The organism is Xenorhabdus lircayensis (assembly GCF_016306625.1).
In the GTDB taxonomy this organism is placed as follows: domain Bacteria; phylum Pseudomonadota; class Gammaproteobacteria; order Enterobacterales; family Enterobacteriaceae; genus Xenorhabdus; species Xenorhabdus lircayensis.
On record NZ_JACOII010000006.1, the window covers coordinates 1 to 115,343 of the forward strand.

At 43.6% G+C, this 115,343-nt stretch carries 94 protein-coding genes and 3 pseudogenes; 69 read left to right on the forward strand and 28 right to left on the reverse strand.

The features are described 5' to 3' along the window. The first annotated feature begins 25 nt into the window (after positions 1-25). The 31 genes from H8A87_RS00375 to H8A87_RS19655 all read left to right on the forward strand — a co-directional run bounded on the left by H8A87_RS00375 (position 26) and on the right by H8A87_RS19655 (position 27,337). Positions 26-406: a hypothetical protein gene (locus H8A87_RS00375; RefSeq protein ID WP_198688058.1), complete on the forward strand. Its 381-nt coding sequence runs from the start codon at positions 26-28 to the stop codon at positions 404-406. Beyond that, the gene (gene lysC, locus H8A87_RS20590) at positions 294-557 is read left to right on the forward strand and encodes an Rz1-like lysis system protein LysC (RefSeq protein WP_198688059.1); all 264 of its coding nucleotides are present in this window, start codon (positions 294-296) and stop codon (positions 555-557) included. The genes H8A87_RS00375 and lysC overlap by 113 nt, the downstream gene beginning before the upstream one ends. 527 nt (positions 558-1,084) lie before the next feature. Next, entirely contained in the window at positions 1,085-1,660 is a 576-nt protein-coding gene (locus H8A87_RS00385) for a Rha family transcriptional regulator (protein ID WP_198688060.1), read from the forward strand. Continuing rightward, on the forward strand, positions 1,650-2,054 hold the full coding sequence (locus H8A87_RS00390) for a hypothetical protein (protein ID WP_198688061.1): 405 nt from the start codon (positions 1,650-1,652) through the stop codon (positions 2,052-2,054). The genes H8A87_RS00385 and H8A87_RS00390 overlap by 11 nt, the downstream gene beginning before the upstream one ends. A 234-nt stretch (positions 2,055-2,288) precedes the next feature. After that, positions 2,289-2,597: a hypothetical protein gene (locus tag H8A87_RS00395; RefSeq protein ID WP_198688062.1), complete on the forward strand. Its 309-nt coding sequence runs from the start codon at positions 2,289-2,291 to the stop codon at positions 2,595-2,597. A gap of 59 nt (positions 2,598-2,656) precedes the next feature. Then, positions 2,657-3,172 (forward strand): hypothetical protein, encoded by a 516-nt coding sequence (locus H8A87_RS00400; protein ID WP_198688063.1) that lies wholly within the window; start codon positions 2,657-2,659, stop codon positions 3,170-3,172. Between the two features lie 2 nt (positions 3,173-3,174). Beyond that, positions 3,175-4,647: a terminase gene (locus H8A87_RS00405; RefSeq protein WP_198688064.1), complete on the forward strand. Its 1,473-nt coding sequence runs from the start codon at positions 3,175-3,177 to the stop codon at positions 4,645-4,647. Between the two features lie 9 nt (positions 4,648-4,656). Then, the gene (locus H8A87_RS00410; RefSeq protein WP_198688065.1) at positions 4,657-6,081 is read left to right on the forward strand and encodes an anti-CBASS protein Acb1 family protein; all 1,425 of its coding nucleotides are present in this window, start codon (positions 4,657-4,659) and stop codon (positions 6,079-6,081) included. After that, on the forward strand, positions 6,035-7,021 hold the full coding sequence (locus H8A87_RS00415) for a phage minor head protein (RefSeq protein ID WP_408646852.1): 987 nt from the start codon (positions 6,035-6,037) through the stop codon (positions 7,019-7,021). Before H8A87_RS00410 ends, H8A87_RS00415 begins: the two co-directional genes overlap by 47 nt. A gap of 20 nt (positions 7,022-7,041) precedes the next feature. Then, complete coding sequence (locus H8A87_RS00420) at positions 7,042-8,430, forward strand: DUF2213 domain-containing protein (protein ID WP_198688067.1); 1,389 nt, start codon at positions 7,042-7,044, stop codon at positions 8,428-8,430. A gap of 5 nt (positions 8,431-8,435) precedes the next feature. Next, on the forward strand, positions 8,436-8,864 hold the full coding sequence (locus H8A87_RS00425) for a hypothetical protein (protein WP_198688068.1): 429 nt from the start codon (positions 8,436-8,438) through the stop codon (positions 8,862-8,864). A 10-nt stretch (positions 8,865-8,874) separates the two neighbouring features. Next, the gene (locus tag H8A87_RS00430) at positions 8,875-9,951 is read left to right on the forward strand and encodes a major capsid protein (protein ID WP_198688069.1); all 1,077 of its coding nucleotides are present in this window, start codon (positions 8,875-8,877) and stop codon (positions 9,949-9,951) included. Positions 9,952-9,960: 9 nt separating this feature from the next. Further along, a complete protein-coding gene (locus H8A87_RS00435; protein WP_198688070.1) occupies positions 9,961-10,350 on the forward strand; it encodes a hypothetical protein in 390 nt (129 codons plus the stop codon). Next, positions 10,331-10,696 (forward strand): DUF7370 family protein, encoded by a 366-nt coding sequence (locus H8A87_RS00440; protein ID WP_198688071.1) that lies wholly within the window; start codon positions 10,331-10,333, stop codon positions 10,694-10,696. Before H8A87_RS00435 ends, H8A87_RS00440 begins: the two co-directional genes overlap by 20 nt. A 2-nt stretch (positions 10,697-10,698) precedes the next feature. Then, the gene (locus tag H8A87_RS00445; protein ID WP_198688072.1) at positions 10,699-11,046 is read left to right on the forward strand and encodes a hypothetical protein; all 348 of its coding nucleotides are present in this window, start codon (positions 10,699-10,701) and stop codon (positions 11,044-11,046) included. Between the two features lies 1 nt (position 11,047). Then, positions 11,048-11,416: an HK97 gp10 family phage protein gene (locus tag H8A87_RS00450; protein WP_198688073.1), complete on the forward strand. Its 369-nt coding sequence runs from the start codon at positions 11,048-11,050 to the stop codon at positions 11,414-11,416. Continuing rightward, a complete protein-coding gene (locus H8A87_RS00455) occupies positions 11,413-11,784 on the forward strand; it encodes a phage tail termination protein (RefSeq protein WP_198688074.1) in 372 nt (123 codons plus the stop codon). Before H8A87_RS00450 ends, H8A87_RS00455 begins: the two co-directional genes overlap by 4 nt. 50 nt (positions 11,785-11,834) lie before the next feature. Further along, positions 11,835-12,587, forward strand: coding sequence for an Ig-like domain-containing protein (locus H8A87_RS00460; protein ID WP_198688075.1), 753 nt, complete (start codon positions 11,835-11,837; stop codon positions 12,585-12,587). 45 nt (positions 12,588-12,632) lie between these two features. Continuing rightward, positions 12,633-13,322 (forward strand): DUF6246 family protein, encoded by a 690-nt coding sequence (locus H8A87_RS00465; protein ID WP_198688076.1) that lies wholly within the window; start codon positions 12,633-12,635, stop codon positions 13,320-13,322. 511 nt (positions 13,323-13,833) lie between these two features. Next, complete coding sequence (locus tag H8A87_RS00470; RefSeq protein ID WP_198688077.1) at positions 13,834-14,184, forward strand: hypothetical protein; 351 nt, start codon at positions 13,834-13,836, stop codon at positions 14,182-14,184. Between the two features lie 18 nt (positions 14,185-14,202). Beyond that, entirely contained in the window at positions 14,203-14,922 is a 720-nt protein-coding gene (locus H8A87_RS00475; RefSeq protein ID WP_198688078.1) for a hypothetical protein, read from the forward strand. Positions 14,923-15,050: 128 nt separating this feature from the next. Beyond that, positions 15,051-15,437, forward strand: a complete 387-nt coding sequence (locus tag H8A87_RS00480) for a hypothetical protein (RefSeq protein WP_198688079.1) — start codon at positions 15,051-15,053, stop codon at positions 15,435-15,437. A gap of 2 nt (positions 15,438-15,439) precedes the next feature. Then, a complete protein-coding gene (locus H8A87_RS00485; RefSeq protein ID WP_198688080.1) occupies positions 15,440-15,982 on the forward strand; it encodes a hypothetical protein in 543 nt (180 codons plus the stop codon). A gap of 98 nt (positions 15,983-16,080) precedes the next feature. Continuing rightward, positions 16,081-19,356, forward strand: coding sequence for a tape measure protein (locus H8A87_RS00490; RefSeq protein ID WP_198688081.1), 3,276 nt, complete (start codon positions 16,081-16,083; stop codon positions 19,354-19,356). A gap of 31 nt (positions 19,357-19,387) precedes the next feature. Continuing rightward, positions 19,388-19,723 (forward strand): phage tail protein, encoded by a 336-nt coding sequence (locus H8A87_RS00495; RefSeq protein ID WP_198688082.1) that lies wholly within the window; start codon positions 19,388-19,390, stop codon positions 19,721-19,723. Next, on the forward strand, positions 19,720-20,424 hold the full coding sequence (locus tag H8A87_RS00500; RefSeq protein WP_198688083.1) for a phage minor tail protein L: 705 nt from the start codon (positions 19,720-19,722) through the stop codon (positions 20,422-20,424). The genes H8A87_RS00495 and H8A87_RS00500 overlap by 4 nt, the downstream gene beginning before the upstream one ends. 2 nt (positions 20,425-20,426) lie before the next feature. Beyond that, positions 20,427-21,140, forward strand: coding sequence for a C40 family peptidase (locus tag H8A87_RS00505; RefSeq protein ID WP_198688084.1), 714 nt, complete (start codon positions 20,427-20,429; stop codon positions 21,138-21,140). Beyond that, positions 21,083-21,655: a tail assembly protein gene (locus tag H8A87_RS00510; RefSeq protein WP_198688085.1), complete on the forward strand. Its 573-nt coding sequence runs from the start codon at positions 21,083-21,085 to the stop codon at positions 21,653-21,655. Before H8A87_RS00505 ends, H8A87_RS00510 begins: the two co-directional genes overlap by 58 nt. Beyond that, the gene (locus tag H8A87_RS00515) at positions 21,655-24,879 is read left to right on the forward strand and encodes a phage tail protein (protein WP_198688086.1); all 3,225 of its coding nucleotides are present in this window, start codon (positions 21,655-21,657) and stop codon (positions 24,877-24,879) included. Before H8A87_RS00510 ends, H8A87_RS00515 begins: the two co-directional genes overlap by 1 nt. Continuing rightward, a complete protein-coding gene (locus tag H8A87_RS00520; RefSeq protein WP_198688087.1) occupies positions 24,876-25,931 on the forward strand; it encodes a hypothetical protein in 1,056 nt (351 codons plus the stop codon). The genes H8A87_RS00515 and H8A87_RS00520 overlap by 4 nt, the downstream gene beginning before the upstream one ends. A gap of 17 nt (positions 25,932-25,948) precedes the next feature. Beyond that, on the forward strand, positions 25,949-27,337 hold the full coding sequence (locus H8A87_RS19655) for a phage tail fiber protein (RefSeq protein ID WP_232369982.1): 1,389 nt from the start codon (positions 25,949-25,951) through the stop codon (positions 27,335-27,337). Positions 27,338-27,448: 111 nt separating this feature from the next. On the opposite strand, the gene H8A87_RS00530 is transcribed toward H8A87_RS19655, so the two are convergent. Continuing rightward, positions 27,449-28,069, reverse strand: coding sequence for a hypothetical protein (locus H8A87_RS00530; protein WP_198688088.1), 621 nt, complete (start codon positions 28,067-28,069; stop codon positions 27,449-27,451). Between the two features lie 10 nt (positions 28,070-28,079). Further along, on the reverse strand, positions 28,080-28,367 hold the full coding sequence (locus H8A87_RS00535) for a hypothetical protein (protein WP_198688089.1): 288 nt from the start codon (positions 28,365-28,367) through the stop codon (positions 28,080-28,082). A 322-nt stretch (positions 28,368-28,689) separates the two neighbouring features. On the opposite strand from H8A87_RS00535, the gene H8A87_RS00540 reads away from it, so the two are divergent. Together H8A87_RS00540 and cutC are read left to right on the forward strand one after the other, a co-directional pair. Then, on the forward strand, positions 28,690-29,250 hold the full coding sequence (locus tag H8A87_RS00540) for a hypothetical protein (RefSeq protein ID WP_198688090.1): 561 nt from the start codon (positions 28,690-28,692) through the stop codon (positions 29,248-29,250). A gap of 806 nt (positions 29,251-30,056) precedes the next feature. Then, positions 30,057-30,803 carry a copper homeostasis protein CutC gene (gene cutC / locus H8A87_RS00545; protein ID WP_198688091.1) on the forward strand — a complete coding sequence of 249 codons (747 nt, stop codon included), beginning with the start codon at positions 30,057-30,059 and terminating at the stop codon, positions 30,801-30,803. Between the two features lie 99 nt (positions 30,804-30,902). On the opposite strand, the gene cmoB is transcribed toward cutC, so the two are convergent. The 3 genes from cmoB to H8A87_RS00560 form a co-directional block, all read right to left on the reverse strand. After that, complete coding sequence (gene cmoB, locus H8A87_RS00550) at positions 30,903-31,874, reverse strand: tRNA 5-methoxyuridine(34)/uridine 5-oxyacetic acid(34) synthase CmoB (RefSeq protein ID WP_198688092.1); 972 nt, start codon at positions 31,872-31,874, stop codon at positions 30,903-30,905. Continuing rightward, on the reverse strand, positions 31,871-32,644 hold the full coding sequence (gene cmoA, locus H8A87_RS00555) for a carboxy-S-adenosyl-L-methionine synthase CmoA (protein ID WP_198688093.1): 774 nt from the start codon (positions 32,642-32,644) through the stop codon (positions 31,871-31,873). The genes cmoB and cmoA overlap by 4 nt, the downstream gene beginning before the upstream one ends. 180 nt (positions 32,645-32,824) lie before the next feature. After that, positions 32,825-33,223, reverse strand: coding sequence for an MAPEG family protein (locus tag H8A87_RS00560; RefSeq protein ID WP_198688094.1), 399 nt, complete (start codon positions 33,221-33,223; stop codon positions 32,825-32,827). Positions 33,224-33,495: 272 nt separating this feature from the next. Here H8A87_RS00560 and aspS point away from each other — a divergent pair, with 272 nt between their 5' ends. The 6 genes from aspS (at position 33,496) to ruvB (ending at position 38,826) form a co-directional block, all read left to right on the forward strand. Then, on the forward strand, positions 33,496-35,265 hold the full coding sequence (aspS, locus tag H8A87_RS00565) for an aspartate--tRNA ligase (protein WP_198688095.1): 1,770 nt from the start codon (positions 33,496-33,498) through the stop codon (positions 35,263-35,265). Continuing rightward, a complete protein-coding gene (gene nudB, locus H8A87_RS00570; RefSeq protein ID WP_198688096.1) occupies positions 35,265-35,699 on the forward strand; it encodes a dihydroneopterin triphosphate diphosphatase in 435 nt (144 codons plus the stop codon). Before aspS ends, nudB begins: the two co-directional genes overlap by 1 nt. 30 nt (positions 35,700-35,729) lie before the next feature. After that, complete coding sequence (locus H8A87_RS00575; RefSeq protein WP_198688097.1) at positions 35,730-36,473, forward strand: YebC/PmpR family DNA-binding transcriptional regulator; 744 nt, start codon at positions 35,730-35,732, stop codon at positions 36,471-36,473. Positions 36,474-36,580: 107 nt separating this feature from the next. Next, complete coding sequence (gene ruvC / locus H8A87_RS00580; RefSeq protein ID WP_198688098.1) at positions 36,581-37,102, forward strand: crossover junction endodeoxyribonuclease RuvC; 522 nt, start codon at positions 36,581-36,583, stop codon at positions 37,100-37,102. Between the two features lie 79 nt (positions 37,103-37,181). After that, positions 37,182-37,799: a Holliday junction branch migration protein RuvA gene (ruvA, locus tag H8A87_RS00585; protein ID WP_198688099.1), complete on the forward strand. Its 618-nt coding sequence runs from the start codon at positions 37,182-37,184 to the stop codon at positions 37,797-37,799. 16 nt (positions 37,800-37,815) lie between these two features. Beyond that, positions 37,816-38,826 carry a Holliday junction branch migration DNA helicase RuvB gene (gene ruvB, locus H8A87_RS00590; protein ID WP_198688100.1) on the forward strand — a complete coding sequence of 337 codons (1,011 nt, stop codon included), beginning with the start codon at positions 37,816-37,818 and terminating at the stop codon, positions 38,824-38,826. Positions 38,827-38,992: 166 nt separating this feature from the next. Here the strand turns inward: ruvB and H8A87_RS00595 are convergent. Next, a pseudogene (locus H8A87_RS00595) lies at positions 38,993-39,588 on the reverse strand (IS1 family transposase). Between the two features lie 143 nt (positions 39,589-39,731). Between H8A87_RS00595 and H8A87_RS19660 the strand changes: the two are divergent. Both H8A87_RS19660 and H8A87_RS19665 read left to right on the forward strand, forming a co-directional pair. Continuing rightward, the gene (locus H8A87_RS19660; protein WP_232369983.1) at positions 39,732-40,172 is read left to right on the forward strand and encodes a thioesterase II family protein; all 441 of its coding nucleotides are present in this window, start codon (positions 39,732-39,734) and stop codon (positions 40,170-40,172) included. Beyond that, a complete protein-coding gene (locus H8A87_RS19665; RefSeq protein WP_232369984.1) occupies positions 40,169-40,498 on the forward strand; it encodes a thioesterase II family protein in 330 nt (109 codons plus the stop codon). Before H8A87_RS19660 ends, H8A87_RS19665 begins: the two co-directional genes overlap by 4 nt. 50 nt (positions 40,499-40,548) lie before the next feature. Here the strand turns inward: H8A87_RS19665 and znuB are convergent, their stop codons facing one another. Together znuB and znuC are read right to left on the reverse strand one after the other, a co-directional pair. Next, positions 40,549-41,340, reverse strand: coding sequence for a zinc ABC transporter permease subunit ZnuB (gene znuB / locus H8A87_RS00605; protein WP_198688101.1), 792 nt, complete (start codon positions 41,338-41,340; stop codon positions 40,549-40,551). Further along, positions 41,337-42,119, reverse strand: coding sequence for a zinc ABC transporter ATP-binding protein ZnuC (gene znuC / locus H8A87_RS00610; RefSeq protein WP_198688178.1), 783 nt, complete (start codon positions 42,117-42,119; stop codon positions 41,337-41,339). Before znuC ends, znuB begins: the two co-directional genes overlap by 4 nt. Before the next feature lie 52 nt (positions 42,120-42,171). Between znuC and znuA the strand changes: the two genes are divergently transcribed. The 3 genes from znuA to lpxM all read left to right on the forward strand — a co-directional run bounded on the left by znuA (position 42,172) and on the right by lpxM (position 45,554). Then, the gene (znuA, locus tag H8A87_RS00615; RefSeq protein WP_198688102.1) at positions 42,172-43,128 is read left to right on the forward strand and encodes a zinc ABC transporter substrate-binding protein ZnuA; all 957 of its coding nucleotides are present in this window, start codon (positions 42,172-42,174) and stop codon (positions 43,126-43,128) included. A 20-nt stretch (positions 43,129-43,148) separates the two neighbouring features. Then, positions 43,149-44,462: a murein DD-endopeptidase MepM gene (gene mepM, locus H8A87_RS00620; protein WP_198688103.1), complete on the forward strand. Its 1,314-nt coding sequence runs from the start codon at positions 43,149-43,151 to the stop codon at positions 44,460-44,462. 123 nt (positions 44,463-44,585) lie between these two features. After that, positions 44,586-45,554, forward strand: a complete 969-nt coding sequence (gene lpxM, locus H8A87_RS00625; RefSeq protein ID WP_198688104.1) for a lauroyl-Kdo(2)-lipid IV(A) myristoyltransferase — start codon at positions 44,586-44,588, stop codon at positions 45,552-45,554. 544 nt (positions 45,555-46,098) lie between these two features. Here lpxM and pyk read toward each other — a convergent pair. Continuing rightward, a complete protein-coding gene (gene pyk, locus H8A87_RS00630; RefSeq protein WP_198688105.1) occupies positions 46,099-47,541 on the reverse strand; it encodes a pyruvate kinase in 1,443 nt (480 codons plus the stop codon). 173 nt (positions 47,542-47,714) lie between these two features. Next, positions 47,715-48,563 (reverse strand): MurR/RpiR family transcriptional regulator, encoded by an 849-nt coding sequence (locus H8A87_RS00635; RefSeq protein ID WP_198688106.1) that lies wholly within the window; start codon positions 48,561-48,563, stop codon positions 47,715-47,717. A gap of 464 nt (positions 48,564-49,027) precedes the next feature. On the opposite strand from H8A87_RS00635, the gene zwf reads away from it, so the two are divergent. From zwf to mdtI, 3 genes are all read left to right on the forward strand, one after another. Beyond that, positions 49,028-50,503, forward strand: coding sequence for a glucose-6-phosphate dehydrogenase (gene zwf, locus H8A87_RS00640; RefSeq protein ID WP_198688107.1), 1,476 nt, complete (start codon positions 49,028-49,030; stop codon positions 50,501-50,503). A 1,149-nt stretch (positions 50,504-51,652) separates the two neighbouring features. After that, positions 51,653-52,039 (forward strand): multidrug/spermidine efflux SMR transporter subunit MdtJ, encoded by a 387-nt coding sequence (gene mdtJ, locus H8A87_RS00645; protein ID WP_198688108.1) that lies wholly within the window; start codon positions 51,653-51,655, stop codon positions 52,037-52,039. Position 52,040: 1 nt separating this feature from the next. Then, positions 52,041-52,373 (forward strand): multidrug/spermidine efflux SMR transporter subunit MdtI, encoded by a 333-nt coding sequence (mdtI, locus tag H8A87_RS00650; protein WP_198688109.1) that lies wholly within the window; start codon positions 52,041-52,043, stop codon positions 52,371-52,373. A 97-nt stretch (positions 52,374-52,470) separates the two neighbouring features. Here the strand turns inward: mdtI and H8A87_RS00655 are convergent, their stop codons facing one another. Further along, entirely contained in the window at positions 52,471-52,815 is a 345-nt protein-coding gene (locus H8A87_RS00655; protein ID WP_198688110.1) for a RidA family protein, read from the reverse strand. A gap of 100 nt (positions 52,816-52,915) precedes the next feature. Between H8A87_RS00655 and H8A87_RS00660 the strand changes: the two genes are divergently transcribed. The 5 genes from H8A87_RS00660 (at position 52,916) to rnd (ending at position 59,788) form a co-directional block, all read left to right on the forward strand. Then, positions 52,916-54,832: an ATP-dependent DNA helicase gene (locus H8A87_RS00660; RefSeq protein WP_198688111.1), complete on the forward strand. Its 1,917-nt coding sequence runs from the start codon at positions 52,916-52,918 to the stop codon at positions 54,830-54,832. A gap of 63 nt (positions 54,833-54,895) precedes the next feature. Beyond that, positions 54,896-55,591, forward strand: a complete 696-nt coding sequence (gene tsaB, locus H8A87_RS00665; RefSeq protein WP_198688112.1) for a tRNA (adenosine(37)-N6)-threonylcarbamoyltransferase complex dimerization subunit type 1 TsaB — start codon at positions 54,896-54,898, stop codon at positions 55,589-55,591. A 174-nt stretch (positions 55,592-55,765) separates the two neighbouring features. Further along, entirely contained in the window at positions 55,766-56,332 is a 567-nt protein-coding gene (locus H8A87_RS00670; RefSeq protein WP_232369985.1) for a Slp family lipoprotein, read from the forward strand. 455 nt (positions 56,333-56,787) lie between these two features. Next, positions 56,788-58,479, forward strand: a complete 1,692-nt coding sequence (gene fadD, locus H8A87_RS00675) for a long-chain-fatty-acid--CoA ligase FadD (protein WP_198688113.1) — start codon at positions 56,788-56,790, stop codon at positions 58,477-58,479. Positions 58,480-58,657: 178 nt separating this feature from the next. Then, complete coding sequence (rnd, locus tag H8A87_RS00680; protein ID WP_198688114.1) at positions 58,658-59,788, forward strand: ribonuclease D; 1,131 nt, start codon at positions 58,658-58,660, stop codon at positions 59,786-59,788. Positions 59,789-60,259: 471 nt separating this feature from the next. Here the strand turns inward: rnd and minE are convergent, their stop codons facing one another. From minE to minC, 3 genes are read right to left on the reverse strand one after another with little or no spacing between them, the layout of a single operon-like run. Beyond that, entirely contained in the window at positions 60,260-60,529 is a 270-nt protein-coding gene (minE, locus tag H8A87_RS00685; protein WP_198688115.1) for a cell division topological specificity factor MinE, read from the reverse strand. Positions 60,530-60,532: 3 nt separating this feature from the next. Next, on the reverse strand, positions 60,533-61,345 hold the full coding sequence (gene minD, locus H8A87_RS00690; protein WP_198688116.1) for a septum site-determining protein MinD: 813 nt from the start codon (positions 61,343-61,345) through the stop codon (positions 60,533-60,535). Positions 61,346-61,368: 23 nt separating this feature from the next. After that, positions 61,369-62,052 carry a septum site-determining protein MinC gene (minC, locus tag H8A87_RS00695; RefSeq protein ID WP_198688117.1) on the reverse strand — a complete coding sequence of 228 codons (684 nt, stop codon included), beginning with the start codon at positions 62,050-62,052 and terminating at the stop codon, positions 61,369-61,371. 160 nt (positions 62,053-62,212) lie between these two features. Between minC and H8A87_RS00700 the strand changes: the two genes are divergently transcribed. From H8A87_RS00700 to H8A87_RS00715, 4 genes are all read left to right on the forward strand, one after another. Continuing rightward, positions 62,213-62,494: a YcgL domain-containing protein gene (locus H8A87_RS00700; protein ID WP_198688179.1), complete on the forward strand. Its 282-nt coding sequence runs from the start codon at positions 62,213-62,215 to the stop codon at positions 62,492-62,494. A 53-nt stretch (positions 62,495-62,547) separates the two neighbouring features. Next, positions 62,548-63,633, forward strand: coding sequence for a lytic murein transglycosylase (locus H8A87_RS00705; RefSeq protein ID WP_198688118.1), 1,086 nt, complete (start codon positions 62,548-62,550; stop codon positions 63,631-63,633). A gap of 70 nt (positions 63,634-63,703) precedes the next feature. Further along, entirely contained in the window at positions 63,704-64,360 is a 657-nt protein-coding gene (locus H8A87_RS00710) for a fumarylacetoacetate hydrolase family protein (RefSeq protein WP_198688119.1), read from the forward strand. Between the two features lie 18 nt (positions 64,361-64,378). Further along, positions 64,379-64,813 carry a YcgN family cysteine cluster protein gene (locus H8A87_RS00715; protein ID WP_198688180.1) on the forward strand — a complete coding sequence of 145 codons (435 nt, stop codon included), beginning with the start codon at positions 64,379-64,381 and terminating at the stop codon, positions 64,811-64,813. A gap of 94 nt (positions 64,814-64,907) precedes the next feature. Here the strand turns inward: H8A87_RS00715 and H8A87_RS00720 are convergent, their stop codons facing one another. Beyond that, the gene (locus tag H8A87_RS00720) at positions 64,908-65,246 is read right to left on the reverse strand and encodes a hypothetical protein (protein WP_198688120.1); all 339 of its coding nucleotides are present in this window, start codon (positions 65,244-65,246) and stop codon (positions 64,908-64,910) included. Between the two features lie 484 nt (positions 65,247-65,730). Between H8A87_RS00720 and ghoS the strand changes: the two genes are divergently transcribed. Further along, positions 65,731-66,042, forward strand: coding sequence for a type V toxin-antitoxin system endoribonuclease antitoxin GhoS (gene ghoS / locus H8A87_RS00725; protein WP_198688121.1), 312 nt, complete (start codon positions 65,731-65,733; stop codon positions 66,040-66,042). 942 nt (positions 66,043-66,984) lie between these two features. Here ghoS and H8A87_RS00730 read toward each other — a convergent pair. Together H8A87_RS00730 and H8A87_RS00735 are read right to left on the reverse strand one after the other, a co-directional pair. Next, entirely contained in the window at positions 66,985-67,419 is a 435-nt protein-coding gene (locus H8A87_RS00730) for an META domain-containing protein (protein ID WP_198688122.1), read from the reverse strand. Positions 67,420-67,443: 24 nt separating this feature from the next. Next, positions 67,444-68,439 carry a 2-hydroxyacid dehydrogenase gene (locus H8A87_RS00735; RefSeq protein ID WP_198688123.1) on the reverse strand — a complete coding sequence of 332 codons (996 nt, stop codon included), beginning with the start codon at positions 68,437-68,439 and terminating at the stop codon, positions 67,444-67,446. Positions 68,440-68,684: 245 nt separating this feature from the next. On the opposite strand from H8A87_RS00735, the gene H8A87_RS00740 reads away from it, so the two are divergent. The 3 genes from H8A87_RS00740 to H8A87_RS00750 are packed head-to-tail and all read left to right on the forward strand — an operon-like array spanning position 68,685 to position 71,861. Then, on the forward strand, positions 68,685-71,309 hold the full coding sequence (locus H8A87_RS00740) for a YdbH family protein (protein ID WP_198688124.1): 2,625 nt from the start codon (positions 68,685-68,687) through the stop codon (positions 71,307-71,309). 44 nt (positions 71,310-71,353) lie between these two features. Beyond that, the gene (locus H8A87_RS00745; RefSeq protein WP_232369997.1) at positions 71,354-71,530 is read left to right on the forward strand and encodes a YnbE family lipoprotein; all 177 of its coding nucleotides are present in this window, start codon (positions 71,354-71,356) and stop codon (positions 71,528-71,530) included. A 10-nt stretch (positions 71,531-71,540) separates the two neighbouring features. Next, positions 71,541-71,861 carry a YdbL family protein gene (locus H8A87_RS00750; RefSeq protein ID WP_198688126.1) on the forward strand — a complete coding sequence of 107 codons (321 nt, stop codon included), beginning with the start codon at positions 71,541-71,543 and terminating at the stop codon, positions 71,859-71,861. Positions 71,862-71,890: 29 nt separating this feature from the next. Here H8A87_RS00750 and H8A87_RS00755 read toward each other — a convergent pair whose 3' ends face one another. After that, the gene (locus H8A87_RS00755; RefSeq protein ID WP_198688127.1) at positions 71,891-72,529 is read right to left on the reverse strand and encodes an FMN-dependent NADH-azoreductase; all 639 of its coding nucleotides are present in this window, start codon (positions 72,527-72,529) and stop codon (positions 71,891-71,893) included. 313 nt (positions 72,530-72,842) lie between these two features. Here H8A87_RS00755 and hrpA point away from each other — a divergent pair, with 313 nt between their 5' ends. Beyond that, complete coding sequence (hrpA, locus tag H8A87_RS00760) at positions 72,843-76,778, forward strand: ATP-dependent RNA helicase HrpA (protein ID WP_198688128.1); 3,936 nt, start codon at positions 72,843-72,845, stop codon at positions 76,776-76,778. Positions 76,779-76,964: 186 nt separating this feature from the next. Here hrpA and H8A87_RS00765 read toward each other — a convergent pair whose 3' ends face one another. The 6 genes from H8A87_RS00765 to ydgH all read right to left on the reverse strand — a co-directional run bounded on the left by H8A87_RS00765 (position 76,965) and on the right by ydgH (position 85,948). Continuing rightward, positions 76,965-77,963, reverse strand: coding sequence for a fimbrial protein (locus tag H8A87_RS00765; RefSeq protein ID WP_198688129.1), 999 nt, complete (start codon positions 77,961-77,963; stop codon positions 76,965-76,967). Positions 77,964-78,010: 47 nt separating this feature from the next. Beyond that, positions 78,011-80,470 carry a fimbria/pilus outer membrane usher protein gene (locus tag H8A87_RS00770; RefSeq protein ID WP_232369987.1) on the reverse strand — a complete coding sequence of 820 codons (2,460 nt, stop codon included), beginning with the start codon at positions 80,468-80,470 and terminating at the stop codon, positions 78,011-78,013. Between the two features lie 192 nt (positions 80,471-80,662). After that, positions 80,663-81,349 carry a fimbrial biogenesis chaperone gene (locus H8A87_RS00775; RefSeq protein WP_198688131.1) on the reverse strand — a complete coding sequence of 229 codons (687 nt, stop codon included), beginning with the start codon at positions 81,347-81,349 and terminating at the stop codon, positions 80,663-80,665. A 136-nt stretch (positions 81,350-81,485) separates the two neighbouring features. Then, entirely contained in the window at positions 81,486-82,016 is a 531-nt protein-coding gene (locus H8A87_RS00780) for a fimbrial protein (RefSeq protein WP_198688132.1), read from the reverse strand. A 1,031-nt stretch (positions 82,017-83,047) separates the two neighbouring features. Continuing rightward, positions 83,048-84,439 carry a basic amino acid/polyamine antiporter gene (locus H8A87_RS00785; protein ID WP_198688133.1) on the reverse strand — a complete coding sequence of 464 codons (1,392 nt, stop codon included), beginning with the start codon at positions 84,437-84,439 and terminating at the stop codon, positions 83,048-83,050. Positions 84,440-84,994: 555 nt separating this feature from the next. Continuing rightward, a complete protein-coding gene (gene ydgH / locus H8A87_RS00790) occupies positions 84,995-85,948 on the reverse strand; it encodes a DUF1471 family protein YdgH (RefSeq protein ID WP_198688134.1) in 954 nt (317 codons plus the stop codon). A 390-nt stretch (positions 85,949-86,338) separates the two neighbouring features. Between ydgH and pntA the strand changes: the two genes are divergently transcribed. The 6 genes from pntA to H8A87_RS00820 all read left to right on the forward strand — a co-directional run bounded on the left by pntA (position 86,339) and on the right by H8A87_RS00820 (position 109,809). Beyond that, on the forward strand, positions 86,339-87,883 hold the full coding sequence (gene pntA, locus H8A87_RS00795; protein ID WP_198688135.1) for a Re/Si-specific NAD(P)(+) transhydrogenase subunit alpha: 1,545 nt from the start codon (positions 86,339-86,341) through the stop codon (positions 87,881-87,883). A 10-nt stretch (positions 87,884-87,893) separates the two neighbouring features. Continuing rightward, on the forward strand, positions 87,894-89,282 hold the full coding sequence (gene pntB / locus H8A87_RS00800) for a Re/Si-specific NAD(P)(+) transhydrogenase subunit beta (RefSeq protein ID WP_198688136.1): 1,389 nt from the start codon (positions 87,894-87,896) through the stop codon (positions 89,280-89,282). Between the two features lie 544 nt (positions 89,283-89,826). Further along, a complete protein-coding gene (locus H8A87_RS00805; RefSeq protein WP_198688137.1) occupies positions 89,827-94,425 on the forward strand; it encodes a non-ribosomal peptide synthetase in 4,599 nt (1,532 codons plus the stop codon). Continuing rightward, on the forward strand, positions 94,422-99,122 hold the full coding sequence (locus H8A87_RS00810) for a non-ribosomal peptide synthetase (RefSeq protein WP_198688138.1): 4,701 nt from the start codon (positions 94,422-94,424) through the stop codon (positions 99,120-99,122). Before H8A87_RS00805 ends, H8A87_RS00810 begins: the two co-directional genes overlap by 4 nt. After that, positions 99,119-103,804 carry a non-ribosomal peptide synthetase gene (locus H8A87_RS00815; protein WP_198688139.1) on the forward strand — a complete coding sequence of 1,562 codons (4,686 nt, stop codon included), beginning with the start codon at positions 99,119-99,121 and terminating at the stop codon, positions 103,802-103,804. Before H8A87_RS00810 ends, H8A87_RS00815 begins: the two co-directional genes overlap by 4 nt. Then, complete coding sequence (locus tag H8A87_RS00820) at positions 103,801-109,809, forward strand: non-ribosomal peptide synthetase (RefSeq protein WP_198688140.1); 6,009 nt, start codon at positions 103,801-103,803, stop codon at positions 109,807-109,809. Before H8A87_RS00815 ends, H8A87_RS00820 begins: the two co-directional genes overlap by 4 nt. Before the next feature lie 292 nt (positions 109,810-110,101). On the opposite strand, the gene H8A87_RS00825 is transcribed toward H8A87_RS00820, so the two are convergent. From H8A87_RS00825 to H8A87_RS00835, 3 genes and pseudogenes are all read right to left on the reverse strand, one after another. After that, positions 110,102-110,314: a hypothetical protein gene (locus H8A87_RS00825; RefSeq protein WP_198688141.1), complete on the reverse strand. Its 213-nt coding sequence runs from the start codon at positions 110,312-110,314 to the stop codon at positions 110,102-110,104. A 126-nt stretch (positions 110,315-110,440) separates the two neighbouring features. Continuing rightward, a pseudogene (locus tag H8A87_RS00830) lies at positions 110,441-111,400 on the reverse strand (vWA domain-containing protein); the annotation flags it as partial. 47 nt (positions 111,401-111,447) lie between these two features. After that, positions 111,448-112,023, reverse strand: coding sequence for a TerD family protein (locus H8A87_RS00835; protein WP_198688143.1), 576 nt, complete (start codon positions 112,021-112,023; stop codon positions 111,448-111,450). A gap of 753 nt (positions 112,024-112,776) precedes the next feature. Here H8A87_RS00835 and H8A87_RS00840 point away from each other — a divergent pair. Continuing rightward, on the forward strand, positions 112,777-113,694 hold the full coding sequence (locus tag H8A87_RS00840; protein ID WP_408646853.1) for a tyrosine-type recombinase/integrase: 918 nt from the start codon (positions 112,777-112,779) through the stop codon (positions 113,692-113,694). A gap of 143 nt (positions 113,695-113,837) precedes the next feature. Beyond that, a pseudogene (locus tag H8A87_RS00845) lies at positions 113,838-114,176 on the forward strand (EamA family transporter); the annotation flags it as partial. A 206-nt stretch (positions 114,177-114,382) separates the two neighbouring features. On the opposite strand, the gene uspE reads toward H8A87_RS00845, so the two are convergent. Continuing rightward, positions 114,383-115,327 carry a universal stress protein UspE gene (uspE, locus tag H8A87_RS00850; protein WP_198688145.1) on the reverse strand — a complete coding sequence of 315 codons (945 nt, stop codon included), beginning with the start codon at positions 115,325-115,327 and terminating at the stop codon, positions 114,383-114,385. Positions 115,328-115,343 lie beyond the last annotated feature (16 nt).

The window sequence follows — 115,343 nt, forward strand, 5'->3', positions numbered from 1 at the left end:
ATGCACCTCATATTGAGATACCCATATGAAATTCAACAGCCAGTACTTCACCCTCGGGGCGTTTGCTGTCGTCGCGGGGCTGCTTTGGTTCTATTACGGTGAGTATCGGGACAAGGCCGAGGCTTACGCGGAACTGGACACGAAGTATCAGCATCAGCAGGCCGCCACAGATAACGCCTTTCACTCCATCAGGATAATCAATGACCTCTCACGAATTAATAGCGAAAACCGGAATCGGTCAGCCGTGGATTCTGAGCAAACCCAGACGGTTATCAAAAAGGTGGTTGCCAGTCATGATTGCGCTAACCGCGTTGTGCCTGACGGGGCTGTTATCCGGTTGCAGCAACACGCGAACCGAATACGTTCAGGTGCCACCGATACCCATTCCGGCACATCTGCTCGCTGACTGTCTGCCTCCGGTCATCCCCGACAAAATGACATGGAGTGACAGTCTCATGTTGAATGTGCAGCTACTGACAGTCATTGAGCAGTGCAATCTGGATAAGCAGGCGATACGGGAAATAGAAAAGAACACATTGCCACCTCAGAGCAAATGATTCTGGGGTGGCAGGGGTATATCAGGAGGCAGTGTCAATGTGTGATTTCAGTTACCAAAGGCTAACGGCAGGAATAGTCTTATTACTCTTTTTTCTCGTTCTTACTGTACTGGTTCCCATTAGCTGGTATTTGTCCATCAATGATGGGGATTATTTACCAACCATTATTGGCACGATGGGGTACGTGATTTTTTGTTGCACATGGCTACCCAGAATGAAAATGATTGTTGTCTGGTTATTCTCTTTGGTAAGAAACGGCCTCTAAATTCAGGGGCTTTTATTCCTTTACCCATTCCCTTGAGTGGTTAAAGCAATAACCCATGCCATCATCCCGTTCTCACCGCGTACCCAACGCATACGGTCTGGTGGCATTTTTATATCTGCATTTCACCGCGCACTCACCGCGCACATAACTAAAAAAACGCAGAACCTTACAGAAAGTCGAGCCTGAGAAATCCGCTAATGGGTATTTCTGCGGGCGGCTTTTCTGTGTGAGCAGGTTCGATTTTCTATAAGGAAAGTACCCTATGAAATTAGTAACAACCAAGAAAGCTAATTTTCCTGTAACAGAAGCCCCCACCATGACGAGTTTGGAAATGGTGGATTACATCAATGCCGACAGGAAGGCGAAAGCTGAGGCGGAAGGATTAACATTCCCCTGCAAAAAGTACCGAAAACTACGTCATTCTGATTTCACTAAAAAGGTACCAAGAGTATTGGGAGAGGAGTATGCGAAAAATTTCTCACACCCCATAAAGAACCAACAGAATGGAGAGATTTATCCTGGCTATAAGTTTCCCAAGCGGGAATCCTGTCTGATGGCAATGAGTTATAACTATGAGTTACAGGCTCAAGTGTTCGACCACATGACAGATCTTGAGGCTAAATCTGGATTCGGATTTACCATCCAACAATTGCAAAACATGCTTAGTCTGGCAAGAAAGGCGTCTGATGAAGATTCCTCGGATGCAGGCCGCAGATTGAGAAGACGACAGGATGACTTGGTTATCCTCAATAAAGCTGAGAATGTGATTGGCGTTCTCGGTCAGATGGCTATCGAATTAGTCGGCGGCGGCAAGGAGATGATCGCTCATGAAAGATGAGATATCAGCTTGTGATTACGCTTGTAGTTTGGTGGCTGAAGCCTACTTACTTCATTTAGTGGCGACATGGAGACGCCCTGTTTATCGATATGAAACAGGTGATATTGAGGTATGCAGGTATTTTCTTTGGGGCTTGTTAGACGGATATCCCAAAGAGAGAATGAATGATGGTTACCGCGCTCGATTTTACTCAAAGTTATTGAAGGAAACTGAGGTTACTCCGATTAAAGGAGCTGTAATTTGTGGTGGCAAAATACCACAATTGAGCAAGAGAGGACTTAAGTACATGAATGCGCTCGTTCATCAATATTGCGACATGCTGATTGATATCGGTGTTCAAGATGAGCATGGAATGTTGACCCTACCAGAGAGTTACAACGGAATAAGGCTGTAATCATATCCATCACAGAAGTAGCAATTTACAAAACTCCACAAAGCATCCCCAAACGGGTGCTTGACAGAGTTTTGTGTAAGTTTTGAATCGACCCCAGCGTTTGATTCATCGGGGTTATATAAACCGAACCAGTTGAAAGTTCTGAATCATCTATAGTCGGTTTAATAGGTCTGGTGGGTTAAATTTTGATCTGTATGATATTGGGTCAATGACAAAACCCTACGAGGAAAAACCATGTCCGAACATAAAGTGTTAGAGACAGTTTATATAGATAACGATGATGGCGATTTTCTGAAATATGAGATCATTGGAGAACATGAACAAAGTATCCATTTTGTGATGGCGTTTGCCGAAGTAAGAGTTATTGGTGATGGAATTTCTTATTTAGTATGGAGCAAGGTCGATAATATAGAGCTTGACCATCTTGAGCCACCCAAAAATGGGGGTCTTCAAAGAGAAGTGAGGCTTGAACTATATCCGGGTAAGCATATTGGCTCAGTCATTAATGAATGTAAAATTCACCGTTCTAAATGGCATAAATAATAAAAGAATACATATAGCAACCACCTCCGGGTGGTTTTTTGTTTATGGGGAACAAGAAAATGGCAAAACCAGACTGGGAGGCCATCGAATCGGCTTACCGGGCTGGTTCGTTGTCAATTCGTGAGATAGCTGCTAAACACGGGGTGAGTGATACCGCCATAAGGAAAAGAGCCAGCGCTAATGGTTGGCAAAGAGACCTGACTGATCAGGTAAAAAAGGCAACAAGAACTAAGCTGGTTCGCAGTGAGGTTCGCAGGGTTGGTTCGCAGCCAGCAGTGCGAACTGATGAAGACATTATAGAGCAGGCATCCAGTGAAGCGGCGGGGGTTGTCCTTGGGCATCGTACTGATTTAGCAGACTGGCGAAGGATAACCAATAAGCTAAGAACGTTTCTCGATGATGTTGAAATCACCGAAGATAACCATGCCTCTATTGCCCGGACTATTACGGCTGGTGTTGACGCCCAGATAAAACTCATCAAAGGTGAGCGGGAGTCATACAACATTGATAGTGGCGATAAAAATACATCGACAGACAGTATTGCTGAATTAATGGACGATTTAGCCAAGGGATAACCATGAAGCCAGAACATTTAGCGTTATTGCGCGATAAACTCTGGCGGCTCAACCATCTCTATTGGATAACGGATAAAGAAGGTCGCCCCGTCCGATTCAGGATGACGCCGGAGCAGTTGGAATACTTCGAAGGTATTCACACCCGCAACATTATCCTGAAAGCCCGTCAGCTGGGTTTCACCACTGAGGTGTGCATTATTCAACTTGATGCCGCTTTGTTCGAGTCTGCCAAATGCGCCCTGATTGCCCATACCCTGAACGATGCCAAGCGCCTGTTTCGGGAGAAGGTGAAGTATGCCTATGACCGACTACCCGACGAGATTAAAGCCGCCAATCCTGCCAGTAATGATTCAGCGGGTGAGCTGGTCTTTCGCAAAGGTGGATCACTGTATGTCTCGACCTCGTTCCGTGGCGGCACATTACGCTATCTGCACGTTTCCGAGTTCGGGAAGATTTGCGCCAAGTTCCCACACAAAGCACGTGAGATAGTCACCGGTGCATTTGAGGCTGTCTCTACAGACTGTTTCACTACGATAGAAAGTACGGCAGAAGGGCGGGCGGGTTATTTCTTTGATTACTGCCAATCGGCGGAGAAAGCCCAGATACAAGGCAAGCAATTATCCAACCTCGACTGGAAGTTCTTCTTTTTCTCTTGGTGGAAGAATCCGCTTTATGCCATTGACCCCGTTGAACCCATACCGCCGCGTTTGGTTGATTACTTTGCTGAATTATCAGGTAAACACAATATCCTGTTAAATGAACGCCAGAAAGCGTGGTATCTCGCCAAAGAGAAGACACTCGGCGATGACATGAAACGGGAATACCCCTCTATTCCTGCCGAGGCATTCCAGCAATCGGTGGAGGGTGCTTACTACGCCAAACAGTTCCGTGCGCTGTATGAGAAGAAACGCATCGGTAAGTTACCGGATAACTCGCACCTGCCTGTCCATACCTTTTGGGATATCGGGGTAGGGGATTCAACGGCCATCTGGTTTGTGCGTGAAGTGGGTAATGAGTTTCATATTATCGACTACTACGAGAATTCCGGTGAGGGGCTGCGGCACTATATGAAGGTGCTGAAAGACAAGGGGTACACCTACGGTGAGCATTGGGGACCACATGATATCGATAACCGTGAATTTGGTGCGGATGCCAAGTCGCGTCGTGAACTGGCGCGTGAAGGATATGAAATCGACGGTCAGAAGTACTCCATGATATTCAAGGTCGTGCCAAAGGTGGGTGTTGATACGGGTATTGAGTCGGTGCGTGAGATCCTGCCCAGTTGCGTATTCGATGAAGAGCGGTGCAGCGAGGGAATATCTCATCTGGAAAGTTACCGCAAAGAATGGGATGACAAGCGCGGCTGCTGGAAAGATAAGCCGCTTCATGATTTCACATCACACGGTGCTGATGCTTTCCGTTATTTTGCTGTTGCCAAGAACAACCGTAAGGCTGTGGGCGCATTTTTCTTTTAAGGAGAGGCTGTGAGTGAAAAACAAGCATTGCTCATTAATAGTCTGGTTGACACGATCGCCAAGCGGATGATCTATGCGGCTGGTGGCATTAGCGGCAATACGAAACGAACCAATATTTATTCTGAGTTTGGTTATCCCGAACAGCTCAGATTCAGAGAGTACTACAACGTCTATGAGCGTAATGCCGTAGCTCATGCCGCCGTGCATCGTTTGCTGGATGGGTGTTGGCAGGATAATCCGACCATCATTGATGGCGAGGAAAAGAAAGAGTCAGACGTAACCAGCGCATGGGAAACGAAAGTTACAAAGCTGCTAAAGCCGTTCTGGGCGAAAATCAAAGACGCCGATCGCCGCAATATGATTGGTAACTACTCAGCACTGCTTATTCAGGTTAGGGATAGTAAAAACTGGAGTGAGCCTGTTGATGTTACTGTGGTATCACGACTAAAAGTTGATGCAGTAGTTAACCTGATCCCCGTATGGGAGTCTCAATTGACTGTTGCTGAGTGGGATCAGGATATTCATTCAGATACCTATGGGCAGCCTAAGATGTTCAATTTTGATGAACGTCCAGTGGGTCAGGTTGAGATGCAAGGCCCAGCGAAACAACTTCTTATTCATCCATCACGGGTGATTACTTTGTGCGAAGGTGCCGAAAGTGGTGATATTTTCTCCGGCACGCCGTTGCTCAGGGCGGGGTATAACAAATTACTGGATATTGAAAAGGTATCCGGTGGTAGTTCCGAGGGTTTTTTGAAAAACGCTTCTCGTCAGATTGGGGTGGAGTTTGAAAAAGAAACTGATATGAATAGTATCACCTCGGCGGCAGTTCAGGCTGGCTACAAAGACCTCGGTGCGGCACTGGAAGATAAAATCAGTAAGCTCAACAGAGGGACTGACTCAGCGGCAGTGATGCAGGCTGGACGGTTGAATGTGCTATCAGTTGCTCCGGGCGATCCGACTCCGACATGGGAAGTGACAGCCCGCGAGTTTTGCGCCTCCGTGCAAGTCCCATTCACGGTTCTGTTTGGTACTCAGACCGGAAAGTTAGCCGGTGATAAAGATGATGCTACATGGAAAGTTCGGTTGAATGGTCGTCGATGGGGATTCCTGACCCAGTATGTGACACGGTTGATACAGCGACTATGGGAAATAGGGGTTATCGACCCTCCTTCTTCCGGCGAGGTCACTATTGCATGGTCTGACATGCTCGCCGCCAGTGAGCGGGAGAAGATCGACAATATGATTAAGATGGCTGAGGCTGCACTTAAGACACAACAGGCTTTTGGGACACCCGTGTTTACTCCTAATGAAATCCGTACTGTAGGCGAGATGGAGCCACTGAAAGAAGAGCCCGAACCACAGGGTGCAACAGGAGATCCGTTGACTGATGAAACAGACCCGAATCGGAACCCCGATAATACCCAGAAATAAGCGTGATCCCACTCAGTCATATCGCCCAGTAAATAAAATTTTTCGTGATATTGAGCGGCGGTATTACGACATTAAGCAATCCCTGAGACAACTATTTGATGTTGCCTTGACCGGACAGTCAAAAGAAGGGCAATCCAGTTATTTGTTGGCAAAAAACGAAGCAGGTGAGCCAGATTGGTTATTTCGGGTTAATCAGGATGCTTTTATCTACGACATGTCGGCGAGCGAGTTAGCATTATTGCTGGAGCGGATACAGGCCATTCTGGATGCGTACTTGCTTGAGGGTGGGAAAGAACAGCTATGGGCGTTGAGTTATGTCGCGGCTGAATATCAGCGTGGAACGCTGAACGCCTATACCAATTTATCTGTGCAGTCAGAAATCTACGCACAGCAAACCACGTTATCTTTCCTGTTATCGACGCCAGCCTATCAAAATCAGGTGGCAGCGGCTTTTGTTTTAACCTATAGCGATTGGAAGGGCATTTCTGATGCAGCCCGCGCCGATCTTTCCAATGTGATAGCTGAGGCCATTGCTCGCGGTATCAACCCAAGAGAAACCGCAGGCATTGTCAGCAAGCGGCTCGATGTATCAATGGCTAAGGCTAAAAACATCGCCCAGACTGAGCAAGTAGGTGCATTGCGAGAGGCTAATTGGAATGAATCTGAATGGGCCAAAGAGCGGCTGGGATTGAATACTGCGCTGCTCTGGTTGTCAGCGCTCAAGCCAACAACCCGACAATGGCATGCAGCCAGACACGGGAAGCTCTATACCAAAGAGGAAGTCGAGGAATTCTATTCGCAACGTGGTAATCGCTATCGCTGTTACTGTGCGCAGCAACCTGTGGTACTGAATGATAACGGGAAGCTGTATAACACGGGATTAACTGAACGTCTGACAGGAGAGCGTAAGACGTGGCAGGAACCCAGTTTATCTGAGTAACAATTCAAAGAGGTCATAGCATGAAGCTATCCAGCATTCATGTTAAATCACTGGCCTTAAATTCCTCCAATATCTCAACAGAAACCCTCGACGGTGACGCGCATATCGTCATTCGTGGCGTCGTGCCCGTGGTCGATGATGTTGTGATGAATGGCGGTCTTTATCCGGCTGGTGAAATTAACAAAAGCTACCAATCAATCGAAGGCAAGCAAATGCCTTTGGGACACCCCAGCATCGGTGGTCAGTATGTTTCTGCTGATGCGCCCCGCGCAGTGAATCAGTTCCATGTGGGGGCATGGGCTGAGAATGTCCGTAAAGACGGTGATCGGGTTGTCATGGACATGAAGATCAACCGTCGCTATGCAGAGTCTACGGAGAAGGGCAAGGCGTTATTACAGCGTCTTGATGACATGATCGCTAATAAAGACGCTGAACCTATCCATGTTTCCACTGGGCTATTGCTACAGCGTGAGCAGAATAGCGGAAAGTCAAAAGGTAAAAAGTACACATGGGTGGCGCGAAACATGCAGTTCGACCATGTAGCAATCCTTCCACCCAATGAACCCGGTGCAGCAACGCCCGATGAAGGGGTAGGGATTTTTGTTAATGCTGATGGTCAGCAGATGAACGTGGAGGCAGTGAACCTGTCCGATGCGTCAGACTGCACAAAAGAAGGGGTGATCGATAAAGCACGGTTCTTCTTCACCAATGCGTCTAACTTCTCATTTGATGACATTTATTCGGCGCTCAGAGATAAGCTCAGGGCTACTTATCCTGATGATGACTACCCCTATGCTGAAAGCGTCTGGCCTGACAAATTTATCTATTACCTGTCCGGTAAAACCTACCAACAAAAATACCTCATGAACGATGACGGCACAGCCGAACTCGTCGGAGAGTCTGTCGAAGTTGTGCGCAAGCCAACTGAATATGAAATTAAAACCAACGGAGCTAATAACCCGATGAAAGACATGATTGTTAACGCCCTGAAAGCCAAAGGTAAGCCGACTGACGGTAAGACCGACGCTGAGCTGCTGGATGCATACAACCAGATGAATGCTGACGAAGCAAAAGACAAAGAAACGCCGGAAGAAAAAGCCGCGCGCGAGAAAAAAGAGAAAGAGGCCGCAACAAATACGGGTGCGATCACCGAAGCAATAAACGCAGCCATGAAACCACTGACTGACAAAATCACCACGTTGGAATCTCAGTTGACCGCGAACGCAGACAAGGAGAAATCCGACAAACGCGCTGCGGTAAAAGCGAAGTTTGGTCTGGACGATATCGCGGTTAACGCTCTGGATGGCGCGGCACTTGATGGCTTCTATGCCCAGTGCCACACCTCAGCGGGCTTGAACCCATCATTCACAAGCAATTCTTCTGAATCATTCACATCTATGCCGGAGTAATAGAAATGGCTAAAGACGGAAAACATGTCATTCATGCGGGTGGTGTATTTACTAGCCCCATGCTGAATCGCGAAGGTGCGGCGGCGGTAGATACAAAGCCCGGCACCATTGGATATTTTGAGAAAGGAATATTTCAGGCCTCAGTGGATGGCAAAGAATCCGCCATTTTGTATGTTGCCAATATCGACTATCTCCGCTGCCAGACAGTGGATAACTCTATCACAGCTGGTTCAGTGGTCGTCGGTATTCACCCTATGGCGGGGATATTCCTAAACGTCCGTGCAACTGAGGGCACGTACAAAAAGGGTCAGCCTGTGACGACTGCTAACGGTCAGATTGCGGCGGCTGGTGATGGTGTTGCTGCATTTGCCTATGTCGAAGAAGACAGCATCACAGCAAAAGCGGGTGATCTGGTTCGCGTGGTGTTTAAATAAGGAGAACTGAATGTTTTATTTTTCAACTAAACGGGCAACCGAAACCGGAAACCTTGAAGCTAATCAGGCTCAGTTTGGCGAGCTGACGTTAGCACGTAATTCATCTGCTCAGGCGGTAGCGGCTTTTATTTCTCGTGCTCGCTTTCGTGGTGAGGATGCTCCGCGCCTTGATGCGGTTAATGCTATCGATGATATCAAGCGCCTGTATCGTGCGTATGACCAGACTGTGCTGGCAGAGTTTGAGCCTAACACTGAATTCACTCTGTTAAATGATCTGGCGGGATTATCTCGCTCAGTGCGTTTAGAGGAGTCAGTGTATGAATATGCTCGTACTGGCGGCACTGGTTGGGCGCATACATCAATGTCTGGTCAGATTGGTGCTGCACTGGATGCACGTTCGTACAGCTTCGACGGCACGATAGTCCCTATTCATGACACTGGTGTTAAATTCAACTGGCGTGACCCTGTATTTAACAAAGGCTCTGCTCTGGCTTCATTGTCTGATGCGCAGGCCGACTCTGTAAAAGTTGTTCGTCGTAAGTATCTCGACTTTATCTGGAATGGTTTCCGCGATAGTGAAGGCAATTTCATTAAGTTTGATGACAAGACTTGGAAAGGCTTCCGTGCTGATGAGCGTGTCGCGCAAGTAACGCTGAACGTCGATCACACGACAAGTACAGATGGCCAGGCAATGCGTAGCGAAGTAATGAAGGTGCGTGACGTGCTGAAATTACAAAACTACCAGTACGGCGTACAGACTTGGTATGTATCAGGTGAAGTCCTGTCTAACTGGGAAAAACTGTACTACGACGTTAACCAGACCCGCACTGTTCTTGAGGAAATTAAGAAAATTACGGGCATTTCTGACATCAAAGAAGACTTTGAGCTGAAAGGCAATGAAATGATGATCATTCCACTGGGCGCAGGTGTTATCGCACCGATTGTTGGACAGGCTTTCGGTACTGTTGCAGATCCTCGTCAGTTCTACAACTCCGACTATGTATGGCGCACATGGGGGGCTGCTGGCCTGATGGTTAAGCAGGATATTAACGGGCACTTCTCAGTTATTCACGCCAAAGGCAAGTAAGGGGGATATATGGCACTCGTAAAAATTTTGGTAACAAATCTTTTTGCTGGTGCCAACCTCCAGAAGTTGGAGGTTGGTCATACTTATGAGATTGATGACAATATTGCTGTTAAGTGGATTGACGCTGGCAAAGCAGAAGCTTCTAAAGATAAAAAGGGGGAGAAATTAGTATTTGAAGTAGCGACACCTGCAACTATGAGTTTTCCTGAGAATTCAGAACTACAAGCTGAACTGGATGACGCTAACGCTAAGATGCTAGTCATGACTGATGCTGCCAAGGCAAAAGAAACTGAACTTACAGAAGCATTGGCGACTGAAAAAAAACGAGCTGATGATGCAGAGAAAGCTCTTGCGGAAGCGACCAGAAAGGCGAAAAAAGATGGTGATAACTCTGAATGATATTCAGCCAATGATCGCCGAGCTGGGTTTTACATTGCCTGATTCAGTGCTTGAGTTGTTATTGAATCAGGTAAATGACAAATCTGAGTGTATGGTCGCTCATGGCTATGATAACAACCTGCAAAAATTACTGCTTATCTACGCTGCTGTCCGCTTGGCCTCCCTGTCCGGCGCCAGAAAGATCGCTTCACAAGGAGCACCTTCCGGTGCTTCACGTTCATTCAGCTATGATTCAGCCGGTACTGATTATCTTCTCAAGCAAATCAGAGTCTGGGATGCACGCGGTTGCCTGTCTGGTTTGCCACTGGAGAGTAAATCAGTCGGCTTCTTTGATGTGGTGGGGTGATCATGAGCAGCGTTGCTAATTGGGCAGATACCGCCCCCTGTACCTTCTGGAAACGTCTTGGAAATGATAAGTATGGTAAACCCCTTGGTTATGGAGAACCACAAATCATCATGTGTGATTATCAGGGCGGACTGTCCAGCAAAATATCAGGGGTGGGCACTGAACTAGTTGTCAAAAATACGTTTTGGACTGAGTTTCCTGCTGCGACTGCTGGGGATTATATCCTGATTGGTGAATCATCAGATCTGAACCCTATCGCGGCAGGAGCTGATGAAATCAAACACATCGTTCGTTATGCCGATACCTTCGAACGTCTGGCGGACGATTACGCCTTAATCACAGGGGTATGATATGGCCGTAAAAGTCACTGGCATTCGTGCAGCAAAAACCAGACTTAATGCACTTATCGGCGATATTAGAGGGCGAAAGGTGGTTCGCGCCCTGTATAAAGCGTTGTCTATCGGTAGTGCGCAGGCCGCACTTTATACGCCGATTGATACTGCCACCCTCATTAACTCTCAGTTCCGTGATATGCGCTTTGATGGTGTCCTGCTGACCGGGCGAGTAGGTTACTCCGCTAACTATGCGGTTTATGTTCATGATCCCAAGGTGAAGCAGAGCTTCCGCAGAGCTACCGCGAAGAAAGAATTTTTGAAGCGTGGCTTCAATGAGATGAGAGGCCAGATAGATAAGGCTGTCGCGCAGGAGTTGAAACTATGATTGCCTTTGAACAATTTCGCCATTATCTGGCAAATGGGGGGTTGATTGACGGTTTCAGTGTGCAGATGGTCACTTGGATTGAGCAGAAAGGCGATGGCGGTAAGCAGTACATGGTCTTCCAGCCAGCGGGCGGAACAGGGCGACTGGATGATATCAGCGCCGATGACAATGTACAGGTGATACTGGTCAGCGGACAGAGCGACCCACAGCCCGTTATCCAGCGAGCACAGGAAATAATCGATTATGTGGCTGCTCATCCCGATGATGATTGCTTAACCGCTGTTTTTAATCTGGGAGGTATGCCAACTCCCATCCCCACACAAGAGAACCGATACATCATCCGGTTACTCTTTCGTTGCACATCATAATCAAAGGTCGCTAATGCGGCCTTTTTCATTGTTATTAAAAGAGGTTATTCATGGCTAATTGCCCGGTAGAAACCAATAAACTCATTGGTCGTAATGCCGTTATTCGTATTGCGCATGGTTGCCCTGACGCAGTACCCGATCAATCCGCATTTTTTCGGATAGGCGCATTGACCACCAAATCCTTTGACCTGTCCCCTAACACGCTGACATCAGAAGCTGATGATTCAAAAGGGCTGGTGGAAAGCGTTGTAACCAGTATGGACTTAACTATCTCGTTTGACGGCGAATACCGCAAACGGGATAAGAGCGAAGACTTCGGGCCATTACGTTTACTGAGGGAGATCCCGAAAGAAGTTCAGGCGGGTCGCCAGCCGTCGTATTGGGTACAGATGGACTTCACAGGTGAAAGTGCCTTCGTACTGCAAGGCTATATGGTCTTCACCTCTTGGTCGTCCCAGTTCGGCGCTAACGAAATGGCGACCTATTCCGGTGAATTGAAGGTGTCTGATGCGGATACGGTTGATTGGTTGATCGAAGAAGTGTCGGTGCAGTCGGTTGCGGTTAATCCGCCCTCCTTATCCGTCCCGGTCGGAAAGACAGGCTCATTCAGTGTTAACGTCACTCCGGCTAACGCCACCAATAAAAACTATACGGCGATATCGGATAAAACCAACATAGCGACCGTGAGTAAGATCGGCAATGTGGTGACAGTGAAAGGCATTTCAGAAGGCTCTGCGAACATCACCGTTACCACGGAAGATGGCGGTAAGACAGCGAAATGCGCAGTGACGGTCACAGCTTAATATTACAAAGGGTACTATCCAGTGCCCTTGATAATAGGAGGCATTATGACACCCATTCTTGATATTGGTGAGATGGTTATCTCCACTGATAAATCAGATTTTTTACTTTGCCCTTCACTGGCAGCAATGAATCGCATTGGCACACCACAGCAAATTGTGGAGGTGTACACCCTGCTCAATGGGGCAGAGACGCAAGAATTGATTAACCGCGCAATGCTGGCTTATGGTTCGGTTCCCGACTGGCTGATTAAGTCGATGCGTAAGCCTGCATTTGGCCGCAATATTCTGTCAACTTCAATGAGGGTGATACAGGCTTGCTGTGAAGAGGATGCAGATGAGCTGATTGGCGAATGGCGGCTGGGGCAAAGAGGGCTTGTGTATCGTCCGGGGCGAATGCCGATTAATGACATTATCGTGGTTGCTAATGAGCTGATAACGCACGGTGTTATTGGTAAGGTCAAAATCAGGAAACTCCAGCGTAATGAAGGAACGGAAGAGTATTCAGGCCAGTTTAAGGCGATTGAGTACATCAATGCCGCCCGCGCCCATTTCAATATGACGCGCGAGGAAGCCGAACGGTTAACTATGACCGAGTTTCAGATGATGCTGAAAGCGAAGTTCCCCGATGAAAAAGGGTTTACCCGCGAAGAGTATGATGCGGTTATTGATGCGGATGATAAGCGTACTGATGACCTGATGAATGGCAAGCGCAGGCTGGTGAGTATGAAAAAGTGAAACAGCCCCATCACGGGGCTTCAAGCCATCCGTGGTTCTAAATTAACTCAGCGATTAATCTCTCTCCCTCCTTATAAGGGATCCGTTGTTCATCCTATTGTTTTAATATGTTTTTTTGATGTTTTTTGGCAAAGATATTGCTTTATGGATCCGTTATGTAATCATTTGAAATATAATAACTTTATTTACATTGCGTATAATTTCTTGTTTTATTCATTTTAATGATTAAAAATGGAATTGCACGTTGTAGCGACTTATATTTTAATTTTAACATTAATACGGAAAAAGAGATGAAGGCGTTAGAAGGCTATAGATTCAGCGCCTAACCCCAAGCCACGGATGGCTAAAAACTGAAATGGCTTGATACGTTTTAACCATCAACAGAACAATAAAAAAACAGTTTTTCTTGTTGAACTTAAGCTAGCTTAACTCTATTATTACCTTAGTTATATTTATCAATGAGCTAAAAAACAGCTCTTACTTTTTTAATTTCATAATGTTAGGGGGCTATATGAGAACTGAGCATACCAGATCTATACAGACTATTAGCCACTCGACAGAAATTATTGATTCTTTTTTTGATGAACCATCACAGAAGAAATTTTCCGTTAGGCGCTTAAGTTGTCGAAATGACATAAAGCGTCAATTATTTATTGTTACCATTAAAGATGATAATAAGAGTGATGATTTCTATGTTGTGCCGTTTGCTGAACTGATTTTCAGAAGAGAAAAGGTAAAGTACATTATTTCTCCTGAAAATCAGTATCCAGAGCTTAGTAGTAATATTGATATCATCATGGAACATATTGAATCCATTGTTAAGGGTTTTATTGATAATTATAAAATCACAACTACCCATTAAATCATTATAGAGATAGCGATGGCTCCTAATCTTATCAGTTCATATTCGAAGGACTTGAGCCAAAAGCCAAGTTATGTTTCAAGTCGAGTTATTGACGAATACTATCACTTATCATCTGAAGATAATGATTTACTAAAAATAACAGAATATGCTCTTGTTGGGAGTGAATACCATTTCTATTCAGATATAGTTTATATAGGTTGTACCACTTCTGGCTTCTATTCTGAACATGCTGAGCATCTAAGGGAATGCAGATATCGCACTGACCAAATCATTGAGGAATTGCTCTCTCTTGATATGCATGAGCCATCAGAAGATATTTTGATTGGCCGAATCGCGTATAATGATTTTAATTTTGTTGATCATGGTTTAGCCAAGACTGGCAAGCAAGTTAAAGGTGTCTATATAGATACAGACTTTCAAGGAGCGGGAATAGCCAGCTCTATATATGGCAGTCTGTTATCAAAACATGAACATATTGTGTGTGATAACATTCAGAGCCTATCAGGCGGTTCCTTATGGGCTGGCAAGCTCATTAAGTTGGGCGAAGTTCGTATCTATGATGTTGCTAAAAAGACATTTTTAGATGTATTAACCCTTCACGGCATTGGTATGAATGGCATCGTTCCATGGAGCGCCATCGACTTACCCTTTAGTGAATTATCTAAATGGGGGAAAAGGCCTCTCTCGAACGAGCCATGCCATCACATAGTCAACATTATCAGCAAAGATAAGTGATACACCTAAACCCCGCCCCCTGAAGTGAACCCCAAAAATTGGACATCTGCCGCCCAGTGCGGTTTTTTTGCATTGATTTGCACTACCCTGTTGGTATTATGAGCGAAATTTAACGATGGGGAGTTGTGATGAGGAAGTTATTGTTAGCCGGAGTTTCTTTTTCAGCGTTGATACTGTCTGGGTGTATGGCAACACCTAACGAAGCCAGAAACAGTAAGCCAATTTTTGAGAGCCATAGTAGCAGAAATGCACATGATCTTGCTGGCTGCATATATAACGGCTGGACGAATACCAGAGTATTAATGGAAAGAGACAACACTGTTCACACTGAGTCATTTAATGGGATTATCACTATATTTACTTGGAATGATTCTATATTTGCAGACGTAAAAACTACCGCCAACGGTTCAGAAGTTAAATTTTACAAAACGATACTTGGGGCTGTTCCTGTTGAGTGGAATAGAAGAGAAATTTTAGAGCAGTGTTTGGCTAATAATGGTAAAGAACTGAGGTAAATATGTCAGATATTTCAATACAGGGTGTGCCAAGAGATTATTATAAAATTCTCATAAAAAATGATGACGTTGAATGTTATCAGGCCAACAGGCGCGCAATAAGAGAAATAATGAAGGTTATAGGTGGAGCTACGGAAAAATATCAAGAGAACGGCGATCATGATACTGTGATTCGAATTCATCAAGATTATTACGATGAATTTGATGCCTTTATTCTCAATGAGCCTAATGATGCAAAGGTAGCTATGCGTAGCGTGTTGGCAGAAGAAATAAAAGTCAAAGAATGCGAGCTTAATATTGGTGGCGGATCTACACCGAAGGTAATAGGTATAATATTAACAATTATTGGTATTGTTATTTGTGTTTATGCTCTCTTTATGAAGGTTTCAGTTGGGTATTATGATGAAGTTTATAATGCTGGGTTAATTGCAAATAGACAGCTCTATATGACGGCTGGGGGAGCAATAACTATCATTGGTTCGTTGACAATTCTATTTTCGTTGCTTTTAAATAAAACGGGAAGTAGTTCTATATCGAGACAATAAAAATCATCAATCTTCACATCTTGAAAATATATTCCCTTATATAACACCCAAGCAACCCTGCCACATGGCGGGGTTTTCTTTTTTAAAAAGGTCATAAAATGGCAGATCACCAAGTAGGTAACATTGTCTATCAGGTATCAATGGATGTGGCTCAATTGCTAACTGCCCAAAGGCAATTAGATTCGCGCATGGGACAGGTAGAGCAACGTTTTAATCAAACGGGGCGCTCAGTGCAGGGAGCAGAGAAAGCATTACTAAGTTTGTCAAGGGCTGCTACTGCGGTAACAGCGGCGTTATCCATCGAAAAGATAGCCAGCTATGCGGATGCATGGGTTGTGGTTAATAACAAACTGGTTAATGCCGTTAAAACAAATGAAACGCTGGCGGAAGTGACTGAGCGTGTATTCAATATCGCCCAGAACTCCCGTGCAGGATTGGATGCCACTGCTGCGCTGTATGGCCGCCTTGAAAGAGCCACTCGTAGTTATGGTATGTCGGCTGATGATGTGGCAAAGCTAACTGAAACTGTGGCAAAAGGGCTGGTTGTTTCGGGTGCAACCGCTACGGAAGCATCAAGTACCATGATTCAGTTTTCACAGGCTATGGCGTCCGGCGTTCTTCGTGGAGAAGAATTTAACTCCATGTCTGAGAACGGGAGCCGTTTAATTGCAGCGCTGAGTGATCATCTTGGTATTAATATCGGTAAGCTAAGAAAAATGGCGGCAGAGGGTAAATTAACTTCTGAAGTTGTTGGTAAAGCTCTTCTGGCTCAGGCCGGAACTATCGCTAAGGAATTTGATAAAACATCAGCGACAATGAGCCAGTCAATGGAAATGGCGGCGAATAATATGACCAAATTCTTTGGGCAATCAACCACAGCGCAGACAGCACTTAAAGCGTTTAATAGTACCTTGGTAACGGTCAGTGAAAACATGGATCTTGTTACTGGAGCTGCAACTGCATTAGCCGTTGTTATGGGGTCTAGAATGGTGAGCGCCATGACATTAGCAGCGAGCCAAAAAATAACAAATGTCAGGGCATCTATAGCGCTCTCACAAGCTAATAAAGTGGAAGCAGAAAGAGCATTGTATGCCGCCAATATGACATTGCGTAAGGCAGAAATGGATAAAATTGCTGCGATTGAGGCGTTACGCCGCGCTGAGGCTGAATATGCAGTAGCAAAAGGAACTGATGCAGCCACAACAGCACTTGCCAGACTAACTGCTGCTCGTGCCACGGCAACAACAGCAACAGCAACATACGGTGCAGCACAAAATGCAGTTACTGCCGCTCAAGCTGGGCTTACGGCTGCCACAAACACTGCCAGCGTCGCAATGAATAGACTCAAAGCAGCTATGTCATTTTTAGGTGGGCCACTTGGCGTAGTTATGCTGGCGGCCACAGCGCTTTATTATTTCCATCAGCAAGCGGAAGACGCGAAGAATGAGGCCAAAGATTTATCTAATACGGTTGAGAAATTGACAGGCAATCTAAAGGAACTGAGTAAGGTTCAGCTTGAGGCAAATAAAGTTAAGTTAGAAAGGAAGTTAGCTGATCAGAGTGAGCAGGTAAAAAAACAAAAAGTAAAAGTAAGCGGTATCCAATGGGATGTTGATAACAATGGCGGCTTTATATACTCAAAAAAATCCAAGGAGGAAATGGATAAGCTCAGGGAAGATTTAGCCTTAGAAAAAGGTGTGCTTGAAGCTATGCAAACGGTCAAAAGTAATTATGAGAAGGCCATTAATCTAACCAGTGCCGCCATTGCTGAAAACACAAAGCTGACCAATGAGAACACGGATGCCAACAAGAACAGGAATGGTTCACTAGATGAGGCATCTAATAAGGCTGAGGACTTTATCACCAAGCTTAAGAATGAGAATGAGCTACTCAGGACTCAAAAGGGATTAAAGCGAGAATTAAAAGCAGCAGAACACAAGGCTAACGAACTGGGGGCGAACCCTAAACAAAGAACAGTTATGGAGGAAGAAGCCAAAGAAAATTACCAACTCAAAGAAGCTGACAAGAAAAGAGAGGATGCTGCAAGGGATGCAGAAAGTGCAGCTAAAAAGGCGGCGGATGAAGCTAAAAGACGTGCCGAAGACATTACCAACGCACTTTCCAGACAGCGTGAAGGGATAGATAGACTCAAAACTGGTTATGAAGAAGCCAGCCTCGAAATGGCTAAATACGATGCTGCCAAAGCCATGCCGGAAGGGTCATCTCCCGAAGATATTGAAAAAGCCAAAAGAAATGCTGCGGAAAGATACGAGCTTGAAAAAGATGCAGAAGCCAGAAAGTGGCAGCTTGAACAAGACTCTTTAGCGAAGTCCAAGAAGGCAATGGACGAAGAGCTTGAGCATTTAAGACGTGTTAGGGGTCAGGGATTGATTGAGAAAGAAGAATTCCATAAGCGCGAACAAGAGATAAGAGAGCGTTATAAGAATAAACAAACGGAAGATAAAATTAACAAAAAAGCGGATTCATCCGTGAGCTTCGAAGATGGATTATTGGGCAAGATCGACCCCATCCAGCAACTCCAGAATGAATTTGCTCAAAAAAAGGCATTGCTAGATGCATATAATACCCATGATATCGGCGAGCATGAACGAATCCTGCAACTCAAATCTGATTTAACCCGTAAATTCAATGATGATATGACTACCGCCCAATGGGAGCAATGGAAAGGTCAGAATGAGATGTATCAATTTCTGGGTGATGCGATGGAATCATTGGGGCAACGCTCTGCCAATTCCATAACAGGGCTGCTAACCGGTACTCAAAGCGCCAACGATGCCATGCGAAATCTGGCGTTAACCATTACTAACGAGGCGGTGTCTGCTTTGGTTCAAATGGGGATGCAGCAAATCAAGAACATGGTGATCGGCAAAGCCGTTAACACTGCGGCTGCGGCATCGGCGGTAGCAACAGGCGCGACGATTACTACAGCAATGGCTCCGGCTGCTGCGGCTACCAGTGTAGCAACAATGGGTACAGCCGCGACAGTCGGTATGATGGCAATGGCAACTGCTGTTCCTGCCATGATCGCATTACTCGGTGCCCGCAAAAATGGTGGCCCAGTCAGTCCGAACGGCGCTTACCGGATTGGCGAAAATAACAAACCGGAGATATTCAAAGCCAACAATGGTCATCAATACATGATACCGGGTGACAGGGGTAAGGTGATCGGTAATGGGGATGTGGGTAAAGGCGGCAGTGGTGTGTCGGTGGGCGACATTAACATTTCGTTTAGTGTCCAGACGCAGGGTAATTTTTCCGAACAGGATGCACGGCTAATGTCGGGAATGGTGAAAAAGACCATTTATGATGTTCTGGCGGATGAGAGCAGACCGGGTGGGATGTTTAGCGAATGATCCTCTTTTGAGGGTTTTTTATAGGTGAAATATGACAAAACCAGAATTCAAATGGCGGCCTCAAGATAATTATGAGATCTCTCACGAACCGCGCGTAAAAGTGATTAAATTCGGTGACGGCTACGAGCAGCGCTTCAAAGATGGAATCAATAACCAGCTAAAACGCTACCAGCTTAACTTTATTGAGAAGGCGGAAACAGGAAAAGCCATTGACGAGTTTCTACGGGCGCGGGGAGCGGTGGAGTCTTTTACATGGCTAACCAGTGACGATAACCAACTACGTACTTTTGTTTGTCGTTCTTGGACAGTGAACCGACAACGGGTGATCTGGTCTGTCAGTTGCCTCTTTGAGGAGGTGGTTGCATGAGGGACATTCCGAAAGAGATGCGGATTGCGGTTACTGATCTGAGTCAGAACGCAATTCTTAATCTCTATGAAATAGATTTAACGCCGTTCGGTGGGGATATCTACCGCTTCCATGATGGCATGAATGGAAAGCTGGAGCCAGTTATCTGGCAAGGGATGCGCTACGAGGCGTACCCTGTGGAGGTTTCAGGTTTTGAAATGAACGGTAAAGGCCCAAGCGCCAGACCCAAGATGATATTTGCCAACGTTAACGGGTTCATTACGGCAATCAATCAGGATTTCAACGATGCTTTAGGTGCGGTTGTGACACGCCACCAAGTGCCGGAGATTTATCTGGATGCGGTCAATTTCCCCAATGGTAACCCACAGGCAGATCCAACCCGTGAAGCGGTAAGTAAATACCTCATAGAGCAAAAACAGGACTCAAACGCGGACTTTGTTACTTATGTGCTGGCCTTACCCAGTGAAACCGATGGTGCCTTGATCCCCGCGCGCGTGGTTCAGGCGGATATTTGTAGCTGGCAATACCGTTCTTCTGACTGCGGCTATGATGGCCCTCCCGTGGCAGACGAGAAAGACCAGCCAGTTACCGATCCCCTGAAAGACCGCTGCTCAAAGAAATACAGCGGCTGCATTAAACGCTTTCCCCGCCCTCTGTCCCTGCCCTTTGGCGGCTTCTTGGGTGCCAATAAACTAGGTTAATCATGATTGAAAAAGACATTATCGCCCACGCGAAAGCGGAAGGGGTGAGGGAATCGTGCGGCCTGATTTCAGGCGGCCGCTATTTCCCGTGCCGCAACATCTCGCCAGATCCTGAGAACTACTTCGAAATTAATCCTGATGACTGGATAACAGCGGAATGTTTCGCAGATATTGAAGCCATTGTTCACAGTCACCCAAACGGAAAGCCCCGACTGAGCACGGGAGACAGGGAACAGCAAATCAAAACGGGGTTGCCGTGGTGGCTGGCCTGTGGTGATCGGGTGCATAAATTCCGCCCCGTTCCCCGATTATTAGGACGCGAATTTATACATGGCCAGCAAGATTGTTATTCCCTCATCCGCGATGCCTGTCACCTTGCTGGCATCGAATTGGACGATTTCAGCCGTGACGATGAATGGTGGAACACCGGACAAAACCTGTATCTCGATAACAGTCTCAGTCAGGGATTTGAACAGGTCGATGACATTCAGCCCGGCGACATCATTCTGATTTGCTTGGGCAGTCAGACGCCCTGTCACGGGGCTATCTATATCGGTAATCAACAAATTCTACACCACAGACCAGACCGTATCAGTAAACGTGATGTTTATGACGGTTACTGGCTCAAATACACACATTCAGTATGGAGACATCCACAATGGTCAGACTACAGCTTGGAGGCCATCTTAGAAGATTTGGCCGCCGCTACGAATTAGAGGTGCGTGATGCAGCCGAGGCCATAAGGTGCTTGTGTTACCAGTTAACCGGATTCCAGAAAGCTATTTCTGATGGACATATCCGTGTTCGCATTGCCGGGCGCGATATGACAGAAACGAACATTCCCGCTGGCATGAATCACCCCCTGAATGATGGGGACACGGTCACTATTGTTCCGGTGGTCGGTGGTGCGGGTGGTAATGGGGTCGGCATGGCTATTCTGGGTGTTGTTGCGATTGCAGCGGCATTTTGGACGGGTGGCGCATCTATTGCGGCATGGGGGGCTATGTCTACTGGATTAGCCATTGCAGGTGTTGCCCTGATTGGCGCAGGTCTGGCATCCATGCTAACCAAAATGCCTAACGGTCCCGAGATAGGATCGAGCAAGACAGACGGCAACCAGTATTTCAATTCACTGGAAAATCGCATCGGGCAGGGCTATCCAGTGCCGCTTGCTTACGGTGAGATGGTTGTGGGTTCTAATGTAATTTCTCAGGGTTTGGAGACGGAATAATGGGTAAAGGTGGAGGCGGTGGCAGCACACCGACATTGCTGGATGACAATCTAAAAAACAAACAATTTTTGCGGGTTGTTGATCTGATTGGCGAAGGCCAGATAGAGGGGCCTGTGGGTGGTTTGCACGGGTTCAGAATTAATGGGACGCCAGTTGTTGATAAAAACGGACATCCTAATATTAATGGTGTCACTGTACAGTGGCGTGCTGGCACTCAATCCCAAGAACCACTGAGTGATTACCCGTTTGTTGAAAGTGAAATTCCCGTCAGTGTTGAAGTGAAAAAAGATACGCCTATCCTCAGGGCGGTATCTAACCGTGATGTGGATCGGGTCAGGTTTACTCTGGGTGTCAGTGGGTTGGTGAAAACAGACAGCAAGGGCAATCAAAGCAACAGCTCGGTAGAACTGGCTATTGCGGTGAATGAGGGTGATGGGTGGGTACATGCCAAGACGGTTCAGATAGGCCCCGCTAAAATCAGCGGTCAGTATTTAGAGTCTCACGTCATTGATGCCCCTAAGAAGAAGCCGTTTCAAATCAGGGTAACCCGCCTAACGGATGATAGCAAAAGCGATCAGCTACGCAATGGTACTGTCTGGGCCAGCTATACCGAAATCACCGACACTTTGATGAGTTATCCCAATAGCGCCGTGGTGGGGATGCGCATTGACCGTTCACTATTTGCTGATACGCCAAAACGAACCTATCACATAAAGGGAATGATTATTCAGGTGCCAGATAACTACGACCCTGAGACCCGTAATTATAAGGGCGTCTGGACAGGGCGATTTAAACCCGCCTACACGAACAATCCCGCTTGGATTTTCTATGACTTAGTGACTAATACACGCTATGGCATTGGTAAACTGATGGGGACGTTTGGCTGTGATAAGTTCGCGCTGTATGCCATTGCACGATACTGCGATGTGATGGTGTCTGATGGATTTGGGGGAATGGAACCCCGCTTTACCTGCAATGCGTACATAACAACTCAGCGTAAGGCGCGGGATGTGCTGGATGATCTGGCTTCGGTATTTCGGGGTATGCAGGTATGGAATGGATTGACGCTGACCGCATTTCAGGACAGGCCATCCGATCCGGTGTGGACATTCACGAATGCCAATGTGGTCGAAGGTAAGTTTAACTACAGCTCGGCAGCAAAGAAAGCTCGGCATACCGCAATTGAAGTTACGTGGGTTAACCCCGGTAACGGCTGGAAAAACGAACGGGAAATTATTCAGGATGATGAATTAGTGTCCCGTTTGGGCATCAACCTTAAAAAGGTGCTTGCGTTTGGCTGCACCAGCCGTGGACAGGCTCACCGTGTCGGCAAGTGGATAATTGAGACAGAAAAGCTTGAGACTGACTCGATAACATTCAGCACAGGCAGAGAGGGTATCAACTGTATACCGGGTGATATTGTTGAGATTGCAGATAACAGTTTTGCGGTTGCGCGTGTTGGCGGGCGTGTCCTTTCATTTTCAGGCAAAGATGTTCAGCTTGATGCACCTGTTGAATTTACTGACGACGAATCAGGCTATTTCTCTTACATGGGGAGTGAAGGAAAGTTTGTCAAAATTGATATCAACTCCGCCAAGGGCGATGTTGTCACCTTAAAAGATGAACCTAAAGGCTTACGGCAGTGGGGCGTTTTCTCGATATCAAAGAAATCACTTGTCACCCGCTTATTCAGGGTGATGAGCATTGCCGAAGACAATAAAACAGGGAATTACAACTTTACCTGCATTCAGCATGAACCTCAAAAAGAGGCCATTGTCGATAACGGCGTTGATTTTCAGGGGAATCCAGCCACACAAAACATCATTCGCATTCCTAATATTGAACGTTTGAACATTGCATATATTCTCGATAGCTCTCAGATTCAGGCCCGTGCAATGTGGGCAACAACAACCATTAACCGGAATATTACTTTTGATGTCGCCGTTTACCGTGACAACAAAGTGGTATCACGCGGGAACACTAAAGAGCTGGAGTACTATTTTAATGGTCTGGATGCTGGTGTGTATATGGTCGGCGTTCGCGCCCGTGATGATAACGGCATGCTGGGGGATGAAACTAAAGTTCAGATGGTGATTGGCGCACCCGCCGCCCCTTCTGTCATCAATATTGAACCGGGTTTCTTTGAGTTAAAAGCCATTCCCCACATTAGTGCCCCCAAAACATTAGATACCCAATTTGAGTTCTGGTTCTCCGAAAAACAGATCGTCAACATCAATGAAATTGAAGCTAAAGCCGATTTTTTAGGTATCGCAAAATTCTGGATAAAAGGCCAACTGAAAGCCGACACCCCTTACTGGTTCTATGTTCGCAGTGTTAATGAATTCGGTAAATCACATTTTGTTGAAGCTGTTGGTAAACCTGACGATAACACAAAGGAGATCATTGCTGAGTTGGGTAATACATTCCTCTCTGCTGAGGCCGGAAAACGGATACAGACCGATGTTGACTGGGTCGCCGAATCTGCCCTGATTCTGGGTGATATGCAGCAGACATTATCGCGGGACCTGATGGCGCGTGACGGGGAGAATAAGGCTCAAGTCAGTGAACTTTGGGCTGTCAGGGTCACGGACAATGAGGCGGCAGCGCAGAAACTGTCAGAAATACGCACCACCCTCGGCAATACGGCTGCGGATGTGATCACCAACCGGAACGCTATCTCCAGTACGCAAAAGGCTCAGGCTGAATCAATGGAGCAGGTTCAGGCCCAGCTTGGCGACCAGAAGGCCATGATCAACACCAAAATGCAGGCGGAATTTAACCAGTCCGGTAATGGTTATGCCATGCACAGCGTGAATATCACCCTTAATCATCAGGGGCAGAAATACACTGCGGGCGGCATGGTTATCAGTGGTGAGATTAAAAATGGCCGGCTGGAGTCCTATATCGGGTTTTCGGCCAACAACTTTGCCTTTTTTAACCCGGTTAACGGAAAGCCCGTGCCGTTTATGGCGGTGAAGAACGGCCAGTTGTTTATCAACGAGTCCTTCATTGATATGGCCAGCATTCAGAAGTTACTGGTCGGCATTGACATTAAATCCACGAATTACATGCCTAACCAGCGGGGTTTTCGGATTGATGCCAGAACCGGGTTTCTGGAAATTAATGGCAGCGGGCAGGGATATCGCACCCAGTACAGGAATAGCGGTATGTATGTATTTGACAGCAACGGTGTGGCCATTATTGAATTGGGAGAATATCTATGAGCCAGTATGGGTTAAAAATTACCAATCAGACGGACGGGACGAGTTTTATATTTAATGAGAAAACCTCGCCCGCCTGTTTGATATGGACTGATTATGTCTCCAAAGATACGCCGGGCATTCATAAAAGCCCGACTGACTGGCGGCATTTTGAATGGGAGTGTCAAATCAAAATCCCGCCGGGCTATCAGGCGCATGTCTATCCGGCGGAGTTCACCGCCTTTCACCAGGAACGCTCAGGCAATGGATTCAGATTGACAGGGTTTTCTGAGCTGGCGCGGTTTTCTCAGAATGGAGAATCGGTCATCATTGATGGACTGAGTTTAAACAACGTTTTCGATAATTGGCTCACGGAGCTGATAAAAGTTATCGCCTACCCGTCGACATCGGGTGGCAAGGCGGGATTGAAGATATTAAATAACAGTAACTTTAATAACAGTGTCCCGCCCGCCGGGTTTGGTTATGTGTCCCATAAGGCCCGTGTGTATATACAAGGCCGGTTTGACCCCGCCTCAATAGACCCCAGACTCAATTACGGCAATTGCCTGATGTTTTTTTATAACGAAGACCCGGAATGCATGCTGGTTCATCGAAAAGGCTATTACACCAGCTGCAACAGGCACGACGAAGGTGACAGGGCGGGGTGGTACCGGATTGTGGTCTTTTCTGACATCGGCGTCAGGGAACGGCTTGAAGGTAAGGGGTATGGTCTCAGGCTCAGAAATAAGGACGGGGTTATCACCTTTAACTCCGGTGTCGGGGTGCTGACCAGGCCCGTGAGTCTGGATGTCAGCAACAGAAAACTGGGCGATATCATCCCTACAGCGGGGATAAGGTACCCGATGTTAGTGCCCGCATGGATAGGGCATCATCTGTGGATGGAAGGGCGTACCGCTTACAGTCGGGACTTGTCACTGACCCGCAAGGGGGAAGGCGCATTATTGATTGGTTCGGGCAAAAGGACATACTGGAAAGCCAGCCAGTGGGGGACGACCAATTACACAACGAAACAATCCATTCTCATCTTAGACGCCGCCACTTACTTCAACTTCTAATCTTTCAGGAATACATTATGCTTTATGCACAAGGCACTATTTCTACCGTGTCCGGCTCGGCTATAGTCAGGGGAACCGGCACCAAGTTTAAAAGCAACATTAACGGCGTTGCCCCGGCACAACTGATATTAATCCGGTCCGGCAGCGGTAATTTACTGCACATGATTCAGGCGGTGAACTCCGATACCGAACTGGTGCTGGCCGATAATGTCAGCGCGACCCTGACTAACGTTACCTACCAGATACAGACCACGGTGCCCGATTCCATCTCGGATGGTGTCCGGCATATAGTGGCCAACAGCAGTTATATCGTCAATTTCCTCCAGAATATGGACAAGTGGATGTCCCAGAATGGCGTGGTGGATGTGACCTTGCCGAATGGTCAGACCGTGGCGCTGCAATCGATACGGGCGTTGCAGGCGGCGGTAGAGGGGAAGCTGGATAAAAGGCGGAACGGGGCGGATATTCCGAATAAACAGAAATTTGTAGAAAACCTTGGTTTATCGGGAACTGAGGATGGCGCTAAAAATTTCTCATTATTGAAATTAAAATCCAGCAATATTGAATATGCTGGTCATAATTTGGCATATCAACGTCTTATAGACTTCAGGGTAGCACCGTATAAGACTCTGATGAATCAGCTGGGAGAAAACTACACCATAGAGAAGCAAGATAATTTGACTGCTCTGCCTCTAGGATTAACATGCGGTCTTGTAGAGATTAACGATCTGACTCCTAATGTAGGATATCGGGGGATGGGGTGTTTAATTAATGCCAGAGGATGGGCGGATGAATCTGGTCAATCTGCTAATTTACAAATAATTTCCACTGATGGATTTTTGGCATTTAGGAATGGTGCGGGGTCGTCATTTAATAACATGACTCCTGTATGGCATTATCGTAACGCCACTGCGGACAATAGCGGCTATATCAGAAAATCCTCCCCCATCATCAATATCTGGAGTGATGGGAAGTTTGAAACCAACGACGAATCCGAAGGTGCGACTGTTGCTAAACTCGGTACAGGCCATTATCAAGTCTCCGGTGTCCTCGGCTATAACGCAGATGGGGCTTGGGGTGTACATGGCGGTATTTCCTCGCCGAAGAACAACAACGGTCTGGAACTCATCTACCTTGATGACAGGGTGAAGAAGGACGGCAGCATCACCATTGAGACGTTCCACCGTCAGCACGCGCATTTGCCTGAACGGTTTCAGAACCGGCGGATAAAAGCCATCGTGGACGGCGAGCAGGTTTACTACGCCGATGGGGAACCCTGTGACATCCCCGAAGGCTGTCGCCTGGACGTTCGTGTCCAGATGCCGGCAGATTCGGTGTGGAATCAGCAGCAACAGAAATCAGCAGATACCGCCCCCGATATCCCATGGCCGGAACAGCCGAAGTAATGACAGGGGCTGCGCGCCCCTTTCTGATACGCTTTCAGAACCAGAAGATTTGGTGCGGAATGTGAGGGGGAGGGAGTTGGGGTCTTGATAAGTAAAAGCCCTCGCGGAGGGCTATTTTTTAGCAGACTCTGCCGGCTGGCTGTGGGTTGCTGCTGGTTGTAGGGGTGAGGAAACAATTTTACCCGACATTATCCAACTGGATACAAGCACTACAGCAGACATTATAATGGTTACTAAAGTTAATCCTATCGATGTTGTCCATTTGATTGTCGTAATGCTTGTTTTTATACCATCGATCTTGCCTTCTACGGCCTCTAGTTTTCCATCGATTTTTGATGACATAGCCTGTATTGTGGCATTCAGGTTAGCCATTTGAGTATTTTGCTGTTCCCGCCACTCTGCTATATCCTTTTTCACCGTAGCAACAGCAACATCAACCTCTGATTTATTAACTTTTAAGAGGGATTCAAGTTCTGTCTTAGTAAAGTCAGACATATGCTCCTCCTCGTTATATGTCAGTATGTTATCACCTGATGTTTTTTTAATTACATTATCCTGAATAAATGGTGATGTAAAGTGAGGTTGCAATTCATGATGTGTATACAATACCTCCGTAGTCTTAGTAAATTGTGGAAACGTAACTCTTTCAAATTTAATGGTAGATAGCTCAATATTCCCCGCCATGAATGAAAGAATAGAACCAAAACACAAATTTCTCTCCGTATCTCTCATGGTGTTACCATTATTTTTTATTAAATGGCGTTCTATTTATAACATCCTGTAATCTTCTTAACAGGGTTGGAGTAACTCGAATAGAACAAACATACTCGTATTCGCTTTCTGCCGCTAGGTTGGCTGTCCAGATGTCATCATTTCCAGCTTTGTTTAATAAAATTGGATTTGATTCCTTACTAAGTAATATTAGGTCATATAATTCGACGCCATCAACTGAGGATTCAACTATTCCGAAATTATCTGCAAAATATCTTTTGAAATCATTACTTTTTGGTATTTTAACTTTATCTTCCATCTTCACACCTTAGCTGTATTTCATTCAAACTTTAATCGCACGGAACGCTATCCTAAATCACTTCCCCTAATATGTGATCGGAATTTTCTTAATCTGTGAGATGAATTTTATAACACACATGTAGTTACATAAGTGATTGTTATTGAATGGAATGACGTCGATATGAAGTGATTTTTGAGGGGAACTATAGCAACAGGGAAATTTAAGGTAGCTGAACCCGAGGGAAGGGGCGGGTTGAAATTATTCGCTCAGGATAAAGTTTACATGGTCACGCAGGGGGAGTAGGGTTGATTGTATGCCTGAGAAGAGGGAGGATATCAATATGAGGTTAGTAGCCATATATCCAGACTCATATGTATTTGAAGAACCACACCGGAAAGCAATAGGTAAAAATCGCCTAACGATTTTATGCCATGGAATTGGGTTTTTCAACAAAATATCAAAGGTCAGCATAAACAGCCGGCGTTGTAATCCGGTTCAGCTTGCTCAATGCATTAGGCGATGGACGGAAGTTAAGGATTTGTACAATGTTCGGCTTGTTTCATGCAGAACAGCAAATTTTGACCCTGACGAAGATAATTTGGTAATCACTCCCGATCTTCGCAGATACCCTGAATGGACAACCTCTTTTGGTTCCCAATTATCTCTTTTTTTGCCCAATGTTTTTGTAAGGGCGCACATGGGGATTATTACCTCAAATTGTGGTGCGGGTGCTATCTGGAGATTATATTCGGATCGTGGGTGCCAAGTTGTTCAGGATAAGCTAGTACGGTCTTTTTGGATAAAAAAAAGGATTCCTGATAAACATTACCACTGTGTCGTGTTTTTAAATGGCCGTTTTCATAAACAAAGTTATAATCCAAATACCCCTCTGGAATTCTGAATATGCCTTCATTCCAATCCCTTGATACCCCCTCACTTCCATCAAATGAACGTAACTCCCACCCCGATCGGTAATCACAAAAAATCAGCCACTTACCTAAAGACGGGAAATCCCGTCTTTTAACTCCTTGATTTTATTCAATTCCTGCTCAGTGGTGGAAATAAGTAAAATCAATAAGTTACGTTAAACAGGAGAATTATCCTCTTTAACTCATTGATATCTCTTATTTCCTGCATGGTGCAGGAGTTACCTAAAATCAACATGTTACATAAATGGGATTTGAAAGCCCTTTTAACTCACACTTCCGTTTCAAACGGAGGTAGTGCGCCCACCATAACAGCTAAAATTAACTATAGGGATTCCTTGAGTTTAAGGAGTCGTATTACCGAAGTCCTCAGTTCAGGCTCCCTGATAATTTCGGGGTGGCTATCAGCGATTATTTTTGCTCAGTTCCAATCTCCAAAATTTTATGGAGGTTACACATCGGCGAAAAATTTCGCTGATGAATCCACCCATTTAGCCCGTAATTAAATATTCACTAATGTCTAATAGTGTGAGCTCTTCAGTGTTGCGGTAAGCAAAAAACATGTCTAATACTATAGAAGTAGCTCCTAAATTGGATGCTTTCTCTATTTGTACATAAACGTGTATATATTAATTTAAAAATACCTGATATTTAATGTATATGAATGTTTAATAAGAATTATTTTTATTTAATTTTATTTTCATAGTTAATAAGTTCACTAATGAAATATTTTGGGAACATATAAATGGTTTATTGTGAATTTGTATTCGAGGGGCTTTGAATGATAAAGCTGGAAATTTGCTGTTATAGCATAGGTTGTGCTTTGGTTGCACAAAAGGCAGGAGCTGATCGCATTGAATTGAGTGCAAGCCCGTCGGAAGGTGGAGTGACACCTAGTTTCGGGGCGTTACAGCAAGCATTACAGCAGTTATCTATTCCTGTGCATCCCATTGTACGCCCAAGAGGGGGAGACTTCTGTTACAGTAACGCTGATTTTGAGGTCATGAAAAATGACTTGTCCCATATCCGTGATATGGGATTCCCTGGAGTTGTCTTCGGCGTTTTGAACGAAGAAGGGCATATCGATCGGCTTCGTATGAGGCAATTGATGTCATTGTCAGGAAATATGGCGGTTACTTTTCATCGTGCTTTTGATATGTGTTTTAGTCCACATGTTGCCTTACAACAACTGACGGATCTCGGCGTACAGCGTATTTTAACCTCAGGTCAGCAGCAAAATGCTGAGTTGGGGTTGCCCCTGTTAAAAGAGCTGGTACTAGCCAGTCAAGGGCCGATCATTATGCCGGGGGCAGGTGTCAGAATGAGTAACATCAGTAAGTTTCTGGAATTTGGCATGACGGAAGTTCATAGTTCAGCAGGTAAGATTGTACCTTCTTTCATGAAATATCGAAAGGCTGGTGTGACGATGAGTTCAGACGATCGCGATTTAGATGAATATTCTCACTACAGTGTTGATGGGCAATTAGTTGAATCGATGAAGGGCGTGATTAGTCTGATTAAGCGGTAAAAATAGAATGTCGTTTTTACATAGGGAAAGTGACATTTAATTATTGAAGGTGTGAACTGCCGTAACGGGCAGTTCACACATCAAAGTTATATTTAAAGATTATGGCTTGCGAGCAATAAGAACAGCCCGCAATGGCGCTGGGTAGCCTTCAGTCGTTTTACTGTTATCACTTGGATCAAGAAAATCGGCCAGTGATTCGGTCTTCATCCATTCTGTCTGACGTTGTTCATCCAATGTAGTCACTGCGTGATCGACAATCCTAACATCCACAAAACCGCATTTTTCCAGCCAAACTTTTAGCATTTTGGCAGATGGAATAAAGTAGACATTCCGCATCTGTGCGTAACGTTCACCTGGCATGAGGCATTGATGTTCATCACCTTTAATCACCAAACTCTCTAAAACTAACTCACCGCCGGAAACTAACTGATTTTTCAGTTGCCACAGATGATCGAGGGGAGAGCGGCGATGATAGAGCACACCCATTGAAAATACAGTATCAAAGGCTTTTAACTCCGGTAATTGTTCAATGCCCAAGGGGAGAAGGTGGGCGCGTTGATCATTACCCAGTAATTTTCTGACGGCTTCAAATTGACAAAGGAAAAGTTGGGTTGGATCAATACCAACGACTAACTGAGCACCTTCACCCACCATGCACCACATGTGATAACCGCTGCCACAGCCGACATCAAGTACGGTTTTGCCTTCTAAAGGAGAAATATGAGGAAGAACCCGATCCCATTTTAAATCAGAACGCCATTCGGTATCAATTTCAACACCATACAGTGAAAAAGGGCCCTTACGCCACGGCATAAATATCTTCAGTATATTGTGAATACGGGTTTGTTCACCGTTTGATAGTTCCGGTTCATGGGTAGCAATGACGCCATTTTTCAGATCAACCTGGGTGGGTTTGATTTCGGGCAGCCTTTCCAGAACTTTTACCCATGAACTGAACTGACCATGCAGAGATGCTTTCTGCCACTGGTTTAATTGTGCAGGCAGGCATTCCAACCAATGATTCAAGTGGTTTTTGGCAATCAATTGATAAAAATTACCGAAATCGATCATTGGTCAGTTCCTTTTATTGCCAATAATGAGCCGAAATTAAAGCATTGGAACCAGACTTCAACATGCTGGAAGCCCGCTTTTTTGAGGCATGATTTATGGGTTTCAACAGAATCTGTCCGCATGACGTTTTCCAGCATACTGCGTTTTTGACTGATTTCCAGCTCACTGTAACCATTGGCTCGTTTGAAATCATAGTGCATATTGAACAATAATTCGCCAACCTGTTCATCTTCAAAATTGAATTTCTCAGACAGAACCAAAACACCGCCGGGTTTTAATCCGGCATAGATTTTATCCAGCATTTTCTGGCGATCATCAGGATGCAGGAATTGTAATGTGAAATTCAGCACAACCATTGATGCATTTTGAATGTCGATATCAAGAATATTTTGTTCGACCACCTCAACGGGGATACTGGCTTTGAAAGAGTCAATATGGCGGCGGCAGCGTTCGATCATTGCCGGTGAATTATCGACGGCGATAATACGGCAACCATCTGTATTACAGTTATCGGCGCTAATGGCGCGGCGGATCGATAGTGTGGCAGCACCAAGGGAGCAACCGAGATCATAAATTTGACTGTCTGGTGTTACAAAACGATCTGCCAGCATACCTATCATGGAAATGATATTGGAGTAACCGGGAATAGAGCGTTTCACCATATCAGGAAAGACTTCAGCAACACGTTCGTCAAAACTCCAGTCACCTAAATTGGCAATTGGAGCAGAGAACAGGCTGTCCTGTTGATTATGAGGATCTTGATTTGACATAACAGCATTGATTTTGGAAACAATAAGAAGCGGCTATTCTAACAGAATGCGGGAAAAGGCAGAAAGGGATAATCAATAGAAACCCTCAGGCGGCAGGATACCGCCTTGGGAAATGATGGAATTTTCTGATGTCAGAGCATCATAACTTAGCGTGTAGTTGGTATATACATGATGAGCTATTTATGCATAGAAAGAAAAAATTTGCTCCCACGGTAAATAATAAATATTAGTAATAATCATTATTAGCATTGAGATATAGGTTGCTGCCATACCCATACGCCGCCAGCGTATCTCGCGATGACGCAGACCAACGTAGTGAAGTACTCTACCGGAAAGCAACACCAACCCACAAATATGCAGCATCCAAACGGCTGCTCCATTCATCTCCATCATAATCAATAACAGCATTGAAATTGGAATGTATTCAACAGCATTACCATGAACCCGAATGGCTGTTTGTAATTCGTAAAAACCGCCATCGCCATAGGCTACCCGATATTGCGTTCTTAATTTGACGACATCCAGAGATAGCTTAATCAATAATAGTGCGCCCAGTACTATATAAAGCGAGCTAACCATTTTTAACTCCATTGCCTAACCCAAAAACGGCCGAATGATGATAAACCTCAAAAAGAAAACTGTCGCTATAAATCATAGTATTTAATAATAAATCCTGTGAATGTTATCGGATAGCAAAAAATTGTCTTGCTAAGAACGGTGTTATGGCCTTATCTCTGGTCAGAATTTCCAGTATAATGACTGTCTTTTTTTTGACAATTCTTCCTAAAAAGAACAATGCCAAACTTTCCGCAGCAGAAAGCATAACGAGCTGAGTAAAAGGATATTGTATTATGCGTACTAATTATTGTGGGCAGTTGAACCGAGCCTACGAAAGCCAAAAAGTGACTCTTTGTGGGTGGGTAAACCGCCGTCGTGATTTGGGTGGTCTGATCTTTATTGATATGCGAGATCGCGAAGGTATCGTTCAGGTATTTTTTGACCCAGACCAGAAAGAGGCATTTGCTCAGGCTTCTGAACTGCGTAATGAATTTTGTATTCAGATTACGGGGATCGTGCGTGCGCGCCCTGATAACCAAATCAATAAAGAAATGGCGACTGGCGAAATTGAAGTTTTCGCTGAAAGTCTGATGATTTTCAACCGATCAGAGCCATTGCCATTGGACAGCAATCAGAACAATAGCGAAGAACAGCGTCTGAAATATCGCTATCTTGATTTACGTCGTTCAGAGATGTCACAGCGCTTGAAGACTCGCGCAAAAATCACCAGTTTTGTTCGCCGTTTCATGGATGATGCGGGTTTCCTTGATGTGGAAACACCCATGCTGACCAAGGCAACGCCAGAAGGTGCGCGTGACTATTTGGTGCCAAGCCGTGTCCATAAAGGTAAGTTTTATGCTCTGCCGCAGTCTCCGCAGCTTTTCAAACAATTGCTGATGATGTCCGGTTTTGACCGTTATTATCAAATTGTGAAATGCTTCCGCGATGAAGACTTACGTGCAGATCGCCAGCCAGAATTCACTCAGATCGATGTTGAAACCTCGTTTATGACCGCTGAACAAGTTCGCGAAATCATGGAAAAAATGATCCGTGAGCTATGGTTGGATGTTCGAGGTGTCGATTTGGGCAACTTCCCAATCATGACGTTCGAAGAAGCTATGCGTCGTTTTGGCTCGGATAAACCAGACCTGCGCAATCCGCTGGAGTTGGTGGATGTTGCTGATCTGGTCAAAGACGTGGAGTTCTCCGTTTTTGCAGAGTCGGCAAATAATCCCAAAGGCCGTGTTGCTACCATCTGTGTTTCCGGTGGTGCAGAACTGAGCCGCAAACAAATTGATGAATACGGTAAATTTGTTGGCATCTATGGCGCTAAAGGGCTGGCATGGATGAAAGTTAACAACCGTGCTGCGGGTTTGGAAGGGGTACAAAGTCCGATTGCCAAATTCCTGTCCGCAGAGGTGGTTGAAGGCCTGTTGTCCCGTACCAATGCTCAGGATGGCGATATTTTGTTCTTCGGCGCTGATAAGAAAAATGTGGTCACCGATGCGATGGGTGCATTACGCTTGAAGCTGGGCCGTGACTTGAATATCACTGATTTGGCAAGCTGGAAACCACTTTGGGTTGTTGACTTCCCAATGTTTGAAGACAACGGAGAAGGTGGTTTGACTGCCATGCACCATCCGTTTACTTCTCCATGTGATATGTCGGCTGCTGAGTTGGAAAGTAACCCTGAATCAGCTATCGCGAATGCTTATGATATGGTTATCAATGGATACGAAGTGGGCGGTGGCTCTGTGCGTATCCACCGTAATGAAATGCAACAGGTTGTATTCCGTATCCTGGGCATCAATGACCAAGAACAGCAGGAAAAATTTGGCTTTTTGCTGAATGCGCTAAAATACGGTACACCACCGCATGCAGGTCTGGCTTTTGGTCTGGATCGCCTCGTCATGTTATTGACGGATACTGATAATATTCGTGATGTGATTGCCTTCCCGAAAACAACGGCAGCGGCATGTTTGATGACTGAAGCACCAAGCCACGCAAATCAGTCATCACTGGAAGAACTGGCCATTTCAGTTGTTAAAAAAGAGAGCGAATAATGGCTTATAAGCGCCCTGAGTCTGTACTGGTTATGATTTACGCCGTTAACAGTAAAAGGGTGCTGATGTTACAACGACGGGATGATCCGGAATTCTGGCAATCCGTAACGGGGAGTCTTGAAGAGGATGAAAAACCGTCGGAGGCAGCGTTGCGTGAAGTACAGGAAGAGATAGGCATTGACGTTATCAATGAAAATCTTGAACTGATGGATTGTCAACGTTGTCTTTATTATGAGATTTTCTCGCATTTACGACATCGATATGCTCCGGACGTAACGCGTAATAAAGAGCATTGGTTCTCGCTGGCGTTACCTGAGGAGCGAGAGATCTTGCTGACTGAACATCTGACTTATCAGTGGTTGGCGGCTGAAGAAGCGGCCAGATTGACTAAGTCGTGGAGTAACCGTCAGGCAATTGAAGAATTTGTTATTTAGACTATTAGACGTTTTATCGGAGATATTTTCATGGCAGGTCATAGTAAATGGGCCAATACAAAACACCGCAAAGCTGCGCAGGATGCAAAACGCGGTAAGATTTTCACCAAAATTATCCGTGAATTGGTGACGGCTGCGCGTCTGGGCGGAGGTGAGCCAGATTCTAATCCACGTTTGCGTGCGGCCATCGATAAGGCGCTGTCCAACAACATGACTCGTGATACCTTGAACCGCGCGATTGCCCGAGGTGTCGGTAACGACGATTCAGATAACATGGAAACCATCATTTATGAAGGCTATGGTCCAGGCGGTACAGCGGTGATGGTTGAGTGTTTGAGTGATAACCGCAATCGTACTGTTTCTGATGTTCGTCATGCATTCACTAAAACTGGCGGTAACTTGGGTACTGATGGCTCTGTTTCTTATCTGTTCACCAAGAAAGGGGTTATTTCCTATGCGCCAGGTTTGGATGAAGATGCGGTGATGGAAGCGGCGTTGGAAGCGGGTGCTGATGATGTTGAAACCTATGATGATGGGGCGATCGACGTTTATACCACACCAGAAACTTTTGGTGATGTTAAAGACGCACTGGATGCAGCGGGCTTCAAAGCAGATTCTGCTGAAGTTTCCATGATCCCATCCACCAAAGCGGAGTTGGATGCAGAAACTGCGCCAAAATTACTTCGTCTGATCGATATGCTTGAAGATTCTGACGACGTTCAAGAGGTTTACCATAATGGTGAAATCTCTGATGAAGTTGCAGCATTACTGTAATTACCATCAGGGTTCACAGCGTAGAGAAAATGCTTCTTATATCAGAGCATTTTCTCTAACGTTTTATCCCATATCATAGCGATATAGATCTAGGCGAATAGTTCGATATGGCGATTATTCTTGGTATTGACCCCGGTTCCAGAGTCACGGGGTATGGCGTTATCCGCCAGCAGGGACGACAACTTATTTATCTTGGTAGCGGTTGTATTCGAACAAAAGTAGATGACTTACCCGGTCGTTTGCAGAGGATATATGCCGGAGTTACCGAAATCATCACTCAATTCCAGCCCGATGCTTTTGCAATAGAGCAGGTTTTCATGGCGAAAAATCCAGATTCGGCCTTGAAATTGGGACAGGCGCGTGGTGTGGCGATAGTCGCTGCGGCGAATCAGTCTATTCCCGTATTTGAATATGCAGCCCGCCAGGTTAAACAGACCGTGGTCGGTACGGGAGCAGCCGAAAAAAGTCAGATTCAGCACATGGTACGTTCGATGTTGAAATTGTCTGCTAATCCGCAGGCTGATGCTGCCGATGCTCTGGCCATCGCTATTACGCATTGTCATCTCAGTCAAAATCTACTGCGGGTAGGTGATGCTCGGTTAAATTTAACGCGAGGTCGTCTGAAATAGTTGATACTGGATATACGTCCAGCTTTTTTTGTGCTATAAGCTAGCGGAACGATTTATTTTTATTTTCAGGGGGTAAACAGTGATAGGGCGTTTGAGAGGAACCGTGTTGGAAAAACAGCCACCGTTGGTTTTATTGGAAACTAATGGTGTCGGTTATGAAGTTCATATGCCAATGACCTGTTTTTATGAACTGCCTGAAATTGGCCAAGAAGCTATTCTATTTACACAATTTATTGTGCGTGAAGATGCTCAGTTATTATACGGTTTCAATGACAAACAAGAACGTGCGCTTTTCCGTGAACTGATTAAGGTGAATGGCGTCGGGCCGAAATTGGCTCTGGCGATCCTTTCTGGCATGTCCGCCCAGCAATTTGTGACAGCCATTGAGCAGGAAGCCATTGCTTCTTTGGTCAAATTGCCGGGAGTCGGCAAAAAAACAGCTGAAAGGTTAGTCGTAGAAATGAAAGATCGCTTTAAGGGGCTTAATGGCGATCTGTTTAATCAAAGTAGTGACATTAATTTACCTACAGCCACCAAACAGACGAATTCCGATGCTGATATTGAAGCTGAAGCAGCGGCGGCACTGGTTTCTCTGGGATATAAACCTCAAGAAGCCAGTCGAATGGTGAGCAAGGTAGCTAAACCGGGCGCAGATTGTGAAACCCTTATTCGAGAAGCGCTTCGTGCGGCTTTATAATTGCAGGAGTTAAGTGATGATTGAAGCTGACCGTCTGGTTTCAGCAGAAGTTCTGCAAGATGATGAAGCCGTTGATCGCGCTATTCGGCCGAAGTTTCTATCTGAATATGTTGGGCAACCTCACGTTTGTGAGCAGATGGAAATTTTTATCCAAGCGGCTCGGCAACGTGGCGATGCATTGGATCACTTATTGATTTTTGGTCCTCCTGGATTGGGTAAGACCACGCTGGCAAATATTGTTGCGAATGAAATGGGCGTTAATCTCCGCACAACATCGGGGCCAGTACTGGAAAAGGCGGGGGATCTCGCTGCCATGCTTACCAATCTGGAACCGCATGATGTGTTGTTCATCGATGAAATCCACCGTTTATCGCCGGTTGTGGAAGAAATACTCTATCCCGCAATGGAAGATTATCAACTGGATATCATGATCGGGGAAGGGCCAGCCGCTCGCTCAATCAAGATTGATCTCCCTCCTTTTACGCTGGTTGGTGCTACCACTCGCGCAGGTTCTTTAACCTCACCATTGCGTGATCGATTCGGGATCGTACAACGCCTTGAATTTTATAATGTCGATGATTTACAGAGCATAGTTTCCCGTAGTGCTCACTATATGGGATTAGCTATCTCAGAAGATGGGGCAAGACAAATCGCAGTGCGTTCCCGTGGTACTCCCCGTATTACAAATCGCTTGCTGCGCCGTGTGCGTGATTTTGCTCAGGTAAAAGGCGACGGTTCAGTGAATGGTAATATTGCAGAGCAAGCCCTTAATATGCTGAACGTGGATTCGGCCGGGTTTGATTATCTTGATCGCAAGTTGCTGGTTGCCATTATTGATAAGTTTATGGGCGGTCCTGTTGGGGTGGATAACTTAGCTGCGGCGATTGGTGAAGAACGGGAAACCATAGAAGACGTACTGGAACCTTTTCTGATCCAACAAGGATTTATTCAGCGCACACCTCGAGGGCGAATTGCAACCAACCACGCCTATCGGCATTTTGGGCTGAGTAAAGAAAGCGAATCATAGTGATTCTGATATACCTGCTCCGGTTAATTGCAAGCTGGATGTACCTCTCTTTTTTCCAAATCGAAATGTCAGATTGAGAGCCTAATGGTATAGGCTCTGAGTCTGAACGACTACACATGAATGAGGCTGCGTTTCCCCTTTCGGCCACGTATTCCGTTGATGTGGCTTAAGCATAATATTCTCTTTCTATGAAAGTGCCGATGACCTTGTCATGTATTTTGGGTGACTTTGAATAACCCAATGTCTTATGATTAAGCCGCTTGATTCGGTTACACAAAGTCAAATTTTCAGGCTCGATACGTTGTGTGATACTTTTCTCTGTGAGGTTCCGACTGGTCGGTAATTGCTTGTAAGCACTGAAATTATCTGTACACCAGAAGACAACGTTGAATTTTGGCAACTTTTTTAGCAATTTCTTCAGTGTGTTCTTGCTCCGCTTTCCGAAGGCATGGGCGACGAGCCGCCTCAGACTAGGCTCCCAGGCATACCATAGCCAGCGTGGGGAAAGTTTTTTTGGGTGCGAACGACAGCATTAATGCTGATATGTAATGCTCGGCTGTGTCACGGATCCCCGCGTTATTCATGGCAAGATCAACAAACTGTTCTTTTATGCCTGCCTGACAAGCATGATAGCTATAGTCGAGTTGGAAGGTGCGACAGCAGGACAGATAATGATAACGCTGGGACCCCCTTTACCAGTACCAGTTTCCTCTCGTCTTTTGTTTGGTTGCAAAATCGACATTTAACATCGACCGTTGCTATTATAAGCTCTTTTGTAAAAAATGAGGATTGTACACAAAGAACAATGTATTGAATATACAACCTTTGATTGCGTTGGTGGAGGAACAGCTACGCCATGGCAATATGTATATCGACAAATGATTTTAGAAATACAGGAGTGTAGTTTGAAAAATAACAAATTATTTATTATACCCAAATCGATCAGCAGGCCGAGGCTGAGAGTGTTCTGTTTCCCATACGCAGGGGGATCTGCACATACTTATCTTGATTGGGTGGAACATTTTAGTGATGACATTGAAATTGTTGCTGTTCAGCCGCCAGGGCGGACAACTAGAATTGGCGAAACCCTGTATGAAGATTTGCATTCGCTGGTCGATGAGTTAATGATCCACGCCGCATTTATCACGCAGATCCCCTACGTTTTTATTGGACATAGTTTGGGATGCCGGGTGGCATTTGAACTTGCTTGTCAATTGCAATCCTGTGCTTATCCTGTTCCTGCGCATTTCTTCGCGTCAGGGTGTCCAGCACCGCATTTGAAAGATAATAGCCCTATACCTACAACTTACCTCGTGATAAATTTATCCGTGAGTTACAGAAAATGAATGGCACCACTGATGAGGTGCTGTTGAATAACGAACTTATGAATATGGTGTTGCCTGTTTTAAGAGCCGACTTTAAAATGGCCGAAACCTATCAGGCGGAGCGATTCATCCTGAAAAGTCCGATAACTGTTTTAAGCGGTGATTCTGATCCAGATATTAAACCGATTGAACTCCATGTCTGGTCAGAATTATCCAACGAAGATTTAACGATAGAATATATTCCAGGGGATCCTCATACCCATCGTCAGGTCAATCCGGAATATTCCCAAATCGGTGAGGTAGGTAAGGGGAATATCAAAAAAGGGTTACAATTATTTAAATTATAACCCTCGTTAGTTGTATAAATAATCTATACCTAATTGATTTTGCGTTGTAGCTAAAAATTAGCTCTCGCCTTACACGTTAAACTCAATGCAAATAACATAGCCGAACAAAGCACAACAGAAGGCCCCGCTGGTGTGTTATAAAATGCCGATAAAGTTAATCCTCCCGTGACAGAAAACATACCGACAAAAATTGCAAAAACGGCCATTTGCTCAGGAGTGCGCGAGAAGCGGCGGGCGGTAGCGGCCGGGATAATCAGCAGGGAAGTAATAATTAACGCCCCGACGAATTTCATTGCCAGCCCAATGGTCAATGCTGTCACTAACATCAGCAGTACACGCAGGCGCTGAATTTTAATGCCATCGACAAACGCCAGATCTTGGCTAACTGTCATCGATAGCAGAGCGCGCCATTGCCATGTCAGCAATCCAGTAACAATCGCGACACCTGTTGCAATCAGCCAGATATCTTCATAAGTGACAGACAGGAGATCACCAAATAAATAAGCCATCATATCGACTCGTACACTGGTCATAAAGCTGACGACAACTAAACCCAGTGATAACGCACTGTGAGCCAGAATGCCCAGCAGTGTATCTACTGCCAATTGTGGGCGTTTTTCCAGCCAAACTAAAATGATGGCCAATATCAGTGTAACTGCAATAACAGCATAAAATGGATTCACATTCAGTAAGAAACCAAATGCAACACCGAGCAATGATGAGTGTGCCAGCGTGTCACCAAAATAGGACATTCTGCGCCAAACGACAAAAGAACCGAGAGGCCCTGCAGCAATTGCCAATAAAATACCAGCCAGCCAGCCGGGAAGTAATAACTCAATCATCGACGTGGTTCTCCATCGCTTTTCAAAATAACTTTCCCTTTCAGATCATGATGATGATTGTGGTGATGACGGTAGACCGCCAGTTGCTCTGCACCATGACGCCCAAACATTGCGATGAATTCTGGATGCATTGACACTACTTCTGGTGTACCAGAACAGCAAATGTGTTGATTAAGGCATAAAACTTCGTCTGTTTTCGCCATCACTAAGTGCAGGTCATGGGATACCATAAGTACAGCGCAATTAAGCTCTGTTCTGATTTGATCAATCAAATCGTAGAGTGCCAGTTGGCCGTTGACATCGACACCTTGTGTTGGTTCATCAAGAACCAGAAGCTGAGGATGATTGAGCAAGGCTCTGGCAAGTAACACTCGCTGGGTTTCTCCACCTGACAGCTTCTGCATGGGTTGCGCCAATAAATGTGCCGCCTTGACCCGATTTAATACCGGCATGATATCTGCTGATTTCACGTTGGGTCTTAGCATCATGAAACGCTTAACCGTCAGAGGGAGAGTGGGATCAAGGTTAAGCTTCTGCGGAACATAACCAATTTTCAACGCAGAGCTATGTTCGATAGTGCCCGAAGTGGGCTGGACTAAGCCAAGAACGACACGAACCAGCGTTGATTTTCCTGCCCCGTTCGGGCCAATTAGCGTCAGGATTTTTCCTTGCTTGAGGTTGAAAGAAATATTTTTTAATACCTTGCGGTTACCAAACTCAACCGTAATATTTTTTAGGGTAATCATAATTGACGTGTTAAAAGTGTCTTGCAGAATCATTGAAATGTAATAGTATAACATTACTCAATTTGCTGCATGGAATATTTATATTATGTTACACAAACCACAGAAATACGCGCATAAATTTTTTCGTAAAATCGCGCTAGTTACCGCACTAGTGGCAGGAGTGAATTGCTCTGCACAGGCAGATGTTGTCACAACTATTCGTCCATTGGGTTTTATTGCTGCGGCCATTGCTGATGGTGTAACAAATACTCAGGTGCTTTTGCCTGATGGTGCTTCACCACATGATTATGCTTTACGGCCTTTGGATGTCCGGAAAATCAATCAGGCTGATTTGGTTGTCTGGATTGGCCCAGATATGGAAACATTTTTGGCGAAGCCGATAGCTAAAATTGAACGGAATAAACAACTGGCATTGGCTGGATTATCCACAATTAAGCCATTCTTGTTGAAGAATAGTGAAGATGATAATGATTTAAGTGAATCGAATCAGCATAAACATGAAACTGATCACGAACTTCACCATCACGGTGAATATAATATGCATGTTTGGCTTTCTCCAGAAATTGCAGAGAAAGCGGCTCAGGCAATATATGATCAACTTGTTGAGCAGTACCCTCAACAAAAGCAACAATTAGAAGTAAACCTACGTAAATTCAATGGACAGCTTGCACAAACTGATAAGAATATTGCTAGTATTTTAAAACCTGTGCGGGAACAGGGATATTTCGTTTTTCATGACGCATATGGCTATTTTGAAAAACATTATCGATTAGCGCCACTGGGGGTTTTTACGGTCAATCCTGAAATACAGCCCGGAGCGCAAAAATTACACTACATACGAACACAATTGGTTGAGCAGAAAGTGAAATGTATTTTTGCTGAACCTCAATTCAGGCCAGCCGTTATTCATGCTGTAGCAAAAGGTACTGATGTACGTATCGGAATACTTGACCCTTTGGGAAGTGGCATCGTATTGAATAAAGACAGCTATATGAAATTTATAACTCAGTTGTCAGGACAATATGCGAGCTGCCTGAATTAGTACAATAAGGAATTTTATTAGTGCAGCAGATAGCTAAAACTATCATTTTGGTATACAACAACCTGCCCAAACCACACAAGATCATGCTTGGATCTTTAACGTTAGTCACTTTGGCTGTCGCCGTGTGGAGGCCGGTTATTTACCATGAGAGAGAAGAACGGGCAGGTAACATTATTCTCACTACTCCCAATAGTATCCCTGATGCGACAGATGATGCCGTCGGGGATGCTAATGAGCAGTTCCCCGATGAGGGAATTGGAGATGAAGAGAGCGGTTCTGATGCAACAGCAAATGTTCCCCATCAATATGTTGTTTCCAATGGTGATACTTTAAGTTCGGTTCTAACTCAGTTTGGGATTGACTCCTCTGATGTAGCCTTGTTGGCGAATCAATATAGGGCATTGCGTAATTTAGGCATCGGTCAGTCATTATCATGGAGCATTGATGAGAATGGTAATTTAAAAACGTTGACGTGGAGTGTATCACGCCGTGAAACCCGCACTTATATCCGTGAAGGGGATACTTTCAACGAAACGAAAGAATTCCAGAAAGGGGAATGGAAAAATAGTATTATTGCGGGCACCGTCGATGGCAGTTTTAATGGTAGTGCTCTTATCTCTGGATTAACTAGCGGTGAAGCCAGAGAAGTGACAAAAGCGCTGCAATGGCAGATAGACTTCCGTAAATTACGTAAAGGCGATCGTTTTTCTGTGCTGATGTCCCGTGAAATGCTTGATGGAAAAAGTGAACAGAGCCAGTTGTTGGGCGTTCGTTTGCAAAGTGGCGGAAATGATTATTATGCCTTCCGTGCCGATGATGGCCGTTTTTATGATAGTAATGCTTCTGGGCTGGAACGTGGTTTCTTGCGTTTTCCGACAACTAAACAGTTCAGAGTATCATCTTCGTTTAATCCACACCGCTTAAATCCGGTAACCGGGCGGATCACCGCACATAAAGGGGTTGATTTTGCTATGCCCATAGGAACCCCAGTTCTTGCAGTAGGTGATGGAGAAGTGATTGTATCCAAATTTGATGGAGCGGCAGGTAATTTCATCGCTATCCGGCACGGTCGCCAATATACCACTCGATACATGCATTTGAGAAAACTATTGGTAAAACCAGGCCAGAAAGTGAAACGAGGTGAACGGATTGCGTTATCAGGAAGCACAGGTCGTTCAACGGGTCCACATTTACATTTTGAATTCTGGGATAACCAGCAACCTGTTAATCCACTCACTGCAAAATTACCGCGTTCTGGTGGGTTAAGCGGCAAAGAACGGACCGAATATATAGCAATGGTTAAGGATATTAGACCTCAATTATTGCTAGATTGAATGCACAGTCGTTCGATTATAGACAGACACAAAAGCGGATGATTGATATCATCCGCTTTTGTGTTATTTTTTGTTGGAAACTTGCGTTTTGAAAGCGAATATCGGAATCATCAGAGTTAGCTCATGAATAAAGAGAAAGATACAGATAGTAAATTGGGATATGTCCCTAGGTTTCATCGCTCTTATTTGCATCCTCGCTATTGGGGGCTTTGGGCTGGTATGGGAGTATTGGCCGGATTAGCTTATATCCCAGTAAAATGGCGTGATCCATTGTTAGCCAAGATAGGTGTTTGGGCGGGTAGAAAAGCGAAAAGTGCTCGCCGCAGGGCAAAAATCAATTTAATTTATTGCTTTCCTGAGTTAACGGAACAACAGCGCGAAGACTTGATTGACAGAATGTTTGCCAGTGCGCCCCAGTCATTTGTCATGCTGGTGGAGCTTTGCCTGAAAGGCGCTGAAGAAACGTTGAAGCGCACTCAGTGGCACGGTGAGGAAATTTTTCATACATTAAAAGCACAAGGGAAAAATGTCATCCTAATGGTTCCTCACGGGTGGGCAATTGATATTCCTGCCATGCTTTTGTCAGCACGTGGTTACAAAATATCAGGTATGTTTAACCATCAGAGCAATCCTGTCGCTGATTATTTGTGGAATAAAGCTCGCCAACACTTTGGTGGACGTTTGCATTCCCGTGATGCAGGAATTAAACCCTTTATTGCATCGGTACGTGAGGGCTTTTGGGGATATTATTTACCCGATCAGGATCATGGTGAAGAACACAGCGAATTTGTCGATTTTTTTGCCACTTACAAAGCAACACTGCCTGCGGTCGGTCGTCTAATGAAAGTTTGCCGCGCAGCCGTTGTTCCACTATTTCCGGTCTACAATTGCCAAACCCATCAATTGGATATTTATATTCGTCCACCAATGGACGATATTGCAGGGCAGGATGATGTTTATATTGCCCGTCGCATGAATGAGGAATTAGAGGATTTGGTTAGGCCTAATCCTGAACAATATACTTGGATCTTAAAATTGCTCAAGACGCGGAAAGAAGGAGATATTGAGCCTTATAAAAGAAAGGATCTTTGATTGAACGTATGATGTGCTTGCTATTGCACTGAAAGTGCAAATTTATTGGGTATAAAGATATATCATACTCTATGATTTTAATCATCTCCCCCTAATGAATAATTGTTTTTTGATTAGTGGGAGAATTTTTTCAGGCACCAAAAGTTACATTTGCGTAATAAGTTTTTAAATTATACTGCTATAATTTATCTTGTATTTTTCAATAAATTACCTGCTCCACAGTAGGGGTTTAAAATCATTGTCTATTATTGAATCATAATTATTTCCTTTGACACTAACATATTTATCACATGCGGATATAGTACCGTTTGGTTCCAGAGTAATGATTTCTTGAATGTTTACTTTGTCTCGTTAGAGAGGATTTATATATCTTAATACACTTAAAGAAATTATACTCCACATGGATCATATTGATGAAACCTTCTCAAATTATTCCGGTAGATTTTAATTTCATATGATTAAAGGCATGATGCGAGGTGGTTATTGTGGTAAGAATAGGGCGGTGATACCACAGCCCTACATTATTTCTATATTCTATTGATCATTATTCTACTTCAAGTACGCGACAAGTATTGGTACTGCCAATAGTTCCCATCTGATCGCCCTGAGTCACCAGCACCAAATCCCCAGAGATGAGATAGCCTTTATCGCGCAGGCGATTCACTGCTTCGTTTGCAGCTGCGATCCCATCAGTGTGCGAGCTACAATAAACTGGCGTTACACCACGGTAAAGGGCAGTTCGGTTTAAAGTCGATTCATGGCGTGACATGGAGAAGATAGGCAGACCAGAACTAATGCGAGACATCATGCGAGCCGTGCGGCCTGATTCGGTCATCGCAATAATTGCCTTGACGCCTTTCAGGTGGTTGGCAGCATACATGGTGGACATTGAAATAGCTTCTTCAATGCTATCGAATGTAATATTCAAGCGATGTTTAGAAACATTGATGCTTGGCATTTTTTCTGCCCCCAGACAGACTTGCGCCATAGCCGCAATGGTTTCTGCTGGATATTGACCTGCCGCAGTTTCGGCAGAGAGCATAACGGCATCAGTACCATCCAGCACCGCATTGGCGACATCCATCACTTCAGCGCGGGTTGGCATTGGATTGGTTATCATAGATTCCATCATTTGCGTGGCAGTAATCACGACACGATTCAGTTGACGGGCACGGCGAATCAGCTTTTTCTGTACGCCGACCAGTTCAGGATCACCGATTTCAACACCTAGATCACCGCGGGCGACCATGACAACATCGGCCGCCAGAATGATTTCATCGATGATTTCATCACTACTGACAGCTTCTGCACGCTCAACTTTGGCGACGATTTGCGTTTCACAACCAGCATCGCGTGCAAGGCGGCGAGCGTAATTCAGATCTTCACCTGAACGCGGGAAAGAAACAGCAAGATAATCAACACCAATTTTGGCCGCTGTGATGATATCTTCTTTATCTTTTGCCGTCAGTGCTTCGGCTGATAATCCACCACCTAGTTTATTGATGCCCTTATTGTTGGAAAGTGGACCTCCTACAGTCACTTCCGTGAAGACTTTCATGCCCTGAACATCCAGGACTTTCAATTGAACCCGCCCGTCATCCAATAGCAGGATATCACTGGTCGTAACATCAGCCGGTAGACCTTTATAGTCGATACCGACTTTTTCTTTATCTCCTTCTCCTTTACCCAGATTGGCATCCAGCAGGAATTTATCCCCAATATTCAGGAATATTTTGCCCTCTTTAAAAGTGGATACGCGTATTTTGGGCCCTTGAAGATCACCGAGAATGGCAACGTTGCAGCCCAAGCGGGCAGCGATTTCGCGCACTTTATTAGCACGTTGGATATGATCTTCCGCAGTACCATGAGAAAAATTAAGGCGGACGACGTTAGCTCCCGCGCTGATAACTTTTTCTAGATTGTTGTCACGATCTGTAGCCGGGCCAAGTGTAGTGACGATCTTTGTTCTTCTGAGCCGTCTGGACATGTATTACTCCGTTGACCTGTGAAGTATGAGTTTTCGATTACCGTAGGATAACCATTTAACTTCTTGATTATCAACCCCATACTGTGAATAGTGCAGAAGGGGGAAAATCTCCATATGCTATCAGTCTGGAGAGTTGATAAATAGTGAACAAAAACACAGTCTATTTTTCTGTTTTATTCGTGCTTATCAAACCGCGAATTACGCAACGCTTCTTTGACCCTCTTCAAGTTATCTCTAAATTTTGAGCCCCGGCGCAGTGTAAAACCGGTTGCCAGCACATCAATGATAGTAAGTTGTGCGATTCTGGAGACCATTGGCATATAAATATCCGTATCTTCGGGAACGTCAAGCAGAATGGAGAGGCTAGCTTCTTGTGCCAATGGGGAACCTGTTGAAGTAATAGCGATTACTGTTGCATCATTTTCGCGGGCTAATTTGGCGATTTCTACGAGGTTTTTTGTTCGCCCTGTATGGGAAATCAGCACGACAACATCTCCTTCGGTACTGTTAATGCAGCTCATTCGTTGCATGACAATATCGTCAAAATAGGTCACCGGAATATTGAAGCGAAAAAATTTGTTCATGGCATCATGGGCTACAGCGGCTGATGCTCCCAAACCGAAAAAAGAGAGCTTTCTGGCTTGTGTCAGCAGATCAACAGCGCGGTTAATTGCTGCAATATCCAGATTGCTCTTGACCGTTTCTAGATTCGCCATGACTGATTCAAAAATTTTGTTAGTATAAGAGGTGACGCTGTCACTTTCTTCCACGTTGCGATTTACATAAGGCGTACCATTGGCAAGGCTTTGTGCCAGATGCAATTTGAAATCGGGAAATCCTTTGGTGTCCAAGCTACGACAAAAACGATTAACCGTAGGTTCACTCACATTCGCCATTTTAGCCAAGGTGGCGATACTTAAATGGATGGCAGTTTGTGGTGAAGCAAGGATGACCTGCGCAACCTTTTTCTCTGACTTACTCAAAACATCAAGACTATTTTGGAGCCGTTCCAGTGTGTTCATAAAACGCAGTTCAACCTCGGTTTTAACGATTTCATTAACAGGAGAAATCTATGTCATTTTCATGAAAATATACTACTTGTTATTGAAAGCTGGCAGTGGCAACAATCGGATAACTTGCTATTTTTCATGAAAATATGACAAGTGTCTAACTTTCAACTTGGTAAGATTACTTCTTAAACGTTGTAAATTTTCATTCAGTTGTCGCGATTCGGTATAAAATCCGACCATATGTCAATATAAATACAAAACTAGCATAAATGTAAAAACAGTGTACAGAAAACGGGATATGAGAGTCATTTGATTGGATTGTGACCAATGGATTCCATATTGCAGCCAACCAAGCAGCAACGTGAAATGATGAAGAGTATACGAATAATCAGTGTTTACTGCTTATAGCCAAAAGAGTACATTACCCGCAGGTTCTGTAAAAAAATTACAATATCCCGTAATTGAGGAGATGCAACATGGCGGTGACGTCTACAGCTCAGGCTTGTGATTTGGTAATTTTTGGGGCGAAAGGAGACTTAGCCCGCCGGAAATTAATGCCTTCCCTTTATCAGTTAGAAAAAGCGGGTTATATCCATCCAGATACCCGAATTATCGGCGTTGGTCGTGCTGACTGGGATAAAAAAGCCTATACCAAAGTCGTTGAAGAAGCGTTGACTACATTTATGCCCGAGAAATTGGATCCAGAATTGTGGAAGAAGCTCAGTTCACGGCTGGAATTCTGTAATTTGGACGTTAATGAAACGGAACATTTTACCGAATTGGCAAAAATACTTAATAAAGACAACTTGCCGACTATTCATTATTTTGCCATGCCGCCAAATACGTTTGGTTCAGTATGTCATGGGCTGGGAGCTGCGGGGCTGAATAAGGAGCCCAACCGCGTTGTGATGGAAAAACCTCTGGGAACTGATCTTGCTTCTTCCAAATCAATCAATGATGAAGTAGCAAAATATTTCAATGAGAGCCAAATCTACCGCATTGACCATTATTTAGGTAAAGAAACTGTATTGAACCTGCTGGCACTGCGTTTTGCCAACTCACTGTTCGTCAATAACTGGGATCATCGCACGATTGATCATGTGCAAATCACCGTTGCTGAAGAAGTCGGTATCGAAGGGCGGTGGGGTTATTTTGATCAGGCTGGTCAGATGCGCGACATGATCCAGAACCACCTTCTGCAAATCCTGACCATGATTGCCATGTCGCCACCGGCTGACCTGACGGCTGACCGAATTCGTGATGAGAAAGTGAAAGTGTTGCGTTCATTACGTCGCATTGATCAGACCAACGTGCGGGAAAAAACCGTTCGTGGGCAATATACCGCAGGTTTCGTGCATGGTAAGAAAGTTCCTGGTTATCTGGAGGAAGAGGGGGCAAATAAAGCCAGTAAAACGGAAACTTTTGTATCGATTCGTGTCGATATTGATGATTGGCGCTGGTCTGGCGTACCTTTCTACTTGAGAACCGGAAAACGTTTACCAGCTAAATGTTCCGAAGTTGTTGTCTATTTCAAAGAGCCTTCTTTGAATCTGTTTGCTGAATCCTACCAGCAATTACCACAGAACAAATTGACGATTCGCTTACAGCCAGATGAAGGTATTGATATCGAAGTGCTGAATAAAGCACCAGGGCTGGAGCATAAACACCGGTTGCAGACGACCAAACTGGATCTGAGCTTCTCCGAAACATTCAATCAGACGCACCTTGCGGATGCCTACGAAAGATTGCTGTTGGAGGCTATGCGTGGCATTCAGGCATTGTTCGTCCGTCGTGATGAAGTAGAAGAAGCCTGGAAATGGGTGGATTCCATCATGGAAGCATGGGCGGCGGATAATGAACCTCCGAAGCCTTATCAAGCAGGCACTTGGGGGCCTGTGGCTTCTATCGCTATGATTACTCGTGATGGGCGTTCATGGAATGAATTTGAGTAACCTGTGTATTCATGAGATTGCATTCACTCTATTAATATAAAACTACTTGAATAGCCGGACTTGATATTCGGCTATTTTTCTTGTAGGGAATGGCAGGCGTTGCTCTCTGTTGTTTGACGGTACAACTGAAGGTTTCGCTATCGTAACCCTTATCCGCAACCATAAAATCCGATGGCGGTGGGGTTGTTCCACAAGGCTTTCCGCATGAACAATATCAAAGTAAATTTACTTTTTTAAATGTTTTTGATATTCGTCACATCAAAAAAATTTCATTACGTTACTTAATTGAGCTTGAGTGGCTGAGTGAAATTCAATAGGCAGGAAAGATAGTCGTATGTGGTTTTTGCGATAACACGCAGTTTCCGATTCCAGGCCATACGTCATTAATTAAAGGTAGGCTTCTATGGTATCGTTGTGATAAAAATGGCACCTTGCCAAAGGATAAAGATATCGATTACACAAGATATTCTGTACTGTTGGCGGGGGAGCTTTTTTTCAATAATGGTAAGTTAATGACATGGAATAATCGGAGCGGACATTATCGCCCTAGTGGTGATCCGGTATTAAAGTTTAAAGCTACCGATCATATCTTGCCCCAAAAATTGTTTAAACCAACTGGGTTGTAAGATGAGTTGTATTGCATAAAATATGATTGGTTCTATCAATTGAGTTCGGTATGTGAATTCATGAAGTTGAAGGTTTTAGATCTGCAGAGAAAATTGTTATGAATGAAAATAATAAATAAATCTACTCATTGATTTTTACTTTGGACTATGGTAGAAATATGTCATTAATTTCCACAACTAATATGAGGGTTCGTAGTATATCGCATAGTGATCATCGTGTGATGAAAGAATAAAATATCATGAATAGCGCCAAAAGCGTCAACATTCAACACAGTAATAAAATTCAACGTTGTACCCACGTTTTTTTCCTCTCAACTATCTTATCTAGTGAGCACTATTGGTGCGGCGCCCTTTAGGGGCTTCTCCTGTTAACCGGTTTTTCACCGGCAATCCCCATTTGCCAAAATATTTCGCTAAAAAGTCAGTTTGATTCTGATATTGCGTATTTGTATTTACGCCTAATCTTGTTGGCATTTACCGCTTGATATCTTGGCATGCTTATCAGTATGTTCAGGAGAAAAAAATGATTTATTGGATATTTCTTGCACTGGCGATAGTGGCAGAAGTTATTGGTACTCTGTCGATGAAACACGCCAGCGTTTCGGGTGATTTTACAGGCATGATCGTGATGTACACCATGATTACAACTTCTTATATTTTGCTGGCGCTTGCCGTGAAAAAAGTGGCCTTGGGCGTGGCTTATGCTCTATGGGAAGGCATTGGTATCCTGTTTATTACCGCTTTTAGTGTACTGTGGTTTGATGAGACACTGTCGTTGATGAAAATGGGTGGATTAGCATTGCTGATAGCAGGGATTGCATTGATCAAAATTGGTGCGAAAAAAGCCCCAAATCATACCTCAAATAACACTTCAAACAAGGTTTCAAATAAGCAAATCAGGGAGGCATAATATGTTAACTCAATTTGAATGGTGGCATGCCGCGTTCTTGGTTCTGGCTGTTTTTCTGGAAATTGTAGCGAATATTTTATTGAAATTATCCAATGGTTTTCAGCGTTTATGGATCGGTATTTTATCTCTGGTCGCTGTTTTGGGTGCATTCAGTGCATTGGCTCAGGCTGTTAAAGGAATTGAACTTTCTATCGCTTACGCTCTGTGGGGGGCATTCGGCATTATTGCTACAGTAGCAGCGGGCTGGATCATGTTTAATCAACGACTGAATTTTAAGGGATGGGGCGGTATTGTGCTGCTGTTGATTGGTATGGCAATAATTAAAATGGCTTAACATTTATTTTGCGTTCCATACCTTAAATTCAATCCATAAAATGGCATTGAGTGAGCGATAACTCCTTCAATGCCCTATGAGTTGTGATGAATTCAGGTTATAAGGCTGCGATAATTTTGATTTCTACTTTATATTTTGGATTCATCAGTTCTGCCTGAACGGTACAGCGGACAGGTGCGCTTCCAGCAATCACCCACGCATCCCAAGCGGTGTTCATACCCGCAAAATCGGCTTTATCCGCCAAGAAAATCGTAGCATCCAAGATTTTGCTCTTATCTGAGTTAAGACGATGTAACAGGGTATCAATGGCTGCCAGTGTATCGGTGGTTTGCTCTGTGATATTGCCGTCCAGCTTTTCTGGCACGCTGGTATAATAGATGGTGTCATTGTAAACGACCGCCTCAGACCAACGGGTATCTGGATCAATGCGTTTAATAGTCATTAAGTCTCCTGTTAATTCATACAGTTTTTTGCTGAATTGGGTGGTTATTACACCTCAGTATTGGCATAATTCTGCCACATTTTATTGAAAGAGACAGTTCGTGTCAGACGATTTTGCGAAAAATGGCGTACTTGCCAAAGCCATACCGGGTTTTAAGCCGCGTGATGCTCAACGGGAAATGTCTTCAGCTATTTCGACTGCGATCAAAAAACAGCAGCAATTAGTGGTGGAAGCAGGAACAGGAACGGGTAAGACATTTGCTTATTTGGTGCCTGCTTTGCGTTCCGGAAAAAAAGTGATCATTTCCACTGGCTCCAAGGCGTTGCAGGATCAGCTCTACAGTCGAGATCTCCCTACCATCGTTGGTGCTTTGGGCTTTACGGGTAATTTGGCTCTATTAAAAGGGCGTTCAAATTATTTATGCCTTGAACGCCTCGAACAACAGTCAATCGGTAATTCTCAGTTGGAAGCTGAGATATTGGCGGAAGTGATCAAACTGAGACATTGGTCAGCCCAAACGGAAGAGGGTGATATCAGCACATGCTATCAAGTGGCGGAAGATAGCACTGTTTGGCCGTTGGTCACGAGTACTAATGATAATTGCCTTGGCAGCGATTGCCCACGCTATCAGGAATGTTTTGTTTTGAAAGCCCGCCGCAAAGCGATGGAAGCGGATGTGGTGATCGTTAACCATCATCTATTTATGGCAGATATGGTGGTTAAGGATACTGGATTTGGGGAATTAATTCCGAAGGCTGATGTAGTGATCTTCGATGAAGCACACCAAATTCCTGATATCGCCAGCCAATATTTTGGTCAGCAGCTGAGTAGCCGCCAATTGATGGATTTATCGCGTGATATCACCATGGCTTACCGTATTGAAGTGCGGGATCAGGCTCAGTTGCAAAAAAGTGCTGATCGTCTTAGCCAAAGTGCGCAGGATTTTCGCCTGTCGTTGGGAGAAAGCAGTTATCGGGGCAATCTTCGCGAAGCTTTGCAGCAGCAACAGGTTCAGCGGGCATTGGTACGGATGGACGATGCCCTTGAACTTTGTTATGACGTAATGAAGCTATCTTTAGGGCGTTCAGCCATGCTAGATGCGGCTTTTGAACGGGCAACGATTTATCGTAATCGTCTTAAACGTCTGATTGATGTCACCATCCCCAATTACAGCTACTGGTTCGAAAGTTATGGGCGGCATTTTCTGCTGGCACTGACGCCGTTATCTGTTTCTGATAAGTTCAGTGAGATGATCCGTGAACAATCAGGCTGTTGGATTTTTACGTCGGCAACTTTGTCGGTCAATGAACAGCTCGATCATTTCACGGAGCGTTTGGGACTGAAGCAAGCCCAGACGCTGCTTCTGCCAAGTCCCTTTGATTATCAGCGCCAGATGCTGTTGTGTGTGCCGCGCCATTTGCCATCACCGAACCAGAATGGTGGGGCAAAATGGCTGGTGCGTATGTTGAAGCCATTGATTGAAAGTAATAAAGGACGTTGCTTTTTCCTCTGCACTTCCCATCAAATGATGCGCAATTTGGCGGAAGAATTCCGTGCCAGTATGACATTGCCGGTATTGGTGCAGGGAGAAACGAGCAAGGGGCAATTGCTGGCACAATTTATTTCAGCGGGTAATGCACTGCTGGTGGCTACAGGCAGTTTTTGGGAAGGAGTAGACGTCCGTGGTGATGCGCTGTCCTGTGTCATTATTGATAAATTGCCGTTTACCGCACCGGATGATCCACTGCTTAAGGCACGTATTGAAGATTGCCAGCTTAAGGGCGGCGATGCTTTTAATGAAGTTCAACTGCCTGATGCGGTGCTCAGTTTGAAGCAGGGAGTTGGGCGCCTGATTCGTGATATTGATGACTATGGTGTTGTTGTGATTTGTGATAACCGATTGGTGATGCGTCCGTATGGTGAAGTTTTTCTTAAGAGCCTGCCACCAGCACTTCGTACCCGTGATTTATCAAAAGCGATAACGTTTCTGAAATCACGTCCATCACAGTCAGAGTAAAATTGTCGGGGCTATGCTAGTATAGCCCCTTGTTTCGAATTCTATTCTTGCCGGAGTTAAGGCATGTCCACGCGGATTTTAGCTATTGATACTGCAACTGAAGCCTGTTCTGTTGCACTTTGGAATAAAGGTGCCGTTGAGGCACAGTTTGAAATTTCCCCACGAGAGCACACTCAACGTATTTTACCGATGGTTCAAGAAGTATTATCAAAGGGCAACGTGAGTCTGCAACAATTGAATGCGTTGGCATTCGGTCGTGGGCCGGGTAGTTTTACTGGCGTGCGGATTGGTGTTGGCATTGCCCAGGGTCTGGCATTGGGCGCCGAATTGCCGATGCTTGGTGTTTCTTCCCTGAAAACGATGGCGCAAGGGGCGTTTCGTCTGAAAGGGGCAACAAACGTTTTGGTTGCCATTGATGCACGCATGGGCGAAATCTATTGGGGACAATATACCCGTAATTCACAAGGTAAATGGCAAGGAGATGAAACGGAAGCGGTTTTGAAGCCGGAACAGGTACAAGAGATTATGAATTCTCTGCCAGGTGAATGGGCGATTGCTGGAACAGGATGGGAATCATATCCTCAATTATTGGACAGCCATTTAACACTGGTAGCCAGTGATATTACCTTGCCCCATGCGGAAGATATGCTGCCACTGGCGGTTCAGATGTGGGACGCGGGGGAAGCGACGGCGGTTGAACATGCTGAACCTGTCTATCTGCGTAATGAAGTGACATGGAAAAAATTACCGGGTCGTTAAAGTTCTTCTGCCTCGTGCAATAAAATTCATGCAACTTGTAGCAGGAAGCGGTGTCCATGAGTATAGATAATCAGACTATAGTGGATTAATCATAGTTAATTGAACCAAGTTAATTAAGACAATGTTGATTAAATAGTAGTTAATTGGGTCAACTTTTCTTGAGTCGGAGGATTTATGCTCAATGGAACACATTATCGAGGCATACTGCAAGCAGCGATGTTATTGGGAATAATGGTGCTTGCAGGTTGTGTATCGGTTCCTGAGGTCATCAAGGGAACGACCAAAACGCCTGTAGAGAATCTGTTTCCTGTCAAAAATGCACCTGAATTATATATTGGGTATGAGGGACGCTTTGGTGGGAAGGTACTCAGTGTCTTAAATGAAAAAGATCAGACTCGGTTGGAAATTTCTGCTATGCACTTGGCGGACAACGCAGCCCCACGTTTGGATACACCTTCTCTGGGGCGAATTTATGCCTACGTGAATACTTTCTTAGAACCTAGTGATTTTAAAGATCATTATGTGACTGTCGTGGGTTTAATCACTGGTATAGAAAAGGGAAAAGTAGGCAATAGTCCGTATAATTACGTTGTGATGAATGTCTCGGGTTTTAAACGCTGGAATGAATCTCAGCGAGTGATTTTGCCTTCTGCTGTTGGCCCTGATTCATGGGGCTATTATAGTAACCCTTATGCCCCGTATTGGGGGGGATATTCACCATTCCAACCTGCGTCCAGTTGAACCGATTTTAACTGAGTAAACCTACCTGCCAATCGAATGGGTAAAGACAACATAAAATGGCTTCATGGTTACTGAGGTCATTTTATGCACTGAATCCGATCTTAAATTCTATTCTTAATAATTAGCTTTTATTGGGGTATTCTACTTATAACCATTTGGAATAATAACGTTACTTTAAGTCAAAAAATGGTAAATAAGTGTATAATCAATAAATTATAACTCAAAGTGTTATTAAGTTAATTAAGTTATTGATAAATAATAAAAATACGCAGGCGGCAGAAGCTGCCTTATTTTTTGGCAGTAATTAATTGTATTAAATTAGTGATGTGTATCGCCAACCTGAACATTGTTTCTTTTCAAACTGGTACGCTGAGTTAATAATTTGTTAAATATACAGGTCTAGTTTGTTTTATGGTCAGTGGTTACACCGCAATTAGATTTCAGGAGTATTCAACTTGGAAAAAGTTTGGCTAAAACATTATCCGGCAGATGTTCCGGCAGAGATAGATCCCGACCGTTATTCGTCTCTGATTGAAATGTTTGAAAATGCAGTGGCGCGTTATGCCGATCAAGTCGTATTTATTAATATGGGCGAGGTAATGACTTTCCGTAAATTGGAAGAGCGTAGCCGTGCCTTTGCTGCCTATTTACAGAATGGGCTGGGGTTGAAAAAAGGGGATCGCGTGGCATTAATGATGCCAAACTTACTGCAATACCCCGTAGCACTGTTTGGCATTCTGCGCGCAGGGATGATAGTTGTAAATGTTAACCCGCTCTATACCCCACGTGAATTGGAACACCAGCTTAATGACAGCGGGACATCTGCCATTGTTATCGTTTCTAACTTTGCGCATACCTTAGAAAAGATTGTTTTCAACACACAAATCAAACACGTTATTTTAACGCGTATGGGAGATCAACTCTCTCGTCCGAAAGGAACTTTTGTCGATTTCGTCGTTAAATACGTTAAACGGCTCGTGCCTAAGTATCACTTACCGGATGCCATTTCTTTTCGTAGTGCGATGCACAAAGGCTATCGCATGCAGTATGTCAAACCGGATGTGAAAGGTGATGATTTGGCGTTTCTGCAATATACGGGTGGAACCACTGGTGTAGCTAAAGGCGCAATGCTGACTCACCGTAATATGTTGGCAAACCTCGAACAGGCTAAAGCCAATTATTCTCCGTTAATGAAGCCTGGGCAAGAGTTAGTGGTAACTGCATTGCCGTTGTACCATATCTTTGCTTTGACAATAAACTGCTTGTTCTTCATTGAATTGGGCGGGCAAAATCTGTTGATTACCAACCCTCGCGATGTAAACGGCACGGTCAAAGAACTATCGCGTTATCGCTTCACTGCACTATCGGGTGTTAACACGCTATTCAATGTTTGGCTGAATAACCCAGAATTCCAGAAGCTGAATTTCTCCTCATTAAACTTATCTGTTGGTGGCGGCATGGCTGTGCAAAGAGTTGTGGCCGAAAAATGGCAAAATCTGACCGGTTGTCTTCTACTGGAAGGTTATGGACTAACAGAATGTTCCCCTCTGGTTTCAGCTAATCCTTATAACTCGGCTCATTACAGTGGCAGTATTGGCTTCCCAGTCGCTTCGACAGAAATCAAGCTGATAGGGAATGATGACAATGAAGTTCCACAGGGCGAAGTGGGTGAAATGTGGGTACGTGGGCCACAGGTGATGAAAGGTTACTGGAACCGTCCTGATGCGACGGATGAGGTGTTGAAAGACGGCTGGTTGGCGACAGGGGATATTGCCAACATAGATGAAAAAGGTTTTTTTCACATTGTTGATCGGAAAAAAGACATGATTCTGGTTTCCGGTTTTAATGTCTATCCAAATGAAGTAGAAGATGTTGTTTCTTCCCATCCGAAAGTGTTAGAGTCGGCAGCAGTGGGCGTTCCGAGTGAAAACTCGGGAGAAGCTGTCAAAATATTTGTAGTTCGTAAAGATCTCAGTTTAACTGAGGATGAACTTAAGACACATTGCCGTCGTTACCTGACGGGATATAAGGTACCAAAACTCATTGAATTCCGTGATGAGTTGCCAAAATCTAACGTAGGTAAAATTCTTCGCAAAGAACTACGCAACGAAGAATTAGCAAAAGCGAATAATGCTGCTATAAATTGATCACGTTTATTTCTATACCCAATTGATTTTAAATCATAGGTAGCCAGCAAAGCAGCCACTTGAAAAAGATGGGGTATAAAGGTAAATGAAATGTTTGAAGATTGCCTATCACATCAACAACGCCGGTTTTTACCGGCGTTGTTGTGCTCGTCTTATGAATGATTAAGAGAATGATGTTTTGAATTATCAGTTGATTACTACCGATGCGCAATTGCAGTCAATCTGTGAGCGGGCAAAAAAACACGTAAGAATTGCACTAGATACTGAATTTATACGTACACGGACGTATTATCCCCAATTAGGTTTGATACAACTGTTTGATGGTGAACAGCTTTCTCTGATTGATCCCCTCGAAATTTCGCAATGGCAGCCCTTTAGGGAGTTATTGATTGATCCAGACGTATTAAAATTTATCCATGCCGGAAGTGAGGATTTAGAGGTTTTTGTGAATAGTTTTCACTGTTTGCCAGAGCCTATGATTGATACTCAGGTATTGGCAGCCTTTACGGGTCATCCTATATCGTGCGGTTTTGCAACATTGGTTGCTGAATATCTGCATGTAGCATTGGATAAGAGTGAATCCCGTACCGATTGGTTGGCTCGTCCGTTGAGCGGAAAGCAATGTGAATACGCTGCGGCAGATGTTTACTACTTATTACCACTCGCCGATATTCTGATGAAAAAAACAGAGCAGGCGGGATACTTGGATGCGGCAAAAGATGAAAGTGATCTGATTGCCCAACGTCGTCAAGAAGTATTAATGCCGGAGTGCGCTTATAAGGATATTGGTAATGCATGGCAATTGCGCCCAAAACAATTGGCCTGTTTGAAAAAATTGGCTGCATGGCGATTAAATCAGGCACGAGAGCGTGATCTTGCGATCAATTTTGTGATCCGTGAAGAAAATTTATGGCAGGTTGCCCGTTATATGCCGACTTCTTTGGGTGAATTGGATGCTTTGGGATTGAGCGGACAGGAAATCCGCTGTCATGGCCGCCGATTGCTGGCAATGGTTGCGGAGAGCAGAGATATTCCAGAAGAAGAGTGTCCGGAGCAACTTACGAATTTGATTGATTATCCGGATTATCGCAAGGTTTTTAAGGAAATTAAATCATCGGTTACTCAGGTGAGTGAATCTCACCAATTCAGCGCAGAATTGCTGGCTTCTCGCCGACAAATCAATCAACTGCTCTGCTGGCATTGGAAACTGAAATCGCCGGCGTGTCAGCCTGAATTACTCAGAGGCTGGCGTGGAAAGTTGCTGGCTGAATCTATCGCCGGAATATTGGCAAACTATTCAGAGCAATAACGTCAGAGCATTAACGGTCACCGTACCATTTAAATATTGCGGTTTTGATTCCCTGTCTGATACACAGGCAGGGAAGATAGGGAAGTAGAGCTATGTTTGTGCCGTTATTTCAGCGGCAGTATCATTCTCATTTTCACTGACAGTGAACCACGGATAATATTGCACTCGACGACATGAACTGTAGGTGTTTTATAGTAGAGATTGAAATCAATATTCTGCATGAGTTACTTCTTTTGAGTGAAATTTTTAAGGGTTATGTTTCAGAAGGTAACGTATGGATATGAGTGGCCTACTATTCGTTATTTGTATAATGAATATGAAGAAGGGAATGTAAAAAGTGGGAAAACAGGCGAAAAATTGAATAAAAAAACTCAGTCAATGTGTTTGTGGATCTTAAATCGGGATGTCATAACATCCCGATTTATTATTGATAAATCAGAGCATTAAATTAAATAGCGCCATTTGATGCTGTTATTTTGGCGATTCCTCAACCTCAGGTAATGTTACATTCAGTTCTAGTACAGATATGTCATCATTTTTTTGCTCAAACTGTACAGAAAGCATATTTGGATCGATTTGTACATATTTACAAATCACAGCCAGAATATCCCGTTTCATTTCAGGCAAATAGGCAGGCTCAGAGTCACCACGGCGCCGCTCTGCCACGATGATTTGTAGCCGCTCCTTGGCGATATTGGCTGTCGGTTTTTTTCTCGACAGGAAGAAATCTAACAAAGCCATGCGTTACCCCCCAAACAGGCGTTTTAAAAAGCCCTTTTTTTCTTCCTCGATGAAACGGAAAGGCCGTTCTTCACCGAGTAAACGTAAAATAGTATCTTCGTATGCTTTACCCGCATCAGAATCTTTATCCAAAATGACCGGTTCTCCTTGGTTGGACGAACGGAGAACGGATTGATCTTCTGGAATGACACCAAGCAAAGGAATACACAGAATTTCCAGTACATCTTCCATACTAAGCATATCGCCGCGGTTCACACGTCCTGGATTATAACGTGTCAACAGAAGGTGTTCTTTGATAGCTTCATTTCCTTGCTCTGCGCGGCGTGATTTAGACGCCAAGATACCTAAAATACGGTCAGAATCACGAACAGATGAAACTTCCGGGTTTGTCGTAATAATTGCTTCATCGGCAAAGTAGAGTGCCATCAATGCACCGCTTTCAATACCTGCGGGTGAATCACAGATAATGAAATCAAATCCTTGTTGATCCAATTCATTTAGAATTTTCTCGACGCCATCGCGGGTGAGGGCTTCTTTATCTCGGGTTTGAGAGGCGGGCAGAATGTATAGATTCTCTGTGCGCTTATCTTTGATAAGTGCTTGATTTAAGCCGGCATCACCTTGAATGACATTCACGAAGTCAAAGACCACTCGGCGTTCACAGCCCATGATCAGATCGAGGTTCCGTAAACCGATATCAAAATCGATAACTACGGTTTTTTTCCCTCTTTGGGCGAGACCGGTAGCAATGGCCGCGCTTGAAGTGGTTTTGCCAACGCCACCTTTACCAGATGTAACAACAATAATGCGTGCCATGAAGCGATTCCTTGTTATAAGGGCTAGACTAAGGTTTCAATAGTTAATTCATTGTTCACCAGACGTAATTTTGCTGCTTTGCCAACAAAATTCTCTGGGATTTTTTCGCTGAGCCAATATTGACCAGCAATAGAGGTGAGCTCAGCATTTAAATGGGTGCAGAAAATCTGGCTTTCTTGATCACCAGATGCGCCTGCCAATACGCGTCCACGTAGCACACCATATATATGAATATTTCCATCAGCGATTAATTCTGCACCGGCGCTCACATTATTAATCACAATGAGATCACTATTTGGTGCATAAATTCTTTGTCCTGAACGGACAGGTGTATTAATTATACGAGTTTTTTTGAAAATAGGTTCAATCGGTTTATTTTCTTGAGTAAGAAATTTCTGACTTTTACCTTCTTTCAATAAAGGAAGTTCTAATTTTAGAACAATTTTTCGTTGTTCTTCATCTTGACAGCCGCTGATTCCAACAATACGCAACCCAACTGACTCAACGGCTCGGTAGAGTGCGAGGAGATCTGCATCAACTGGGAGAGCAGATATATTGATAACAACGGGAGCATTTTTCAGGAATTCAGGGGCTTGTTCCATTTTTTCCTGCATAGCTCTATGAATGACTTCCGGCTGATCATCATACAAATGAACGACCGAAAGCGTAAAATTACTGCCTTTTAGCTCAATTGGCGACTGTGACATTGATATTTTGACTCAGCAAGGTTAAGTTTCCCAGAGAAGTTTACTAAAATATTTTTCTAGAACAGCATTTGGGAGACGATATTCTTAAATATAATAAGCATGTTATAGTTAGTGAATTATTCAAGCAAGTCGCAGAGTTAATTTAAAAGAGTTCATGACAATGATTTGTGTAATCTATAGAAGTCTAAAACGTGATCAGACATATCTTTATGTTGAAAAAAGAGGTGATTTTTCGCGCGTTCCTGAAGAGTTATTAAAAACATTTGGTGAACCCCAATATTCAATGATGATCTCATTATCTGAAAGAAAAAAATTGGCCAATGCTGATATTGAAAAAGTAAAAGCAGCTTTGAGTGAACAAGGATTCTACCTGCAAGTACCACCACCAGTGGAAAGTTTGATCAATGAGCATCTGGCATCAAACAAGCCAACCAAGCAGTAAAAAAGTCGCTGGCAACCTGGCAACCGCCTGATCCTGAATCGAGGAGCTGATTTATGAAATTAATCACTGGGGTGACTTTATTGACAGCAACTCTGCTGGCAGGGTGTAGTACATCAAGTGGCAAACAGTTGTACAATCAATCAGTGTTGACTACACGGTCGCAAGCAGAAGTCAAATCACTAGAACACCATTTCCCATTGAACTCCCGTGAACCGTCACAATTTCCTGCTTATGTGGCTTTGCTGAAACAGCAAGCCCGGGAGCAGGGTATCAGTGAAACGACTTTGGTTCGGGCATTTGCCAATATCCATTTTATTTCGCGTGTCATTAAGGCTGATCGTAACCAGCCAGAAAAAAAAGTTACATTGGAAGATTATCTGAGCCGGGTCTTGCCCGTTTGGAGGATTGAGCAAGGTGTCAGGCAATATGAAGATAATCTCCCCCAGCTAGAAAGAATCAGTCGTCAATACGGTGTACCTAAAGCCTATATTGTTGCCTTGTGGGGATTGGAAAGTGGTTTTGGCAAAATTCAGGGAAAAGAAGATGTCATTTCGGCGTTATCCACGCTGGCGTTTGAAGGTCGCCGGGAAGTGTTTTTCGTTAAACAATTATTGGCAGCGCTAGAAATAATCGAGAATCAATATATTGATGAAGATCAGACCCTGAGTGGATCTTGGGCGGGGGCAATGGGGCAAAGCCAATTCATGCCAACCTCTTATTTAACATATGGTGCTGATGGCGATGGTGATGGAAAAATTGATATTTGGCACAATAAGGAAGATGTCTTTGCCTCGACGGCCAATTATCTGAGCAAGGAAGGGTGTCAACAAGGGTTACCGTGGGGATATGCTATTTCATTACCTGTTGGCTTTGACATAGCATTGGAAGGTATTAAATCCGAACAGGGGAAAACTATTGCTCAATGGCAGGCATTAGGGGTTTCATCCCCGCATTTTGCTAATCTGCCTGCAAATACCAAAGGTTGGATAGTGATCCCTGATGATCCAGTACAACGGGCATTTTGGGTAACGCAAAATTTCCGTACTATCATGCACTGGAATCGTTCTTACTATTTTGCCCTCAGTGTTGGTATGATGGCGGACGGTATTACGCAACGAACTCATTTCCTCACTCACTGAAAATCGGCTCTTGAAGCCATCAGTCAGATCTTGAAATAAGTGGATTGAAAACAAGATAAGGGAGAATATTATGTACCAGCATCGGGATTGGCAGGGCGTATTGCTGGATTTCCCTGCTAATAAAGTCGTTTGTGTCGGTAGTAATTACGACAGGCATATGAAAGAGATGGGATCCCAATCTACTGAAGAGCCGGTAATATTCATCAAACCTGAAACGGCGCTTTGCGATCTCTGCCAGCCGGTTTTCATCCCGCAGGAATTGGGTTCTGTGCACCATGAAATTGAGTTAGCCGTCTTGATTGGTTCGGCACTTAAGAATGCCAATGAGGAGCGAGTCGGTCAGGCAATTGCAGGTTTTGCGGTTGCACTGGATTTGACATTACGTGATTTGCAGCGTGAATTTAAACAATCAGGGCAACCGTGGGAAAAGAGTAAGGCATTTGACAGGTCGTGCCCGATATCGGGTTTTATTCCTGTCAATGCCTTTGGTGATCCACAAAATACCCAGCTTTCTTTGACAGTAAATGGCGAATTGCGCCAAAACGGCAATACGAGTGACATGCGAACACCTATCATCCCGTTGATTAGCTATATGTCGCGCTTTTTTACCCTGCGTCCGGGCGATATCATCTTGACGGGAACGCCAGAAGGTGTAGGGCCACTGCAATCTGGTGATATGCTAAACGTCTCTCTCAATGAGCACGTCTTGACAACCAGAGTGATTTAATCATGAGGAATGACAGAAATTATGTCTCAACCTTTCTGGCAGGTGAAAACCCTGGAACAAATGACAGACCAAGAGTGGGAAGCATTATGTGATGGCTGCGGCCAGTGCTGCCTGCATAAGTTGATGGATGAAGATACTGATGAAATTTATTTCACCAATGTTGCCTGCAATCAACTGAATATTAAAACCTGCCAGTGCAAGAATTACGAAGATCGTTTCAGATATGAGCCTGACTGTATCAAATTAACCCGTGAAAATATGGTTACCTTTGAATGGCTGCCGAAGACGTGTGCTTATCGTTTGATTGGCGAAGGAAAAACACTTCTGCCTTGGCATCCATTGGTCAGTGGTTCAAAATCAGCCATGCATGCGGAGCGTATTTCTGTTAGGCATATTGCCGTACGCGAAGCGGATGTGGTGGATTGGGAAGACCATATACTTAATAAACCATAATATTTTACTCATTGATATAAAAGGGATTTTATATCATATGGTTTTGGGTATACCCTCATTTCTGTTATCCTACCTATATTAGATATAATATTAATTACCTCGGCAACTTTAAAATCCAGTTTGGATCAGTTTCCGGAATGTGTTCTATTACTGGCAATATATTATTAATATATTGATCGATCGTAGTGATATGTGGATAGTCGGTGAGTATAAATGTTATGTTACCCTTGTAATCGCTTATTCTGATTTTTCTTATTTCTTTCATGTAGGTATCAAGTGATGGAGCTGATATCTCATTTCTGGTTTGATAAATCACTTTTTTGTCTCTGGTATTTTTCCCTGTTTTTATTTCTGGCTCAGTAGGTGTGGGAATGAAGGCTCTAGAATAGTTTCCAATCGTCAGCCTTGGCTCAGAAACATCTGTAAATCCCATAAGTCGTAGGTAGGGCCATATATAAGTGTAAGCATTGATTGGATCAGGAAATTTAGGGTACAACTAAAACGACTTTTACAATAACGCTCGTGTTGCTTTTTTAGAACTTGTATCCTGAGTTCTTTTTCTTTTCTTGAATTAAACATAGGATCATCCTCCTATTAGAAAAATCATTCATATACTTATTGACGTAGACCAAGGTGTCATCCATCAATGTCCTCTAGATAACAAGATAAAAACTCTAAACTATATCCAATCGGTTGATTTATAGGTAATTACTTTCAAAATTATTTTTATCATTGTATTTATGCTCAGGGTGTCTTAAGTCAGGAGCTGATGCCAAATACGAAGAAATTGACATGTGCATACAATACGAGTTTTGGAATTGCCATTAATATCGGATTTTTCTCTCGTTTTTCTGACTTTAAACAGTCAAGAAAAACTGATAACTTGTTTGTCCCATAGTCAATACAAGGAAAGAGAAATGGCAAGTTATTTGATTCGTGTGGAGCTTTATGGCACCGGTTCTGACGGCTATGAAAAATTGCATAAAAGGATGACAGCGAATCAATTTAGTCAATCTATTCGTTTCCCTAACGGGAAATGGCATCGCCTCCCTAGTGGGACTTATATTGGTAGTTCTTCGCTGGAATCTATTCAATTAGCGGAAAAAATCAAATCTATGGCTACGCCTTTCTCAAACAAAGACCCTGCAATATTTGTTTGTACTTACGGTAACTGGAGTGCATCACTTTATCCTGAAAAACAACACACTGAATCCGGCTATGGTGAGTGATTTTTGGCTAAATTACGATCAACGATAATCAACAACAGTCAGTAATATTCATCTAGCATCATGAGAATTATGTACATCGATATGTACATAAACTACAGTAAGAGCCAAGTTAGTTTTTAAGGAAATTAATATGGCTCTTACTGATTCATGGCTGCACTCCACTATTGGCATGCCTTAAGAAAAAATGTAGTGGTTCATAATCTCTTCCCACTGTTTTTTGTATTCTACAGGTGAAATACTCCCATTATAGCTATAGGGACGATAGTGATTGTAATTCAGCCAAGGAAAGTACCGTTGGCAATATGAAGGCGGGGGATACTTCTCCGCCTGTGAGCATCAGTAAAAAGGTTCATCAAAACTGGAGAACGTGTTTGAGTTAGTTGTTTATAGATTCAGTGAGTTGTATGTACGCGAGGTTAGGATGGCATGAAATGGCAGTCTGGGCATTAATAAAATATCTCTCTATGGCTGATAGAGGTTAGTATAAAAAGAGGACAATCATCCCCTTTAACCCCTTGATATTCCTAATTTCCGCATGGTGCAGGCTTAATCTACATATGTAGATACGGGGTTATTGTCTGATTCCTACAACAACCCAGCCAATTCCATACCAACCATAATAAATATTAGTATGGTATTTATGCTGCTTACCAAATATATATTAAGTACTGTTGGTACGATTCTAGTGTCAAACAGTCGAAGCCACTACCGTGCAGCTATGGAAGTTTGTTTGATAATGAGGGAGAGTAAACATGAACAACAGGTGGATGAGCTATATAACGTTTGTAGGGGTTTGGATTGTCGTAACGCTGACGATTGGTGTTATGTTGTCATAAAAATACAAGAAGAATCAGGGCAATGGATTGAAATTCAGTTCAAAAGATTACCCAGTATGCTAAACTGGGTAATCAAAACCATCTGGGGGTGGGCATAACCATTAGGTTATTGGGCAAGATCTCGCACAGTATAAACCAACGTGTTTTTGCCATTAACCAATGTAAGTTTCTTGCCTTTTAAACTGACTTTTGCTCCTTTAGTCAGCACGTTATTGAGCACTTGGTCCCATTGATTGAGTCTTTCATTGATACAGTACATCTGGGAGCGGGCCAAATTTTTTACTGTCAGAACGTTGTTCTTTAATGTGCCTGCTCCCATAAAATTGTTGCACATAGCGCCTGAAATAAACAGTTTTTCATTAAATGTAATGGAAAGCTTGCTGTCTTCTTTATTCGAAACATCCTCACTATTGACACTGACCAAGGCAAAATGATGGTTTTGTAGATCCCTGCTTGTGACATTCCCTGTGGCGCCCACTCCCGAAGATTGACATGCTGTGAGTAGCAGGGTGGCGACCACTAACGGAATCGCTTTTTTCATTTTATCTCCTGATGTTCGTTGAGATTATCCAATAATATTCGGACAAGCCTCTCCGGAAGTTAATTGCTGGATATTTTGTAACGTCGTTTCACTGATACTAGTTAGCGCTTCTTCTGTCAAAAAGGCCTGATGACCAGTGAACAGCACATTATGGCAGGAAGACAAACGACGGAAAATATCATCTTGAATAACATCGTTTGATTTATCTTCAAAGAATAAGTCACGCTCGTTTTCATAAACATCCATGCCCAATGCGCCAATTTTTTGTTGTTTCAGTGCATTAATGGCAGCAATGGAATCAATTAGAGCACCTCGGCTGGTATTGACGATCATCACCCCATCTTTCATTTTGTTGAATGCTGTTTCATCTAATAAATGATGGTTTTCTGATGTCATGGGACAGTGGAGGGAAATTACATCAGATTCAGCGTATAAAGTATCTAAATCCACATATTCCACGCCCATATCCAAGGCTTCAGGGTTTGGATAAGGATCATGCGCCAATAAACGCATGCCGAAACCGTTCAAAATTCGCAGAGTAGCAAGCCCTATTTTCCCTGTACCGATAATACCCGCAGTACGTTTATACATATTGAAACCGGTCAGGCCTTCAAGGGAGAAATTGGCGTCACGGGTACGCTGGTAGGCGCGGTGAATGCGCCGATTCAGACACAGCATTAATCCAACAGTGTGTTCAGCAACTGATTCAGGTGAATAAGCAGGTACTCGAACAATTTGAATGCCTAACTCTTTGGCTGCATCCAGATCAACATTGTTGAATCCGGCACAACGTAATGCCAAGATTTTGATGTTCATCTCGGCCAGTTCTTGTAGGACTTCACGTCCGCCATCATCATTGACAAAAATACAGACAGCATCTGCGCCAATGGCGTTTTTAGCAGTTTGTGGACTCAGGGAAAAATCAAAAAACTCGATATGATAGTCAAGGCCAAGTTTTTGGTTGAGCATTTCAAAATGTTTACGGTCATACTGTTTTGTACTGTAAACAACCAATTTCATAACAACATCTCCACCATACAGTCACTGTAGAATCATCCGAGCCATCCATTGAGTTCACTTTGCTGTAAGACTGCCTGCAATAATGACATCTACTGAAGGTTCTAAGCGTTATCTCTCGCTATACTCGAATAAATCGCCTGATAAGCTATTCATAGTCATAGCTTGTATAATAAATCGGCTTAGAGCCTGATATGGGACTATCATAACAGGAAGTTGCTCTTAGATTGAAAAAGAGATAAGGATTGATGACTAAGATATTAAAAGTGTTCGCAGTGATGGTGGTGTTGCTGGTGTTATTGGTATTGGCGAGTTGGTATACACTTTCACGTTGGCTACCATTGATTGCCAGCCATTGGTTACCACAGGGAGTCACTCTTTCTTTGAGCCAACCGAGATGGAAAACGAATGGATTATGGCTGGATAGCTTGTCATTGAAGGCAAAAGGGTGTGAGTGGATCAGAGTATCTGAGTTATCTGTGGAGTATTCACGTCGGGGAAATATCGAAGAGCGTTACTGGAATATTCATGCTGCTAATATTGACAGCCAAAGTCAGTGCTTAGCGCAACTGCCCGCTACGGAAAAACAGTCAGCACCATTATCTGTTCCAGAGATATTATCCTCTATTCCCTCGGTTAGCCTTACCGTTGATCACGTGGCTCTTATGCCGTGGCAGGAATTTGCTGGCAGACTTCAATTTAGTTCATCAACTCAGGGACAAAGATTCTCTTATCAAGGTGAGCAGTTAAAGCTAAATGCATATATTACAGATAGAAAAAACCTCATTATTCGCCAATTTTTTGTGAAATTCCCTGAACAGGAAATGAACCTGAACGGGAATATCGCATTACCCTTGGATGTTGAAACACTGCCAGAACAAGGCAAAATCACAGCATATTTATCTCTAAGCCAATATCCAGATCCGTTGCAGTTAGCATTGAAATGGCGGGGGCAGAGTGGACAACTCACCGTTATTGAAGAAAAGAAACAACAAATACTGGCGGAACTGCCTTGGTCATTCAATGCATCCCAATTCCAGATCACGGGTGGTAAATGGCAATGGTTGGCTAACTCCCAACCATTATCTGGCGGTGTAAACATCAGGCTTGAACAGTGGAAAAAAGGCCTGACCGGTATGTCTGTCAGTGGACGGGTAAATCTAGTAACTCAAAATGAGCAGGGTAAAGGCAATATTATTCTGTCAGTACAATCGACATCAATCAATATGACCAATGCTTATATTCCGTTTCAGTTAACCGGACAAATGAATAGTGACCAGATGATCATGACCATGTCATTGCCTGCTGTTATCACGGGGCCATTGGTTGAACCTAAAATTACCTTTCGTTCAGGGGCTTTGTTGCGGGCGTGGGGGAAGGTCAGCGAAACTTTTACCGTTAAAGAGGCTCGTTTACCTTTGGCGGGTACTTACCTGACACGTGATGGTTTTACTGGTCGCCTTCAAGCCATTGTGAAAGCACAAGATAGTTATTGGGGAAAATTTAAATTACATCTGGACGGATACGCAAAAGATTTTATGCCCGATCAGGGGAATTGGACGTGGCGTTATTGGGGTAATGGACACTTACCACCGCTACAAGCTAAATGGGATATTGCAGGCACAGGAAACTGGAACCAATCACAAATAACGGTGGATAGATTAAATACGGGGTTTGATCTCATTCAATATGGCCTTGTAAAGATGGAAACACCGCGTTTAAAGCTGACCAACCCATTAGTTTGGGAACGTGGCGCAGGTCGTCCAAAATTAATGGGGGAATTTCAATTATCCGCTCAGAGAACAGAATTTCGTTCTGGCGGTTTTCTGCCTCCCTTTGATTTTAAGGCTACACTCGCTGGACGGTCACCGGATAGTTTTATGCTGAATGGGAAATTGTATCCCAAAGGAATTGGCCCCATTCCATTTTATGGGCGTTGGGATGGTGAGCGATTAAGGGGGGAGGCCCGTTGGCCACGGCAGTCTTTATTAGCATTCCAATCTTTGATCCCTCCAGATCTGGGGATTACGGTGCGTGGTGGTAATATTTATGCTCAAGCCGCTTTTTCGGCAGCGAAGGGGCAGGGATTGCGCGCTGGTGGCCACTGGGTAGTGAAAGATGCAGGTATTTGGCTGAAAAATGGGGAAGTTGACGGTTTGGATTTTGTTTTACCATGGCGTTTGCAGGAACATACTTGGCAATTGGGGCTGACATCGCCTGTCCAGTTGCGTATCAAAGCAATCAAGGGGCTGTTTGATATGCAAAATGTGACAGCCGATCTGCTGGGTTTTTATCCACCGACTGACAAACAGCCATTGACGCTGGCCAATGTGAAGGTTGATATGCTGGATGGCAAATTGGAAATGAATAAATTACAGTTTCCACAGAAAGAAGCTGCTGTACTGCGCTTTAACAAGCTGAATTTGAGTAAATTGTTTGGCGTGTTAAAAGTTAAACAAATGGCGATGTCGGGAAAAATCAGCGGTGAATTACCTGTGTTATTAAATGATAAACTTTGGATTATTCAGCGGGGATGGGTATCCAACGAAGGCTATCTGACATTGAGGCTGGATAAAGACACGGTTGACTCCATAGGGAAAAATGATTTATCGGCAGGTATTGCAATGGATTGGCTGCGTTATTTAGAAATCAGTCGTTCAAAGGCATATGTGACTCTCGATAACTTGGGGATCTTGACATTAAATTCAGAGATCAGTGGCGTTAATCCTATGGTAGATAAAAAACGTGAGGTTAGGCTTAATTATCGTCATGAAGAGAACATTTTTCAATTATGGCGTAGTCTGCGTTTTGGCAGTAATCTGGAAGAATGGTTACAGAAAAATATATCTGTAATGAACGGGAGTGATAAATGATAACAAGAATTGGATTCAGGTTGCCAACAGCCAGGATAGGCGCGATGTTGGTCAGCATGATGTTACTCAATATGGCATTGACGGGTTGTATCAGACTGGAAATGGCAACGCCGGATAAGCCCATAAATATCAACATGAATGTGAAAATTGAGCATGAAATTCATATTAAAGTCGATCGACAAATTGAAGATATGCTCAAAAACAATTCTAACTTATTCTAAGGGCTAGAATATGAAAAAAGCAGGAGTGATGTTTCTGTTGAGTCTGTTATTCAGTTCTTTTTCTGTTGGCATGACGTTGAATGAAGCGAAACAACAAGGATTAGTGGGAGAAACATTCAGTGGCTATCTGGCCTCCGTAAAAAACACTCAAGGTGCTCAATCTGTGGTCAGAAAAATTAACGATGAGCGGGAAAAGAAATATGCTGAGATTGCGGCTCAAAACAATATGACGACGGATCAAGTGGCGAAAATCGCGGGTGAAAAATTGGTGAATCGTGCGGGATCAGGGGAGTATGTTCTTGGCATCAATGGTAATTGGGTGAAAAAATAAGCGCGCCATTTGGCGCACTTTAATCTTGATCAAGCGACGTCCGCTTCGAGTTGCGGTTGTCCCATTTTTTCTATGACATCATTTATCACATCACGCGCATCTTGATGTGTCTGGTTGGCGGATTCTGCACCCATTGCCAAACCTTCAGCAAACACAAACTCCACGTCGGTAATACCGATGAATCCGAGGAAAACACGCAAGTACGGTGTCATCAAATCTGTTGGGCTATTCTTATGGATGCCACCACGGCTAGCCAAAATAATGGCTCGTTTGCCTTTTAGCAAACCTTCGGGGCCATTTTCGGTGTAACGGAAAGTCACACCGGCACGGGCAATCAGATCAAAATAAGTCTTTAGTTGAGTAGGGATAGTGAAGTTATACATTGGCGCGGTGATTACAATAACATCATGTGTTTTTAATTCTGTAATCAGTTCATCTGACAGAACTAATGTTGATTGTTGGCGTTCTGTCAATTCCGCACCGCTTGGACGCAAGGCACTGACCAATTCTCCATCCAGCACTGGAACTGGATTTTCAGCTAAATCGCGTGTGGTAATGTTGCTTTCTGAGTGGTTAGTTAGCCATTTTTCGACAAAATAGTCGGCCATTTTATTACTTTGAGAATATTGCGCCAGAATGCTGGATTTCAGAACCAGTACTTTACTCATTCTTTATTTCCTTAGTTAATCATAAAAACTATAACACGATTAATCAATTCGAGATGCAGGATACTTTATACAAGAAATTGTTCAGGCAATAACTCAATATTTTGAGATAAGTATTCAAATTCACTGAATGATTGATAGTCACCATGTAAAATATAAATAATTTGCCACAAATTGGCTAATTGAAAGATATATATGCAGTACATGGAATTGCACAAGATATGTTACACTTCTAATATTTAAGTCATAAGAAACTATCCTCTGAGCCTGCAAAAACAGCGCTACCCAGTTAAGAACGTCACAAGGATTTATCACAGTGGAATCACCTTTGACAGCACCATTTGCTGAATTATTTGCTGAACTTGATCACACACCGTTGCGCGATCAGTTCCGTTTGAGAAAACGCCTGCATGGGGCGGCAAAAATTAAGAATCAAGCTTCCTTGCAGGCCGTAGCACAATCCATTTCTGTGGATATTGCGACTGCAAAACAGAAAATCATTAATCGTCAGGCCGCATGTCCTTCTATTAACTATCCTGAAAATCTACCTGTTAGTCAGAAGAAAGGTGATATCTACAAAGCGATTCGGGATAATCAGGTTGTTATCATTGCAGGGGAAACCGGTTCGGGTAAAACGACCCAGATCCCCAAAATATGCCTTGAATTGGGTAGGGGCATCAAGGGGTTGATCGGTCATACCCAACCCCGTCGTTTGGCGGCACGTACAGTTGCCAATCGCATTGCAGAAGAGTTGGAAACCCCACTTGGTTCGGCGGTCGGTTATAAAGTTCGTTTTAATGATCAGGTCAGTGAAAATACATTAATAAAATTAATGACTGATGGCATTTTGTTGGCAGAACTGCAGCAAGATCGTTTGCTACTGCAATATGATACGTTGATTATCGATGAAGCTCATGAACGCAGTCTGAATATCGATTTTATTCTCGGCTATCTGCGTCAGTTACTGCCAAAACGTCCTGATCTAAAAGTTATCATTACCTCCGCAACCATCGATCCTGAACGCTTTTCCCGTCATTTCAACAATGCGCCGATTATTGAAGTGTCTGGACGTACTTATCCGGTGGAAGTGCGTTATCGGCCCGTGGCTGGTGATGATAATGACAGTGATCGGGATCAGCTTGAAGCCATCATAGACGCAGTGGATGAATTGGGGCGTGAAAGCTCCGGCGACATACTGGTTTTCATGAGTGGTGAGCGAGAAATCCGTGATACGGCGGATGCCCTTAGTAAGCAAAACTTCCCACATACCGAAATTCTGCCGCTCTTTGCACGGCTGTCTAACAGCGAACAGAATCGGATATTCCAGTCTCATGTCGGTCGCCGTATTATTTTAGCAACCAACGTAGCGGAAACATCGCTGACTGTACCCGGTATCAAATATGTGATCGATACTGGTTTTGCGCGTATTAGCCGATATAGTTATCGAACTAAAGTGCAGCGTTTGCCGATAGAACCTATTTCTCAGGCATCTGCTAATCAGCGAAAAGGTCGCTGTGGTCGTGTTTCAGACGGGATTTGTATTCACCTCTATTCGGAAGATGATTATGTATCGCGTCCAGAATTTACTGATCCTGAAATTCTGCGTACCAATTTAGCTTCTGTTATTTTGCAGATGACGTCTATTGGCTTGGGCGATGTCAGCGCATTCCCATTTGTCGAAGCACCGGACAAACGCAATATTCAAGATGGTGTTCGCCTGTTGGAAGAGCTGGGAGCTATTGATCCAGATTCCCTGTCAGAAGAGAGTTACCGACTGACACCAATGGGACGACAATTGGCACAGTTACCTATCGATCCACGCTTGGCTCGCATGGTGCTGGAAGCCAGAGCACATGGTTGTGTCCGTGAAGTGATGGTGATTACTGCGGCATTGTCGATTCAAGATCCAAGAGAAAGGCCACTGGAAAAGCAACAGGCTTCTGATGAAAAACACCGTCGCTTTGTGGACAAGGATTCAGATTTCATCGCTTTCCTTAAATTGTGGGATTTTCTGGTGGAACAGCAAAAAGCGCTCTCCAGTTCTCAATTCCGCAAACTTTGCCGTCAAGATTATCTGAACTATCTTCGTGTTAGAGAATGGCAGGATGTTTATACTCAGCTTCGGCAGGTTGTAAAAGAAATTGGTATACCGATCAACAGTCAGGAAGCGGATTATCGCAGTATTCACATTGCTTTGCTGACAGGCCTGTTATCCCATATTGGGCAGAAAGACACGGATAAACAAGAGTATACAGGTGCGCGCAATGCCCGTTTTTCTGTTTTCCCTGGTTCCGGATTATTTAAAAAGCCGCCTAAATGGGGGATGGTTGCTGAATTAGTGGAAACCAGCCGGTTGTGGGGACGCATTGCTGCGCGTATTGAACCTGAATGGGTAGAACCGCTGGCTGCGCATTTAATTAAGCATCATTATAGTGAACCGCACTGGCAAAAATCTCAGGGAGCGGTAATGGCAACGGAAAAAGTCACCTTGTATGGTTTGCCGATTGTGGCAGGGCGTTTGGTGAATTACAGTCAGCTAGATCCAATGTTATGCCGCGAATTGTTTATCCGTCATGCACTAGTTGAAGGAGATTGGCAGACTCGTCACTCATTCTTCCGCGCTAACCTCAAATTGCGTGAAGAAGTTGAGGAACTGGAACATAAATCTCGTCGACGGGATATTCTGGTGGATGATGAAACCTTGTTCAGTTTCTATGATCAGCGAATTGGCAAAGACGTTGTTTCATCCCGCCATTTTGATCGCTGGTGGAAAACCGCAAGTAATGATCAGCCCGAATTGCTCAACTTTGAAAAAAGTATGCTGATCAAGGGAGATGCAAACAAAGTCAGTGCGTTGGATTATCCGAATTATTGGCATCAGGATAATTTGAAATTCCGCTTGAGCTATCAATTTGAGCCGGGAACCGATGCCGATGGTGTTACTGTACATATTCCGTTGCCGGTATTAAATCAGGTTAAAGACGAGGGGTTTGACTGGCAAATTCCGGGCATTCGTTATGAATTGGTTGTTGCGTTGATTAAATCATTGCCAAAACCAATACGCCGTAATTTTGTACCGGCACCTAACTATGCGCAGGCATTTCTGGAACGGGTCACACAACCACAGGCTACTTTACTGGATAGTCTTGAGAAAGAACTACGCCGTATGACTGGTGTGACGGTGTCACGTGATGACTGGCAGTTGGAACAAGTGCCTGATCATTTGAAGATCACATTCCGCATTATTGGTGAGAAAAGAGTCGGTGAGAAAGGGGCTGGAGAGAAAAATAATCCATTAGCGGAAGGCAAAGAATTGTCAGCGCTGAAACTGAAATTGAAAGGAAAAATTCAGGAAACGCTTTCGGCAGTTGCAGACGACGGCATTGAACAAAACGGGCTGCATATTTGGAGTTTTGGTGAATTGCCTGAACGTTACGAGCAAAAACGTGGCGGCTATTCCGTTAAAGCATTCCCGGCGCTGGTGGATGAGAAGGACAGTATCGGTATTAAACTGTTCGAAACTGAATCTGAGCAGCAAAATGCAATGTGGGAAGGGACGCGTCGTCTCTTATTGCTGAATATTCCATCACCGATTAAATATTTGCATGAGAAATTACCGAACAAATCCAAACTGGGTCTGTACTTCAACCCATATGGAAAAGTGTTGGATTTAATTGATGATTGCATCTCCTGCGGCGTGGATAGGTTGATTGCAGAAAATGGCGGGCCAGTATGGAATGAACAGGCGTTTTCAAGTTTGCAGGATAAAGTGCGTGCCGATTTGAATGATGCGGTGGTTGATATTGCCAAACAGGTGGAACAGATCTTGACAGCGGTCTTTAACATCAACAAACGTCTGAAAGGGCGGGTAGATATTGTTCTAGCACTTGCGTTATCGGATATTAAAGAACAAATCTCCGGTCTGGTCTTTAATGGATTCGTTACTTCTCATGGTTGGAAACGTCTGGCAGATGTTCTGCGCTATTTGAATGGTATTGAGCGTCGGTTGGAAAGATTGGCGGTTGATTCTAACAAAGATAGGGTACATATGAGCCGAATTGAGCATATTCAGCGCCAGTGGCAACAATGGCAAGCAAAACTGTCCCTTCAGCAGAAGCAGTTGTCGGAAGTGAAAGAAGTTCGTTGGATGATCGAAGAACTTCGGGTTAGCCTGTTTGCCCAGCAATTGGGTACTGCGTATCCAATATCAGATAAGCGTATTTTTCAGGTAATGGAAAATATAGCATCGTGATCTTGCTGTTTATGGGCTGTAGTAGCTTTATTATAGTCCATAAACTTGTTTTTGGATTAGAAAATGCGGTTGATATTTTTATAGTTACAACATACTTTGTAATTTTAACCTTGCAGTTTAAACCAACCAACCAATTAATTAGATAGTCCTCCATAGCAATATAGTTGTTATGGAGGAAGGCTGTTTTTATTGATAAGTTAACGTAATTGTCGCTGTTGCATCTGCCTTGCCAGGGATAATTCGCGCATCAGTCTGGATATAATGGGCGCTCAATGGAATTGTAATATATCCCCCTGACTGGGTGGAACCAGATACAACCGGGGTGCGCATTGATACGAGGCGGTTTCGATGTAGGATCTGCAAACCGACACCTTTTGCTGTGACATTGTCACTACTGTAATCCAACGCCCAAATATTGTTGGAGTAGCTTTTGGCAGGGCGTCCATCCAACAAGACTTGGACATGAAGATTTGCATCACAATCTAATTTCAGATCGAAACCTTTGGCTCCAGCAGTACTGTTAATACCCCTAAATTCACTTGTTTTAATATCCCCCATATTAACAAAAGTCGTGTTTTGTTTAAGAGAACACCCTTGAGTAACGATGTGAGTATTTTCTAAATAGAAAGTATTAACAGGAGCATCATGACCTAATCTGGCTTTTGTTAATACCTGTCTATGCGTGTCTCCTGAACCTGTAGTAGGCGCAATTTTGATTAATTGCACGGTTAAATAACCCCATGTTTTTCCACAATAGAGCAGACCGTTTTGATGAGAGTATTTTGGTGGATTACAGTAGTAAGGATGTGCCACTGTTCTGGGCAACCAGTTAATGCCATAATCCGGTCCCCATGTATTGATACGTATTCCCACGCCAGGTACTCCGGATTCATAAATTGCGTCATAATTGTAGTGCGCTTTTACAAAATCAGGCTTATCCCACGAAGCCTGAGTTGGCCGATCACAAAAAGCGATATAGCTTTGCTCATCCACTTGATCTAGACGAATTTCCCTGATGGTTGTTCCGATGGGATAATCTCTGGGAATGACGATAGTGCCAAAAGAGACAGGTGTCATTTTGCCAGTCATATAATATTGACACTGACTGTTTGCCTGACTGGCAAAACTGCTCATCATACCGGCAATAAATAAACTCGCCATTAATAGTTTTAAGCTGCTAGCCATAAATAACTTCCATAATATGTAAAATATCAAATAAATACCCTATATTGTTACTCACAGGATGCACTCAGCATGTACAGACCAGATTCTGGTGTTTTCTCTGGAAGTTGATAATTAACATGACATTCTTGAACATCTTTATGACCCCATTTCACCCATATCCGGCCTGACTGAGGAACACCGCTGAGATAAGCCTGACCATCATTACCGACAATCGTGCTATTGGATTCATCTATCTCATTTTTTTGCTCCAATGTCGCAATTGCGCCAAAGGGGATTTCTTTATCTTTGTGGGAAAATGTCAGTAAAACTCGGTGGCCAATGCGAGTCTGGAAATTGGCTAAGGTCAATGAACCTCGGGTTGGGATGATGGTTTGCGTGTTAATATCAATATCAACGTTGTTACCCATCGAATTTGTATCCAGAGCAATGCGGTTTTTTCGATAACTACTGACATAAGGTATGATGGCATGGCCTTTCCAGTTAGTCTCTATACCTGAATGGTTCTGCACCTTAACACCCTGAGCACCATTGGCACGTACTAAAACCAAAGTATCTCCCAAAGATTGGGAAAGGGTAACGCCATAAGGATGGGCGACGATACCACCATTTAAACCATAAGTCAGTTGCCTGGAATTTTTATCGTAATTGTAACCTGCGTTGACTTGGCTATATGCTCCTTTGTATTCCGCACCGATATTTCCACCAATGCCTTTGTTATGGCTAGTATAATTCTGCTGAATGTTATAAATCAGATTGTTATCTTCAAAAGCAGTACCATTTAAACTGAGCTGGTGAGATGCATCACTATGTTTACTGTTAGTCATGTTATAGCTGACCCAGCTATTCTTCAGCCAACGATCAAAGGGAATTTGAACGCTGAACGAGACAATCTGCTCATTATGATTTGAGCCAGGGAAAGCGCTGTGAGAATAATTCAGGCTATAATTGATTGAATTGTAACTCGTGTTATAACCAGCACTGACATTCCTTTCGTAACCTTTTTGATGCCAATAATCCTGTTGAAAGGCCGATAAATAGATGGATCCCCAATCGCCAAGAGGCTGGTTAATATGTAGCTGCAATTTACTGCGTTTATTGGTGCTATTGTGGGTGCTCCCATCGTTCGCAGGATCTATCTCATTCGCTTCTTTAAAATCGTAAAAATTTTGGGTCGAGTAACGATAACCCGCTAGAGTGAGGTTAGTGCCGGTTTGGGAAAGATCTTTAGCATATTGGAAACGATAGGATTGACCATAATAGCTGGCATTGGACATTAAATTGGTTTTTGCATAAGTTGCATCAAAGGAAAGGGAGCCCCAATCAGAGAGGCTATAGCCTGTACCCAACGCGATGGACTGATAATCTTTTGCGATCGTAGTTCCGCCATACGCAGTGATATGGTTGGAAATGCCATAAATCACCGTTCCCTGCATAAAATAGGGTTCTTTGCCACGGTGAGTAGATTGGTATTTTCCTAAAGTCAGGGAGTGTCGCAGGCCATTTTCCCGTAGCATGATAGGCGCAGTGGAAAAAGTTTGTACTGTTCGATATTCTTTCCCATCGGCTTCCTTGACGATGACCTCGAGATCTCCGGTAGAAGTCGTTGGATAGAGATCGTTGATAACAAAAGGCCCAGGGGAAACGTAAGATTCATAGATAATGTAACCATTTTGTTTGATGGTTACTTGAGCATTGCTTTGTGCAATTCCTCTAATTGTCGGTGCAAATCCTTTTAGGCTATCGGGTAACATATTGTCATCGGAAGCCAATTGTATGCCACGAAACTGAAAGCTATCAAAAATAGGTGAGGGAGTATAACTGTCACCTAATGTTAATTGGCTTTTAAGCGCATGAATATCTCGCTGAAGGTAGGTATTGAGATTTTGCCATTTTCCATCTTGACTGCTATAAGTGGAATAATTCCGCAAACGCCATGCTTCCCAGTTGGCGCCCGTTCTGAGATTGAGAAAATGATTTTTTGTTGAGCTAGGTTGATTATCTTGCCAACTCATGGAACCACTGTAGCTATAATTGACCCACAGAGAAGTTAACCCCTGATCCCATAAATGAGGTGGTACATAGTCTCTGGCCTGATTATTAAACGCAGCCTGGGGAACACTGATATCCAGTCGCTGGTGTTTGAAATCAAAAGAAGACGATGCAGATGGGATATACTGACCAAGATCAGCAATTTCCATTTCTTGCGGTAAATCGCGCAATGTGGGAAATGATTCAATATTCACTCCCATTTCCCGGAGTTTCTGTATTTTAAGTTTGGGCGATAGCTTATTGTTTATGATAATAAAATCGATATTTCCGGTATCCATCTTCTCCCGATTAAGATAGGTGTCTACCCAATAACGGCCAGGAGGCTGTTGATCATCTTGAGTAAAGACTGATAGATCAATATCTTCTGGAAAGCCTGAATGGTTCTCCAACGCATTGATGTTGAAATATTCTTCAGCATAAGCTTTATTGTTATAAACCCAAAGACATGTAGTTAACAACGCGCAGAGAAACACCTTACTATATAGGCAGCGCAAGCTTAGCCTGATAAATAACGCCCAATTATCAGAAATTTTTTGTTGAAGATAATGACGGTAGTTATCCATGATAATTTTCTAATTTTGATATACCCTCCATTTTACAAGTTGTATCTTGGAATCTATTGGGCATATATAGAGTGTATAAATTTTTGATTAGAACGCGCGCTTTTCTTCTGACGTTATGCCGCCAAAATCATTAATAGTTTTCCAAGTGACTTGGTTGATGTTTTTAATAGGAACATCCCAGCTCGCTTGATCAAAAGGCGGAATCATACCTGCGGATTTAATTTCATAATTTTTTACGCCATTGCCAGTAGCTAACTCAGAAAAAGAGATATAGCAAGGAGTTGGATTTTCCGCGATCAGCTTGTGTCCATCGATTTTGAACTTCAAGGCCTTATAAGCAATGCTGGCGTTATCCACTAAATTTGCGGGACGATAGAATAACTTAAACCGAGATTTTACTGTGATTTGCAATTGATTTTGTTCTGATTTGGCTGTAGCAGGAATAGATTTGATATTGAGCCAGAACAATGATTCTCTGTCATTTGGTAAATTATTTCCGGTCTTAACAATCCGTAAAATATTCTCATTCCCAGCTGTTAATTTAAAGAGTGGGGGAGTGATAATAAAAGAAGCTTTAGCTTCATCATTTTCACCTTGAACCCATGATTGAATGAGATAAGAAATATCAGTCTCTGGATTGTTAATGGAAATCGACGTTTCTTTTTGGTCACTGATATAAACAACACGAGTGCCGCCAATCACGACACCGGCAAAAGAGGTATTGGTGCTAAAAATGTAAATAAGAATAAAAATAAAAATGCGAAAATATTTCAAAGTGGTTACTCCAAGCAATATTATTCTTATGTTTATAAATCAATGAATAAATATATTCAGTGGGCTATTGTCATTTGTCATTCCTGATAATTTATATCAGCAATATATTATTTGGGCCTCCCTGCCATAAATTCCGTTAGTTATAGATGATAGTGAAATTAGCTACTGCATCACCCGCACCTGGAGTCACAGCTTCAGCTGTTGCAATGTATTTGGCAATGAAATTCAGCGTATTACTTTTTTGGGCTATCAGGTCCCGAGTTCGTGAGTTTTCAATCATATTAATTAATGTGTTACCGTCATCTTCATAAAGGGCGATCGCAACACCGCTGGCAGCACTTTCTTTCCCACCCTTGCTTAATGCTAAAAGGTGTCTATTGGTTGTATCCGTTTGACCATCAAATTTGACTTGTGCACGTCCGATACTTGTTGGGCACTCGGACAATTTAATACTAAAACGAGTAGGAGCAGAAACCGTATTAACTCCATTGAATGAACTTGAGCTAATAGTTCCCATATTTACGGTTTGATTAGCTGAATTTGAATCGATTTTACAAGTAGTGGCAGTAATTTTCCCCGTAAATTTGATTTTCCCATCAGCCGCGTACGCAGCGGACATAAATACAGATGATACAAATAAGGATGAAATAATTAGTTTGGTTTTCATTTTTTAATACATCCTACCTCTGACGAACTTAGACGACAGAGAGATAGATTATTGAGTTAATGTCAAAGCTGTACATTAATACAGCAAGTGAATTGTCTAGATTTAGATCTGAAAAATAACAAAGAAACAAAGAAACAACAGTTCGTGTTTTCTTACCAACCGATAAGGTAAAGAATATAGTAGCGAGTAATTGGCTAAGTTTAAAATAATAACTCGACTAATCTGGTTATTCGGAGTTTTTTATCTGTTAAGTCAACATTGATAGCATTGTTATTCATAACATAGAACGTTTTTTGATCGTCAATGAACTTTTATTCTGTTCTATAATATTAATTATTAATTGATGATATTCTGTAAAAATAGATGTGATGTAAAACACATGCAAGTTTGTGAATTGTTTTTTTTGCTAAATTTTTAACTAAATATTATATATTTGTGATCAATATTTTCTCTTTTGATTTTTATTTTAAATATTCAGTTTATGTCAGATTTTATATCCGCCAATAAATCAAATTTAAAAACATTACATCTGTTTTAAGTTAACTTATTATATAATAATATCTGGACTATAAGTTATATAGCACTAATAAATTTAATCCATTTTGAAAATAGAATACAACAGTAACATAATTTATATTTATATATTGGTTGCATTATGACCTGCCTCTCCTTATTTAGTTACAACATACTTTATAAATTCAAAACAAAATCACATGAAACCACAAAGAAAAAATCAGAATCCAACAATATGCCAACACAAAAAACTCAACATGGAAATTCCAAAATCGTGATTTATTTCGAAAGATTAAGGAGTACGTATGATATGTCGTACAAATAGCAGTGTAAAAATCCACTTTTAATGGAAAGGTCAGTAAAATACTCCAACCTATTTTAGATGATTTTACAGCAGATCTTGAACAAAAAATAAGAGGGGAAAAAAATTCCCCTCTTAAAAAGTCTACTTAGAATTGGAATGATTTGTACTAAAGCTATTTTTTATATCGAAACAATCTGATGACATGAGCCATGTGTTAGTACATTAACAGCCACGTAGAAGGAATTGTTATCAGAAACAGAACCACAATAGCCGATTTTTCCATTAGACTTAGTGAAGCTCTTTCCTTATTTTGTCTGCGTGCATACAGGAAAACCAGTAATCCAGGTGCGTATAGCACAACTGAAAGTAGTAAGTTCATTAAACCAGATGCATAAATTAGCCATAATCCATAAATACAAGCACCTACAGCAATAAATAATAAAGCACGGCTGCTGCGTTGAAACGCAACTTTCACTAAAAATGCGCCCACGAGAAAGTAGGGGACAAGGATCATCTCCGAAGCAATAGAAAGTAATGTATTGTAATTACTGCCACTTAACCAGATTAAAATCAAAGATAGCTGGACTGCACAGTTCGTGATCCAAAGTGATGACTCAGGCGATTTCTTACTATTTTGTTTATTGAATACTTTAGGGAAGGAGCCGTGTAAAGAAGCAATAAACGGCACTTCTGCTGCCATGATTGTCCAACTCAGATAAGCGCCGCAAACAGAAATGATTAAACCGGCAATAATCACAATTTCGCCAGTAGAGCCGATTAACTCTACCATTAAGTTTGCCATAGAAGGGTTTCGCATGGCTGCTAATTCAGGTCTTGTAACTAACCCCAATGAGAGCAGGGTGACAAGTACATAAATGCCTAATGCAGAAATGACAGCCAGCACGGTTGCGATACCAATATCTTTACGTTTTCTGGCCCGGGCTGAAACAACAACAGCACCTTCAACACCAATGAAAACCCACAAAGTAATTAGCATCGTATCTTTAACTTGCTGCCAGACAGGAACTCCCATTTCAACACCAGTGAAATCAAAAGAGAAAACATCCATTTTGAAAGCGATAATAGCCAAGACAATAAACATGCCCAATGGTAATAGTTTTGCCATCGTAGCCAGTTGGTTAACTCCCGCAGCAGTCTGTACACCCCGGAGTACCAGCCAATGAACAAACCAAAGTAAAATGGATTCACCTATCAACGATTGCCACGTATTTCCATCACCGAAAATCACTGAGTGTTCAGTATCAGTGAAAAAACTTAATGCTGCAAAGACGATGACCAAATAAGACACATTGGCAATAATGGCACAGAACCAATATCCCCACGCAGAGCAGAACCCAACTAATTCACCAAAACCTTCTCTGGCATAAGTAAAAATACCGCTGTCCAAATCAGGACGAAGGCGTGAAAGCAAAAGCAAGGAAGTGGCTAAAAAGATAATACCTATGCCTGTTATTCCCCAACCAATCATTAATGCAGCAGGGCTACCTACCTGCCCCATGTTTTGTGGCAAGCTGAATACCCCGGCTCCAACCATGGAACTGAGTACCAGTGCTGTCAGAGACGTGAGGCCTAATTTCTTTTCCAAAGATACATTCCTAAAAATAATATAATCGACACGACACGATTAGCCAGAACACTTGTCCTGAATATCGAACACATATTGGACATTTATTGCATCCATGCTAAGGATTGCAGAAAAGATTCAGTAGATAAATCTAAAAAAACAGGGCGATTCTACGGAGTGAAGGGATTGTATGCAATGGGTGACTATGCAAAAAAATATAAATTTTATTCATAAACTTTTTTAGGGGAGTCAGAAAACGAATTACAGATAATTTTTCTAATACATACTATCATCTTAATAAACATGGAAATGAACATAAGATAAACACTTTTGATAATACGCATTGTATATTTTACAGTAACAAAACAAATAACAAACAATTATGTAAATATTGCAGTCAAGAAGAACGGTAAAATAGGGGTTATTTGAATCTCATAGCATGTTGGCTGGTTAGTAAATTGTTAAACAAAGGAAAATTATTGGTGCAAAAAATGATGAAAGGCTCAAAGAAATACAATAAAAAAGGCACAATTTTTTATTTGTGCCTGCTTCATGAACTGATGAATAACGTTCTGACTATTTGAATAAATCAGCACTGATGGTGACGTTACCACCATTAGACTGCCATTCTCTAGTGATATGGTAGTATTTTGCTCCTTTCTCTGCTGCGCGCTTAGCAACCTGATAAGAAACTTCCGGTGCAGTCGTGTAATAACCAGAGAAGGTGATGGAATCAAACGGAACCATCTGAGCCGCAGATGCCTTGTTGAGCTCCTGAATTTTTGTACCATTAGGCAACGTTACAGTGTAACGACCACCTTTTGATGTCTGGGTTTCAAAAAAGCGGCCAACCACATTACTTGTTGAAGTTGAAGAAGCAATACCTGGAATTTCTACTTTCTTGGCTTCTTCGCCACCTTGTGCCAGAGCTTGTCGCCCGGCATCAGAATCTGCCGGAATGACGGCATTATTAGATTGAACTTTGCGTTTTGGTGCATCTTCTTTATAGATATATGCTGTGACTATTTGGTTTCCACCATTATTTGGTGCAATATCACGCACAATAAAGAAGGAAGCGGCATCTTTCTTTTTAGCGGCTTTGGCGATGGCTTCTTTAAGATCAGGATCGGTAGGGAAATAACCATTCACCGTTACAGTATCGAAGGGTTCCAAAGTGATCGCTTCAGTTTTAGGTAATTCCTTGATACCACGATAGATGCGATAATTAGGTGTTTTATCTGCTTTTTCCGCATCTTTATGATATAAATCGGCTACAACACGTAAATTGCCACGTCCATTAAGATCGTCGAGACTTTGGATGTAAAAACTTTCAGCGCCTTTTTTATCCGCTTGACGGGAAACCGCATCAGCAGCTTCATAAATTGCATTAAAACGACCAGTGACTGCGATCCGCTCAAACGGCTTGAGTTCTGCGGCTTGTTCTGGGGTCAATTCTTTAGCCGCATGTGCAGCAGTAATCGAGATTAATGAAAGCACCGCGGTAGCGATGATCGTTGTCTTCAGCTTCATAAAAAATCCTTTCGCCTTGCGCATTAAAATATTTATAACGTGCTGAACATTGTTATGTATCACATAGATCGCAATTATTACATGTAATAATGCTAATTGTCGCAAGAATTTACATCTTCTAAATAAGAGATTGTCATTTTTTAGTATATGACTCTAGGAATTTTAATAAATATAGTGAGTTATACGAACTGAAGCATTGTTTAGATTTAAGGGTTATTTTATTTTTTCTGACTTTATTATGATAAATCATTGACATTATTTTCATTACGTTACTATTTTGTATTCTATTGATAGGTTTTGCTGATAGCAGTAATAAAATCAATCTAATCGTTAAATAGGCTTCAACAAGGTAATAATCGGCAATCTTTCATTCTTAAAGAAGGAAACATTATGCATATTGGTGTACCAAAAGAGCGACTTTCTAATGAGGCTCGCGTTGCTGCCACACCATCAACCGTGGAGCAATTGCGTAAGTTAGGGTTTAGCGTCACGGTAGAGACGGGAGCAGGGCAGCTTGCCAGTTTTAACGATCTTGCTTATCAAAAAGCAGGTGCTGACATTGCAGAACTTCATCAAGTTTGGCAATCAGATATCATTTTAAAAGTGAACGCCCCCGCAGATAATGAAATTGCCTTGATGAAAGAAGGTGCGACGCTAGTTAGTTTTATCTGGCCAGCGCAAAATCCGGAATTAGTGGCAAAGTTGTCAGAACGTAAAATAACCGTTTTGTCCATGGATGCAGTTCCACGAATTTCCCGCGCACAATCTTTAGATGCTCTCAGTTCGATGGCAAATATTGCTGGTTATCGTGCCATTATTGAAGCAGCCCATGAATTTGGCCGTTTCTTCACAGGGCAAATTACAGCCGCTGGCAAAGTACCACCAGCTAAGGTCATGATCATTGGAGCAGGTGTTGCAGGATTAGCTGCAATTGGTGCTGCCGGTAGCCTCGGTGCAATAGTCCGTGCTTTTGATACACGTCCAGAAGTTAAAGAACAAGTACAAAGCATGGGAGCTGAATTTTTGGAATTGAACTTCAAGGAAGATGCTGGCAGAGGTGATGGTTATGCAAAAATCATGTCAGAAGCCTTTATCCGAGCCGAAATGGAATTATTTTCTGCACAGGCAAAAGAAGTCGATATTATTGTTACCACCGCGTTGATTCCAGGCAAACCGGCACCACGGCTTATCACCAAAGAAATGGTTGATTCCATGAAATCTGGCAGCGTGATTGTCGATCTGGCGGCACAAAATGGCGGTAATTGTGAATACACAGAGGCCGATAAACTTATCGTGACACCAAATGGCGTAAAAGTTATCGGTTATACCGATTTTCCTAGCCGATTACCCACTCAATCATCACAACTTTATGGTACAAATCTGGTCAATTTACTGAAATTACTATGTAAAGAGAAAGGTAAAGAGAAAAATGGAGAAATCACCATCGATTTTGATGATGTCGTTGTACGCGGCGTCACTGTCATTAAAGAGGGCGAAATCACATGGCCAGCTCCCCCCATCCAAGTTTCTGCTCAACCCACCGGCAAACCTGCGCCGCTGAAAAAAGAAGATAAACCAGCAGAAAAGCCTAAATCTCCGTGGCTGAAATATGGGATGTTTGCGCTAGCGATAATACTATATGGCTGGTTGGCTCACCTAGCACCGAAGGAGTTTTTGTCTCACTTCACTGTGTTTGCCCTATCTTGTATTGTGGGTTATTACGTTGTCTGGAACGTCAGCCATTCATTACATACACCATTAATGTCTGTTACCAATGCTATTTCAGGGATTATTGTCGTTGGGGCAGTATTACAAATTGGTGAAGGGGGATGGGTGAGTTTCTTCTCATTCATTGCAGTGTTAATTGCCAGCATCAATATTTTCGGTGGCTTCACTGTCACTCAACGTATGCTGAAAATGTTTCGTAAAGGGTAAGGGGTAACTTATGTCGAACGGAGTAGTTACAGCGGCATATATTGTTGCCGCCATTTTATTCATTTTCAGTCTTGCGGGACTTTCCCGCCATGAAAGCTCTAAACGGGGTAACATTTTCGGCATCTTCGGTATGGCAATTGCGTTGATTGCTACCATCTTGGGACCCGATACCGGTAAAATTGGCTGGATTATTTTGGCGATGGTCATCGGTGCTGTCATTGGTCTTCGTCTCGCTAAAAAAGTGGAGATGACAGAAATGCCAGAATTGGTGGCTATCCTGCATAGTTTTGTCGGCTTGGCGGCAGTTTTGGTTGGGTTCAATAGCTTCATCGCCCATGATATTTTCGCAAATCCCATTATGGAGAACATTCATCTGACAGAAGTTTTCCTTGGGGTATTCATTGGTGCCGTGACATTTACCGGTTCAGTTGTGGCATTTGGTAAATTGCGCGGAAAGATCTCTTCCAAGCCATTGATGTTGCCACACCGACATAAACTTAATCTGGCAGCGCTGATCGTCTCCTTAATGCTGCTGTTCACCTTTATAAGAACGGAAAGTGTTGGCTTACAAATTTTCACACTGCTGGTGATGACTATCATCGCATTCGCTTTTGGCTGGCATTTAGTTGTTTCTATCGGTGGTGCAGATATGCCAGTTGTTGTTTCCATGCTGAACTCATATTCAGGTTGGGCAGCAGCAGCAGCGGGTTTTATGTTAAGCAATGACTTATTGATTGTCACCGGTGCTTTAGTTGGCTCTTCGGGGGCGATCCTTTCTTATATTATGTGTAAGGCGATGAATCGCTCCTTTGTTAGCGTCATCGCCGGCGGTTTTGGTACAGACGGTACTTCAGCGAATGATGAACAAGATATGGGAGAATATCGCGAAACAATGGCGGAAGACGTCGCTGAACTGTTGAAAAATTCCACTTCCGTAATCATTACGCCAGGCTATGGTATGGCGGTTGCCCAAGCACAATATCCCGTTCATGACATCACCGCGAAATTACGTGAGAAGGGCGTGAAAGTCCGTTTTGGTATTCATCCCGTCGCGGGACGTTTGCCTGGTCATATGAACGTACTGCTTGCTGAAGCCAGAGTTCCTTATGACATAGTTCTGGAAATGGATGAAATTAATGATGATTTCACTGAAACGGATACCGTTTTAGTTATTGGAGCCAATGACACAGTAAACCCAGCCGCTCAGGAAGATCCTTCAAGTCCCATTGCCGGCATGCCAGTATTAGAAGTTTGGAAAGCCCAAAACGTCATTGTGTTTAAACGTTCCATGAATACAGGATATGCGGGAGTACAAAACCCATTATTCTTTAAAGAGAATACTCAAATGTTGTTTGGTGATGCTAAAGCAAGTGTTGAAGCCATTCTTCACGCCTTATAGCGGCATAAGATAATCTTGATACCCAAGAGCTTCATGTTATAACATGAAGCTCTTTTTTATTAAAAAACAATTTACGCTGGTTATAATTTATATTTGCATCTTATTTTTCATCTAATTATTTAAAAATTTGTTTTAATATTAGTTAACCTATAAAAAATATCTAAATTTTATTGTTTTTTTGATAACCAAATCAAATAATGTAACTAATGAGTCTCAACAACAATATGTTAACATAATTGTTAATGACTTTTATTTCACCTTTAAAAATATGATGATTTATTACTGTATAATGATTTTTTATTTCAAAATAAGAATCCCGCCTCATTTAGCATTTCAAAAAATATTCATCATACAATGCATATTGAAAATATAAATACATTATTTCCCGCATTTAAAAAATGTCAAAATAAAAATCATCTAATGCCTAATTTTTTATATAAGAGGGTTGATGAAATATATTTTCCAATTATTTGTTCTATTGCCCTCAATGTATGGAAGAAAAGATCTAAGATCTTTTACGGTAGTTAATAACGGAAGGAAAATTATGACGAATAAATTTGTATTAGAAGAAAATCAATCTGAAATACCTACGCCATATCCTCGCACAGTAGGCAAGGACGGTGAAATCAGATTGCCAACTTCTTGGGCGCAGCGACGCCTATGGTTTATCAATCAGTTTGAAAAGCGAACTACCGTTTATAACATCAGCATAGCATTGAGATTATCCGGTCCATTAGATCAGCAAGCCTTGCAAATAACGCTGCATACATTGATACAACGCCATGAATCTCTCAGAACCACCTTTGTAGAGGTTGAGGGAGAACCCCAGCAAGTAATCAATCCAGAAGGACGTTCTGAATTAAGATGGGTTGACTTGAGCAATATTTCACCGCCAGAGAAAGAAATTAAGTTACAACGCCACCGATTGGAAGAGGCTGTTGAGCACAAATTTGACTTGCAGACAGGTCCTCTAATCCGTGGGTGCATGCTTATTTTAAATCCCAATGAACATATGTTGCTTATCACGATGCATCATATTATCTTCGATAATTGGTCAACCTCTATTTTATTTCGTGAGTTTAGCGAGTTATATAAAGCATGTTGTGAGCGAAAAGATAATTCTCTCAAACCATTATTCGTTCAGTATGCAGATTACGTCCAATGGCAACGTAGTTGGATACAGGGTAATAGGTTGGAGAAACAGTTTAATTATTGGCATGCTCGTTTGGAAGGAATTATTTCACCGTTGGAATTACCTTTAGATCATTCTCGTCCGGTAGTTCGCAGTTACAACAATGCTAGTGTTGACATAATTTTGAATAAAATACTGAGTGCAAAGCTTAAACTTTTCGCACAGCAGCATAATATGTCACTTTCCATGGTACTTTACGCGGGATGGTCAGCTTTGCTATCTCGGCTCAGTGGGCAAACAGATATTGTCGTAGGGATACCAACAACCCACCGCCAGTACCCTGAACTTGAAAATTTGATTGGTTTATTCACCAACACACTAGCACTTCGAGTTTCTGTTACCGCAGAAATCAGTGTTGAGGCTCTGCTTGAACAAGTCAAAAATGTCACCTTAGAAGCCTATGAGCATCAGGATATTCCCTTTGGGCAATTGATTGAAACATTACATCCTCAACATAACCAGAACCACACTCCAATTGTCCAAACCATGTTCTCTTTGCAGCGGTTTCTTTTACATAGTGAACCGGAAAACGAAGTCAATTTATCTGACTTGAGTATTACGCTGGAGGATAAAATCCATGAACCGGTTATCTCTGATTTATCGCTTTCTCTGATAGAAAAAGAGCACCAGATCAGTGGAAACCTGAATTACGCCACCGAGCTCTTTGACAAACAAACAATCCAGCGTTGGATCACCTACTATGTGATCTTGCTTAACGAGATGATAGAGGATACCCAAAAACGCGTCTCTGAATTGCGTATCTTGCCGGAAAGTGAGCACCAACAGCTCATTGAGCTATTCAACGCAACCACGCGCTTTTATCCACAAAATAAATGTATCCATCAACTCTTTGAAAAACAGGTGGAAATATCACCTGACGCCATTGCGCTGATTTCAGAGGATAATACTCACCTCACTTATGCTGAACTCAATCATCAAGCTAATCAGTTAGCTCATTATCTGGTGAAACAAGGTGTGAGAATTGGCGAATATATTCCCATCCTGATACCTCGTAGTACTTCGATGTTGATTGCCCAGTTAGCTGTCCTAAAAAGCGGTGGAGTCTATATACCACTCGATCCAACATTGCCGACAGAACGGAAGACTCTACTTATCAATGATTGTCAAGCCCGCCGCGTTATTGTGGTTGATGATCGTGTTGTTGATGGAATCAAAATCGAACAGGTAACTTTGCAATGCTTCAATATACAAGAAGTTGCTAGTGAAATAGCTTTGTGCGTCAGTGACAATCTTCATTTATCTCTCGTGTCATCACAACCCGCTTATGTGATGTATACCTCAGGCTCAACCGGAGTCCCCAAAGGTGTCATCATTCCTCATCGTGCTGTGAATCGCCTAGTTATTAACACCGAATACGTACAAATTATGCCTACAGACAGTATCGCTCATTGCAGCAATCCCGCCTTTGATGCATCCACGTTTGAAATTTGGGCTGCATTGCTGAACGGGGCAAAAGTTGTGATTGTTCCCCAATGGATTGTGCTTAATGCTGAACAATTTGCCCAACGGCTTCAAGCCCATCAGATAACCGTACTTTGGTTAACGGTGGGATTATTTACTCAGTACCTCAATCCGTTAGCTAACGTGTTTGGTAACCTGCGTTATCTGTTAGTCGGCGGTGATATTGTAGAGCCCGCGACAATTCGGCAATTGCTGGCAGGTAATGCACCACAGCATGTACTTAATGGTTATGGGCCAACGGAAGGAACAACTTTTTCAGCAACTTATTTGATTGATAAAGTCGATGAACAGACATCTAGCATTCCTATAGGCCGTCCTATTTCAAACAGCCAGATCTATATCCTGGATGAGCAACGCAACCCTGTGCCTATCGGCGTGACAGGTGAAATTTACATTGGCGGTGATGGTGTGGCGTTGGGATATTTAAATCGCCCAGAACTGACCGCCGAACGTTTTATTAAAAATCCTTTTAGTACAGATCCGCAAAGGCAACTCTATAAAAGTGGCGATCTCGGGCGCTGGCACGCTGATGGAAATATTGATTTTGTGGGGCGCAATGACCAACAGGTGAAAATGCGCGGATATCGCATTGAGCTGGGTGAAATAGAAACTGCTCTGACTGCGCATGAGGCATTAAGTTCTGCGGTTGTGATTGCTAACAATGACAGCGATGGAAATAAAAAACTCATTGCTTATGTATGTCCAACCGATGCTTGGATTGATAAAAAAGCACAGGAATTTAATGCGGATAATCTCGAACACTGGACAGCGGTATTTGATGACCAATACAGGCACAATGCTGACAACACCGATAACACAATCAATGAAAGCAATGTCAATGAACAAACCGAACATAAAAACGCGATAGAAAGCAACTTTGGAGGTTGGAATAACAGTTATACCGGACAGCCTATTGCAATCAAACAAATGGAAGAATGGCTGACGGGTACAATGCAGCGAATTGAGCGTCTACATCCTCGTCGATTACTGGAAATTGGCTATGGTACAGGGCTACTGTTATATCGTTATGCCAAGGATTGTGAATTCGTTTTAGCCACCGATATTTCGGAAGTCGTCTTGGATCAGCATCAGACAGAACTGAAACGGCGCGGTTGGGATCATGTTCAATTGAGAAGGGGAGATGCCCTTAGTTTGGGAACGTTGACAAAATCCTCCTTCGACACACTTATCATTAACTCAGTAACCCAATATTTCCCTAACCTCCGCTATCTGGAAACTTTATTCAAACAGTCACTCCCTATTATTGAGGCAGGTGGCCAAATATTTTTGGGTGATATCCGAAACTTAGATTTGTTAACAGCACATATTACCGCCATAGAACAAAGTCGACTGAACGGACAACCTATTCAAGCTGGAGCACTGGCAAATCGACTTTATCGGCGTTTGCAACAGGAACAAGAACTTTTACTTAGCCCGACCTATTTTGCCCAATTGCCGGAACGTTACCCTGAGATCAGCCGAGTTGATATCTTGGTCAAACGCGGGGTCGGCGACAATGAAATGCTGCGTTATCGCTATGACGTCGTATTGCATAAAAGGGGCGGAAATTCACAACATTCACAACCTAGTGGTGGATTCGCATTCAATTGGCACAACTTTGAAACACTGGACGGCTTGGGTATTTTGTTACAAACGGGAACAGATGACACATTTGGTGTTTCAGGTATTCCCAATGCTCGTGTCAAAGAGGATTTGGCATTGGCCGAAAATCTCCGGCATTGGACGGCCAATAAATTAATAACCCCACCTGAACATACTGGCCGTTTCTCATCTCAGACAGAAGAACAGATCCAAACATTCGAATCCCTACTTCAGTATGCGGAACAATGTGGTTATCAATGTGGCGTGACATGGTCACAACAACAACCTGATTTGCTGGATGTGATTTTCAGCCGTGGCGAACTGCCGCCAATACAAGCTCGTGCTGCTTATATCCAGACATATAAGGCCAATTATCCTCAGTTGTCTACCGTTACGAATGAACTTTCGACAGAGCTTGAATCTGCCCTGAAACAACAACTGCCTGAGTATATGGTTCCCAGCCTTTATATCCCACTCGAACGATTGCCTCTTACTTCCAGCAATAAAGTGGATAAAAAAGCCTTGCCAGTCCCCAACGAGAATGATTTACGACGGCAGGTTTATGTTGCACCGAGAGACGAGGTTGAGGAGAAACTCAGTCAGTTATGGCAAGGCCTACTAAAAATCAATCAGGTCGGCATTCATGATAATTTTTTTACGCTGGGTGGTCATTCACTCCAGGCGACACGTTTGATCAGTTCAATACGCAATGAGCTACACGTTGAAATACCTCTGAAAAGTGTTTTTGAACATCCAACGCTGGAGCAGTTATCACAAATCACCATGGTTCATCTCATCAAAGAAAAAAGAAAACATTTCCAGACTGGGCAAAGAACAACACAAAAACTATTGAAAGGTGATATATGAAAAACGCCGCGCAAATCATCAATGAAGCTTTAAATCAGGGGATTACCCTGTTTGTTGTTGATAATCGCTTACAATATGAAACTAGCCGCGACAGCATACCGTCGGAACTGCTCAGTGAATGGAAAAACCATAAACAAGAATTGATCGATTTTCTGAACCATATCGATTCAAAAGAGGAAACTCAACCACATCAGTTGCAGGAAATTCAGCGTAATAGTGGTGCAGCACATTATCCGCTTTCTTTTGCCCAGCAGCGTTTGTGGTTCATCGACCAGCTTAATGAAGGCAGTTCCCAATACAACTGCTTAGGGGATTTCAGGCTGCGGGAATCTTTTAATATCAAAGCGTTTGAAGCTGCCGTGAAAAAAGTACTTGAGCGCCATGAAGCGTTGCGTACTCATTTTACAATTATCGATAACGAACCACGGCAAGTTATCGTCACCGCCTACGACTTGCCCATTACATACTATGATCTGTCGGCACTTTCTGAAGCCGAGAAAAAAGAGCAGGTGAAACAACTCGCTAAAGAAGAAGAGAATCTGGTTTTTAACCTCTGCATGGATCTGATGCTGCGGGTTAGGGCGATAAAACTGGCCGAAAATGATTATGTCATTATTTATACGATGCACCATATCGCCTGCGATAGTTGGTCGCTGGCAATTTTTCTCAATGAACTTCTCACCTTATATCGGGCTTATTGTCAAGGAGAAGAGGATCCGCTGCCCCTGCTGAAAATTCAGTATACCGATTACGCCCAATGGCAGCGGAGCTGGCTGCAAGGCGATGTTCTGGAAAAGCAGCAGACTTACTGGCAGAACCAATTATCAGGTATTTCACCACACCACCATTTTCCACTGGATAATCCGCGCCCAGAGAAACAGAACTTAGAAGGACGCATATATCCGCAGCGTCTTTCAAAAAGTCTGACACAAAAAATCAAGGCATTGTGTACTAAACATGAAGTGACTTTATTCATGTTTTTGGAAACGGCCTTTGCCGTACTGCTCAGCCGTTACAGTAATGAAAAGGATATTTTGGTTGGAACAGCTTTGGCTGGAAGAACACACCATGACATAGAACCTCTGATTGGCTTTTTTGTTAATTCCTTGGTTATCCGGACGGACTTATCCGGTCAGCCTACCTTTAGTGAGTTATTAAAACAAAACAGCCGTACCATTCTGGATGCTTACGCACATCAAGACCTGCCTTTTCAGATGCTGGTAGAAAAAATCAGTCCAGAGCGAAACTTAAACCATAACCCCATATTCCAAATCGCATTTACTCTGGAAAATACCCAGCGGGATACAACGCTGGAGCAGGATAACAGTATTGAAATCGAGGAACGTCCGCTACTGAAAGCGAGATTTGATTTAGAAGTTCATGTTTATGAAGAAGAAAAAGAAGGTGAGTTATCCCTTGAGTGGATTTCTGATACTGACTTGTTCAAAAAAGCCACCATTGATAGATTACTCGCCAATTACGCAACCCTGCTTGCGGGTATAGTTGAAGTGATGAACCATCCTGTTGGCATTGAAGAGCCACCAGTTCATGACATTCCGCTTTTGGCCGATGCCGAAAAACACACCTTACTGAATGAGTGGAATGGACTACAGGATCACCGCCACCGTGGGCGCTGTTTCCATGAACTGTTTGAAGAGCAGGCAGCACAGAACCCCGAAAAAACCGCACTGGTTTTTGGCGACAACGTTCTGAGCTATCGGGCATTGAATGAGCAGGCCAACCAGCTCGCACACTATCTGATCGGACAAGGCATCAAACCAGAAACACTGGTCGCGCTCTGTATTCCCCGTTCATTGCAGGCGGTCGTGGCACTGCTCGGCATTCTTAAAGCCGGCGGGGCTTATGTGCCGTTAGATCCCGGTTATCCGAACACACGACTCCAATACATGCTGGATCACAGTGGGGCGGAGTTCATCCTGACCGAAACACATCTGACAGAAAAATTGCCTATCAGCCAGCAAAACGTCATCTGTCTGGATACCAAAGCCGTACAGTCACACCTGCAAAATATGCCGACAGAAAATATCGTCGAACGCCCATTGTTACTGACCGAAAACCATCTGGCCTATGTCATTTATACCTCAGGATCCACGGGCAGGCCAAAAGGCGTGATGCTGGAACACAAGGGTTGGGTCAATCTGGCTCTCTCGCAGGCCACTCTATTTGAAATCGATGCAAACACGCGGGGACTACAATTTTCCTCCTGGAGCTTTGATGCAACAGAATTTGAATTGGCAATGACACTAGCCCATGGTGCAACGCTGTATTTAATTTCAGAAACACAGCAACGTTCCCCTGAATTACTGGATGCCATTGTTGAACAACATCAACTAACACATGCACTTCTTCCCCCCGCTTTACTGCCACATTTAACCCAAGAGAAATGGCGTTCATTGACGACATTGATTGTCGGTGGAGAAGCCATTTCCCCTGATATTGCGATGCAATGGATGCGGGACAGACAACTATTCAATGCGTACGGCCCGACAGAAACCACGGTTTGTGTGGCAATGGCACCATTATTGAGTGAGAAAATCACCATTGGTAAACCGCTAAACAATATCACCGTCCGCATTCTTGATTCCAATGACCGTATTGTGCCCATTGGCGCTGTGGGGGAATTATGCATCGGCGGGGCCCAGCTGGCGAGGGGCTATTTAAATGACCCAGAGATGGACGCAAAAAAATTTATCCTTGAGCCGATGAATGCATCCCATCCCCGGCGCTTCTACCGCACGGGGGATTTAGCGCGTTGGTCATCAGATGGCAATCTGGAATTTATTGGCCGCATTGACGCCCAAGTCAAGGTCAGAGGCTACCGGATAGAGCTGGGGGAAATTGAGGCGGTTCTGGCCGGACAAAATGTCGTAAGTAGTGCTGCCGTGATCACTTATGGTCATGATAGTGAGGATAAAAAACTGATTGCTTATGTCAGCCCCACTGCGGCCTGGTTGGCTGAAAGGGCCGCGGCATGTAATGCGGATTATCTTGAGAGCTGGACAGAAGTCTTTGATGAACAATACCGTCAGGGAACGACTGAAAATGTCGACCTTAGCGTTATCACTGATAAAAGCCAACCAGAGAGTGATTTCGGTGGCTGGATGAACAGTTATACCGAACAACCCATTGCCCTTGACCAGATGGAAGAGTGGCGGGCGGGAACCCTGCACCGGATTGACGTTCTGCATCCCCGCCGTTTATTGGAAATCGGCTGCGGTACGGGATTGTTGTTGTATCGCTATGCTGAGCAGTGTGAATCAGTGCTGGCTACAGATATATCCGCGGAGGTTTTGGCCCGGCATCAGCAAATCCTGCAACAACGTGGCTGGGCGCATGTGCAGTTAAGAAGGGGGGATGCGCTCAACTTGGGAACACTGACCACCGGCGAATTCGATACCGTAATCATTAACTCCGTCGTCCAATATTTCCCCAACCTTCAATATCTGGATAAAGTGCTTGCACAGTTATTGCCCGCTATTGAAGCGGGGGGAAAAATCCTGTTGGGCGATATCCGAAACTTAGATTTGTTAACCGCACATATTACGGCCATAGAACAAACTCACTTAAATGGGCAGCGCATTCAGGTGGGTACGTTGGCAAACCGCATTCAGCGACGCTTACAGCAAGAACAGGAGTTTTTGCTCAGTCCGACCTATTTTGCCCAATTACCGGAACGTTACCCTGAGATTAGCCGAGTTGATATTCTGGTCAAACGCGGGGTGGGTGATAACGAAATGCTGCGCTACCGGTATGACGTTGTACTGCATAAGCGAGGTGAAAATTCAGAAAATGACAATGAAATCGCGCTCACTTGGCACAACTTCGAGACACTAGACAAATTGCGTTCTTTGTTACAAATGGGTACAGACGATACATTTGGTGTTTCAGGTATTCCTAATGCCCGCGTCAAAGAGGATCTTACCTTGGCTGAAGGCTTACGCCATTGGTCTGCGAATCAAATAATCTCTCCACCAAAAGATACAGGCCGCTTCTCTCCTGAAGCGGCAGAGCAAGCTCAAGCCCTCGAATTACTGCTCCAATATGCTGAACAGTGCGGTTACCAGTGTGGTGTGACATGGTCACAACAGCAACCCGACTTATTGGATGTAATTTTCAGCCGTGGTGAGCTGCCACCCGTGCAGGCGCGTACTGGTTACAGTCAAACCCATTTGGCCAACTATCCCCAAATCTCGGCCATTAGCGGTGAACTGTCAGATCTACTTGAATCTGCCCTGAAACAACAACTGCCTGAGTATATGGTTCCCAGCCTCTATATCCCGCTGGAGCGCATGCCACTCACACTGAACAACAAAGTGGATAAAAAAGCGTTGCCGATCCCGAATGAAGATGATCTGCGCCGGCAGGATTATGTCGCGCCAAGAAATGAAATAGAGCAAAAAATCGGTCAGTTATGGCAAAAATTGTTGAACCTCAGACAAGTGGGCATTCATGACAATTTCTTTACTCTAGGGGGACATTCCCTCCAAGCCACCCGCCTGATTAGTTCAATACGTAACGATTTAGACATAGAACTACCTTTGAAAAGCATTTTTGAGTACCCAACGCTCGAACAATTATCGGAAGTTATAACCAATATCCACACCATCAGAGAAAAAAGAAAACATTTCCAGACTGAGCAAGAAACAACACAAGAACTATTGGAAGGTGATATATGAAAAATGCGGCGCAAATTGTCAGTGATGCTTTAGAACAAGGAATTACCTTGTTTGTTGTTAATAACAAATTGAAATATAAAACCAAACGCGACAGTATTCCGCCAGAACTACTCAGTGAATGGAAAAGCCATAAACAAGAGTTGATCGATTTCCTTAATCAAATCGATTCAAATGGGTCGCAATTTATCCCGCGTTATGACAGTGCAGCGCATTATCCGCTTTCATTCGCCCAACAACGTTTGTGGTTCATTGATCAACTGACTGAAGGTAGCCCCCAGTACAACTGTACAGAGGATTTCAGATTTCGGGAGCCGATCAAACTTAAGGCGTTTGAATTAGCGGTTAAGGCACTGCTTGAACGTCATGAAGCGTTGCGTACTCATTTTAATGTCATTGATAACGAGCCTCGGCAATTTATTGTCACAGACTACAACTTACCCATTACATTGCATGATCTATCGGCACTCCCTGAAACCGAAAAAGAACATCAGGTTAAGCAATTGGGGTCAATAGAAGAAGGCACAGCCTTTAATCTCAGCACAGAGCTGATGTTGCGCATTTTGCTCATAAAATTGGCAAAAAATGATTATGTCATTATTTATACGATGCACCATATCGCCTGTGATGGTTGGTCGATGGCAATATTTCTCAGTGAACTCATCACCTTATATCGGGCTTATTGCCGAGGTGAAGAGGATCCGCTGCCACCGCTGAAAATTCAGTATTCTGATTATGCCCAATGGCAACGGCACTGGCTGCAAGGCGATCTCCTAGAAAAACAACGGACTTACTGGCAGAACCAATTATCGGGCATTACGCCACTCCACCGCTTTCCATTAGATAATCCACGCCCTGAAAAATTACATTTAGAAGGACGTATTCATGCGCAGCGTATCTCAAAAAGCCTGACACAAGGAATCAAGGCGCTGTGCACTAAACATGAAGTGACTTTATTCATGTTTTTGGAAACAGCGTTTGCCGTACTGCTCAGTCGCTACAGTAATGAAAAGGATATTTTGGTTGGAGCCGCAATTGCGGGGAGACAGCATCGCGACATTGAATCCTTAATCGGCTTTTTCGTCAATTCATTGGTTATCCGGACGGACTTATCCGGACAACCCACCTTTAGTGAATTATTAAAACAAAACAGCCGCACCATTCTGGATGCCTACGCACATCAAGACCTGCCGTTTGAGATGTTGGTGGAAAAAATCAGTCCAGAGCGAAACTTAAATTACAACCCCATATTCCAGATCATCTTTGCTGTTCAGAACAACCAGCGGGATACGACGCTAGAACAGAACAATAGTATTGAATTTGAGGAGCGCCCACTTCGGACTACCCGATTTGATTTGGAAGTCCATGTTTATGAGGAAGAAAAGGAAGGTGAACTATCTATTTTATGGATTTATAACACTAGCCTGTTTAACAGCGCCACTATTGACCGATTACTCGCCAATTATGGCGCCTTGCTTACCAGCATCATTGAGATGATGAATCACTCTGTAGAGCCGTCCGTCCATGACATTCCACTTTTGGCCGACACTGAAAAACACACGTTACTGCATGGGTGGAATGGACCACAGGATCACTACCAACGCGGGGGCTGTTTCCATGAATTGTTTGAAGAGCAGGCGGCGCGAAGCCCCGAAAAAACTGCGCTGGTTTTTGGCGACAGCACTCTCAGCTATCGGGCATTAAATGAACAGGCCAACCAGCTCGCACATTACCTAATCGAACAAGGTATCCAACCCGATACGTTGGTTGCGATTTGCCTTCCGCGGTCACTACGGGCGTTTGTGGCACTGCTGGGTATTCTTAAAGCGGGTGGAGCTTATGTCCCTCTGGATGCCACTTATCCGAAAGCGCGTCTTCAATACATGCTGGAGCACAGTGGAGCAAAATTCATTCTGACCGAAACACATCTGATAGAAAAACTGCCCATCAGCCAGCAAAACGTCATCTGTCTGGATATTGACGCGATACAGCTATATGTGCAAAACATGCCAACAGACAATATTGCTGAACACACATTGCCCCTGACCGAAAATCATTTGGCCTATGTCATTTATACCTCAGGCTCCACGGGCAAACCGAAGGGCGCAATGCTGGAGCATAAGGGCTGGGTCAATCTGGCGCTCTCGCAGTCAACCTTATTTGGCGCTGATTCACACAGCCGGGGATTACAGTTTGCTTCCTGGAGCTTTGATGCCACGATTTTAGAAATTTCGATGACCCTGGCTTATGGCGCAACCCTGTATTTGATTTCAGAAACGCAACAACGTTCCCCTGAACTGCTGGATGCCATAGTTGAAAAACACCAGATCACGCATGCGGTATTGCCACCAGCTCTGTTGCCTCATCTGGATTTCAACAAATGGCGCACCGTTTCCACCCTGCTGTTAGCGGGGGAAGCCGTGACACCCCAAATTGCAGCCCATTGGTCACAGGGTAGAAAACTGTTCAATGTATACGGTCCAACAGAGTGCACATCCATTGTCACCACAGGCCTGTTAACGGGGGAGCGAATTACGATAGGGAAACCGTTACCAAACACTGTGGTTCGTATTCTGGATCCCGACGGTAATCTGGTGCCCATTGGCGTTATAGGGGAGTTGTATCTTGGAGGTATTCAATTGGCTCGTGGTTATTTGAATGCACCAGAAATGACAGAAAGGCAATTTATTCTTGATCCATTCAATACAAGTCCTGAAAACAATAAGTTGTACCGCACTGGCGATTTAGTTCGTTGGACTCCCGATGGTTTATTGGAGTTTATTGGCCGCATGGATTCTCAGGTCAAAATTCGCAGCCATCGCATAGAGCTGGGGGAAATTGAGGCGGTTCTGGCCAGTCAGGATGCCTTGAGCAATGCTGCCGTGATTAATTATGGTCATGATAGTGAAGATAAAAAACTGATTGCTTACGTGTGTCCCAGCGTAGACTGGCTAGCTGAAAAAGCGGCGGCATTAAATGCCGAGTATCTTGAAAGCTGGACAGAAGTCTTTGATGAACAATACCGCCACAATACAGAAAATGCCCAAACCGAAAGCATGAACAATACAATGGCATTAAATACAATGGCATTAGATAGTGATTTTGGCGGTTGGGTGAACAGCTATACCGAGCAGCCGACTGCCCTAGACCAAATGGAAGAATGGCGTACGGGAACCCTGAACCGGATTGAAACCCTGCATCCCCGCCGTTTACTGGAGATCGGCTGTGGTACAGGATTACTGCTGTATCGCTATGCTGAACAGTGTGAATCAGTGCTGGCTACAGATATCTCCGCTGAAATTTTGGCTCGGCATCAGCAAATCCTGCAACAACGTGGCTGGACGCATGTTCAGCTAAGAAAGGGAGATGCACTCAATATTGGGACTCTCACTCCTGATGAATTCGATACTGTTGTCATTAACTCTGTCGTTCAATATTTCCCCAATATTCAATATCTGGACAAAGTGCTGGAACAGTTACTGCCGGCTGTTGAAGTGGGAGGGAAAATCTTACTGGGCGATATCCGCAACTTAGATCTGTTAACTGCACATATCACAGTCATAGAACAAAGCCGCCTAAACGGACAGCGTATCCAAGTGGGCACACTGGCAAACCGCATTCAGCGTCGTTTACAGCAAGAGGAGGAATTTTTAATCAGCCCAACTTATTTTGCCCAATTACCGGAACGTTACCCTGAGATTAGCCGAGTTGATATTCTGGTCAAACGCGGGGTGGGTGACAATGAAATGTTACGCTACCGGTATGACGTCATACTGCATAAAAGAGGTAAAAATTCAGGACATGGCAGCGAATTTGCCTCTAATTGGTACAATTTCGAAACACTGGAGAATTTGCGTACTCAGCTACAAACGAGGGCAGATGACACATTTGGTGTTTCAGGTATTCCTAATGCCCGCGTCAAAGAGGATCTTACCTTGGCTGAGGGGTTACGCCACTGGTCGGCAGAACAGTTGGTATCTTTACCTGAACTGTCGGGCAGTTTCTCCCCGCAAGCGGCAGAGCAGGTTCAGGCATTTGAATCCTTACTTCAATATGCAGAACAATGCGGCTATCAGTGTGGCGTGACATGGTCACAACAGCAACCCGACTTATTGGATGTAATTTTCAGCCGTGGTGAGCTGCCACCCGTTCAGGCTCGTACTGGTTACAGTCAAACCCATTTGACCAACTATCCCCAAATCTCGGCCATTAGCGGTGAACTGTCAGAATTACTTGAATCTGCCCTGAGAAAACAACTGCCGGAATATATGGTTCCCAGCCTCTATATCCCCCTGGAGCGCATGCCGCTCTCCTTGAACAATAAAGTGGATAAGAAAGCACTACCCACTCCGAATGAAGATGATTTGCGCCGGCAGACTTATGTCGCGCCAAGAGATGAAGTTGAGAAAAAGCTCTGTCAATTATGGCAGGGATTACTAAAAATCAGTCAGGTCGGCATTCATGACAATTTTTTCACGTTGGGCGGTCATTCACTCCAGGCGACGCGCCTGATCAGTTCGATACGTAATGAGTTGGACGTTGAAATACCATTAAGGAGTATTTTTGAGCATCCAACACTTGAGCAGTTATCACAAGTCATTACTGTTTATCTTGTCAAAGAAAGCAGAAAAAATTTCCAGGCTGAGCAAGAAACGACACAAAAACTATTGAAAGGTGATATATGAAAAATGCTGCGCAGATTGTCAATGAAGCTTTGAGTCAGGGAATTACCCTGTTTGTTGCTGATAACCGTTTACAATATGAAACCCGTCGCGACAGCATACCGTTAGAATTGCTCAGTGAGTGGAAACTTTATAGGCAAGAGTTGATTGAATTTCTGAACCATGTCAATTCAGAAGATGAAATGGACATACATCGGTTGCAAGATATCCAGCGTAATGGTGGTGCAGCACATTATCCGCTCTCATTTGCCCAGCAACGCCTGTGGTTCCTTGATCAACTTAATGGAGGCAGCCCCCAGTACAACTGTACAGGGGATTTCAGGCTACAGGAATTAATGAATATTAAGGCATTTGAGGCTGCCGTTAAAGCGCTGTTTGAACGCCATGAAGTATTACGTACCCATTTTAAAACTATCGATAACGAACCACGGCAAGTTATCGTCACTGACTATGACTTGCCCATTATACACCATGATTTGTCAGCACTTTCTGAAACCGAGAGAAACCATCAGTTAAAACAACTCGGCAAAGAAGAAGAGAGTTTGGTTTTTAATCTCAGCACGGATCTGATGCTACGCGTTCGGTCAATAAAATTGGCTGAAAATGATTATGTCATTATTTATACGGTGCACCATATCGCCTGTGATGGTTGGTCAATATCGATATTTCTCAGCGAATTTCACACCTTATATCAGGCTTATTGCCGAGGTGAAGAGGATCCGCTGCCACCATTAAAAATTCAGTATGCTGATTATGCCCAGTGGCAGCGGAACTGGCTGCAAGGCGAGATTCTGGAAAAACAGCTGACTTACTGGCAGAACCAATTATCAGGTATTACGCCACTCCACCGCGTACTACTAGATAATCCACGTCCAGAGAGACAGAATTTCGAAGGTCGTACTCATACACAACGTATTTCAAAGCACCTAACACAAGATATCAAGGTATTGTGTGCCAAACATAAAGTGACTTTATTCATGTTTCTGGAAACGGCTTTTGCTGTGTTGCTCAGCCGTTACAGTAATGAAAAAGATATTTTGGTTGGGACAGCACTGGCAGGAAGAACGCACCATAACATAGAATCTCTGATCGGCTTTTTCGTTAATTCATTGGTTATCCGGACGGACTTATCCGGACAGCCCACCTTCAGTGAGTTATTAAAGCAAAACAGCCGCACCATTCTGGATGCCTACGCACATCAAGATCTGCCATTTGAAATGTTGGTGGAAAAAATCAGTCCAGAGCGAAACTTAAACCATAACCCCATATTCCAGATCATCTTTGCCGTCCAGAACAATCAGCGGAATATGACGCTGGAGCAGGATAATGTTATTGCGTTTGAAGAAAGTTCGCTTCTCACTACCCGATTTGATTTAGAAGTCCATGTTTATGAAGAGGAAAAGGAAGGTGAGCTGTCCATTGTATGGATTTCCGACACCAGCCTGTTCAATAGCGCCACCATTGACCGATTACTCGCCAATTATGAAACCTTGCTGACCGGCATTGTTGACGCGATGAACCATCGCATTGGCACTGAACCTTCCGTCCATGAGATCCCACTCTTGGCCGATACCGAAAAACACACCTTACTGAATGAGTGGAATGGGCTACAGGATCACCGCCACCGTGGGCGCTGTTTCCATGAACTGTTTGAAGCGCAGGTGGCGCAGAACCCCGAAAAAACTGCGCTGGTTTTTGGCGACAACGTTCTGAGCTATCGGGCATTGAATGAGCAGGCCAACCAGCTCGCACACTATCTGATCGGACAAGGCATCAAACCAGAAACACTGGTCGCGCTCTGTATTCCCCGTTCATTGCAGGCGGTCGTGGCACTGCTCGGCATTCTTAAAGCCGGCGGGGCTTATGTGCCGTTAGATCCCGGTTACCCGAAAGCACGCCTCCAATACATGCTGGAGCATAGCGGAGCCGGGCTCATTCTGACTGCAACGCATCTGACAGAAAAATTGCCTATCAGCCAGCAAAACGTCATCTGTCTGGATACCGATGCCGTACAGTCATACCTGCAAAATTTGCCGATGACGAATATTACCGATCGCCCCTTGCCCCTGACTGAAAATCATCTGGCCTATGTCATTTATACCTCCGGCTCTACAGGTAAACCCAAAGGTGCAATGCTGGAGCACAAGGGTTGGGTGAATCTGGCACTTTCGCAAGCGGCCCTGCTTGAAATTAATGCAAACACGCGGGGGTTACAGTTTTCCTCCTGGAGCTTTGATGCGACTCAGTTTGAACTGGCTATGACACTGGCGCACGGTGCAACGCTGTATTTAATTTCAGAAACACAGCAACGTTCCCCTGAGCTACTTGATGCCATTGTTGAACAACATCAATTAACACATGCGCTTCTTCCCCCCGCTTTATTGCCACATTTAACCCAAGAGAAATGGCGTTCATTGACGACATTGATTGTCGGAGGGGAAGCCATTTCTCCCGATATTGCAATGCAGTGGATGCAGGGCAGGCAATTATTCAATGCGTACGGCCCGACAGAAACCACGGTTTGTGTGGCGATGGCACCATTGTTGAGTGAGAAAATCACCATTGGTAAACCTTTAAATAATATTACCGTCCACATTCTTGATACCAATGACCATATTGTGCCCATCGGCGTTGAAGGGGAACTGTGTATCGGCGGGGCCCAGCTGGCGCGGGGTTATTTACATGACCCCGAAATGAGCGCCAAGAAATTTATCCTTGATCCGATGGACGGTGCCCATCCCCGGCGTTTATACCGCACGGGGGATTTAGCGCGTTGGTCATCAGATGGCAATCTGGAATTTATTGGCCGCATTGATTCTCAAGTTAAGGTCAGAGGCTACCGGATAGAGCTGGGGGAAATTGAGGCGGCTTTGACCGGAAATGACATTTTAAGCAACGCTGCTGTGATCACTTATGGTCATGATAGTGAGGATAAAAAACTGATTGCTTATGTCAGCCCCACCGCGGGTTGGTTGGCCGAAAGAGCCGCGGCATGTAATGCGGATTATCTTGAAAGCTGGACAGAAATCTTTGATGAACAATACCGTCAGGGAACGACCGAAAATGTCGATCTTGGCATTATCACTGATAAAAGCCAACCAGAGAGTGATTTCGGTGGCTGGATGAACAGTTATACCGAACAACCCATTGCCCTCGACCAGATGGAAGAGTGGCGGGCAGGGACTCTGCACAGGATCAGGGCTTTCAAGCCTCGGCGCTTACTGGAGATTGGTTGTGGTACAGGATTGCTGTTGTATTGCTATGCTGAACAGTGTGAATCGGTGTTGGCCACTGATATTTCGGCGGAGGTTTTGGCCCGGCATCAGCAAATCCTGCAACAACGCGGCTGGGCACATGTGCAGTTAAGAAGGGGAGATGCGCTCAACTTTGGGACACTGACCACCGGCGAATTCGATACCGTAATCATTAACTCCGTCGTCCAATATTTCCCCAATATTCAATATCTGAACAAAGTGCTGGAACAGTTAATATCGGCTGTTGAAGCGGGGGGGAAAATTCTGCTGGGCGATATCCGGAATTTAGATTTGTTAACCGCACATATTACGGCTATAGAGCAAAGCCGTTTGAATGGACAACGTATTGAAGTTGGTGCACTGGCAAACCGCATTCAGCGACGCTTACAACAAGAGCCGGAATTTTTGCTCAGTCCGACCTATTTTTCCCAATTGCCGGCGCGTTATCCTGAGATCAGCCGGGTTGATATTCTGGTCAAACGCGGCATTGGTGACAATGAAATGCTGCGTTATCGTTATGATGTCATATTGCATAAAAGAGACGAAAATGCGAGATCTGGTAATGATCTGCCCTTGTCCTGGTACGATTTTACGTCCCTTGAAACCCTGCGCAATTTGTTACAGATAGGGGCAGACGACACATTTGGTGTTTCTGGTATTCCCAATGCCCGCGTCAAAGAGGATCTTGCCTTGGCTGAGGGGCTACGCCACTGGTCGGCAAATCAGGTGATAATCCCACCAGAATATACAGACAACTTCTCCCCAGAGGCGACAGAGCAGACTCAGGCATTTGAATCCCTGCTTCAATATGCGGAACAATGTGGTTATCAGTGTGGCGTGACATGGTCACAACAGCAACCCGACTTATTGGATGTAATTTTCAGCCGTGGCGAACTACCACCCGTGCAGGCGTGTACTGGTTACAGTCAAACCTATTTAGCCAACTATCCCCAAATATCAGCTATTGGCAGTGAACTTTCAGAGCTACTCGAATCAGATCTGAAAAAACAACTGCCTGAATATATGGTTCCCAATCTCTATATTCCTCTGGAGCGGATGCCGCTTACCTTGAACAATAAAGTGGATAAAAAAGCGCTGCCTGTTCCAGATGAAAATGACTTGCATCGGCAGAGTTATGTTGCACCGAGAAATGAAGTTGAGAAAAAGCTTTGTCAGTTATGGCAAGAGCATTTGAAAATCAACGAAATTGGCATTCACGATAATTTCTTTGCACTAGGCGGTCATTCACTTTTGGCGGTTAAAATTACAGCATCCATCAAAAACGCATTAACCGATAATTTCACCATGCACCAACTATTTACGAATCCGACCATTGCACAAGTTGCACATGTGATCTGTAACGCTAAAAAGTATGAAATACCTACGGATGAATCAGAACAAAATATATCTGATGGCAGAATACCTATTTCTTATTGTCAGAAGATATTTTGGTCTTTTGTTCAAGAAAATGTGTTGGAAGACAGCTTTCATGCGCCAGTTACTTTGCTGATGAACGGAAAACTGGATCGCAGTGCATTGGAAAAAAGTTTGAATACTATTCTAGAGCAACATGAAAGTTTACGTTTTAAATTTTATCAAGAAAATGGACAGATTTTCGTGCAGCCTAACAACAACATGAAAATAAATTTACAAATTATCGAATTGCTGCCAAGAGGAATGGAAAAAGAACAGCTTATTATTGAAATCAAAAAACTCTGGGAAGAAAAACTGAGAACGCCTTTTGATATTTATAATGGCCCATTAATCAGGACATTCCTAATACCCATTTCGGAAACAAATTCTGTATTACTTATTGATATTCATCATATTGTTTTCGATGGTTGGTCATCCTATATCATTATGGATGAACTTCGTAAATCGTATGCCGCTTATTCACAAAATAAAGAGCCTATTCTGCCTCCAGTTGCTATGAAATATTCGGATTACGCCTATGATTTGCAGAGGCGTCATAAAACTGAAGAATATCAAAAACAGATGAAATTCTGGCAAAAACAATTTTCTGATGTGAATATGGGACACGTTTTTCCGATTGATTTCAGCAAACATTTGGCTTCAAAATATCGATTTAATGTCCGTCGCATCAATATACCTCATTCATTGACTAAAGCCGTTTCACAATATTGCGAAACTAACAATATCACGCCTTATATGCTATTTATGGCTCTGTTCCATACTTGTCTTTTTATGCATTCGGGTGAATCACAGCATATTGTTACCTCTCCACAAGCTGACCGTTCTAGCATGGAAAGTCATCAAACAGTAGGGATGTTTTTGAATGCCTTAATAGTAAAATCAACGATCAGTAAAGAGATGAGCCTGCATGATATCATTAAACAGATCAGTCAGTTTATCTATAGTGCTTTGGGGAACTTAGATATTCACATGTCCGCAGTTATTGATACTGTGGGAAAAAAGGTGAGGGATGCCATCTTCAACGTTATCTTTAACTATGCGGATGCCTCAAATCTCTTTGACTCTGTAGATGTATCAAGTGATGAAAAATTATCCACCACAAATCTTAATATGGAATTGATAAATATCGATCCCGTTCCTTTCCAGTCACTCGGGATAAACCTCATAAACATACCACAAAATATCATGTGTGAGATTAGTTATAATCCAGAGCTGTATAGCGAAGAAGTTGTTGACAATCTGACCAAACATTATGAACAACTATTGAATGTTATTACATCCGGTCAGGAAAAAGAAAATATCAGTCGATTTTATGACTAAGTCCTTTTAAGGAATAAATAGGGGGGCCTCATGGATGAGGCGAATATGAAGACATTAGCGCTCATGGCATTAGAGTATTTTCATAAAGAAGGATTGTATGTCAGCGTTAATAATATAAACGGTATTACCCAGTACAAATAAAGACTGAGAAAGTAAAAACGGGAAAATACCCTATTTTCCATGATACATTACGTGCTTTTATTCCTATTCTTATACCATGAAATAAAAAGATTCAGCGTTCCTCCCCAGAAAATACCGTCAAGAACGCCACTTAGTGTGGCCGAACAGCAGATTATAATGTAATGAATGTAGCAACACTGGCTGGATACTTGACATGGCTGTCATAATAAATTTGCTCACAAAAGTAATCACAATCAGCGTCAACGGAGTTCCCACCACAGTGAATGAAGGCATAGCGTTCAGCGATGTCTGTTCGCTGGACAGGCATCATTCCTAGGTGGAATGAATCATGATGAATTTTGGGCAGCGAAACTCCTCCGTCCATACTTGCGCGAACAGCTTGAGCGTGAAGTACAGGAACTGATGGAAAGATATCTGCATCCTATATCTTTCAGACAATCGCCTCCGCTTTTATAAAGATAAACCGGCTAGGCCGGTTTTTTTCTGATGTTCAGCGCAGTATCCGCTTCGTCTTGGCTTCATTTAACCAGTCCCTGAACTCAGCAAGCAGCATGTCGTACAAAAACTCATCCGAGATGCTATCAAAGTTGTCGATCGGGAAGAAATGGGTATTGTCTATCAGGCGATCGGTAAATGAATCCAGCTTTTCCAGAATGCCGTAATTGCTGCCTCCAAGACCCACGTATTTCCAAAAAATCGGTAGCTGGGCTGATTCCCGGATGGCTTCTTTAATGAGGCGCGTTTTGTTGATTCCTCCATCAGTAATGAAAACAACAAATACCGGCTCCTGAGAATCCTTGAAGTACTGGATTATTTCTTTCATGACAGGCGGTTCATTGTTCGTTCCGCCCAGCCCGGGCAAGATCTCAAACATCCCCTTCTTGTCTGTCTTCTGAAGGTTTTCGATGTAACCATTCAGGTTCTGAAGAGTGACATCCTCATACTTACGATGCCGCTCGCCAAATCCCCACATATCCATTGAGCCATCATCGTCGAACTGCACCGCCAGCGCCGCAATGCGTTCAAGTACCTTTTGGACATTACCCTGCTTAAACTGGCGCATCATTGAACCAGATGCATCAAGAACAAACGCGACTTTGGCCGTCACGTCACTGAGGCGGTGTTTCTCAAGACTGACTTTGATTGGCTTGGCGAGATTGACAAGTTGTGGAGCCATAGTCTGAAGTTTCTTTTCAAGGCTGACAGTAGACGTCGGAGCTGGTGGCTGAGGCGGGGTCGGTGTGGTTTGCGGATCCTGCTCTACATCAACCCCAAAGTTCATCGCTAACGGTGCAAGGCCACCATTGAAGCCCTGACCCAGAGCTCTGATCTTCCACTGTCCCTGATGCCGGTAAATCTGGATGAGGATTAATGCTTTCTCCATCCGACCATTCAGCGGAACATTAAAACGGAAACCAGCGGCATCTACGGTCAGCTGCGTCAGGCCAGCAGGTTAAAAAAAGCCCTGTCTTTGACGGGGCTTAATGAAGCAGTTATTTAAACGGAAACGCCGTGCTGTGAAGCAAGCGCAGACAGGCCACCAGCAAAGCCCTGACCAACCGCTTTGAACTTCCATTCCGCGTTGTGGCGATACAGTTCGCCGAACACCATTGCGGTTTCTGTGCTCGCATCTTCGGACAGGTCGAAGCGGGCGATTTCAGCATTGCTGTCTTCGTTAACAACACGGATGAAGCTGTTGCTGACCATGCCAAAGTTCTGAGTGCGGGCTTCAGCATCGTAAATGGTTACAGAGAAGATGATTTTTTTGACGTCTTCAGGTACGCCAGTCAGGTTGATTTTAACCTGCTCGTCGTCTCCTTCGCCTTCGCCAGTACGGTTATCGCCCTGATGGACAACAGAGCCGTCCGGGCTGGTGGTATTGTTAAAAAAGACAAAGTGTTTATCACTCAATACCTTACCGTTTTCACCAACCATGAAAACTGATGCGTCCAGGTCAAATCCCGAGCCATCAGTTACACGTGCATCCCAGCCCAGGCCAACGATCACTTTGGTCATACCTGGAGCTTCTTTTGTCAGAGAAACGTTACCGCCTTTTACGAGAGATACTGCCATGGTGTTATCCTCAATTTCATTCATTATTTCATTTATTTTTTGCCCGGGAATATCTACCCCGGGAGATGGGGTACTTCAGCGTACTAGCAAAAAATTATGACGCGTTGAGGCTGAAGTGGTCAACAAAAATTGGTCAATGTATTAGCGTCTTTCCAAAATAATCTTTCTGACTCATTCGGTGTCAATGTTCGGGGGGCATTGGCATCGCCTTGGACGATTTCCCTTACCACTCATACTAATCTTCTCTGGATCAGATCGCTTAACATCAGTGTGGTATGGCTTACGTTAAGGAGGGAGGTCCATCACATCACTATATTCTGACAATTATAGAAATTCACCTGAAATCAAAGAATCATACCAAAATGATCCATTCAGAAAACTCACAACTTTATTGTTTTTATACAATAAGTTAAATCAACTCTAGCATATGGAAACTCATTCTACTTATTAAAATATACATTTGAAAAAGTAAGCTTTATAAAATAGAATGGTGTGAATAATCATCCCCAATTTTTACGGGGCATCACCATTAAGATGCTTTAAAATTGTTCTAAAAATAGACATTCAGGGATAGGCAGATGGAGATGTTTGTTCTGTTCACCCATTATTTTATGGGTTACTTTTTTGGCAAACTGTAGACATTGAAGTCAGGAGGCAGCTTTGAACCGCCATAATAAAAATAATCCCGAAAATGACGATGATAAAAAATCACTGATTGTACTGTCCGGCTCTCAACAAGAGCAGGGTATGATGATGTCGTTATCAGCTCCGGGAAAACAAATATATGACAACCCCGCGATTGCATATCTTGTCAGTCTTGGATCAAAACGTAGCCGTCAGACGATGAAATCATTTCTGAATATCGTGGCAAAAATGCTGGGATACCAAAATGTGCGGGATTGTACTTGGAGTGCACTACGTCGTCACCACGTTCAAGCTATCATGGAAATGCTTTCAGATTCGGGCAAAGCACCAGCAACAATCAATACTTATCTTTCTGCTCTGAAAGGTGTTGCATTGGAAGCATGGACAATGAAACAAATCGACACCGATAATTTCCAGCATATAAAGCAGGTGCGTTCTGTCAGAGGAAATAGATTGCCAAAAGGCAGAGCACTAGAACGTTATGAAATAAAAACCCTATTCTTTACCTGTGAAAACGATGTCAGTACAAAAGGTTTGCGCGATGCCGCCATTATTGGTGTGCTTGTAGGTTGTGGGCTTCGGCGGTCAGAAATTATTTCTTTGGATATAAAACATATTATTCGCCGTGAACAAGCATTGAGAGTCATGGGAAAAGGGAATAAAGAACGTTTATCCTATATGCCGGAAGGAACATGGGAACGTTTGAACCGTTGGGTAGAGGAAGTGCGCGGTGATCATGCTGGGCCACTTTTTACCCGAATTCGCCGCCATGATGATGTAACTGATAACCGACTTTCCGATCAGGCAATTTATCACATTCTTGAGACACGCAGAATGGAAAGTGATTTGGAAAAATTTGCTCCTCATGATCTGCGAAGAACATTTGCATCAGCCATGCTGGACAATGGTGAAGATATTGTGACCGTCAAAGACGCGATGGGCCATTCAAGTATCACTACAACCCAAAAGTATGATCGGCGTGGAGATGAACGCCTAAGAAAGGCGGCTCGAAATCTGGATTTTTGACTAGAAAAACACTCAATCCTTTGGCCAACGTTAATAATCCTTTCTTTACGAATTCAAAATATCAGCTCGAAAAGAGTATCTTTTGCCTCTGTATGATCTTACATCAGAGGCATAATATTCATTTATTCAAGGTATGTTCTTTGGTATTGCCTTTACAATATGGCGTCAGTTTACTGATGTGTCTATTATTTGTGCCATTCAAGCCTTTTCATATTGAACCTGCTATAGGGTTTATCATTCCAGCATTGTGGCTTGGTCTGGTTATTTCTGTAGCGGCTCAATTATTATTTTATCGACTTATCAAGACAGGTAATTTGGTTAATGTCACCAGCTTGTTTTATCTTGTTCCGGGTGTAACAGCAATAATGGATTATTTATTTTTAGGTAATGCGTTATCTATTTTAAGTATCATTGGAATGATTGCCATACTAGATATTATTTTTCGTAAAAAAGGAACAGAGGCTATTAAGAATCTTAAATAAATTCAAGTAACTGAATTTATCATATTTAGCATAGTTATTATGTGCTGAATTTAAAACACGAAAACCACTCCAGATAACTAGAGTTGCTAATTTTTTAAATCCGATTGACCTCAACAGGTGACCATAATCGGATTTTTTATTGGATTTTTATGATTGCCCGAAACCAATTCGGGCAATCTATTAACAGTCTTCTCTCACTGAATTCGTTACTCGTCATTCACACTGATAGGACAGGAAAATCCATCAGGTTTAATTGCCAGTAGGTCGCATTTTAGCCGATCGATAACATGTTCTGCTGTATTGCCAAGGAACGCAGCGGATAATCCAGTTCGGCCAAGAATACCTAAAACAACCACACCTGCATTTAATTTATCACAAATTTCAGGAATAATTTTTTCCGGTACGCCCTCATGAACATGTGTATATTGCTCATCAATATAGAATTTTTGTCGTAATTCTTTCATAGCAATCAAATGTTGGCCTCGTAATACCTTGTTATACACACTTGGATCAAAATCGGGAAGTTCAGTTGCAATATTTAAAGGTGCAACAGGATAAGCGCTAACAAGGTTAATCCGCGGTTCTTTTACAATTCGATTGGCAAGATCTTGCGTTTCATGCACCAATTTCAGATTTAATTCACTATGGTAAGGTTCTTCATTGGATAAATTGACTGCAACAACAGCAGAACCGTTTTCTGGCCATATTTGATCTTTTACCATCCAGACAGGGCAAGGGCATTTACGTAGCAGATGCCAGTCCAGTGGAGTAAAAATCATGGATTCCAATCGGGAGTGTTGATGTGCCATTTTCAATAATAAGTCATGGTTTCCAGTGATAACTTCTTGAATGATGGCTTCATAAGGACGATTATGCCAAACCACTTTAATCTCAATATCAATTCCTGACTCAAGATAGTAATGGGCTTGTTGTTTTATCCAAGCGACTCGTTGACCAATAACACCTTTGCGCATGGCATTTCTTTCTTTTGGAGAAAGTAGTGTGGTCATTTCATATGAAAGGTCATAGATAGGTAAAAACGCTTTGATGCGACCACCATTACGCTGCACGATATAGACTGCACGCCTTAATGCAGGCTGCTCATCCTGATTGGGATCAATTGCAACTAGGAGGTTTTGGTAGTTTGCCATATTGAGTTCCTCGCAG

What these genes read in the sequence shown, in the direction of transcription:
- H8A87_RS00375 (WP_198688058.1), top strand. Translation starts at nt 26, where the DNA reads ATGAAATTCAACAGCCAGTACTTCACCCTCGGGGCGTTTGCTGTCGTC.
- lysC (WP_198688059.1), top strand. Translation starts at nt 294, where the DNA reads ATGATTGCGCTAACCGCGTTGTGCCTGACGGGGCTGTTATCCGGTTGC.
- H8A87_RS00385 (WP_198688060.1), top strand. Translation starts at nt 1,085, where the DNA reads ATGAAATTAGTAACAACCAAGAAAGCTAATTTTCCTGTAACAGAAGCC.
- H8A87_RS00390 (WP_198688061.1), top strand. Translation starts at nt 1,650, where the DNA reads ATGAAAGATGAGATATCAGCTTGTGATTACGCTTGTAGTTTGGTGGCT.
- H8A87_RS00395 (WP_198688062.1), top strand. Translation starts at nt 2,289, where the DNA reads ATGTCCGAACATAAAGTGTTAGAGACAGTTTATATAGATAACGATGAT.
- H8A87_RS00400 (WP_198688063.1), top strand. Translation starts at nt 2,657, where the DNA reads ATGGCAAAACCAGACTGGGAGGCCATCGAATCGGCTTACCGGGCTGGT.
- H8A87_RS00405 (WP_198688064.1), top strand. Translation starts at nt 3,175, where the DNA reads ATGAAGCCAGAACATTTAGCGTTATTGCGCGATAAACTCTGGCGGCTC.
- H8A87_RS00420 (WP_198688067.1), top strand. Translation starts at nt 7,042, where the DNA reads ATGAAGCTATCCAGCATTCATGTTAAATCACTGGCCTTAAATTCCTCC.
- H8A87_RS00425 (WP_198688068.1), top strand. Translation starts at nt 8,436, where the DNA reads ATGGCTAAAGACGGAAAACATGTCATTCATGCGGGTGGTGTATTTACT.
- H8A87_RS00430 (WP_198688069.1), top strand. Translation starts at nt 8,875, where the DNA reads ATGTTTTATTTTTCAACTAAACGGGCAACCGAAACCGGAAACCTTGAA.
- H8A87_RS00435 (WP_198688070.1), top strand. Translation starts at nt 9,961, where the DNA reads ATGGCACTCGTAAAAATTTTGGTAACAAATCTTTTTGCTGGTGCCAAC.
- H8A87_RS00440 (WP_198688071.1), top strand. Translation starts at nt 10,331, where the DNA reads ATGGTGATAACTCTGAATGATATTCAGCCAATGATCGCCGAGCTGGGT.
- H8A87_RS00445 (WP_198688072.1), top strand. Translation starts at nt 10,699, where the DNA reads ATGAGCAGCGTTGCTAATTGGGCAGATACCGCCCCCTGTACCTTCTGG.
- H8A87_RS00450 (WP_198688073.1), top strand. Translation starts at nt 11,048, where the DNA reads ATGGCCGTAAAAGTCACTGGCATTCGTGCAGCAAAAACCAGACTTAAT.
- H8A87_RS00455 (WP_198688074.1), top strand. Translation starts at nt 11,413, where the DNA reads ATGATTGCCTTTGAACAATTTCGCCATTATCTGGCAAATGGGGGGTTG.
- H8A87_RS00460 (WP_198688075.1), top strand. Translation starts at nt 11,835, where the DNA reads ATGGCTAATTGCCCGGTAGAAACCAATAAACTCATTGGTCGTAATGCC.
- H8A87_RS00465 (WP_198688076.1), top strand. Translation starts at nt 12,633, where the DNA reads ATGACACCCATTCTTGATATTGGTGAGATGGTTATCTCCACTGATAAA.
- H8A87_RS00470 (WP_198688077.1), top strand. Translation starts at nt 13,834, where the DNA reads ATGAGAACTGAGCATACCAGATCTATACAGACTATTAGCCACTCGACA.
- H8A87_RS00475 (WP_198688078.1), top strand. Translation starts at nt 14,203, where the DNA reads ATGGCTCCTAATCTTATCAGTTCATATTCGAAGGACTTGAGCCAAAAG.
- H8A87_RS00480 (WP_198688079.1), top strand. Translation starts at nt 15,051, where the DNA reads ATGAGGAAGTTATTGTTAGCCGGAGTTTCTTTTTCAGCGTTGATACTG.
- H8A87_RS00485 (WP_198688080.1), top strand. Translation starts at nt 15,440, where the DNA reads ATGTCAGATATTTCAATACAGGGTGTGCCAAGAGATTATTATAAAATT.
- H8A87_RS00490 (WP_198688081.1), top strand. Translation starts at nt 16,081, where the DNA reads ATGGCAGATCACCAAGTAGGTAACATTGTCTATCAGGTATCAATGGAT.
- H8A87_RS00495 (WP_198688082.1), top strand. Translation starts at nt 19,388, where the DNA reads ATGACAAAACCAGAATTCAAATGGCGGCCTCAAGATAATTATGAGATC.
- H8A87_RS00500 (WP_198688083.1), top strand. Translation starts at nt 19,720, where the DNA reads ATGAGGGACATTCCGAAAGAGATGCGGATTGCGGTTACTGATCTGAGT.
- H8A87_RS00505 (WP_198688084.1), top strand. Translation starts at nt 20,427, where the DNA reads ATGATTGAAAAAGACATTATCGCCCACGCGAAAGCGGAAGGGGTGAGG.
- H8A87_RS00510 (WP_198688085.1), top strand. Translation starts at nt 21,083, where the DNA reads ATGGTCAGACTACAGCTTGGAGGCCATCTTAGAAGATTTGGCCGCCGC.
- H8A87_RS00515 (WP_198688086.1), top strand. Translation starts at nt 21,655, where the DNA reads ATGGGTAAAGGTGGAGGCGGTGGCAGCACACCGACATTGCTGGATGAC.
- H8A87_RS00520 (WP_198688087.1), top strand. Translation starts at nt 24,876, where the DNA reads ATGAGCCAGTATGGGTTAAAAATTACCAATCAGACGGACGGGACGAGT.
- H8A87_RS19655 (WP_232369982.1), top strand. Translation starts at nt 25,949, where the DNA reads ATGCTTTATGCACAAGGCACTATTTCTACCGTGTCCGGCTCGGCTATA.
- H8A87_RS00530 (WP_198688088.1), bottom strand. Translation starts at nt 28,069, where the DNA reads ATGAGAGATACGGAGAGAAATTTGTGTTTTGGTTCTATTCTTTCATTC.
- H8A87_RS00535 (WP_198688089.1), bottom strand. Translation starts at nt 28,367, where the DNA reads ATGGAAGATAAAGTTAAAATACCAAAAAGTAATGATTTCAAAAGATAT.
- H8A87_RS00540 (WP_198688090.1), top strand. Translation starts at nt 28,690, where the DNA reads ATGAGGTTAGTAGCCATATATCCAGACTCATATGTATTTGAAGAACCA.
- cutC (WP_198688091.1), top strand. Translation starts at nt 30,057, where the DNA reads ATGATAAAGCTGGAAATTTGCTGTTATAGCATAGGTTGTGCTTTGGTT.
- cmoB (WP_198688092.1), bottom strand. Translation starts at nt 31,874, where the DNA reads ATGATCGATTTCGGTAATTTTTATCAATTGATTGCCAAAAACCACTTG.
- cmoA (WP_198688093.1), bottom strand. Translation starts at nt 32,644, where the DNA reads ATGTCAAATCAAGATCCTCATAATCAACAGGACAGCCTGTTCTCTGCT.
- H8A87_RS00560 (WP_198688094.1), bottom strand. Translation starts at nt 33,223, where the DNA reads ATGGTTAGCTCGCTTTATATAGTACTGGGCGCACTATTATTGATTAAG.
- aspS (WP_198688095.1), top strand. Translation starts at nt 33,496, where the DNA reads ATGCGTACTAATTATTGTGGGCAGTTGAACCGAGCCTACGAAAGCCAA.
- nudB (WP_198688096.1), top strand. Translation starts at nt 35,265, where the DNA reads ATGGCTTATAAGCGCCCTGAGTCTGTACTGGTTATGATTTACGCCGTT.
- H8A87_RS00575 (WP_198688097.1), top strand. Translation starts at nt 35,730, where the DNA reads ATGGCAGGTCATAGTAAATGGGCCAATACAAAACACCGCAAAGCTGCG.
- ruvC (WP_198688098.1), top strand. Translation starts at nt 36,581, where the DNA reads ATGGCGATTATTCTTGGTATTGACCCCGGTTCCAGAGTCACGGGGTAT.
- ruvB (WP_198688100.1), top strand. Translation starts at nt 37,816, where the DNA reads ATGATTGAAGCTGACCGTCTGGTTTCAGCAGAAGTTCTGCAAGATGAT.
- H8A87_RS19665 (WP_232369984.1), top strand. Translation starts at nt 40,169, where the DNA reads ATGAATGGCACCACTGATGAGGTGCTGTTGAATAACGAACTTATGAAT.
- znuB (WP_198688101.1), bottom strand. Translation starts at nt 41,340, where the DNA reads ATGATTGAGTTATTACTTCCCGGCTGGCTGGCTGGTATTTTATTGGCA.
- znuC (WP_198688178.1), bottom strand. Translation starts at nt 42,119, where the DNA reads ATGATTCTGCAAGACACTTTTAACACGTCAATTATGATTACCCTAAAA.
- znuA (WP_198688102.1), top strand. Translation starts at nt 42,172, where the DNA reads ATGTTACACAAACCACAGAAATACGCGCATAAATTTTTTCGTAAAATC.
- lpxM (WP_198688104.1), top strand. Translation starts at nt 44,586, where the DNA reads ATGAATAAAGAGAAAGATACAGATAGTAAATTGGGATATGTCCCTAGG.
- pyk (WP_198688105.1), bottom strand. Translation starts at nt 47,541, where the DNA reads ATGTCCAGACGGCTCAGAAGAACAAAGATCGTCACTACACTTGGCCCG.
- H8A87_RS00635 (WP_198688106.1), bottom strand. Translation starts at nt 48,563, where the DNA reads ATGAACACACTGGAACGGCTCCAAAATAGTCTTGATGTTTTGAGTAAG.
- zwf (WP_198688107.1), top strand. Translation starts at nt 49,028, where the DNA reads ATGGCGGTGACGTCTACAGCTCAGGCTTGTGATTTGGTAATTTTTGGG.
- mdtJ (WP_198688108.1), top strand. Translation starts at nt 51,653, where the DNA reads ATGATTTATTGGATATTTCTTGCACTGGCGATAGTGGCAGAAGTTATT.
- mdtI (WP_198688109.1), top strand. Translation starts at nt 52,041, where the DNA reads ATGTTAACTCAATTTGAATGGTGGCATGCCGCGTTCTTGGTTCTGGCT.
- H8A87_RS00655 (WP_198688110.1), bottom strand. Translation starts at nt 52,815, where the DNA reads ATGACTATTAAACGCATTGATCCAGATACCCGTTGGTCTGAGGCGGTC.
- tsaB (WP_198688112.1), top strand. Translation starts at nt 54,896, where the DNA reads ATGTCCACGCGGATTTTAGCTATTGATACTGCAACTGAAGCCTGTTCT.
- H8A87_RS00670 (WP_232369985.1), top strand. Translation starts at nt 55,766, where the DNA reads ATGCTCAATGGAACACATTATCGAGGCATACTGCAAGCAGCGATGTTA.
- minE (WP_198688115.1), bottom strand. Translation starts at nt 60,529, where the DNA reads ATGGCTTTGTTAGATTTCTTCCTGTCGAGAAAAAAACCGACAGCCAAT.
- minD (WP_198688116.1), bottom strand. Translation starts at nt 61,345, where the DNA reads ATGGCACGCATTATTGTTGTTACATCTGGTAAAGGTGGCGTTGGCAAA.
- minC (WP_198688117.1), bottom strand. Translation starts at nt 62,052, where the DNA reads ATGTCACAGTCGCCAATTGAGCTAAAAGGCAGTAATTTTACGCTTTCG.
- H8A87_RS00700 (WP_198688179.1), top strand. Translation starts at nt 62,213, where the DNA reads ATGATTTGTGTAATCTATAGAAGTCTAAAACGTGATCAGACATATCTT.
- H8A87_RS00705 (WP_198688118.1), top strand. Translation starts at nt 62,548, where the DNA reads ATGAAATTAATCACTGGGGTGACTTTATTGACAGCAACTCTGCTGGCA.
- H8A87_RS00710 (WP_198688119.1), top strand. Translation starts at nt 63,704, where the DNA reads ATGTACCAGCATCGGGATTGGCAGGGCGTATTGCTGGATTTCCCTGCT.
- H8A87_RS00720 (WP_198688120.1), bottom strand. Translation starts at nt 65,246, where the DNA reads ATGGGATTTACAGATGTTTCTGAGCCAAGGCTGACGATTGGAAACTAT.
- ghoS (WP_198688121.1), top strand. Translation starts at nt 65,731, where the DNA reads ATGGCAAGTTATTTGATTCGTGTGGAGCTTTATGGCACCGGTTCTGAC.
- H8A87_RS00730 (WP_198688122.1), bottom strand. Translation starts at nt 67,419, where the DNA reads ATGAAAAAAGCGATTCCGTTAGTGGTCGCCACCCTGCTACTCACAGCA.
- H8A87_RS00735 (WP_198688123.1), bottom strand. Translation starts at nt 68,439, where the DNA reads ATGAAATTGGTTGTTTACAGTACAAAACAGTATGACCGTAAACATTTT.
- H8A87_RS00740 (WP_198688124.1), top strand. Translation starts at nt 68,685, where the DNA reads ATGACTAAGATATTAAAAGTGTTCGCAGTGATGGTGGTGTTGCTGGTG.
- H8A87_RS00745 (WP_232369997.1), top strand. Translation starts at nt 71,354, where the DNA reads ATGTTGGTCAGCATGATGTTACTCAATATGGCATTGACGGGTTGTATC.
- H8A87_RS00750 (WP_198688126.1), top strand. Translation starts at nt 71,541, where the DNA reads ATGAAAAAAGCAGGAGTGATGTTTCTGTTGAGTCTGTTATTCAGTTCT.
- H8A87_RS00755 (WP_198688127.1), bottom strand. Translation starts at nt 72,529, where the DNA reads ATGAGTAAAGTACTGGTTCTGAAATCCAGCATTCTGGCGCAATATTCT.
- H8A87_RS00765 (WP_198688129.1), bottom strand. Translation starts at nt 77,963, where the DNA reads ATGGCTAGCAGCTTAAAACTATTAATGGCGAGTTTATTTATTGCCGGT.
- H8A87_RS00780 (WP_198688132.1), bottom strand. Translation starts at nt 82,016, where the DNA reads ATGAAAACCAAACTAATTATTTCATCCTTATTTGTATCATCTGTATTT.
- ydgH (WP_198688134.1), bottom strand. Translation starts at nt 85,948, where the DNA reads ATGAAGCTGAAGACAACGATCATCGCTACCGCGGTGCTTTCATTAATC.
- pntA (WP_198688135.1), top strand. Translation starts at nt 86,339, where the DNA reads ATGCATATTGGTGTACCAAAAGAGCGACTTTCTAATGAGGCTCGCGTT.
- pntB (WP_198688136.1), top strand. Translation starts at nt 87,894, where the DNA reads ATGTCGAACGGAGTAGTTACAGCGGCATATATTGTTGCCGCCATTTTA.
- H8A87_RS00805 (WP_198688137.1), top strand. Translation starts at nt 89,827, where the DNA reads ATGACGAATAAATTTGTATTAGAAGAAAATCAATCTGAAATACCTACG.
- H8A87_RS00810 (WP_198688138.1), top strand. Translation starts at nt 94,422, where the DNA reads ATGAAAAACGCCGCGCAAATCATCAATGAAGCTTTAAATCAGGGGATT.
- H8A87_RS00815 (WP_198688139.1), top strand. Translation starts at nt 99,119, where the DNA reads ATGAAAAATGCGGCGCAAATTGTCAGTGATGCTTTAGAACAAGGAATT.
- H8A87_RS00820 (WP_198688140.1), top strand. Translation starts at nt 103,801, where the DNA reads ATGAAAAATGCTGCGCAGATTGTCAATGAAGCTTTGAGTCAGGGAATT.
- H8A87_RS00825 (WP_198688141.1), bottom strand. Translation starts at nt 110,314, where the DNA reads ATGGACGGAGGAGTTTCGCTGCCCAAAATTCATCATGATTCATTCCAC.
- H8A87_RS00835 (WP_198688143.1), bottom strand. Translation starts at nt 112,023, where the DNA reads ATGGCAGTATCTCTCGTAAAAGGCGGTAACGTTTCTCTGACAAAAGAA.
- H8A87_RS00840 (WP_408646853.1), top strand. Translation starts at nt 112,777, where the DNA reads ATGTCGTTATCAGCTCCGGGAAAACAAATATATGACAACCCCGCGATT.
- uspE (WP_198688145.1), bottom strand. Translation starts at nt 115,327, where the DNA reads ATGGCAAACTACCAAAACCTCCTAGTTGCAATTGATCCCAATCAGGAT.